Here is a 115,343-nt window from a genome sequence, read left to right on the forward strand (position 1 = left end):
GGCCACCAGTTGTCCCGACTCAATGGCCGTGCGCAGTTGCTGGTAAAGCTGTTCGGCCAGGTCCTTGCGGCCCTTGATAACGACGTGCAGTTCCATGGTTCATCCAGAGGCGAGCAATCACCCGCAAGATTACCGCAAGTCACCCGCCAGCCGAATCAGGACAGGAAACCGCCGTCCACATTCAGCGAAACGCCGGTGGTGTAGCTCGACGCATCGCTGGCCAGGTACAGCACCGCGCCGGCCATTTCGCTTGGGTCGGCCACGCGCTTGAGGGGAATCTGTGCCAGGGCCATTTTCAGGATCGAATCGTTTTTCACCAGCGCCGAGGCGAACTTGGTGTCGGTCAGGCCCGGCAGCAGCGCGTTGCAACGAATGCCGAACGGCGCGCATTCCTTGGCGAAGACTTTGGTCATGTTGATCACGGCGGCCTTGGTCACCGAGTAGATGCCTTGGAACACACCCGGCGAAATCCCGTTGATCGACGCCACGTTGATGATGCTGCCGCCGCCGTTCTCGCGCATTAGCTTGCCGGCTTCCACCGACATGAAGAAGTAGCCGCGAATGTTCACGTCGACGGTCTTCTGGAACGCGCCCAGGTCGGTGTCCAGCACGTTGCAGAACTGCGGGTTGGTGGCGGCGTTGTTGACCAAAATATCCAGGCGGCCGAACTGTTCGCGGATCGCGGCAAACACGTTCGTGATCTGTTCCATTTCGCCGATATGGCAAGCAATGGCGGTGGCCTTGCCGCCGTCGGCGATGATCGCGTCGGCCACGTGCTGGCAGCCGTCGATCTTGCGGCTCGACACGATCACGTGGGCGCCTTGTTGGGCCAGCAACTTGGCGATGGCTTCACCGATACCGCGGCTGGCGCCGGAAACGAAAGCGATCTTGCCGTCGAGGTCGAACAGTTGAGTCTTGGACATGGTTTTTCCTTGAAGAGGGTCAGAGGGAAGACTGTTTGATGACGTTCAGGCTCATCTGCTCCAGCAGCTTGTTCATGTGAATGAACTGCGCAAAGCGTTTGTCCTGGGTCTGGCCATGGAAGAAGCGGTAGTAGATCTGCTGCACGATGCCGGCCAGGCGGAACAGGCCGTAGGTGTAGTAGAAGTCGAAATTGTCGATCTGGATCCCGGAGCGTTCGGCGTAGTAGTCGACGAACTGGCGGCGGGTGAGCATGCCGGGGGCGTTGCTTGGCTGGCGGCGCATCAGTTGCACCGGCGCCGGGTCGGCCGCTTCGATCCAGTAGGCGAGGGTGTTGCCCAGGTCCATCAGCGGGTCGCCGAGGGTGGTCAGCTCCCAGTCCAGCACGCCGATGATCTGCATCGGGTTATGCGGGTCGAGGATCACGTTGTCGAAGCGGTAGTCGTTGTGGACGATGCTCGAGGTGGGATGGTCGGCGGGCATCTTGTCGTTGAGCCAGGCACGCACGGCTTCCCAGCTCGGCGCGTCAGGGGTCAGGGCCTTTTCGTAACGGTCGCTCCAGCCGCGAATCTGCCGCTCCACATAACCCTCAGGCTTGCCCAGGTCTGCCAGGCCGCAGGCGGTGTAGTCGACCTGGTGCAGCTCGACGAACTTGTCGATAAAGCTTTTGCACAAGGCTTCGGTTTTCGTCGCGTCCAGGCCCAGTTCCGGCGGCAGGTCCGAGCGCAGGATGATCCCGTTGACCCGCTCCATCACGTAGAACTCGGCGCCGATCACCGACTCGTCGGTGCAGTGCACATAGGCTTTGGGACAATACGGGAAACCGTCCTTGAGCTGGTTGAGAATCCGGTATTCGCGGCCCATGTCGTGGGCGGACTTCGCCTTGTGGCCAAAGGGCGGGCGACGCAGCACGAATTCCTGGCCGGGGTATTCCAGCAGGTACGTCAGGTTCGAGGCACCACCCGGGAACTGGCTGATTTTGACGCTGCCGCTCAAGCCCGGGATATGGGCCTTGAGGTAGGGATCGATGAGGCTGGCATCAAGTTCTTCGCCGGGGCGAATCTGGGTCGATTGGTCGTTAAGCGCCATGCTTATCCCTTCTGCTTATTCTTAAGGCCTTGGACTATTGGCTAATCTAATGCGCGCGGCCGCCCAGCCACAAGGTTGGGGCGGCTTAATAGGTTAGCGTGTTGGCCGATGATCAGCGGGCTTGATGTGTTCAGATCACCAGAATTGCGCGCCCGCCGGGGCTGCAGGACAGGTTGGCACCGATTTCGACTTTTGCCAGGTCTACGCCCAAACCGGCCAGAAGGTTGTTGACCAATGGGTCGAGGAGCGGGCTGAGCACCCCGGAGATGATGCCGGTGAGGAGATTGAGGACGCCCGTCACCAGGCCGACCACCAGATTCAGTACCAACCCCAGGAGTCCGCCTTGTGTGGGTGGATGGTTGATCAACTGGATGCCACTGAGGGTGTTGCTCAAGCTGCCTACCACGTTACTCGAACTGAAACTGAAGTAGGCGGGGGGCTGCTTCACCTCGGGCGGCGACGCGTAGGTGTGATTGCGAGTGGTCTTGGCCACGCTGCTGTCGACTCTCAGGCTGATGCCGCCTACGCCATAGGGTTGCCGAGGATCGCAGACGCCCTTGCTGCAGGTTCGTATGCCCAGGTCGAGCAATGGAAACTCGTCGACACTCAGCGGGGCGGTGGAAGAAAACAGGTTTTTCGGGTCGATCTGGCCGATCATCAACCGCACGGCAGAAGTGGTGCCCACCACTGACAACGATTTGTCCGCAGGCCCGTTGCAGCGATAACCGGTCACCTCGCTGCTGCCGCTGGCAGCTTCCAGGGCCACGTCGAGTTGGGTGCCGATTTTCGGATCCAGGGAGCTGCCCAACAACAGCCCCAGCAGGCCTGTCACCCCACTTACCACATCGTTCAGCACGCCCACCACGGGCAAGTTCACGGAGATCAAGGTTCTGACTTGCGCGGTCCTGACATAAATCGGCTGGGTGGCGATCAGCTTCGGGTTGCCGATGGCGGATATCTGCGCCGGTTCAATCACCTTGGTCTTGACCGTGATATTCAGCAATCCCAGCACATCCACCGGCAGCTCCACCGCCACGGCGTTGTACTTGTTCGACAGTTGCACAAAGCCCTGGATCAGGTTGAACAGTTGCAGGTTGACGTCCAGGGCGCTCTTGTCGGTGCCGTTCTGGATGGTCAGCAGGTCGCCCAGGTGCAGGATCTTCGTGCCGGGAGCAATCAGCTTGATCGCTTCCAGGTTATTGATCACCACTTTGACCGCATCGCCCCCCAGCTTGAGAACATCAATTGCGGCCTGGATCAAATCGCCGACGCTGGCGTTGGTCTTGAGCAGTTCGTCGTAGTTGCCGGCGCTCACCTTCAGTTGAATGGCCAACGCGTCCAGGTAGCTGAGCAGGCTGATATCGGTGTTGATCAACCCCTCCCAGCCCACCGCGTTGATTTGCAACTTGCCCCCCAGCAGCCCGCCGATCAGCGCGTTGAGTGCTGCGGACTTGGTGCTGTCGACGGTCAACAGCGTGCTGCGAACGGTCAGCACGGCGACCGGCGGCGCGGGTACTGCGGCCACGGCCACTGCCTGCAACTGGATGGTCGACTCGAAAGGGCCGGGGGAGAACAGCATGAAGAGACCGTTGGCGATGCTGGTGACCACGCGATGGGTGGCGATGACCTGAATCGCATCGGCTTTTGAGGGATTGGGACTGAAGGTGCGCATGAAGTCAGCGCCGGTGACCAACGTGCCGCAGGCGGTGGCCAGGGTACGGTTTTCGTTGATCGGAAAGTCATTGCGGGCCGCGCTTTGGATCGCGAATTGCGCGGCGTTGGTATTCGGGGAGACGCAGGCGCCGCCGCGGGTCACCACCTCCAGCGCAGCGGTGTCGGCAACCCGTTGCAGCTTGCGCTTTTCCAGGTACAGCCGGCCGCTGTCGACCACCAGCAGCAGAAACAACAGCGCAATCCCGAGGGTCATCGCGCCCATCAGACCTATCGTACCGCGTTGGCGGGCCGGGCCGAATCCATGGCAAACCATCCTGCGTTCCTTCGCCGGTCCAGTACCGGCGTCCTGAGCGTCCCCGCAAGCAGTGTAGTCAGGATTTTGATGGTTGCTGGCTACTGGCCATTATTTTTTCGGTGGCAGTGTCACAGGCGTCAGCACCGGCCGGCCGGCGAAGTATTCCAGCAGGTTGTCTGCCACGCGCTGCACGGTGTCATGGGCAGCTTCCGGCGACAGGCCGGCGACGTGGGGCGTGAGCACGGTGTTGCTGAGGAGCTTCAAGGCATCCGGCACTTTGGGTTCATCGTCGAATACATCTAGCGCCGCGCCGCCGATGCGCCGTTGCTCCAGGGCAGTGATCAGGTCGGCAGTGACAATCACGCTGCCGCGGCCGATGTTCACCAGAAAACCGTTGGGGCCCAGGGCGTCGAGGGCCTGGCGGTCGATCAAATGCCGGGTGCTGGCGCCGCCCGGCGTGGCCAGGATCAGGAAGTCCGAGGCCCGCGCCAGCTCCACGGCGGTGGCGCAATAGGTGTAGTCCACGTCCTCGCGGGGCTGGCGGTTGTGGTAGCTCACCTCCATGCCAAACCCCAGCGCTGCACGCTTGGCGATCTCCAGGCCTACGGCGCCCAGTCCAAGAATGCCCAACTGCTTGCCAGCGAGGGAAGGGCGCATCACCTTGGGCCATTCGCTGCGTCGTACCGCAGCGTCCGCCCGGGGAATGTCACGCACCAGCGACAGCAGCAGGGCCATGGCGTGGTCGGCTACCGACGGTGCATTCACGCCTGCGCCATTGGTGACCACGATTCCACGGTTGCTGGCGGCTTGCAGGTCCACGTGTTCATAGCCGGCGCCGACCACGCAGATGATCTCCAGCAGCGGCAGCGAGGCGATTTCCTCGGCGTACAAACCCAGCGGGCCACGGGTCAGCACCGCCTGAATCTGCCCGCCGTGGGTCTTGATTGCCTTGGCGCGTTCGGCCGGGGTCGGCGCGAGGATCACGTGAAAGCCATTGCCTTCGATGATCGGCAGGTAGTCGTTGATGGTTTCAACCAGGACCAGAACGGTGACGGGCATCGGAAGGTTCTTCCTGAAGGATGAGAGGCTTGGATTATGCGGGATTTGTAGTCCCGATCGTTTCTTTACCGCAGAAAAATTTCATTTCTCACCAGCCTAATCTGATTTTCCAGACCGCTCGTCCCAACCCTTTTTACTGCCGCAGACTTCGACGACTTTCCTTAGCAGAGACGTCATGGATGCATGTTCCTGCCACGCCCGAAATTGTCGAGTGGACCCCTTATGGCTACAAGCACAGCCCGTCAAAAAACCTACCTTGGGAAGATGTTGTCAGCAGCACCCGATACGGCCCGGCCAAATACAAGCCCGGGATAAATGTTGAAAAGCTTGAGAAGCCTATAAAAATGGAGTGCCAAGCACTCATGCAAAACCCTGGAAACTCAGGGAGTACCCGCAAGTCATAGGTGCCAGTGATGGCAAGCCCAGTTACTGGGTTCGAATTGAGTTCAGCGCGGGCGTCATACATGGTCATCCGATTTCCGAGCAGGAATTCAGGAGGTTAACAAGTTGATATCATTAGGCTTTATTGACGGAAACGTCACCCATGATGATCTCTCAATATTGCAGGATGGGGCGATGGAGAGTCAGGCCCACCTGCTGAAAGAGGACATGCTTCAGGTTGAATACGCCGGTGGGCTTATATTGGATGTCGGCTGGTATCCCTCCTTCGATACCCATGGTGGGTTCCGCATCAATGTAATAAGAAATTACGACTGGGACCGCCCAGTGATTGCGTTAACAGCACAAGCAACCGGTGATTTGGTCGAGCAACTGGTTGTTGCGCAGGGCGCGATCAATGGCGAACTGCGCAACGTCTTGAGAACCACGGCTTAGGTAAAGCTCCGGGCTTTAGAAGCAGATATCGTCAGCCTTCACACGCTTCACAAACGCCCCAGCCAAGGTTCCATTGTGATGCTCGATAATTGCCTCGGCCGATAGCGCCGGAGTGTCCATGCAGGTATGGCCATCTTCCGGCAGCACTACCGAGAACCCCAGCTCGACGGCCACTCGGCACGTCGTGTCGATGCAGTACTGGGTTTTCATCCCGACGATCATCAGTTCATTCACCTGTGCCGCCGCCAGTTGCTGCGCCAGCTCGGTGCCGAGAAAACAGCTGGGCCGGGTTTTATTGAAAACCGTGTCGCGGGCTGCATCGACCTCCAGCGCTGGCCAGAGCTGCCATAACGGGCTGCCCGCCTCGATGGGCGAACCCGCCGGGCCGGTGTGACGCGCTGCAAAAACCGGCACGCCAGCGTGTCGCGCACGTTGAATCAACAGGTTGATGTTGTCGAGTACGCGCTGGCGCTCGTAGGGTTTTTCCGGACCATCGTACAGACCGGTCTGCATGTCGATGACCAGCAGGGCGGGGCGCTTGTTGTCAGGCATGGTACTGCTCCTTGTAGTTGCCAGATGGCGGAGCAATAAAAAGGCCCCGTCCATTGCTGGCGGGGCCTTGGGTAAATCCGGGTGGCTTAGTTTGCGCGCCACTCACAGCTACCACACGACCCGCCAAAAGCGGTCGTGGTGGTGGTGCGGGTGAGGGCCTGCTGAATAAGGTTCATGGGCCGATCATGCTGGCGCTGGCGTTTGGATGTCAACGCATCAACCGAGGTTTTTTTCCGGGATCAGGAGATTTCTGGCAGCGGCGAGGAATTCGTCGGACAGGCTATTGCCTTTGGTCGCACGGGCCAGGGTGAGGGCGCCGACCATCATCGCGTACTGGGCAATGGCGGCCTGCCGGTCACCTTCGGGAGTTCCGGTTGCCTGGGTAGCGGCCAGGATCCCCATGGACGTTTCAAAGCCCTGGATAAAGCTGCGTTGCAACGCGCTGTCGACGGCTTCATGGCACATCTCCCCGGCAAACGCCGCAACCGGGCAACTGTCCCCGGGGTTGTCACGATTGGCCGCCGACAGATACGGATCAATCAACGCCAGGCGCGCAGCCTCGGGCTCAGGGCTTTGCTCGAACCTGGCCTGCCAGCGCAGGCTCGATTGTTCGAACGCCCGGTTGCAGGCTTCCGTGGCCAGTGCCTCGCGGGACTCGAAGTGCCCGTAGAAACCGCCATGGGTCAGCCCGGCGGCGGCCATCACGTCCGACACGCTGATGCCATGGATGCCCCGATCACGAAACAGACGCGTGGCGGCCTCGACGATGATTTCGCGGTTGAGTTCGGCTTGTTTGCGGGACACGCGTGGCATCGGGGGCTCTCTGGATCAGGTTGTGGCAGGAATAGTCGGCATCATAAAACGTTTAGCTGGCGTACTGCGCAACCCCGTTGCCGAACGACCAGTTTTCGTGACATCGACGCGCTAGGCGTAGGTGACGTCGGGTTTTTTCCGAAGGTCGATGCGCACGATTGGCATGGCAGATATTCCAGTGAGAGGCGTGGCATTAAAAATACATGACGTTATGAATTTATAAAATAGATTTCTTATGAAATGTAAGCTGACATAGGTTTTCAGTATCGGTAGGTCCCCTGATCGCTAACAGACAACATAATCAAATCTCTCAAGCAGCAGGTGTTGCCCGAGTTTCAGAGTGAGGACGAACGTATCGTCTATCGTCTTGGGAAGGCCCTCTATGAGTACGTCGTGTTGTACGCCGACGCCGTCAGTACACTTGGCGAGCCTGCTGTTGTTGAGTTGATAGGTGTCTACGGGTACTACGCGTTTTGTGGCAATGACACTCAATGTTTTTGCCGTGCGATGCGATGGAGATGCTCCACTGCCATTCCCTGAGCCCTAGGGGTTGCTGCCGTGAATTAAGTATTTATCCAGGCCGCCATTCAGGCGTTATCAGAGTTCGGGCGAGTCACTCTGCGATTGCGCCAGTTGGGCTTTCAAACTTGCGACTTCCGCTTCAAGTTCGCGCACACGTTCGCTGGCCGCAACTTCGACGCTGACGTCCTTCTGGATCCCGATGTAATAGGTGAGTTGATCCGCCTCGTTAAAAACTGGAGTAATCGACAGCTCATTCCAGAAGGCACTGCCGTCCTTGCGATAGTTTCGAATGATTTGCCGGCAAGGCTGAAGATTCCTTATTGCCTCGCGGATAGCGGCGAGGCCGGCCTGGTCTCGGTCATCCCCCTGCAGGAAGCGGCAGTCCTGGTACAGAGTTTCGTCAGCGCTATAGCCTGTAAGGCGCATGAAGGCGGGGTTGGCGTAGATCAGTATGTGCTCATCGCCTTCCTGCTCCGCAACGACGATGCCGTCGTTTGATGCTTCAACCACCATTTTAAGCAGTTCTGCGTTGATCATTTTCAGAGCCCCGGTACATTTCACATTATTCTAGGACAACTTGGGCGTTAAGAAGGTTTTCGAGATTATTTGGGGGAGCGTAGGGGGCACTGCAACAACCCGAGTAGATGATTGATGGCGCGAGATTCACTGCCTGTCTATCAGCGAAGACGTTCTCGGTTGTAAGCGAAGAACTTGCCGCTGTCGGCAGGCGCCAAGCGGTCAATCAGCGATAACAGCTCATGGGCAGCAATGCTGGCCGGCCTGGCTGCAGAGGCACCTCGAAAGGGGGGGGGACAGGTGCGAAATCACAGTGCCGGGATGAAGACCCAACAAGCGGATCTGAGGCTGCGTTCATCCAGGCTCTCCTGCGTTCTGATGCGATTTTGGGGTGTTAACCCAGTCGCCCTATCAGTTGCAGGCACTCGTGACGTGTAGCAGAGGACTCGGGAAAGGCGCCCAGCATCACGGATGAGGTCATCACCGAATTTTGTTTCTCCACACCTCGCATCATCATGCACATGTGCTTCGCTTCAATGACCACCGCCACGCCGGCGGCATCGGTGATGTGCTGAATAGCGTCGGCAATTTGTTTTGTAAGGTTTTCCTGGATCTGTAAGCGACGGGCGAGCATATCCACCACCCGGGCCACCTTCGACAGGCCCAGTACCCTACCGGTGGGGATGTAGGCTACATGCGCCTTGCCGATAAAGGGCAGCATGTGATGCTCACACAATGAATACAGTTCGATGTCGCGCACGATGACCATTTCATCGTTTTGCGATTCGAACAATGCACCGTTGATCACTTCCTCCAGACTCATTGTGTAGCCATTGCACAGGTACTGCATCGCTTTGGCTGCGCGCTTGGGCGTGTCCAGCAGCCCTGCTTGTGCTAAACCGTCTCCTGCGCCGCTGAGCCGGAAGGAGATCCGTCAGTAGCTTTCCCTCGTACTGTTTAGGGTCTCTACCTGGACAGTGCGAGGGCGATAGGCACACAGCCAAACGCCTCACCTGGATTGAACGTCCAGAGCCGCCCATTCTCATAGGTTTTCAGTATCGGCGTTCAGAGTTCCCGACTCAAGCCTCCGTTTTGCCGCTACCAGCACCGGGTCGAAGCCGGCAATACGACTACGCGGGAAGGTAGTTGGTCAGTCTGAATCGCCCCGGATTTTCTAGACACCTCTTTGCCTTAAAAGAGGCCAATCGGGAGGTGCCATGAGCAACCCGCGTTACCCCGAAGAATTCAAAATCCAAGCGGTCAATCAAGTGACCGAAAAGAAGCTACCCGTTGTTCACGTGGCGGCCCGTCTTGGCGTGTCGACGCATAGCCTCTATGCCTGGATAAAGCGCTACAGCAAACCTTAAGAAGAACGACAGCAGGACGACGATCTGCAAGCTGAACTGGGTCATCTGCGAGCGAAACTCAAGCGCGTCACTGATTAAAAAAGGCCGCCGCGTACTTTGCCAAGGAGTGCGGCTGAAGTACGCCTTTATCAAGCAGCGCGCGGGCGACTATTCGATTCGACGGCTTTGCCTGACGCTGAGAGTCCATCTCAGCGGCCTGGATGATTGCAGGTGCAACTCGCACCGTTCGGAATGCTGCTCAAGGGGCATCATATTAGTCGCGAATTGAGGCTGTTCATTGACTTAATCCGCAGAAAAGCGGCCGTTTGATCTCAATCCAAACATCCGATTCTCCGTTGATCATCCAAAATGCTAAATACCTGATTCTGATAAGTTTGCTGCTACTGCGGTAACGATTCTAGCGGATCACCACTACCACCCTCTCTACTATATGATGCGTCGATTAGTGGTGTTCCACAGGTAACGCGTTGTCTCGGCGCACGGATCAACAGTGGCCCGAGCATTGCCATTAAAGCGAGCATCACCAGTGGGAAAAACATCAACTTGCCCAGGCCGAAGTTGCTGACGATCACCGTGATCACAGTAGGGCCCGCCAGCATCCCGGAAAAGCCGATGCAGTTGACAATCCCGATGTTGCGCCCGGCATGTGCCGGATCTCGGCGCCCGGCGGCGGAGATCATCAAAGGTGCGATGCACGAAAGGCCGAGGCCAAACATCGCGAAACCGATAATGCCGGTGACGGCCGTGCTGCCCAAAATTGTGACGACCATGCCGAGTACGCACAGCGTGCCGCATCCAAACACCACCTGCGCATTACCGAACGCGGCCGCCAGGCGGTCGCCAAACAGCCGCCCCACGAATGACGCACCGACGAACAACGAGACCGCCATGCCTGCGGTCGCGGTGGTGGTTTCGAACTCCCGGCGAATATATTCCTGGCCCCAGTCGGCAATCGCGTTCTCACCCATCATGCTGCCCAGCAGCAGGGTGCCAAGGGCAATCATCACCAGCAGCGTCTTGGTCGAGGGGCCCCTGCCGGTTTCGTCTCGGGACTGGCTGCCGGCTTGCCAGTCGTCGAGCTGGGCGTTTGGCACGTCGTGTTTGCCCAATAACCATCGGCTGAATACACCGCCCAGGATGAACATCGCGAGGCCCAGCACGGTGTAGGGCACCAGCACGCTGTCGGTGTAGAACCGGGTCAGCCAACTGCACACCATGCCCAGCAGGAAACCTCCCAGGGAATAGAAGGCATGGAAGCCGGACATGATCGAGCGTCGATAAAACCGCTCCACCTGCACGCCATGGGCATTCAAGGCGGTATCCAAGGCGCCGCGCAGCAGCCCCAGCACGGAGCCGAAACACAGCGCAAACCAGAAACCGTTGACGAAGCCCAGCGGGATAATCGACAGGGGATAGGCGAGTGCGCCCAGGGTAATCACCGGCTTTGCGCCGAAGGTGTCCAGCAATCGGCCGACCAGTAACGCGCCGGCTGCGGAACCAACGCCGACCCCTAGGGCAATCAAGCCGAAGCTTGAATCCCCAGACTCACCCGTCAAACCCAGTTGCGTCCTGAACACGCTCACGCCGGTGGACCAGATGTACATCATGGCGCCGATCATCATGAAGCCGAGAAAGGTGGCGATACGTGCCTTGCGAATACGCGGGGGAATCGGTGTTTTCTCAAGAGTGCTTATCACGCTGCATGGTCCCTTTTGTTTTTATGGGGTGATTATGCATTTGGGGTTATACGAATAACCTCGTGGAAGTAAAACCTGCACCCTGTGGGCTGTCAATGCTTCAGTAGGCCATAATATGTAACAGTAACAAGGCAGTGGCCGGACCCTTGATTTTAAGTTATACGTATAACCCTAGTTGTCCGGGTATTGGGGTTTCCGTGTCGTCTCAAGAGTTGTTGGTGCCGTGCTCCACGCCGCATATGCCGGCCTATCGCTTGACGTTTCTGCTGTCCGGCCTGTGCATGGGCGCTTGGGCGCCGCTGGTTCCCTATGCGCGCAGCCGGGCCGGGGTCGATGATGGTGCATTGGGTATTTTGCTGCTGTGCCTGGGCCTGGGGTCGCTGGTAATGATGCCGCTGGCGGGCATCCTGAACGCCCGTAAAGGCTGCCGATTTACCATGCACATCGGGATCACCCTGGTATTCCTGACGCTGCCTCTGCTGGCGACCACCCATTCATTCATAGGCTTGATGTTTGCCCTGACCGTGTTCGGTGCCGGGTGCGGCGCGGTGGATGTGACGATGAACGTGCAAGGCGTGATGGTTGAGCGCGCGACAGGCCGGTCGCTGATGTCGGGCTTTCATGGCCTTTTCAGCCTGGGCACGATCATCAGTGCGGCGGGAATCACCGCGCTGCTCTGGCTGGGCGCCACGCCGCTGATGGCCAGCAGTGCGGTGATGGCGGCGCTGGCTGCGTTTGTCCTGAGCTGCGGGCGGCAAATGCTCGGACGCAGCGGCGATGAAGGCGCCCCGATCTTTGTGCGACCCACGCGCAAAGTCCTGGTGCTGGGGGTGCTGTGCCTGTTCGCCTTTCTGGCGGAAGGCGCGATTCTCGACTGGAGTGCGGTGTTCCTGACCCAGGTGCGTGATGTTGAACCTTCCATCGCGGGCCTGGGCTACGCGTGCTTCGCCGTGATGATGGCGCTGGGGCGATTGAGTGGCGACCGAATTCTGCTCAAGCTCGGCGCCCGCGCGGTGCTGGTGGGCGGCGGTTTGATTGTGATCCTTGGGTTCCTCACGGTGGTGCTCGCGACGAACTGGCTGGTGAACCTGGTGGGCTTTGCCGTCATTGGTATCGGTTTGGCCAACATCGCGCCGGTCTACCTGTCCCTGGCGGGCGGACAAAAGACCATGCCGGGAGAGTTGGCGATTGCCGCGGCCACCAGCCTCGGTTATCTGGGTATCCTGATGGGCCCGGCGGTGATCGGCTTGTTCGCCCATGCGACGAATTTATCCTGGGCGCTGCTGGCGGTTGCATCGCTGATGATCGCCATCATGTTCAGTGCCACACGACTGGTTCCGAAGGTTTCCCCTCAACGGGTACACTGAGCGCCTGTTTTTTCATGACCTCGCATGAGGTTTCAAAAGGATTGGGAAACAAGCGATGGCCGTTTCAATGAAAGACGTAGCACTGGCGGCAGGGGTGTCCCAGCCTGCGGTGTCTTACGCCTACAATCGACCCTCAAAACTGTCCCCGGCCCAGCGCGAGCACATTCTCGAAGTGGCTGCTTCGCTGGGCTACCCAGGTCCCAATGTGCTGGGTCGTAGCCTGCGCTCGGGCAAGATCGGGGCGATCGGGTTGATGATGATGGACAAATTGTCCCTGGCATTTGCCGACCCGTGCACCATTGCCATGCTGCGCGGTATCAGTGAGGTGGGCGAGTTGGAAAATGTCGCGTTGACACTGTTCCCGCTCAACAACAACCGTCTGGTGGGCCGGGGCCAAGCTGCCAGCCACGGCAGCCTCGCCCTGCGCGGGCTGGTGGATGGCCTGATTATCTCGACCCTGCCCGACGACCACCCAGCGGTGCTGGCCGTGGTCAAGCACAGCATTCCGTTCGTGGTGATCGACTCGCCGCTGGTGGAGAATTCGTTTTTTGTCGGCATCGACGATCGCGGCGCGGCTCGCACGCAAATGCAGCATTTGCTGGACCTGGGCCACCGCAAGATCGGCGTCATCATTGATCGCCTCAACCCGGACGGTTATCGCGGCCCGATCGACCTGCAACGCTTCAAGAGCGCCAGCGAGCGAATTGTTCGCGAGCGCCTTACCGGTTACGTGGAGGCGGCCACTGCTGCCGGCCTGGGATTCGAAGACCTCAGCGTGATCGAGGCCGGCGGGCTGGACTCCACATCGGGGCAGGCCGCAGCGTTTACGTTGCTGACCTCCAACGAAGTCACGGCGGTGGTAGCGTGTTCGGACGTGATGGCGATTGCCTGCATGAAAACCGCACACGCCCTCAATCGCCAGGTCCCGGAGACCCTTTCGGTGATTGGTTTTGATGATATCCCCGAGGCGGTGCAGCTCGGTTTGACCACCATTGCCCAGCCTATGGTGGAGAAGGGCGTATACGCCGCACGCTTGCTGACCGAGCAACTGAATGCCCCGGCCGATGCGCCGCTTGCGCCCGAGCAGAAGATCTTCGCCACCAAGCTGGTGGTGCGTACCTCGACTCGCAGTATCCAGCCGGCAGACGTCTGATCCTGTTGGTAAGGGATCACTGTAGGAGCTGGCTTGCCTGCGATGGCATCGACCCAATACCACTGACAGACCGAGTCGACTGCATCGCAGGTAAGCCAGCTCCCACCTTTACCCGGGCTGTCCATTGAAGTGGGCCGCTACTCTGAGGGCATTCGCCGCGATAGTGAGCGCCGGATTAACCGCCGCCGAAGACGGGAAGAACGAGCTGTCCACCACCCATACATTCTCCAGGTCATGCAGCTTGCAGTTCAGGTCCAGCACGCTGGTGGCCGGGTCCTTGCCCATCACGGCAGTGCCACACTGGTGGGAGTTCGTCGCGATACCCATGCGCGCCTTGAGGATCAGCGGATACCCCGCGTCACGCATGGTCTTGGTGGCCTTGCTCACCAGGCCTTCATGGGCCTTGAGGTTGTTCGGCGTCCAGTGAACCTTGATCGCACCGCGCTGCACGTCGTAGGTGACGCGGTTGTCCTGGGTCGGCAGATCTTCCGAGGTCAGGTACAGGTCGACGCTGTGGTCAGTGATATAGCGTGAAGCAAATTTCGGCAGCCAGGGCCGCATGGCACTGATCATCGGCTCGCGGATTTTTCCCAGCATCTGTACGTTACCCAAGGGGAATGCGTTGTGCGGGCTGGCGCTGTACCAGTCGTTGATGGCCAGGGTTTTCTGGAAGGTCACGTTGTTCTTGCGTCGCGGGTCCACCGCCAGCATGAAGGTGCTGTTGTGCACCATGTAGTTACGCCCCAACTGCCCGGAGCTGTTGCCCAGGCCGTGAGGATGTTGAGCGTTCGCAGACTTGAACAACAACGCCGCGCTGTTGACTGCGCCGCACGCCAGCACGAAGCGTTTAGCACGCAGTGTCACCTCGCGTCCATCGAACAGACCCCGCGCTTCAGTCACGGTTTTGCCATCGCTACCCGTGTTCAGCTGTTTGATCGTGGTGCGAGTCATCAGCCGAACGCTGCCACTGCGCAGGGCGGGCCTAAGCGCAGAAACTTCGGCGTCGGCCTTGGCATCCACCAGGCACGGATAGCCATCGCAGGTTGAACACAACACGCAATTGCCGCCATCGCCATAGTCCACCGCCGCCGGCATCACGAACGGCTTGAGCCCGGCGCGCTGCATGCTTTGCTCCAGCGCAACCAGGGTCGGGTCATGCTTCAGTGCCGGCTGCGGGAAGGGCCCTGAACGCCAGGGTTCGCTGGGGTCGATGCCGGCCTGGCCATGCACGCGGTAGAGTTTTTCAGCTTCGGCGTACCACGGCTCAAATTCGGCATAGCTGACGGGCCACGCAGGGGACACGCCCTCGGCATGCTGGATCTCGCCGAAATCCGCCTCGCGAAACCGTGGCAGCATGGCGCCGTAGAATTTGGTGTTGCCGCCGACGTAATAAAATACTCCCGGCGAAAATGCTTGGTTGGCCTGGTCCAGCCACGGTTCGGCATTACGATAGCGCCCTTGGCCGAACACCGCTTCAGCGCTCCAGTTCTGGATCTCACGCGGCAGGAAATCACCCCGTTCGACGATCACGATATCCAGGCCGCTGTCACGCAAGGCATGAGCGAAGGTCGAACCGCCCATGCCCGAGCCGATAATCACCACATCACAGTTGATCGTGCCATCTGCATCAGGCGTCACCACGCCGAGAGCGCGCGGTTCGCGCGACGCCCCCGGTTGTGGATTCAGCTCTGCATGATGCGAAATCAATGCATCACTCATTTGAGCCACTCCAGCATTTACAGGTGTTGTTCGGAATTACGGATCTGCCAGTACTCATCCTGGCGTTCGTCGGTGATGTATTCCGGAATCGGGAAGTCCCACCAGCCCGGTACCCAAGGGCCGGCTGCGTCGCGGTCGGTTGGTACTTCGATCAGCACCGGCACGTTCAAATCCAGAGCTTCCTGCAGGATCGGCTCGAGGTCTTCCGGGCGCTCCACACGGTAGGATTTGAGGCCGAAGGCTTCGCCCACTGCCTTGAAGTCCGGGCTGTAGGGCGTGCCGTCCGGGTGGTTGAACTCGGTGCCGATATGGCGGCTGGTCTGCTTGCGCTGGCCACCGCGAATCGACATGTAGCCGGCGTTGTTCTGGATCAGGAACACCACAGGGATATTGTTGGTCACGCAGATCGCAATTTCCTGGGAGGTCATCAGGAAATCGCCATCCCCGAGAATGCACACCACCGGCTGGTTAGGCGCAGCCAGTTTGGCGCCGATAGCGGCGGGCACGGCCCAGCCCATGGACGAGAAGCCGCCGGAGGTCAGGTGCGTACGTGGAGTGTAGACCGGGAAGGTTTGCTTGACCGCGCCCTGGGTGTTGCCCGAGCCGACCACCACGATGGTGTCGCGCGGGAACACTTTGCGCAGCGCGCCGAGGGGACGTTGTGAGGTGAACGGGAAGCGATCGGAGTCGCGACGACCCGCCAGTTTGGTTTCCCATTCTTCCTGATAACCACGCAGGTCGCTCAGGTACTCTTCGCGCTCAACCGTCTCGCCTTTCAGGCTTTCGACGATGGCGGCGAGGGCGTATTTGGCATCGGCACAAATCCCCACGGTCACCGGGTAGTTCTTGCCGATCTCGTGCGGGTCGATGTCGATGTGGATCAGCTTCGACGGCGGGATCGCAAAGGTCACGCCCTTGGCATAGCTGGACGACGACCAGTCGGTGAAACGGCAGCCCACGGCGATGATCACATCGGCGGTTGACGCGACTTTATTGCCGCACAGGGTACCGGTCTGGCCGACGCTGCCGGCGAACAACGGGTGATCTTCCGGGAAGCCGCTTTTGCCGTTCCAGGTGGTCACTACCGGGATTTTCCATGCTTCGGCGAGGGCGAACAATTCCGCGCTGGCTTCGCCGGTAATCACGCCGCCGCCGATCACCAGCACCGGGCGCTTGCTCAGTTTCAGCTCTTCCACCGCACGGGCGGTGGCTGCCGGGTCCGGGAAGCATTTACCGATCGGAGTCCGTTCTTCGAGGGCATGAAGGGTCACGTCAGCGGCCTCGGCCTGCACGTCCATCGGGATTTCCAGGTGCACAGGGCCTGGGCGCCCGGTGACCATCGCACTCCAGGCGCGGTGCATCATGAATGGCAGCTCTTCAACGCGGGTCGCCACCCAATGACGCTTGGTCACGGCTTCGGCAATTTTCGGGAAGTCGTTGTCGGTGTAGCGTTCCAGCTCCTGCAACAAACCGTGGCCACGCATGTGAGTGGGTGGCCCGCCGGTGATCAGCATCAGGCTGGTGGAGTCGGTAAACGCGGTGGCCATGCCGATCACGGTGTTGGCGGCGCCGGCACCGATGGAAGTCACCGCCGCCATCGGCTTGCCGCTCACCCGGTAGTAACCGTCGGCGAGGTGAACCGCGCTCTGCTCATGGAATACCTGGATGAACTTGAGCTTGGAGTCTTCCTCGAGGAAGGCGTCGGTCAGGGTCCAGATACCGTGGCCAGGGATACCGGCGACGTATTCGACGCCATAATTTTTCAGGGTTTGAGCCACGATCTGGCTGCCGGTCAATTTGGTCATGACAGGACTCCTTGGGTTGATGAAACGGGGGTGTTACTGGTTGCACGTCCGCGTGTCGCCCAGTTCAGGCCTTGCTTGGTCAGACGGCGGATATTCGGGTCAGCGAGGTTGCTGGTGTCGTGCCCGATGGAGTGATAGAACACCCGGCCCTGGCCCCACTGGCGCACCCAGGCCACCGGGCTGCGATGGCCCTTGAGCCAGGGGAAGGGGTTGCCGTCGAAGGTGGTTTCGGCCAGCACGTGAATGTTCGGGTCGACCTGCATGTAGTACTGCTCGGACCGTACCTCGAAATCCTCGACGCCTTGGGTCACCTCGTGGCTGTGGTCGATGACGTTTACCTGGTACGGGTGGGGAAAGCCTTCGCCCATCGGGTGTTCGAGGAATGAGCCGCCGAGCACCCAGTGATATTTGAGGCTGGCGCGAAACGCCGCGCCTGCGCCGTGCCAACCCACCAGGCCGGTGCCGCTTTCGATCGCTTGCAGCAGGCGGTTTTCCTGAGAGGCGGTGAGCGTCTCGGTGGTGACCGCGTTGTTCCAGCCGATCACGATCAGGTCATAACCGGTCAAGTCCCTGTCCAGTGTGAAGATGTCGGTGGACTCTTCGACCTCGAAATCCAGCTCCTGGAAAACGGTTCGCGCCCATGCCGCGATTTCGTAGGGGAAATGGCCGGGCCAGCCACCGAATAGATACAAGACTCGACTCACGGTTGATCACCTCTTTACGTTGGGTGTGATTATTAGGTTATACGTATAACCGCTTATTTAACCTATCACTCCGAAGCACTAAGTCAATGGGGCTCGCGTATTTTTCGTGAGCGGTTATACGAATAACGTCAGCGATCGCCGTAGTGCTTCAACACTGCGTCTGTGTTGCGTCAGGTTGCGTCATCAATAGGGTGGCTGCGAAATTGCCGGGGGCAGGGGGGTAGGAAAAGATGGTTGCCAATACCGGGGGCATGTCGCGTGCCCTCAAGAGCCACCTGGAGCCACTGATGATTCGTTACCTGAAAACACCTAAACCGGTCGAAGCCCAAGCAGAGATTGCTGCCCAAGTCCGCGATACCGTTGAGCAAATCATCGCCAACGTCGCCCGCAATGGTGATGCGGCCGTACGTGAATATTCGAAGCAGTTTGATCATTGGTCGCCCGTGTCTTTCCGGCTGACCGATGAAGAAATTGCCGCGTGCGTGGCGAGCCTTTCCGAGCAGGAAATTGGCGATATCACCTTTGCCCAGGCGCAGGTTCGGCGGTTTGCCGAGGTACAAAAAGCCTCGATGCACGATGTTGAAGTCGAGACGTTACCGGGGGTGATCCTGGGGCACCGCAATATTCCGGTGAACTCGGTGGCCTGCTACATACCGGGCGGCAAGTATCCGTTGCTGGCGTCGGCGCATATGAGCGTACTGACGGCCAAGGTGGCCGGGGTGAAGCGCGTTGTTGCCGCCGCCCCGCCGTTTGATGGCAAGCCGCATCCGGCCATCGTGACGGCGATGTATTTGGCCGGCGCCGATGAGATCTATTGCGTGGGCGGGGTGCAGGCTATTGCCGCGTTTGCGTTGGGGACCGATACGTTCAAGCCGGTGGATATGATCGTTGGGCCGGGTAATGCGTATGTGGCTGAGGCCAAGCGTCAGTTGTTCGGCAAGATTGGTATCGACTTGATTGCCGGGCCTACTGAAACGTTGGTGATTGCTGATGACAGTAGCGATGTGGAGATTATTGCTGCCGATTTGTTGGGGCAGGCGGAGCATGGGGTTAATTCGCCTGCAGTGTTTTTGACCAACAGTGCTGGGTTGGCGGAAACGCTGCCGGCGGAGATTGAGCGTCAGTTGGCGATCTTGTCCACTGCGCCGGTGGCTTCCATCGCCTGGCGGGATTATGGCGAAATCATCCTGTGCGATAGCGTCGACGAGCTGGTGCAGGAAGCCGACCGCATCGCCTCCGAGCACGTGCAGGTGATGACTCGCGATCCGTTGTATTTCCTGGAGCACATGACCAATTACGGCGCGTTGTTCCTCGGCGAGCGGACTAACGTTTCCTATGGCGACAAGGTGATTGGCACCAACCACACGTTGCCTACCACCGGGACTGCGCGGTACACCGGTGGGCTGTGGGTCGGCAAGTTCATCAAGACGTGCACGTATCAGCGGGTGTTGACGGACGAGGCTTCGGTGTTGGTAGGGGAGTACTGCTCGCGGCTTTGCGGGATGGAAGGGTTTGCGGGGCACAAGGAGCAGGCGGATATTCGGATTCGTCGTTACAAGAAGCACGGTTAAACCGGCGTCCTGCCGGTTTACCCGCTCCGCACTGCCTGCGTTCGGCCTCGGGCTGAATGGGGCAGTCAGATCAAGATCAACAGCAGATCAAAAGCAAGAGCACAGCGGCCTACAGGCCGGCTTCCTTCTCTGTAGGAGCGAGCTTGCTCGCGAAAAACCTGAGACCGCCGCGTTCATTCAGGATGCTCGCGTCATCGTTAACGACCTTCGCGAGCAAGCCCGCTCCCACATTTTGAACCGTGCCCGCTTTAGCTTCTGATTTTGCTTTTGCTTCACCACACTCAAGCCGGCCTGTAGGCCGCTGTGCCCTTGATCTGCTGTTGATCTTGATCTTAGGCGCCCCGTTAAACCACGCTGGCCGAACGCAGGCTTTGGAGCGTGGGTAACCCGGCAGGACGCCGGGTTAGCCGCGCTGGGCCAAGGATGGCCCATCGCGGCGGCCCACGGTCCAAAGCCGGAGTGCGGGCACACCGAGCCCAAGCGAGGTGCCGAGTGGTGGGGCAAGAGCGTTTTGCTTACTTTTGCGCTTTTCAAAAGTGAGCCGCTGTAAGAGCGGAACCAATAGCGGCCGTTACCGCAGCAACGGATATGCCCCCCGTCCCAACCACCATCACCCCAATTTCACGTTCATGGTAATCCGCGCGGTAAACACCAATTTCCCCTCCGCATCCAGCATCTCCACCGGCACTACCTTGTCACCCGCCGTTTGCCAGTCAATCCCCTCACCACTGGCCGTCGCCGTCACACTGCTTTTGGCCTTGGCCAGGTACTCCACCGTCATCCCCTTGGGAATCCACCGCGCGCCCGCCGGTACGGATACATCGGTCATGGTGCCCGCTGCCAGTTCCGCAGCGTTGCACATGGCAATCGCATGCACTGTTCCCAGGTGATTGGTGATTGCCTTGCTGAACGGCACCTCCACCGAGGCAAACCCCGGACGCAACTGGGTCATCAACGGATTGATCGTGCTGAAGTAGGGCGCCATCTGGCACGCCAGTTTGCTGAACGCTTCGGGACCGACACTGTTGAACATGCTAAGAGCCTGACTCATGGTGCTGCCTCATTCTGGTGAGTTTTACGGAATCTTGTTCCGTTACAGAATAATGTTCTGTAACGGAACAGTATTCTGCCCATGGGAAATCTGTCAAGCTGCCCAGGCTTGCCCTTCTTCAATGATTGAGTTCATGTTCAGCATGCAAACCCCGGATCTGCTCCAGCGTTGCTTCCCTGGCCGAAGGGCCGAATTGAAGCGCGATATCTTCAGGGCCGCCCTCGACCTGTTCAACGAACAGGGCCTTGAAGCCACCACCATCGAGATGATCCGCGCACGCTGCGACACCAGCGTCGGCGCGATCTATCACCACTTCGGCAACAAGGAAGGCCTGGTGGCCGCGCTGTTTTTTACCGCGCTGGACGATCAAGCCGAATTGCGTGGGCGCTATCTTGAATCGGCCGAAACGGCAAAGGAGGGCGTATATGCGCTGGTCCACAGCTATGTCGATTGGGTGGACAGCGAACCGCAATGGGCGCGCTTCCAGTACCACGCGCATTTCGCCGTGACCAAGGGGCCATTCGCCGTCGAGCTGGAAAGCCGCAACCAGGCGCGCAATGCAGTGCTGAAGGAGTGGATGGGGCTACCTGGGCGTGCTGATCAACTCAACCAGGTACCGGCCGAGCTGTTGCCGGCACTGATCATCGGCCAGGCCGATACGTACTGCCGCGCCTGGCTGGCCGGGCGGGCGACTAGCAGCCCGCGGCTCTATCGCGAGACCCTGGCCGAGGCCGCGTGGCGTTCAGTGGGCGGCGCTTAGGGCGCCGAAGGCATTACGCGCAAGGCGCCGGCGTCAGCGCTACCTGGTAGCGCTCGTCAAAATCATCCGCCAACTGCGCCAGCGTCACCTCTCCCAAGCGCTGCAGCAGCAACGCCTGGGCGTCATCAAACGCCTGGTTCAGCGCCGCGTTGACGGCCTGTTCTACCAGGCATTGCGGGTGATCGGTGGACAAGCCGACGGCAAAGATCGACGACGTGCCGAGGGCATTGTGGATGTCCAGCAACGTGATCTCACTCAAGGGTTTGCCCAGGCTCCAGCCGCCCTGATGGCCTTTTTCAGAACGCACATAACCCTTCTCCTTGAGCAGGCCGAGGGTGCGGCGCACCACCACCGCGTTGGTGCCGAGCATCTGCGCGATGGTCTCCGAGGTGGCGCGTTCCTCGTGGCGGCCCATGTGGATCAGCACGTGGAGCATGCGCGAAAGTCGGGTGTCGTTTCTCATCTGCAAGCCTCTGGATTTCCTGCCCGAAAGTATCGTTCGTAACGATTAGAGTTGCGAGACTCTTGACGAGGTATTTTTATGTAACTTATGGTGTGTCGTGAGTGCCCGGCAATCGATGCAAGGGCCACCAGAGAGGTCATCTTTATGGTTTACGACGTGATTATCGTGGGCGGCAGCTACGCCGGAATGTCTGCCGGCCTGCAACTCGCGCGGGCTCGGCGCAAGGTGCTGGTGATTGATGCCGGGCAGCGGCGCAATCGATTTGCGGCCACCTCCCATGGTTTCCTCGGCCAGGATGGCCAGCCGCCAGAGACGATCGCTGCCGAAGGCCGAGGGCAGTTGATGGAGTATCCGACGGTGACCTGGGTGCAGGACACGGCCCTTGAAGCGATTCAAAACCAGGGCGGTTTCGTGGTGCAAACCCGCTGCAACGGTGATTTCAACGCTAAGCGCCTGATTCTTGCCACCGGCGTGGTGGATGAGTTGCCCGAGGTCGAGGGGCTGAAAGAGCGCTGGGGCAAGCAGGTGTTCCATTGCCCGTATTGCCACGGTTATGAGTTGAATCAAGGCCGCATCGGCGTGCTGGCGACGTCATCGCTGGCGATGCATCACGCCATGATGCTGCCGGACTGGGGCACCACCACGTTGTTTACCAACGGCGTGTTTGTGCCGGATGCCGAACAGCAGGCGCAATTGGATCGGCGCGGGGTCAGCGTCGAAAGCCAGGCGGTGCGGCGGATTGTCGGTGAGCGGGCGGATGTGGAGTTGGCAGACGGCCGGGTGATCGCCCTGGACGGTATGTTCACCATGTCCCGAACGCGCATGGCCAGCCCGCTGGCCGAGCAGTTGGGGTGTGAGTTTGTCGAAGGACCGACCGGACCTTATCTGCTGACCAACGAGACGCGCCAGACCACAGTGCCTGGCGTGTTTGCCTGTGGTGATGCCAACCTGGCCGGCGGCTCGGTAGCGCTGGCAGTAGGTGAGGGCGTGCGCGCCGGGGTGGGCGCGCACTTTTCGATGATCTTCAGCTGAGGTCAGCGCACCAGGCACGGCCGCTTGTTATCGAACGTCCAGCCCGGAATCATGAACTGCATCGCCACGCTGTCATTGCGCGCACCCAGGCCCATGCCTTTGTACAGTTCGTGGGCGTGGGCCACGGCGTCCATGTCGATGTCCACGCCCAGGCCCGGTTTGGCCGGGACCTTGATATGCCCGTCGACGATCTTCAATGGAGCCCTGGTCAACCGCTGGCCGTCCTGCCAGATCCAGTGGGTGTCGATGGCAGTGATTTCCCCCGGCGCGGCGGCGGCCACCTGGGTGAACATCGCCAGGGAAATATCGAAGTGGTTGTTGGAATGCGAGCCCCAGGTCAGGCCCCATTCGTGGCACATCTGCGCCACGCGCACCGAGCCTTGCATGGTCCAGAAGTGTGGGTCGGCCAGTGGGATGTCCACGGACTGCAACTGGATCGCGTGACCCATTTCGCGCCAGTCGGTGGCGATCATGTTGGTGGCGGTCGGCAGCCCGGTGGCACGGCGGAATTCGGCCATGACTTCACGCCCGGAGTAACCGTTTTCCGCACCGCAAGGGTCTTCGGCGTAGGCCAGCACATGATGCTGGTCGCGGCACAGCGCAATGGCCTCCTTCAGCGACCAGGCGCCGTTGGGGTCCAGGGTGATGCGCGCATCGGGGAAGCGTTCGGCCAGCGCCGTGACCGCTTCGATTTCTTCGGCGCCGCGCAGTACGCCGCCCTTGAGTTTGAAGTCATTGAAACCGTATTGCGCCTTGGCCGCCTCAGCCAGGCGCACGATGGCTTCAGGGGTCATGGCCTGTTCGTGCCGCAGGCGGAACCAGTCTTCGGCATGGTCTTCACTGCGATAGGCCAGGTCGGTTTGCTGGCGATCACCGATGTAGAACAGGTAGCCGAGCATCTTCACCGCCTCGCGCTGCTGGCCTTCACCCAAGAGTGCAGCGACCGGGACTTCAAGGAATTGGCCGAGCAAATCCAGGAGCGCAGCCTCCATCGCCGTGACGGCATGGATGGTGATGCGCAGGTCAAACGTCTGCAAACCCCGGCCCGCCGAATCCCGCGCGGCGAAGGTTTGGCGCATGGCATTGAGGATGCTCTGGTACTGGCCGATGGGCTTGCCGATCACCAGGCTGCGGGCGTCTTCCAGGGTTTCGCGGATGCGTTCTCCACCCGGTACTTCACCCACACCGGTGCGGCCGGCGCTGTCGGTAAGGATCACGATATTGCGTGTGAAAAACGGCCCGTGGGCGCCGCTGAGGTTGAGCAGCATGCTGTCGTGGCCGGCCACCGGGATGACTTGCAGGCCGGTAACGACCGGGGCGCCGTTGGCGTGGTGTTGGTGTTCTGTGTTCATCGTGTATTCCTTATTTGCTCAAGACGGGGGCGGGTTGCAGCACGCTGCTGGTGGCCGGCGCAGGCAGTGTCCTGGCGAAAAACACCAGGATTGCCGCAAGGATCGAAGTGCCCGCCAGACCATACAAACCGCCCTGGATCGAACCGGTGGTCTGTTCCAGGAAACCAAAGGTGGTGGGTGCGACAAACCCGCCGAGGTTGCCGATGGAGTTGATCAGCGCAATCACTGCCGCCGCGATCCGCGCATCCAGGTAACCCTGGGGAATCGGCCAGAACAGCGAGGACGCCGACTTGAAACCGATCGCCGCAAAGCAGATCGCGATAAAGGCAAAGATCGGCCCGCCGGTGGTGGACAAGAACATCCCGACGGCAGCGATCAACAGTGCCGCCGCGACCCACGCTTGCTGGAACTTGAACTTGCCCGCCAATGCAGCGAAGGCGTACATCGCGATGATGGAAATCAACCACGGGATCGAGTTGTAGAAACCCACCTGGATGTCGCTCAGGTCGCCCATCTTTTTGATGATGCTCGGCAGCCAGAAAGTAGCGGCGTAGATGGTGAGTTGGATGCAGAAGTACAGGGCACAAAACAGCATGATCTGGCGGTCCTTGAGCAGCTTGCCCAGGGTCGGCTTGACCGTGGTGGCGGCGTCACGCTCGCGCTGTTCGCGCTCGATCTCGCCCACCAGCGCATCCTTTTCTTCAAGGCTGAGCCACTTGGCGTCGTGGGGCTTGGAGTCGAGCCAGAACCACACGAAAAAGCACAGCAGCACCGAGGCCATGCCTTCGATGATGTACATCCACTGCCAGCCGTGCAGGCCAAACCCGGTGATTTGCAGCAGCACGCCCGATAAGGGGCCGGAGATCAGCGAGGCGAGGGCCGAGCCGCTGAGGAAAATCGCAATCGCCTTGCCGCGTTCGACACCGGGCAACCAGCGGGTGAAATAGTAGATCACCCCAGGGAAGAAGCCGGCTTCGGCCACGCCCAGCAGGAAGCGCAGGATGTAGAAGTGGGTTTCATTCTGGATGAAGGCCATCAACGTCGCGGTGATGCCCCAGGTGAACATGATGCGGGTCAGCCAGATGCGCGCGCCGACTTTTTGCAGGAGCATGTTGGACGGCACTTCGAACAGCGCGTAGCCGATAAAAAACAACCCGGCGCCGAAGCCGTAGGCGGCAGCACCAATGCCCAGGTCGTGTTCCATATGGGTACGCACAAAGCCGATGTTGACGCGGTCGATGTAGTTGACGATGAACATGATCACGAAGAGCGGGAGCACGTGGCTCTTTACTTTCTTGATCGCGCGGGCCAGGACCGGGTCGGTGGCAGGCGCAGCTGTCGCAGGGCTGGAAGAGGTCACGAGGTAAAACTCCCACTGATTATTGTTGTGCGGGGAACTGCTTGGGTTACCAGAGATGTCTGACAACTTGATAGACATCATACAACTGCAATTTCAGAGATGGCAACACTTTGTAGGAGCGAGCTTGCTCGCGAAAAACCTCAACGATTACGCGGTAATGTTGAAGGTTTTTGGTGTGGCTGGCTTTTTCGCGAGCAAGCTCGCTCCTACAGAAATTGGTTTGTTGTCATACAAGTAAGGACTTATAAGAATGCTAGTATTGCCAGGCGCCCCTGAACGGAATTCCTGATGCAAAACCCCACCTCGGCACTTAATCGCAAGCGCTCCCCGGGCCTTGCCCACGATATCGTCACCGCATTGACCCAGCAGATTCTCCTGGGCCAGATGGCGCCGGGTGAGAAGCTGCCGTCCGAGTCCGCTATCGTGGGTGAGTACGGTGTCAGCCGCACGGTGGTACGCGAAGCACTCTCCAAATTGCAGGCTGCCGGGCTGGTGGAAACCCGCCACGGTGTCGGCACCTTTGTGCTGGAGCGCGACGAACGTCAGGGCCTGCACCTGACCCACGACACCGCGGCCAGCGTGCGCGGCATTCTTGAGCTGCGCATGGGCCTGGAAACCCAGGCAGCGGCGTTGGCAGCCCTTCGCCGTACCGACGAACAACTGCAGCAGATGCGCCAGGCACTGGATGATTACCAGGACTCACTGGCCAATAACGACAGCGCCGTTGAACCCGACCTGCGCTTCCATCGCCTGATCGCTCAGGCCACCGGCAACACCTATTTCACCGACGTGATTTATCACCTGGGCAACTCGGTAATCCCGCGCACCCGAATCAACGCCGAAGAGCGCGGCGACGCGGACCTGATGGAGTTGGGGCGCCTGGCGAACCTTGAGCACGAGGCGATCCTGAAAGCCATTCGCCGCCAGGACCCGGATGCAGCGCGTGCCGCCATGCTGCTGCATTTGAGCAACAGCATGGAGCGGATGACAGGGGAATAGGCTCGCCAGGGGCATTTTCTTCAATACCGCGATCCGTCGTCCCTTTAAGGTTCAGCTCATACCTGCATAACAACAAGGAACTGCAATGAGCTTGATCATTTCCATGGCCGCCTTCGCCCTGGCCACTTCCATCACGCCGGGACCGGTGAATGTCGTGGCCATCAGCTCAGGGGCGCGCTTTGGGTTTGCCGCCAGCCAAAAACACGTGGCCGGGGCTGCGCTGGGATTCACCTTGCTGTTGGTATTGATTGGCCTGGGGCTGCACGAGGTGCTGGTGCGCTGGCCGCTGCTGACCCAGTTGATTCAATGGGGCGGGGTGGCGTTCTTGTTGTACATGGCCTGGAAGCTGGCGGTGGACGATGGGCGACTGGACGCTGAAGGCACGGCCACGGCGCCCTCGATGCTCTACGGCGCGATCATGCAGTGGCTCAACCCCAAGGCCTGGTTGGCGTGCGTGGCAGGCATGGGGCTGTTTGTCGCCGATGGCGATGCACAGCAAGTCTGGCTGTTTGCGGCGATCTACCTGGTGATTTGCTACCTGTCGGTGGCGTGCTGGGCCTACGCCGGGACCTTCCTGCGACGCTACCTGAGTAACCCCCAGGGCATGTGCCTGTTCAATCGATCGATGGCGGCGTTGCTGGTGGCCAGCGTGGGGTATTTGCTGCTGGCATAAGTCAGCCGCGGTATTGCCCGGGCGTGGCCGCCAGATGTTGTTTGAAGGTGCGTTGGAAGTGCGCCTGATCGGCGAAACCGGCGGCCAGTGCCACATCGGCAATCAGCTCGCCATTGCGCAGTTGTGCGCGCGCAAACTGGATGCGGCGGTTGACCAGGAACGCATGGGGCGTCATGCCGTAATACTGCTTGAATGCGCGGATCAGGTACGACGGCGACAGCTCGGCGACCTGGCAGATAGCCTCCAGTTTCAGGGCCTCGGTGCAGTGCTCACGAATGTACTCGGCCGCCCGTTCCAGCTTTTGATTCACCTCACGCAACGGTGTGGTCGACGGGTTGAGCCGTTGCTGGACCTCGGTAAAGAAACTCACCGCGGCGCTCTGCTTGTGCAGGTGTTCCGCTTGCTCGTCCACCAATACCTCATACAGCTCGATCAAACCGCTATACAGCACGATGTCGCGAGTATGAGTGGCAGTGAACGGGCGAAAACCCAGCTCGGTACTGAAGCCCAACTGGTGCTGCAGGTCCGTCAGCCAGGCCGTGTCGATGTACAGCATGTGATACGACCAGGGCTGGTCGTAGAGAGGATTGCAGGCGTGGACATCGCCAGGGTTCATAAGCACCACGGTGCCGGCGCTGATCTGGAAGGTGGACACACCATGGAGGTACAGGCTCTTGCCAGCGGTGATTGCGCCGATGGAAAAATGCTCATGGGAGTGCCGGGTATAGCAGACCTTGCGCCCGTCAGAGATGGTCCGCGCCTCGATAAAGGGCAGGGTTTCGTCGCGCCAGAAGCGCGGTGCCCGTGACAGTTGATCAGTGGCGTTCAGCGACATGTCTGCAGCTCCATCTCGAACAAGATCGAGCGCAGATCATTACACAGGCATCGACTGAGCCGCCACGATCGCAGGTCAGAAATCCCAGCGGGTCGCCAATTGCAGGCTGCGCGGCTCGCCGTAAAAACCGGTGCCGAAGTTGCCCAGGCCGGTGTAGTACTTTTTGTCGAACAGGTTCTTCACGTTCAACGTGGTGCTCAAGTGCTCGTTGAAGCGGTAGCGCGCCATCACGTCCACCAGGAAGTAGCTGTCCTGGGTGATGCGTGAGTTGTGGCCGAAATTCACCGAGTCGTTGGGGTCCGGCTGGAACACGTTGCCGAAGAACTCGCTCTGCCAGTTCACGCCGCCACCCACCGTCAGGTTCTCCAGGGCTCCGGGCAGGCGATAGGTGTTGAACAACCGCACCACTTGCTGCGGCGTGGTGGTTTGCAGTACGGAGCCGTAGACGTAATCGCCATTGGCATCGCGGGAGTGCTGGTAGGTGTAGCCCGCCGAAACGTTCCAGCCATCCAGCACTTCACCGGCCAGTTCGACTTCAAAGCCCTTGGTGGTGGCACCGGCAATCGGGCGATACACCGAGTCGGTCTCAAACCCGGAAACGTACTGCGCAACGTTGTCCTGTTCGATGCGGAATATGGCGAAGCTGGCGTTCAGGCGGCCGTCGAAAAACGCTGCCTTGAGCCCGGCTTCGTAGGTGTCGCCTTCAATCGGATCGAGCAACTTGCGGTCGGCGTCCTGGCTGTTTTGTGGTTTGTAGATCTTGGTGTAGCTGGTGTAGACCGACCAGATGTCATTGAGGTCGTAGACGATCCCGGCATAGGGCGTGACCACGCCCGACTGGCGATAGGTCATGCGGTTGTCGGCCTTGGTCGGGTCATAGAAGTCGGTGTTGTCGGTGCCGCTGAAGTTACTGACGCGGGTGCCCAGGATCACCGACAGGTCATCGGTGGGTTTCAAGCGCGTGGCCAGGTACGCGCCGGTCTGGCGTTGCACAATGTCGTTCTGGCCGCTGCGGGGAATATCGGGTTTCGGGTATTCGCCGCGCCAGTCATAAATGCTGCCGCCCACGGGCGGGTAGACCGAACCGTACACCGGTACGTCCTGTTTGGAGCGGGTGGCCATGAAGCCCATGATCAATTCATGCTCGCGGCCGAACAGGCTGAAGGGGCCATTGAGGTTGATGTCCAGGGTGTTCTGCACCTGGTCACCCTTGTATTTGCCCATGAACATGTACATCCCGTCGCCCGTGACCGGGTCCGGGTTGCCGCCGCTGGCGGAGGCGAGCAGGGTGTCGTGCTGGCTGCGCTTGCGATCGAGGCTGACTTTCAGCGACCAGTCGTTCGCCAGCTTTTGTTGCACCGAGGCAAACAGGGTCTGGTTCTGGAAGTCGCGGCGGCTCCAGTCGGCGGCCGGGTTGAAGGAACGCGAGAAGTCGGTGCGTGAACCGTTGCTGAAGTACATCGGGAAACCGGTCCAGCTGGCGCCACGGGAGCGGGTGTCCTGCTGGTCGATGCCGAAGGTCAGCAGGGTGTCCGGCGTCAGGTCCGCTTCGAGAATGCCGTAGGCGATGTCCTTGGTGTTCTGGTAGTGGTCCAGGTACGACTGGCGGTCCTGGTACACGCCGACAAAACGCCCGCGCACGTTACCGGAGTCGGTCAGCGGCCCGGAAATATCGCCTTCGGTGCGGTAGTTGTCCCACGAGCCGAAGGTCTGCGTGACGGAGGCCTTGAGGTCCCGGGTGGGCTTTTTGCGAATCAGGTTGACCGTGGCCGAGGGGTCGCCCGAACCGGACATCAGGCCTGCCGAACCCTTTATGATTTCCAGTCGGTCATACACCGCCATGTCGGTGCTGGTGGTGCCGTAGTCATACACGCCGTCGTAGGTGGAGTTGACGCCGTCGTACTGGAAATTGGTGATCGGCAGGCCGCGGCTGGAAAACTCCCAGCGTTCGCTGTCGTAGTTCTGCACGCTCACGCCCGGTGCGCGACGCAGGGTGTCGGCGATGCTGGTGGAGGCCTGGTCGTCCATTTGCTGGCGGGTGATCACCGTTACCGACTGCGGCGTCTCGCGCATCGACAGCGCCAGGCCGGTGGCCGAGGCCATGGCGCCGGTGGTGTAGGAATGGGTGTCTTCAGTGGTGGCGCCGAGGCCTTCGCCGGAGATGGTGGTGGCGCCCAGTTCCAGGGCGCCGGTGTTGGCCGGAATCAACTCCAGCACGTAGCCGTTGTTGCCCTGGGGCTGGGCCTGCAAGCCGCTGCCCTGCAACAGGCGCTGCAAACCGCTGGCCGGGGTGTAGCTGCCTTTCAGGCCCGGGCTGGTCTTGCCGGAGGCCAGGCCGTTGTGGCCGGCGATAAAGATCCCGGACTGCTCGGCGAAGCTGTTCAACACATTGACCAGCGAGCCGGCGGCGATGCTGTAGTTGCGGGCCGTTTCCTGGGTCGACGGCGACTCGGCGGCTTGCGCGTCGAGCGTGCCCAGGCACAGCAAGGTAGCGGTAACGGCCAGCGCCAGCGGGCGCAAAGTGAAGCGAGCGGGTTGCGACATGAACATTCCCTTTGGATCAAATCGATCGGCGAATTAAAAGCATCTGCAGGGTTAACCGAACGAGTTTTGAAAAAGGGAACTGACGGCTTAAAGTTTTTATGCGCCTGGGTGTTTGGGCCTGACCGTGACCCACCACGGCATGAGTGTGTCTACCTGAATCGGCAGCGCGGCCTGTAGCAGGCGCAGTGCGTGGTCGCTGTCTTTGAGGGGGAACGAGCCCATCACCGGCAATTGCGCCACGGCCGGATCACAGCCCAGGTGGCCGGGTCGATAACGGTTGAGCTCGGCGACCAGTTGGCCAAGCGGCAGGTTGTCAGCCAGCAACACGCCACGGCTCCAGGCCTCACGGGTGGCGGATGCGGGTGAATCAAGGTTGAACCCGTCGCGGGTGAAGGCCACTTGTTGCCCGGCCTCGATGATTCGTTGTTGCTGGCTGGCGGCGGTGCGCACTTCGACCCGGCCTTCAAACACATTGAGCAAGGTGCTGTCGCCGTCCTGCAACACGCTGAAGCGGGTCCCGAGTGCCCGCAGGCGACCCTGTTGAGTCTCCACCAGGAACGGGCGGTTCGGGTCCTTGGCGGTCTCGACCAGCACTTCGCCGAAGCGCAGGTGCAGCAAGCGCTGGACCCGGTCAAAACGTACATCCAGGGCGCTCAGGGCGTTCAGCCACAGGCGGCTGCCATCGTCCAGCAGCGCTTCGCGGGTTTCACCGCTGGCGGTTGCGTAATCCGCACTCCAGCCTCCCACCAGCCGGGGCAAGGCAGTGTTGCGCCAAGTGCCCCAGGCCAGCGTTGACCCGGCGCACAGCACCAGCAGGGTCTTGAGGGCCTGGCGCCGGGAGGTGCGCAGGGCGCGGCTGGCGCCCTGGGGTTGCTCGGCCAGCGGCGCAAAGCGTTGGCTGACCCGCTCTACATAACCCCAGGCAGCCTGGTGTTCCGGACTTTGTCCGAGCCATGCCTGCCAGTGCTGGGCAGCCTCTGGCTGATCCTGCAGGCGCACGTACCATTGGGCAGCCTGTTCCAGGCTGGCATGGCTGAGTTTTCCAGGGTTGGTCACTCCACGAGCATCCCGTCCAGTTCCGCTTCGAGCACCGCGCAATGCAACAGCGCCTGGGCCAGGTATTTTTTCACCATCCGTTCGCCCACCCCGAGTTGTTCGCCGATCTGCTTGTAGGGCATGCCGTGCAACTGCGCGAGCAGGAACGCTTCGCGCACCTTGTGGGGCAGGCGGGCGAGCATGGCGTCCACTTCGTAGAGGGTTTCGACGATGATCGCCCGCTGCTCCGGCGACGGTTGCAGCGCTTGCGGCCGATCCGCGAGGCTTTGCAGCCAGGCTTGCTCCAGTTGGCGACGGCGCCAATGATCGATACACAGGCCCCGGGCGATGGTCGCCAGATAGGAGCGCTCCCGCGTCTCATCGGCTTCGGCCGGCGGGCGCTTGAGTACCCGGATGAAGGTGTCGTGGGCCAGGTCCGCCGCATCCCAGCGATTGCTCAGGCGCCTGCGCAGCAGCCCCAGCAGCCAGGCGTGGTGATTGCCGTAGAGGTCGCTGAACGAGGGGGGCGAGGTCGACACAGTATCCATGTGGCGTGGAAGCCTTGGCGTAAATAAGAATTGGTCGCGATTAAACCAAAGGGCCGGGCACTGCGCAAATGATATTGGTTTGCTTTTGCAGCAATATCAGAGGCCACGCTTCTCGCCGTCAGCTGACGTTTGAGTCAGGGGCCAGTACGCCGCGTTGCTGCCAGATGCCACCGACGCGCAACACCGTCAGCTCACCGGACCGCGCGAGCAAGCCGATCAGTTGCTCTATGGTGGCTCTTCCGCTGGTCAGAGCCGCTAGAAGGCGCCCCGGTTGGCCAGAGGCGGGCGCGCTCAGTTGGCTGATTAATGCATCCTCTTCCCTGGAGCCGCGAGAGCTGTACTTGATCAGTGCACCGTAGGGCGTTGCCCAGTACGCATGGGTCAACTCAAACCCCTGTGCAATCAGCATGAAAAAATAGGTCAGCGCTTCAGGATGGAAGATCTCGTCGGCTTGAGGGTAGGAATGGTCACCGGTGGCGCCCGGGTAAAAGTACAGGCCATCGAACACATATCCTTCGGGCAGGGGCAGGCGGCGAGACACTTGAATATCCACAACGCTACTAAGTGAATAGTTGAGCGTCGGCCCGGACGTCAGTAACCCGGTGGCGTATGCCCTGAGTTGAGCATGACGGAGCACTATGCCGATCATGGCGTTGGCGGGGTTAATAGCGGCATCTACCGCATCATCGGACGCGGTGAACAGCGGGCCCAGCCGCCAGATGAGCGGTTTGTCCAGTTTCCGGGTCGATGGTGTCCAGTTGGCGGTGATGATGCCGCGCGATGGCCATGAGCCGTCGGCATGGACGACACTCAGTTCGCCAGCCGCCGCGACGCGCTGAATAAATTGCGTCACGCTCATCGTTCCGTTTGCCAGGGCCTGGTGCAGTGGGCTGCGAGGACCACCAAAGGGCATGAGGTCGGCCAACAGCGCTTGCCGGGTTTCGCTATCCCCTGCGGTGTACTTCAGGATTGCAGCCTCCTTGGTCACCACGTAGGCCGTCAATGCGCGATTCTGTGACAGCTTTGACAACACCGCGAACATCAGTTGAGTGGAAATAAAGCGATTGTCCCCATTCAAGGTCAGCAACCCACCTTCGGTCCTGTTGGCCAGCGACGCAAAATAGAACGCACTGATCGAATGGCCGATCGGCAGCTCCCCCACACCGAGCGCGTTCGCCGGTAACAGGCTATCTGGCGCAAAGCCTGCGTCGTGTAACGGCGTTGCATAGAGGGGCGCATAGGTTTCGTTGAGATCGTTCCTCAGGATTAATCCCACTGACAGCGTGTGCTCGGCCGACCAGGGTGCATAGCCCGTCAGCCAGCGCATGGCGTCCTCCTGGGTTCTGAAGCAAGGTCCAAGGTGTTGCGGTGGGATGAGGTCACTGTGTGGCGCTCCAGCTTGCCAGCGCGGTGAGACCTTATTGCCGGCTTCCCACAAGTCGCTGCCAAGAACGACTTGCAAGTGTCCAGATTCGGCCACGCTACGGACAAAGGCTTCTCTGCTGTAACGCCCCTCGTTGAGTTCGTGTTGCAGCAGGCTGGGAGCCGCAGGATCATCAGTGGGTGGCGCGACCAGCGCCAGCAACGCGCTTGCCTCCTGTGTGTCACCTGCGCTGTATTTGAGCAGCGAGCCGTCGGGGTTCGACAGATAAAAGCACCCAAATGATTGTTTATAGGTTATCGCTGCATAGATATCCGAAGTCGAAAAAAAGTTGGTATTCAACGGGGCATCAAGCAGGTCCGGGTGTGAGTGATAGAGCCCGACGAGTTTGAGTCCTTCTGGAACACGCTGCGGGTGTCCGCCAGCGCTGGGAAATACCCGCGTTGCGTCGAAGCTCGTCGCAGAGCCCGGCAGGGGGGCAGTGGCAATAAACCTGTCGCCGCGCTTGAAGATCAGCCCACCGTATTCGCGGTCTCGCAGGTCGCCGATTTGCAGGCTGACATACACGGCTGCATCATCGGCGCTGATGAATTCGGGAGAGTAGATAGGGCGAAATGCTGGGGAGGCGGTTGGTGCCTGGGTCATGATGACTTCACGGGGTGATGAATGAAGTCGTCCATTTTGAACACCACGTGCGGGACGCACGCGGTATCTATTTAGCCGCGCCCCGGTTGCCCGGGGCGCTCTTCAGTTGCGCAGGAACGCAGCTTGCAGCAACTGGCGCGTGTAAGCGTGCTGGGGGTTGGCGAAGATCGCAGGTGCATCCCCTTGCTCCACTGCCTGCCCGTGCTTGACCACCATCAACTGGTGACTCAAGGCCTTGACCACCGCCAGGTCGTGGCTGATGAACAGGTAGGTCAGGTTGTACTTGGCCTGCAGGTTGCGCAGCAGTTCCACCACCTGGCGTTGCACTGTGCGGTCGAGGGCCGAGGTCGGTTCATCCAGCAAAATCAGACGTGGCTTGAGCACCAACGCGCGGGCAATAGCGATGCGCTGGCGTTGGCCGCCGGAAAATTCGTGGGGGTAGCGATTGCGGGTTTCCGGGTCCAGGCCTACTTCCTTGAGCGCGGCGATAATCGCGGCTTCCTGCTCGGCCGCGGTGCCCATTTTGTGGATGCGCAGGCCTTCGCCGACGATCTCGCTCACGCACATGCGCGGGCTCAGGCTGCCAAACGGGTCCTGGAACACCACCTGCATTTCCCGGCGCAGCGGTCGAACCTGTTGTTGGCTCAGCTTATCCATCTGATGCCCTTCGAAGCGGATGCCGCCCTTGCTCGCAATCAGCCGCAAAATTGCCAGGCCCAGGGTGGATTTGCCAGAGCCGCTTTCACCAACGATGCCCAACGTCTGGCCCTGGGGCAGGCTGAAGTTGATGCCATCCACCGCCTTGACGTAATCGACGGTATTGCGCAGGAAGCCTTTTTTGATCGGGAACCAGACCTTCAGGTCATCGACTTCCAGCAACGGTGGGCCGATTTCATTGGTGGCAGGGCCGCCGCTGGGTTCAGCTGCCAGCAGCTCCTGGGTGTACGGATGCTGCGGCGACTGGAACAGGGTTTCGCACTCGGCCTGCTCGACGATGCAGCCTTTTTGCATCACGCATACCCGGTGGGCGATGCGCCTGACCAGGTTCAAGTCATGGCTGATCAAGAGCAAGGCCATGCCCAGGCGCGCCTGCAATTCCTTGAGCAGCTCCAGGATCTTCAACTGTACGGTGACGTCGAGTGCCGTGGTCGGCTCGTCGGCAATCAGCAGCTCAGGCTCATTGGCCAGGGCCATGGCGATCATCACCCGCTGGCGCTGGCCGCCGGACAGCTCGTGGGGCAGGGCCTTGAGACGCTTGTGGGGCTCAGGGATGCCTACCAGTTCCAGCAACTCCAGGGTGCGTTTGGTGGCGACCTTGCCGGTCAAACCCTTGTGCAGGCCAAGCACTTCGTTGATCTGCTTCTCGATCGAGTGCAGCGGGTTCAGCGAGGTCATCGGCTCCTGGAAGATCATCGCAATCCGGTTGCCGCGAATATGCCGGATGGTCTTTTCTTTCAGGGTCAGCAAATCGTGGTTGGCGTACTGGATCGTCCCCGAAGGATGGCGCGCCAGCGGGTAGGGCAGCAGGCGCAGAATCGAATGCGCCGTGACCGACTTGCCGGAGCCGCTTTCACCCACCAGGGCCAGGGTTTCGCCGCGCTTGATATCGAAGCTGACGTTGTTCACCACACGCTGGTGGCTGTTGCCTACGACGAACTCGACGGAGAGGTCGCGGACTTCGATCAGATTGTCCTGATTCATCTCATTTCCTCGGGTCGAAGGCATCGCGAGCGGACTCGCCGATAAACACCAGCAGACTCAACATGATCGCCAGCACGGCAAACGCACTCATGCCCAGCCACGGCGCCTGCAGGTTGGATTTGCCCTGGGCCACCAGCTCACCCAGGGACGGCGAGCCGGCCGGCAGGCCAAAGCCCAGGAAGTCCAGGGCGGTGAGGGTGCCGATGGCGCCGGTCAGGATGAACGGCATGAAGGTCATGGTGGAGACCATGGCGTTGGGCAGGATATGACGGAACATGATCGCGCCGTTCTGCATCCCCAGCGCCCGCGCCGCCCGCACGTATTCCAGGTTACGCCCGCGCAGGAATTCGGCGCGCACCACGTCCACCAGGCTCATCCAGGAAAACAGCAGCATGATCCCCAGCAGCCACCAGAAATTGGGCTGCACGAAACTGGCGAGGATGATCAGCAAATACAGCACCGGCAAGCCAGACCAGATCTCCAGGAAGCGCTGCCCGGCCAGGTCGACCCAGCCACCGTAGAAACCCTGCAAGGCCCCGGCGATCACGCCGATGATCGAACTGAGTACGGTCAACGTCAGGGCAAACAGCACGGAAATCCTGAACCCGTAGATCACTCGCGCCAGCACATCGCGGCCCTGGTCATCGGTGCCCAGCAGGTTGTCCCGTGACGGCGGGGCCGGGGCCGGAACTTTCAGGTCGTAGTTGATGCTCTGGTAGCTGTACGGAATCGGCGCCCACAACGTCCAGGCATCCTTGGCCTTGAGCAGCTCCTGGATATACGGGCTCTTGTAGTTGGCTTCCAGCGGGAATTCGCCGCCGAAGGTGGTCTCGGGGTAGCGCTTGAGCGCCGGGAAATACCAGTCGCCGTCGTAATGCACCGCCAGCGGCTTGTCGTTGGCGATCAACTCGGCGCCCAGGCTCAGGCCGAACAGGATCAGGAACAGCCACAGCGACCACCAGCCACGCTTGTTGGCCTTGAAGCGCTCGAACCGGCGACGATTGAGGGGGGATAGATTCATCTCAATGCTCCCGGCTGGCGAAGTCGATGCGCGGATCGACCAGGGTGTAGGTGAGGTCACCGATCAGTTTCACCACCAGCCCCAGCAGGGTGAAGATAAACAGCGTGCCAAACACCACCGGGTAGTCGCGGTTGATCGCCGCTTCGAAGCTCATCAGGCCCAGGCCGTCGAGGGAGAAGATCACTTCCACCAGCAACGAGCCGGTAAAGAAGATGCCGATAAAGGCCGACGGGAAGCCGGCAATCACCAGCAGCATCGCGTTGCGAAACACGTGGCCGTAGAGCACGCGGTGATTGGTCAGGCCCTTGGCCTTGGCGGTGACCACGTATTGCTTGTTGATCTCGTCCAGGAAGCTGTTTTTGGTGAGCAGGGTCATGGTCGCGAAGTTGCCGATCACCAAGGCGGTCACAGGCAGGGCGAGGTGCCAGAAGTAATCGAGGATCTTGCCGCTCCAGCTCAATTCATCGAAGTTGTTGGACGTCAGCCCGCGTAACGGAAACCAGTCGAAGTAACTGCCGCCGGCGAACACCACGATCAGCAGGATCGCAAACAGGAACGCCGGGATCGCATAGCCGACGATGATTGCCGAACTGGTCCACACGTCAAAATGGCTGCCGTGTCGCGTGGCCTTGGCGATTCCCAACGGGATCGACACCAGGTACATGATCAGGGTGCTCCACAGCCCGAGGGAGATGGACACCGGCATCTTTTCCTTGATCAGGTCGATGACCTTGGCGTCGCGAAAGAAGCTGTCGCCAAAATCCAGCCGGGCGTAGTTCTTGACCATGATCCACAAGCGTTCCGGCGCCGACTTGTCGAAGCCGTACATTTTCTCGATTTCCTTCACCAGCGCCGGGTCCAGGCCCTGGGCGCCGCGATAGCTGGAGCCGGCCACCGAGACTTCGGCACCGCCACCGGCAATCCGGCTGGTGGCGCCTTCAAAGCCTTCGAGCTTGGCGATCATCTGTTCCACCGGGCCACCGGGGGCGGCCTGGATGATCACAAAGTTGATCAGCAAAATGCCGAACAGGGTCGGGATGATCAGCAGCAGTCGACGAACAATATAGGCCAGCATCTCAGTCGCCCCCGCTCGCCGGATCGGCGCTCTGGTTGGTGTCCACGGTTATTGCAGGCTTGGCGTCGGGTTTGCTCCACCAGGTGGCAGTGCCGACGTCATAGCGTGGTGAGACCTTCGGATGGCCGAGGTGGTCCCAATACGCCACGCGGAAGGTCTTGATGTGCCAGTTGGGGATCACGTAGTAGCCGAACTGCAGCACGCGATCGAGGGCCTTGGCGTGGGCCACCAGGCTCTTGCGCGAGTCGGAGTCGATGAGTTCTTCCACCAACTGGTCGATGGCCGGGTCTTTCAGGCCGATGTAGTTGCGGCTGCCGGGCTTGTCGGCGCTGGACGACTTCCAGAACTCGCGCTGTTCGTTACCCGGCGACGAGGACTGCGGGAAGCTGCCCACCACCATGTCGAAATCCCGCGAGCGGATGCGGTTGATGTACTGCGAGATGTCGACCCGGCGAATCACCAGGTCGATCCCCAAGTCCGCCAGGTTGCGCTTGAACGGCAACAGGATGCGTTCGAACTCGGTCTGGGCCAGCAGGAACTCGATGGTCACCGGTTTGCCGGTGGTGTCGACCATCTTGTCATCGACGATCTTCCAGCCGGCCTCTTGCAGCAGTTGATAGGCCTCGCGCTGCTGGGTGCGGATCATGCCGCTGGCGTCGGTCTTGGAAGGCTCGAAGGCTTCGGTGAATACCTGAGGCGGGACCTTGTCCCGCAGCGGTTCCAGAATCGCCAGCTCAGCCGGGCCGGGCAGGCCGGTGGCGGCCATCTCGGAGTTTTCGAAATAGCTGCGGCTGCGGGTGTAGGCGCCGTTGAACAGTTGCTTGTTGCTCCATTCAAAGTCCAGCAGCAGGCTGATGGCCTTGCGTACCCGTACGTCCTGGAACATCGGTTTACGGATGTTGAACACGAAGCCCTGCATGCCGGTGGGGTTGCCGTTGGGAATTTCTTCCTTGATCAGGCGACCCTGGGTGACGGCGGGGGTGTTGTAGGCGTTGGCCCAGTTTTTCGCGCTGATTTCCAGCCAGTAATCGAACTGCCCGGCCTTGAGGGCTTCGAGGGCCACGGTGTTGTCGCGGTAGTAATCGGTGACGCGGTAGTCGAAGTTGTAGAAGCCCTTGTTGATGGGCAGGTCCTTGGCCCAGTAGTCCTTGACCCGCTCGTAGCGGATCGAACGCCCGGCCTTGACCTCGGCCACCTTGTACGGGCCGCTGCCCAGCGGAATCTCCAGGTTGCCCTTGGAGAAGTCGCGGCCCTCCCAGTAATGCTTGGGCAATACCGTCAATTGCCCGAGGATCAGCGGCAGTTCGCGGTTGTTGGTGCGCTTGAACTTGAACAGCACCCGCAGCGGGTCTTCAGCGACCACTTCGTCGACGTCGGCGTAGTAGGTCTTGTAGATCGGCGAGCCGTCCTTCATCAGCGTCTGGAAGCTGAACACCACGTCTTCGGCACGGATCGGGTGGCCGTCGTGGAAGCGCGCTTCGGGGCGAATGTAGAAACGCACCCAGCTGTTGTCCGAGGCCTTTTCGATCTTGCCGGCCACCAGGCCGTATTCGGTGATGGGTTCGTCCAGGCTTTGCTGGGCGAGGGTGTCGTAGATCAGGCCGATATTGTCCGCCGGCACGCCCTTGCTGATGAAAGGGTTGAGGCTGTCGAAGCCGCCCATGCTGGACTCGCGAAAGGTACCGCCCTTGGGTGCGTCGGGATTTACATAATCGACATGCTTGAAATCGGCGGGGTACTTGGGCGGTTCGTTGTACAGGGTCAGCGCATGTTGTGGGGCCGCAGTGGCGGCGCCGCACAACAACAGGCTGCCAAGGATCGCAGTACGCAAAGGCATCATTGGGCTTTCTCCGAAGCTTTCAGCCACCATGCGCTCAGGCCCAGGCTGTAGGGCGGCGTGGTGACGAAGGCGAACCGGTTGCGGTACGCCAGGCGATGATAGTTGAGGTACCAGTTGGGAATACTGTAGTGCTGCCACAGCAGGACGCGGTCGAGCGCTCGCCCGGCTGCCAATTGTTCTTCGCGGGTTTGCGCGGCCAGCAACTGTTCCAGCAGATGGTCGACCACCGGATTGGCGATGCCTGCGTAATTCTTGCTGCCCTTGATCCCCGCCTGGCTGGAGTGGAAATACTGCCACTGCTCAAGGCCGGGGCTGAGGGTCTGGTTGAGGGTCATCAGAATCATGTCGAAGTCGAATTGATCGAGGCGTTGTTTGTACTGTGCGCGGTCTACCGTGCGCAAGCGGGCTTCGACGCCGATGCTTGTCAGGTTTTCGACATAGGGCTGCAGGATGCGCTCCAGGTTCGGATTCACCAGCAGGATTTCCAGGCGCAGCGGCTGCCCGTCACGGTTGAGCAAACGTTGCCCGGACAGCTTCCAGCCGGCTTCGGCGAGCAACGCGAGGGCGCGGCGCAGGGTGTCCCGGGGGATGCCGCGACCGTCGGTCTGGGGCAGGCTGAATGGCTGGGTAAACAGATTGGCCGGCAGTTGATCGCGATAGGGCGAGAGCATCAGCCATTCATGGCCGGTCGGCACGCCGGTGGCGGAGAATTCGCTGTTGGGGTAGTAGCTGAGGGTGCGTTTATAGGCGCCGCTGAACAGGGTGCGGTTGGTCCACTCGAAATCGAACATCAAGCCCAGGGCTTCGCGCACCTTGGCCTGGCTGAAGGCCGGGCGTCGGCTGTTCATGAACAGGCCCTGGCTTTGGGTCGGGATCTGGTGGGCGATCTGCGCCTTGATCACCTCCCCACGGTTGACCGCCGGGAAGTTGTAGCCGTTGGCCCAGTTCTTCGCCTGGTGCTCGATATAGATATCGAACTCGCCGGCCTTGAAGGCTTCGAAGGCCACGTCGCTGTCGCGGTAAAACTCCACCTCGACCTTGTCGTAGTTATAGAAACCACGGTTGACCGCCAAGTCCTTGCCCCAGTAATCCTTGACCCGTTCGAACACCAGTTGCCGCCCCGGCGTGACCTTGCTGATGCGGTAAGGCCCGCTGCCCAGCGGCGGCTCGAAGGTGGTGGCCTTGAAGTCACGGTTTTTCCAGTAATGCTGGGGCAATACTGGCAGCTCCCCCAGGCGCAGGATCAGCAACGGGTTGCCGGCGCGCTTGAACACAAAGCGAATGCGATGCCGGTTAAGAATGTCGACCCGGGCCACTTCCTGCAGGTTGGTGCGGTACTGCGGGTGGCCTTCGGTCAGCAGCGTGCGATAGGAGAACGCCACGTCGTAGGCGGTGATCGGCTTGCCATCGTGGAAGCGCGCTTCGGGGCGCAGGTTGAACACCACCCAGCTGCGGTCCTCGCTGTACTCCACCGATTGGGCAATCAGGCCGTAGCTGGAGGTCGGTTCATCGCCGGAAGGAGCGTACTGGCCGGTACCGACCATCAACGGCTCATTGAGCTCGTTGACCCCGTATTGCAGGAAGTTGGCGGTGGAAACCGGGCTGGAACCCTTGAAGGTATAAGGGTTGAGCGTATCGAAGGTGCCAAACGCCATGACCCGCAAAGTGCCGCCCTTGGGCGCTGCGGGGTTTACCCAGTCGAAGTGGGTGAATTTGGCCGGGTACTTGAGCGTGCCGAACTGCGCATAACCGTGGCTCTCGGTGATGGTCGCGTTCGCGGAAAAGCTCAAGGCCAGACTTATTAGTAGAAGGAGGGGACGCTTCAAGTCAGAGATCCGATCCAGGCGGCTTGGGCTTTATGATCGGTACAGTAACAGCTTGTTCCGATTGGAAAAAGGCTGGGGATCGAGGCGTTGTGAAACCTGTAGGAGCGAGCTTGCTCGCGAAAGACGCCAACGATAACGCTGGCATTCTGAATTAACGCGGTGTCCTTGCGTTTTTCGCGAGCAAGCTCGCTCCTACGGGGTTTGCGGTGTTATCTAGGCCCGGAAACCACGAGCATCTGCCCCGGCTTCAGCGCCTGGCCAGTGCGCGGGTTCCAGCGCTTGAGATGTTGCATCTCAACGTTGAAGCGCTTGGCGACGATGTACAGCGAGTCGCCTTTCTTGACCTTGTACTGCACCGGCTTCTTGCCGCCGGCCTTGGCCACCAGCTTGCGGGTGTCCTGCATGACCAGGGTCTGGCCGACCTTGAGCGCCTGGCCATTGAGCTGGTTCCAGCGCTGCAGGTCATGCACATCAACCTTGTTGGCCTTGGCAATCAGGGTCAGGTTGTCGCCGCTGCGAACCTTGTAGCTACGGGTGCGACCGGCCACAGCCTTGTGTTCAACTTCGTCGAACACCTGCTTTTTCGGGCGCATGCTCAGCAATTCTTCGGGCTTCATCGCCGAAAGGCTGCTGGCCAGCAGCTGCGCCTTGGAAGTCGGCACCAGCAAATGCTGCGGGCCATCCAGGGTGGTACGTTGCTTCAAGGCGGGGTTGAGCTGGAACAGTTCGTCTTCGTCGATCTCGGCCAGCGCGGCAACCCGTGACAGGTCCATGCTCTGCTTGACTTCGACCACTTCGAAATACGGCGTGTTGGCAATCGGGTTCAGGTTGACGCCGTAGGCTTCGGGAGCCAGCACCACCTGGGACAGCGCCAGGAACTTGGGCACGTAGTCCTTGGTTTCCTGAGGCAGTGGCAGGTTCCAGTAGTCCGTCGGCAAGCCGAGCTTTTCGTTGCGCTCGATGGCCCGGCTGACGGTGCCTTCACCCGCGTTATAGGCCGCCAACGCCAGCAACCAGTCACCGTTGAACATGTCATGCAGACGCGTCAGGTAGTCCAGGGCGGCGGTGGTGGAGGCGGTGATGTCGCGGCGGCCGTCGTAGGCGCGGGTCTGACGCAGGTTGAAGTAGCGCCCGGTGGAAGGAATGAATTGCCACAGGCCCACGGCATCGCTGCGCGAATAAGCCATTGGGTTGTAGGCACTTTCAATCACTGGCAGCAGCGCCAGCTCCAGGGGCATGTTGCGTTCTTCAAGGCGTTCGACGATGTAATGAATGTAGAGACTGCCGCGTTCGCCGGCGTTCTCAAGGAAGGAAGGGTTACTGGCAAACCACAATCGTTGCTGTTCAATGCGCGGGTTGACGCCTAACCCGTCCTGCAATTGAAAGCCCCGGCGCATGCGTTCCCAGACATCCTGGGGCACTTCCGGGCTTGGCTTCTCTGATAGCCAAATGGGTTTTTGCTTGATCTTGGCGGTAAGGTTTGGCTTGGGTTGCACGGTGGATTGTGCGGCAAAATTGGTCGATTGGCAGCCCGCCAGAGTAGCGGACACAGCCACCGCCACGGCTTGAGCCAGGCGGGTCAATGCGTCTGAATGGTTGGTTTTACGAATAGATGACGACATTGGCTGGAAGTAAGTTCCGGGCAAAAATGTCGGGCGATTCTAGAAAGCGCTTTGGTTCCGGTCAACCATTCAGAAATTACGTATCAGAATCCTTCCACTTAGAACGTATCTTTCCAAGACCTCAAGCTAGCAAATACCTCACTCCCGGCCCGGTTATCCCGGCCATTCCGTTCGTCCGCTTTTTCTTTAACGGATGTTTCAGAGGTCCGCAGAAAGGGGTTGGTGAGTTTTTCCAGGGCCAGGGTCGAAGGCAATGTAATCTCGCCGTTGGCCCGCAGCTGCCGCACGTTTTCCACCCGTTCGGCGATATCCGCGTTATGCGGTTCCACGGCCTGGGCGAATTTCAGGTTACTTTGTGTGTATTCGTGGGTGCAGTACACCAACGTGTTGGACGGCAGGACCGCCAAGCGCTCCAGGGAGGTGTGCATCTGTTGCGGGGTGCCTTCGAACAGCCGGCCACAACCGGCGGCGAACAGGGTGTCGCCGCAGAACAGCACGCCCTGGTGATAGAAGGCAATATGGCCGAGGGTGTGACCGGGTACGGCAAGCACCTCGAAGTCCCAGCCCAGCACGTTGATGCGGTCGTTGTCCTGGAGGGCGATATCCCGCGCCGGGATCTTTTCATTGGCCGGGCCGTAGACCGTGGCGCCTGAAACACTTTTAAGTTGCTCGACGCCGCCGACATGATCATGGTGATGGTGAGTCACCAGGATGTCGCTGAGGGTCCAGTCGGGGTGCTGCTGGAGCCAGGCCAGTACGGGCGCGGCATCACCGGGGTCGACCACCGCGCAGCGCTTGTTCGGCTGATCCTGTAACAGCCAGATGTAGTTATCGGTGAAGGCGGGCAGGGCACTGATCTGTATCATTCTTTGATTCGCCAAGCTGAACACATTGGTGCATCTTAGAGCTTCTTGGCGAGTTGGAGAATGCAATGACTGATAAAGCGTTCGCCCAGGCCGATCCCGAGTGGCTGGCACTGATCAGTGCCGCCCGTGAATGGCTGTCCGGGCCTGTCGGGCAATTTTTACTGGATGAAGAACGGCGCATGCTCGAAGACGAGCTTGGCCGGTTCTTTGGTGGCTACCTGGTGCATTACGGTCCCTCGGCGCAAACCCCGCCGTCGGCACCCCAGGTGCAACGCAATGTGCGCCTGGGTGCGCCGTTGCCGGGTGTCGAGATTGTCTGCGAGGAGCAAGCCTGGCCGTTGAGCGAGCATGCTGCCGACGTGGTGGTGTTGCAGCATGGCCTGGATTTCTGCCTGTCGCCCCATGGTTTGCTGCGCGAAGCCGCCAGCAGTGTGCGCCCAGGTGGCCATTTGCTGATCATCGGCATCAACCCCTGGAGCAGCTGGGGCCTGCGGCATGTATTCGCCCATGATGCCTTGCGCAAGGCACGCTGCATCTCGCCCTCGCGCGTCGGCGACTGGTTGAACCTGCTGGGCTTTGCGCTGGAGAAACGCCGCTTCGGGTGCTATCGTCCGCCGCTTGCGTCCGCCAAGTGGCAGGGCCGGTTGGCCGGCTGGGAACGCAGGGCCGGTGCCTGGCAATTGTCTGGCGGTGGTTTCTACTTGTTGGTGGCGCGCAAGATCGTCGTGGGCCTGCGCCCGGTGCGCCAGGTACGCCGCGAACCGATGGGCAAGCTAGTACCGATGCCGATGGCCAAGGTCAATCGCAAGCAGAGCGAGCAGTAAAAAACCTTTTTTGATTTCAGGTCGAGTCTCTCGACCTCGGGCCTTTGTCGGTCGATTATCGGCAACCCGCTTTGATGGATCCCGCTTTAATGGACAGTGAAATGACCGATACCGTAGAACTCTTCACCGATGGCGCCTGCAAGGGCAATCCCGGCCCCGGCGGATGGGGCGCCTTGCTGGTGTGCAAAGGCGTGGAGAAGGAACTGTGGGGCGGCGAAGCCAACACCACCAACAATCGCATGGAACTGATGGGTGCGATTCGCGGCCTTGAGGAGCTCAAGCGTCGTTGCGACGTGTTGCTGGTGACCGACTCCCAGTACGTGATGAAGGGCATCAACGAGTGGATGGTCAACTGGAAGAAGCGCGGCTGGAAGACTGCGGCCAAGGAGCCGGTGAAAAACGCCGACCTGTGGCAGTTGCTTGATGAGCAATGCAATCGCCACAACATCACCTGGAAATGGGTGCGCGGGCACATCGGCCATCCCGGCAACGAGCGCGCCGACCAACTGGCCAATCGCGGTGTGGATGACGTGCGCGGCTACAAGCAGAGCTGATGCCGGTTGACGTGTTAAGATCCCGCCCCTTGAAATGTACCAAACCGTTGAGAGCTGAGCCCTGATGGCCATCCGATCTGTTGTACTCGATACCGAAACTACCGGCATGCCGGTGACCGACGGCCACCGGATCATTGAAATCGGCTGCGTCGAACTGATGGGGCGCCGCCTCACTGGCCGGCACTTCCACGTCTACCTGCAACCGGATCGCGAAAGTGATGAAGGCGCCATCGGCGTCCACGGCATCACCAACGAATTCCTGGTGGGCAAGCCGCGGTTTGCCGAAGTGGCCGATGAGTTCTTCGAGTTCATCAACGGTGCACAGCTGATCATCCATAACGCGGCGTTCGACGTTGGCTTCATCAACAACGAATTCGCGCTGATGGGCGCGACCGACCGGGCGGATATCACCCAGCACTGCTCGATCCTCGACACCTTGATGATGGCCCGTGAGCGTCACCCGGGCCAGCGCAACAGCCTCGATGCCTTGTGCAAACGCTATGGCGTCGACAACTCCGGCCGTGAACTCCACGGCGCGTTGCTCGACTCCGAGATCCTCGCCGACGTTTACCTGACCATGACCGGCGGCCAGACCAGCCTGTCCCTGGCCGGTAACGCTTCGGACGGCAATGGTTCGGCAGAAGGCTCGGGCAATCGCCCTTCGGAAATCCGCCGCTTGCCAGCGGATCGCCAGCCCACCGCGATTATTCGCGCCAGCGAGCAGGACATGGCCGAACACGCGGCGCGCCTTGAGGCAATCGCCAAGTCCGCCGGTGCACCCGCGTTGTGGACCCAATTGACCCAGCAATAACGACGTCTGAACATCCTGTAGGAGCGAGCTTGCTCGCGAAAAACCTGAAATCGCCGTTGGGTGTCAGGTTTCCCGCGTCATTGTTAACGACCTTCGCGAGCAATCTCGCTCCTGCCGGGAAGCTCGCCGGCTTCACCCAAGCGCCAATCCCTGGCTGGCCCTGATCAAGTCATAAGCCTTGCGTGCAATCGGGTTTGCCGTGTTCGGGCGAATCCACAGGTAATACGTCACCTCCGGCATCCTCGGCAGCCCGTCGTTCTCTCCCAATACCCGCATGTCCGGCCCGAGCATTTCCATGCTCCGGGGGGTCACGCCGAGCCCTGCACGGGTTGCCGCCTTGATGCCGATCAGGTTCGATGCCAGGTACGCCTGCCTCCACGGGATATTCGCCCGTTCCAGCGCCTCCAGGGCATAGCGCCGATAGATGCTCGGCTCATCCACCAGAATCAACGGCAGCGGCTCGCTCGGCGAGTGAATGTACTGCGCCGAACAAATCCACCACACCGGCGAGGTGCGCAGCGCAAAGCCTTCGAGGTTGGCGTCGGCGCGGGTGGAAATCACCATGTCGACCTTGCCCCGATGCAAGTCATCCATCAGGAATGGGCTGCGACCCACGTCGATTTCCAGGCGCAGGCGCGGTGCTGAGCGGGCGATGTGGCTGAGGATCGGCGGCAGGATGGTGTCGGCGATGTCGTGGGGCGAGCCGATGCGCAGCACACCGCTGAGGCTGCTTTCCCGCAGGGAGTTGAGTGCCTCGTCATTCAGCGACAGCATCTGCCGCGCATGCCGCAATAGCTGCATTCCCGGCTCTGTCAGTTGCTTTTGCCGGCCGCGCTTTTCAAACAGGCTGACGCCCACTTGCTGTTCGAGGCGCTGCATATGCTGGGTGACGGAAGATTGCGTGCGGGCCAGGTGAGCACCGGCTTCGGCGAAGCTGTGGTGGTCGACCACGGCGATAAAGGTGCGGAGCAGTTCAAGATCGAGGGTCGACATGGCCATTCCAGGGCATTTTTTATATCAAGGGCAGGAAGATAAACATTACATATGCTTATGTGTTATCGCGCCGATTTTTTACAGAGGCTAATGATTGCGAGTATATGGCCAAAAACAAGGACGTCCATATACGGGAAGTTATAACGATATTAGATATTTGAATTTCCGTTCCCTCGGCACTCTCCCTAGCATGCCCCCACATCAGGTCGGGGTACGCCGATCGCTAATGAGGGGAGTTCCATGGGTTTTGTGCGCGCGGCGGTAAAACGAAGGTTGCCTGTGGTCCTGGGCGCATTGATCGCCCTGGGCGGCAGCGCGGTGGTTCAGGCCTACGCGACCCTGGACAAGATCCAGCAACGCCATGTGCTGGTGGTCGGCGTGCTGCTTTCCGGCGGGCCGTTTGGCGGCATCGACCCCACCACTCAGAAGCCCAAGGGTTTGAACGTCGACCTGGCCAACGAGCTGGGCCGTCAGTTGGGCGCCGAGGTGCAGTTGGTACCGGTATTGCCGGCAAACCGCGTGCAGTTCCTGCAGCAGGGCAAGGTCGACTTGCTGATCGCCAATATGGAATGGACCGCCGAGCGCGGCGAAATCCTCGGTTTCGTACCGACGCCGTTTTACAGGATTGGCGGCACCGCAGCGGTACTCAAGGACAGCAAGATCACCCACTGGGAAGACCTCAAAGGCCAGCCGGTGTGCACCTCCCAGGGCAGCAGCTACGTCAAGCCGCTGACCGAACTGGGCGCACAGATCAAAGGCTTCAAGAGCTCCTCCGAATCCCTGCTGGCCCTGCGCGGCAATAACTGCGTCGCGGCGGTGCATGACTCCACCCTGATCAACCCGCTGATCAACGACAGCGCCGAATGGAAGGACTACCGCGCCATCAGCCCCGAGCTGAACCCGGCGCCGTCGGTGATCTGGACTCGCCGCGGCGAGAACGACACCCAGGCCAAACTCGACCCGATCATCAAGGAACTGCACCGCAGCGGCTGGCTGATCGACGCCCAGACCCGCAACCACATCACCCCGGCTTCCCCGGCGCTGGTGGAATTGCAGAAACAGTTCAAGGGCGCCTGACACATGACATTGAAAACCCTGACTGCCTTGGGCCTGGCACTGTGCGCAAGCCTGGCCCACGCCGACGCCACCCTCGACAAGATCGAGCAACGCCACGCCATCAGCGTCGGCGTGATCCTCAGCGGCCCGCCGTTTGGCACCCTCGACCCCAAGACCGGCGAACACCTGGGCTACAACGTCGAGCTGGCAAAGGGCCTCGGCCAGGCACTGGGTGTGGAGACCAAGACCGTCTCGGTACTGGCGCCCAACCGGGTGCAGTTCCTGCAACAAGGCAAGGTCGATGTGTTGATCGCCAACATGCAGTACACCGACGAGCGCGCCGAGATTCTCGACTACGTGCCCACGCCTTATGAAGAAGTCGGCGGCGCGGCGTTGATCCGCAAAGGCGCCGGGATCACCCAGTGGGCCGACCTCAAGGACAAGCCGGTGTGCGTGTCCCAGGGCAGTAACTTCATCAAACCGTTGCAGGAAACCTACGGCGCGCAGATCAAGGCGTTCCGTAGCCAGTCCGAATCCCTGCTGTCGTTGCGCGGCAATGGCTGCGTGGCGGCGGTGCACGTCAGCCCGACCATGCATGCGCTGCTGGAAGATGCCGAATGGTCCGGCTACGAGATCCCGTTGCCGGGGGATTTGATCCCGTCCAAGTCCGTGATCTGGATCCGCAAAGGCGAGCACGACACCCAGGCCAAGCTCGACGCCATCGTGCGCGACTGGCATCGCAGCGGCTGGTTGATCGCCCTCGGCGAACGCACCGGCATGGCCCCGTCGCAGGCCCTGCGTGATCTGCATGAGCAGTACAGCCATGAGTGAATCGCTCTTCGCCACCCTGCAGCAGTTGCTCGGCGCCGCCCATGTGCAGCGCAGTGAAGACGCCCCCCAGTACCTCACCGACAAACAGGGCCGCTACACCGGCCAGGTGATCGCCATGGTACACCCGGCCAATACCGAGGAGGTCGCCGCCGTGGTGCGTGCCTGTGTGGCCCTGGAGGCGCCCATCGTGGTCCAGGGTGGCAACACCGGGCTGATGGCAGGCGCGACGCCGGACGCCAGTGGCCGTGCGGTGCTGCTGTTGCTTGACCGGATGAATCGGGTGCGCGTGATCGATACCGACAACGACACCCTGACCGTCGAAGCCGGCTGCATCCTGCAAAACATCCAGGACGTGGCCCGGGAGGCCGATCGCCTGTTTCCGCTGAGCCTCGGTGCCGAAGGCAGTTGCACCATTGGCGGCAACCTCGGCACCAATGCCGGCGGCACGGCGGTGCTGCGCTATGGCAACACCCGCGAGCTGACCCTGGGCCTGGAAGTGGTCACTGCCGAAGGCGAAATCTGGAACGGCCTGCGGGGTTTGCGCAAGGACAACACCGGCTACGACCTGCGGGATTTATACGTGGGTAGCGAAGGCACCCTCGGCATTATCACCGCCGCGACCCTGAAGCTGTTCCCGCTGCCCAAGGCCCAGGCCACCGCGTTGCTGGCGTTCGATGAGTTGGCTCAGACCGTCGCTTTTCTGTCCCATGCCCGCGCCGGTTTTGGCGCAAATCTCACGGCATTCGAGTTGCTCAGCGCCGATTGCCTGGCGTTGTTGCGCGAGCAGTTTCCCGAAGGCCCGCAACCGTTCCTCAAGGCCAGCCAACCCTGGTTCGCTTTGCTGGAACTCTCGGATAACCACGGCGAAACCCACGCCCGCGAAGCCTTCGAAAACGTCCTCGGTGAAGCCTTCGAGCAGTCATTGCTGGCCGACGCGCTGATCGCCGAGAGCCTGGCGCAGAGCGAAGCCCTGTGGCTGCTGCGGGAGAACATGAGCGAGGCGCAGAAGCGCGCCGGGCGCAATATGAAGCACGACATCTCGGTGCCGATCTCGCAAATCGTCGCCTTCGTGGCCCATACCGATGCGTTGTTGCAGGCGCATTTCCCCGGCGTTCGCAACTTTACGTTCGGGCACCTGGGGGACGGTAATCTGCATTACAACGTCGCCCATCCGCAGGGTTCCACGGTGGACGAGCACATGCGCAACTACGCCGAACTGAGCTTGCTGGTACACGACAGTGCCCACGCCCACGGCGGTTCCATCAGTGCCGAGCACGGAATCGGCCAGCGCAAAGTCGGCATGCTGGGCCGCTATAAAAGCCCGGTAGAACTGGACCTGATGCGCCGCATCAAGCGTGCCCTTGACCCGAAAAACCTGCTCAACCCCGGCAAAGTCCTTGAGGTGCAGCCATGACGGTTCGCCTGTCCAAGCGGGTGCAGCGGGTGTCGCTGTCGGCCAACGCGGCGGCCAAGTCCCGTGCCACGGAACTGCGTGATGCCGGCCGCGACATTCTGGACCTGACCACCGGTGAGCCGGACTTCGACACCCCGGAGCACATCAAACAAGCGGCCTACGCCGCCATCGCCGCGGGCGCCACCAAATACACCCCGACACCTGGCGTAAAGGCCTTGCGCGTCGCGGTGCAGCGCAAGCTGGCCGAAGAAAACCACCTGGACTATTCGCTGCCGAATATCGTGATCGCGAACGGCGCGAAACAGATCATCTTCAACGCCTTCGCCGCCACCCTCGACGACGGCGATCAAGTGCTGGTGCCGACGCCGTACTGGCCGTCTTTCCCTGACAGCGTACGGTTCAACGGTGGCGAACCGGTGTTTATCGAGTGCGGCCTGGGGCAGGGATGCAAGCTGCTGCCGGCTCAACTGGAACAGCACATCAATGAACGCACCCGCTGGCTGATCCTTAATGGTCCGGGCAACCCGAGCGGTGCGGTGTATAGCGAGACTGAACTACAGGCGCTGGCTGAGGTGTTGCGTCGCCATCCCCAGGTGATGGTGCTGCTGGATGAACTCTACGAGCACATTCGTTTCGACGGTCGCCCGGCCCAGAGTCTGCTGAACCTCGCGCCGGATCTGCAGGACCGTTGCCTACTGGTGGGCGGCGTGTCCAAGACCTACGCCATGACCGGCTGGCGCATCGGGTTCGGCGCCGGGCCGCAGACCCTGACCTACGCCATGGCGGTGGTGCAATCCCAATCCACCTCCGGCGCCTCTTCCGTCGGGCAAGCCGCTGCGTTGGCCGCATTCACCGGCGGGCTGGGTTTCCTCTCCGAGCAGGTGGCAGCCTATCAACTGCGCCGGGACCTGCTGATGATGGCCCTCGGCACCGTCGATGGCCTGGAAGTGCTCGAACCCCAGGGTGGCTTTTTCGTGTTTGTGCGCTGCGCCGGTTTACTTGGCCGCTATCGCCCGGACGGTCAACAGCTGAATGACGACGGCGATGTCGTCGCCTACTTGCTGGAGGAGGGCGTGGCCGGTGTAGCCGGCAGCGCCTACGGCCTGTCGCCGTGGTTTCGCCTGTCCATCGCTACGGCGACCGACAGCGTGGCTGAAGCCGGCCGCCGTATCGCTGTCGCCTGCGGCAAGCTGCGGGGCGCCGAATGAGTCATTGGCTGGAGATTTTTGTGCATTGGGCCGCCGGTATCGGCCTCAACTACAGCTTCCTGCTGGATGCCTATCAGCGCGGCACCCTGGAGCAGGGCGCGCTGACCACCGTGCTGTTGTGCCTGTTCACCATCGTCGGCAGCCTGCTGGCGGGGATCAGCCTCGCGGCGCTGCTGACTTCGGGCAATCCGTGGCTGGCCAAGCCGGCGCGGGTGTTTATCGAAGTGACCCGCAACACGCCTACGTTGGTTCAGCTGTACTGCGCATTCCTGGTGTTGAACATGCTGCTGACCCAGGCCGTCGGCGCGGCCAACCCGCTGACGCCGTTTGCCTGGGTGGTGATCGTGATCTCGCTGCACAAGGGTGCGTTTCACGCAGAAGCCCTGCGCGCCGGCATCGAGGCGGTACCTTCCGTGACCCTGGAAGCCGCCAGTTCCCTGGCCTTCAGCAGCCGGCAACTGCTGTGGAATGTGCAGCTGCCGCTGGCCCTGCGCTTCGCGCTGCCGTCGCTGATTAACAACCTGATCGACCTGGTGAAAATGACCGCCGTGGCCTCGGCCATCGCCGTGGGCGATATCACCTACGCCTCCATCATGATCTGGACCCAGAGCGACAACGTGCTGGAACTGATGATTCTGATCCTGAGCTTTTTCGGCTTGCTGAGTTTTACCGTCAATTGTGTGGGGCGCTGGCTGGAAGCGCGCCTGAGGATGCCCGGTTATGGCCATTGATTCATTCCCGGTGCTGTCGGCGTTGCTGCAATGGTCGCCAGCGCTGGTCAGCGGTTTCGGCCAGAACATCCTGATCAGCCTGGTGGCGATTGGTCTCGGTTCGCTGCTGGGCCTGATAGTGGGCGCGTTAGCCATGTCGCCATTGCGCCTGCTGCGCTTGCCGGCACGAGTCTGGGTGCAGATTTTCCGCAACGCGCCGTGGTTGGTGCTGATCTATTTCACCACCTACGTGTTTCCGTTCGAGATCCATATCGGCAGTTCTTACGTATCGTTCCCGGACTGGGTCAAGGTGACCATCGGCTTGGCCTTGCCGGCCAGCGCCAACGTGGCGGAGATCTTTCGCGGCGCCATCGGCTCGATCCCCAGCACCCAGTGGGAAGCCGCGCGGTCGCTGGCATTCACCCGTGGCCAGATTTTCCGTTCGATCATCCTGCCCCAGTGCTTCAAGCGCATGTTGCCGCCGTGGATGAACCTCTACGCGGTGGTCACCATGGGCACCGCCCTGGCTTCGCTGGTGGGCGTGCACGACGTGATCGACACCGCACAGATCGCCAGCAACACCGTGAACATGACCGGCTTCACCGTAGTGATCTACCTGAGCCTGCTGGTGCTGTTCTTTGCCTACTGCTACCCGATTTCCCGTTTGACCCAACGCCTGGAGCGCCGTTATGCCTTCTATTGAATCCCTGGTCAGCCTGCGGGACTTGCAGCTGTCGTTCGGTGACAACCGGGTGCTCAAGGGCATCGACCTCGACGTGCATCGCGGCCAGGCGGTGTCGATCATCGGCCCGTCGGGCTCGGGCAAGTCGACCATCCTGCGTTGCATCACCGGGCTGTTGCAGCCCCAGCGCGGCACCATTCGTGTCGGCGAAACCCGGGTCGACACGCTGAACCAGGAAGCCCAGCGCATCGAGTTGCGCAAGCGCGTCGGGTTTGTGTTCCAGCAATACAACCTGTTCCCGCATTTGTCGGTGCTGGAAAACCTGGTGATCGCCCCACGTAAGGTGCTCGGCCGCAACCGCGCCGAGGCAGAGAAGGACGCCCGGACGCTGTTGGCCAAAGTGCGCATGGAGCACAAGGCGGATGCCTATCCCGGCCAATTGTCCGGCGGCCAGCAGCAGCGGGTGGCGATTGCCCGGGCGTTGGCCATGCGCCCGGAACTGATTCTGTTCGATGAAGTGACCTCTGCGCTGGACCCGGAAACTGTCGGCGAAGTGCTGACGGTGATTCGCGAGCTGACCGAAGAGGGCATGACCTGCGTGCTGGTGACCCATGAAATGCGCTTCGCCGAAGAGATCAGCGACATCGTCTACTTCACCGAAAACGGCGTGATCGTCGAGCACGGCAGCGCTGAACAGATCTTCCAGCACCCCACCAGTGAACGCACCAAGGAATTCCTGCGCCATGCAGTGGGCGATCCCGGCCGCCGGCCACCGATCGCCAACGATCCCTACCTGTTGACCAACCTGAGCCGCTACACCCTGTCTGTCTAATAAGAGGAACCTCGTCATGAGTACCGCAAACCGTGCCGCCGTTATCGAAGACTTCCTGCAGCAGATCCGTGTCATCAACCAGCGTGGCGTAGACCGCGCGGCCCTGGTGGAAATTGTCGGGCTGCTGGAAACCCTGGCCGAGCGCCGGGACCTGTTCAACTTCAACGAATTCCCCGCGCCAGTGCCGGGGCAGGGCAGCACTGCTTTCCGCTATCGCCTGAATGACGATGGCGACACGCCGACCCTTTACCTGAATTCGCTGCTGCCGGGCAAAAGCACCCTCCCTCACAACCACGAAACCTGGGCGATCATCAGCGCCGTCGAAGGCCAGGAAATCAACTACGTGTATGGCCGCAACGATGAAGGGCGGGATGCAGGCTTCACCACCCTGACGCTTGAGAAAGAAGTCATCGTGCAGCCGGGCACTTCCATCTCGTTCCTCGGTGAAGACCTGCACGGGATTCGTGTTGAAGGTGAGCAGGCGACCTTGCACTTCCACCTGTACGGCTTGCCGCTGGAGTCCCTCAATGGCCGTTATGGCGTTGAGGCCGACGGCCGGATTCTCAACTACAACGCCTCGCAGATGGAGCCTTCAATCCGGGCCTATTCCTGAGCACAACACACATCAAATGTGGGAGCGGGCTTGCTCGCGAATGCGGTGGGTCAGAAACGCATTCATTGGCTGACACACCCCATTCGCGAGCAAGCCCGCTCCCACAATTAGATCCGCGTTCATCCAGGGTTTTTTATGATTGATCTGTATTACTGGCCCACCGGCAATGGCCTGAAGGTCGGCATCCTGCTGGAAGAGCTGGAGGTGGAGTACCGCCTGATTCCGGTCAACATCCGCGAAGGCGCGCAGAAGCAGGAAAGCTTCCAGCGCATCAGTGCGAATGGGCGGATTCCGGCGATTGTCGACCACAGCCTTGAAGCACCCCTGAGCCTGTTCGAGTCCGGGGCGATCCTGAACTACCTCGCGGACAAGGCCGGGCGCTTCCTGCCCCCCGCCGGCACTGCCGAGCGCCAGAAGGTCCAGGAATGGCTGTTCTGGCAGGTGGGGCATATCACCCCGTACCTGAGCCAGTTGCAGCTGTTCAAGGAGAAGGCCCCGGAGCCGATTCCCTTCGCCCTCGACCTGCTGAACGCCGAAGCCACGCGTCTGTATCGGGTGCTGGAGCAGCGCTTGGCCGAGGTGCCGTATGTCGCAGGCGAATACTCGGTGGCCGATATGGCGATCTTCCCGTGGATCCAGCCCCTGCGCCAAGGCCAGGACCTGGCCCACTACCCGAACATCCAGGCCTGGCGTTTGCGCATCAAGGCGCGCCCGGCGGTCCAGCGGGCCTACGCCAAGGGACGCGAAGTCGCCGCCGGCGAGCGTTCGTTGGCCTTGCAGTAACTCATCTTTTTTTGCGGGACTTCCATGAGCCAGACCATCACACCCGGGCAATTGCAACAATGGCTGTTCGACGGCCAGGAAATCGCCCTGTTCGACGTACGCGAGCACGGCCAATACGGCGAGGCCCATCTGTTTCACGGGGTAAACCTGCCCTATAGCCGCCTGGAACTGGAGGTGCAGCGCCTGGCGCCCAACCCTCAGGTGCGCCTGGTGATTTACGATCAGGACGGCGGCGATGTGGCTGCGCGCACGGCGCTGCGCTTGCAGGCGTTGGGCTACCGGCATGTGCATGTACTGGAAGGGGGTGCTGACGGTTGGCTGGCTGCGGGCCTGCAGCTGTTTGCCGGGGTGCATGTACCGTCAAAGGCTTTTGGCGAGTTGGTGGAAGAAGCCAGCCACACGCCCCACGTCACCGCGCAGCAACTGGCGGAGTGGCAAGCCAATGGCGCGCCGCTGGTGGTGCTGGACGGCAGGCCGTTTGATGAATACCGCAAGATGACCATTCCTGGCTCCATCTGCTGCCCTAACGGTGAGCTGGGTTACCGCGTGCACGACCTGGTGCCGGATGAGACGACGCCGATCGTGGTCAATTGCGCCGGCCGTACCCGCAGCATTATCGGCGCCCAGACGTTGATCAACCTCGGCGTGAAGAACCCGGTTTATGCATTGGAAAACGGTACCCAGGGTTGGTACCTGGCGGATTTCAAACTGGAGCATGGCAGCACCCGCCGTTATGCCGATCAAGTCTCTACTGATCTGGTGCAGCAGCGCCAAGCCGCCCGGCAATTGGCGGAGCGGGCAGGGGTGGTCAGTGTCAAGGCGGAGCAGGTTCGCCAATGGGCAGCGGACCCGGCTCGCAGCCTGTTCCTGTGTGATGTGCGCACCGCCGAAGAATTTGCCGCCGGCAGTTTGCCAGGGGCGCGACATACGCCGGGCGGGCAGTTGGTCCAGTCCACCGACCTGTACATCGGCGTGCGTCAGGCACGGGTGGTGCTGCTGGACAGCGACGGCGTGCGTGCGCCGATTGTCGCCAGTTGGCTGCGCCAGTTGGGGCATGAGGCGTATGTGCTGGAGGGTGGAATCCACAGTGGATTGGCGCTGGAGGTAAAGGGGGCTGTCCCCTTTGAAGCGCTGCCGGTGATATCGGTGCAGGCGCTGGCTGACGCGTTGAAAGATGGCACCGTTGACCTGGTGGACCTGCGCCCGAGCATGACCCATCGCAAGGGCCGGATTGCCGGTTCGCGCTGGTCGATTCGTTCGCGGTTGACCGCCGGTGCGCGTCCGTTAGTGCTGGTGGCGGATGATCCGGCGCTGGCTGCTTTTGCTGCGCTGGAGTTGGGCGACGATGTGCGCCTGCTCGACGGTGGCTATGGGGCTTGGGTGGCGGCAGGTTTGCCGGTGATCGAGGACGCGCAGACACCATCCGACAATCAATGCATCGACTTTTTGTTCTTTACCCACGACCGCCACAGCGGCAACAAGGACGCCGCCCGCCAGTACCTGGCTTGGGAAATCGGCCTGCTGGCACAGATGAGCGAAGCGGAAATCGCCAGTCTCAAACCCTTGTTGCCCGCGTCGCGCGTGCGTACCCGGTTGATTCATGCGGCGCGTACTGAAGGGGGTAATGGTGGTCGGGCGGTCAACATACCGATCACCCGCCTGAGCACTGTGCTGTTCGACAACCTGGCCCAGATGCGTGACGCCCGCTCCCGACGCGACAGTGAGCGGGTCCTGAGCTACGGCGCACGTGGCAATCCCACTGCGTTTGCGCTGGAAGATTTGGTCACCGAACTGGAAGGCGGCTACCGCACCCGGTTATATGGCACGGGTCTCGCCGCAGCGGCGCAGACGTTGCTGGCCTACCTGCGGCCCGGCGACCATGTGTTGATCACCGACGCCGTGTATTCGCCGGTGCGCAAGCTGGCCAGCGAGTTCCTCCAGCCATTCGGCATCGAAGTCAGCTACTTCAGCCCGGACGGCAGCGGGCTGGAAGCGCAACTGCAAGCCAACACCAAAATGGTCTATGCAGAAGTCCCCGGTTCGCTGTTGTATGAACTGTGCGACCTGTCCGCGATAGCCGCACTGTGCAAGCCGCGCGGCATCTTGCTGGCGGTGGACAATACCTGGGGCGCAGCCTACCTGTACCGTCCGCTGGCGTTGGGCGCCGATATCTCCATCATGGCCCTGACCAAATACCTCGGCGGCCACAGCGACGTGATGATGGGCAGCGTCTGTACTACCGAAGCCGCATGGCCAGCCCTGGCGAAAATCAGCGATACCTTTGGCAATGCGGTGAGCGCCGACGATGCCTACCTGATCCTGCGTGGCGCACGCACCCTGGCTTCCCGGCTGGACGTGCACGAGCGCCAGGCGCTGGCGATTGCCCAATGGTTGCAGGTGCAGCCGCAGGTCAAGCGGGTGTTTCATCCGGCCTTGCCCGAGCATCCGGGGCATGCGCTGTGGAAGCGTGATTTCAGCGGCAGCAATGGCCTGCTTTCGTTCGAACTCAATAATGCCGATGCAGGCTATGTGGAGCGTTTTATCGACGGCCTGCAGCTGTTTGGCCTGGGCGCATCCTGGGGCGGCTATGAAAGCCTGGTCACCCTGGCCGACACGCAAGATCGCCAGAGCGCTGCCGACCGCGGGTCGAACCCGGTGGTGCGCCTGCACGTGGGCCTGGAGGATGTAGAAGCGTTGATCGAAGATCTGCAGCGCGGGTTCGTGGCGGCGGGGCGTTGAGCCTCGCACCATGACAATTTGCGTCCGACCATAGGTGCCCATCGAACTTTGTGTTTAACTTCGGCACCTGAAATTCGTTTCACTACCACCACTAGAAGGATTCCGTTCATGGCTCAAGTTACCCTCCGAGGCAACCCTGTCCAGGTCGAAGGCGATTTGCCGAAAGTCGGCGCCAAGGCGCCAGACTTCACCCTGACTGCTGGCGATCTGTCCGACGCGACCCTGGCGACCTTTGCCGGCAAGCGCAAAGTGCTGAACATCTTCCCAAGCGTTGATACCCCGACCTGCGCCACTTCGGTTCGCAAGTTCAACGCCCAGGTCAACGACGTAAACAACACCGTGGTGTTGTGCATCTCCACTGACCTGCCATTCGCCCAGGCGCGTTTCTGCGGTGCCGAAGGCCTGGAAAACGTGAAGAACCTGTCGGACTTCCGTGAGGCTGCATTCGCTGTCGACTACGGTGTTGCGATTGCTGATGGCCCGCTCAAAGGCCTGACCGCCCGCGCGGTCGTAGTGCTGGACGAGAACGACAACGTGCTGCACAGCGAACTGGTCAGCGAAATTGGCCAAGAGCCAAACTACGAAGCAGCCCTGGCTGTTTTGAAGTAACTGTAACTACGCGTGACTGTCGTTTTGCAGTAACACGTAGGATGCAGTATTGCGGCCTGGCCTAGTCCAGGCCGTTTTTATTTGTGCTTCAGACGCTTAGCCGGATAGCCAATGGACTAAGCAAAGAAGTTAAAAGTTGTAAGTCCAAGGTAAATAGCCGGTAAAGGCGCTTTTCTTAACGCGCCCCAGTGCTTATCTTTCAGCCTCCCGAAGAAGAAGCTCTCGCACCCAATGGTTGATCACTCCATGCAATCCACCCCTCGTCACTCCCGCCGCTGGTTGTTCGGCCTGCTCGTGCTGCTGGTTATTGCCGGCTTGTGCTGGAAGTTCTGGCCCGGCAGCCACAAAGACAGCGCCGAGAAGAAGCCCGCCGGGCATGCCGGCAAGTCGGGCATGATGCGCCCGGGCTTTGGTGGTTCTACTGGCCCGGTGCCGGTGCGTGTGGCACCTGCTGTGCAGGGGGAGTTCCCGGTGTACTACAAGGCACTGGGCACGGTCACGGCATTGAACACCATCAATGTGCGCAGCCGGGTAGGGGGAGAGCTGGTCAAGATCGCCTTTGAAGAAGGGCAGATGGTCAAGGCCGGTGACTTGCTGGCGGAAATCGACCCGCGCAGTTACCAGAATGCCTTGCTTCAGGCCCAGGGCACGTTGCTGCAGAACCAGGCCCAGTTGAAAAATGCCCAGGTCGACGTGCAGCGTTATCGCGACCTGTATGCGCAAGACAGTATCGCCAAGCAAACCCTGGACACCGCCGAAGCGCTGGTGTTGCAGTACCAGGGCACGGTCAAGACCAACCAGGGCGCGGTGGACGACGCCAAGCTCAACCTCGAATTCACCAAGATCCGCGCCCCGATTACCGGGCGTGTCGGCCTGCGCCAGGTGGACGTAGGTAACCTTGTCGCCGCCAACGACACCACCTTCCTGGCGGTGATCACTCAGACCCAACCCATCAGCGTGGCCTTCACGCTGCCGGAAAACACCCTGGAAACCGTGCTGGCGCGCTATCACGCCGGCAACAAGCTGCCGGTAGAAGCCTGGGACCGTGGCGATGTGGCCCTGAAAGCCAGCGGCGTGTTGCAGAGCCTGGACAACCAGATCGACGTGACCACCGGTACCCTCAAATTCAAGGCGCGGTTCGATAACAAGGACCAAGCGCTGTTCCCCAACCAGTTCGTGAACGTGCACCTGCTGGCCGACACCCTGCATAACGTGGTGCTGGCGCCGTCTGCAGCGATTCAGTTCGGCAACACCGGCACCTTTGTCTACGTGCTCGATGGCGACAAGAAGGTCAAGGTACGTCCGCTGGTGATCGGTGATTCCGACGGCGACAACACCGTGATCAAGCAAGGCCTGGCCGCCGGCGACCGCGTCGTACTGGAAGGCACCGACCGCCTGAAGGACGGCAGCGATATTGAAGTGGTCAACGACAGCAGCGACGTGCCGACCACGCCGACCGAACACCTCCAGGGCCAGCCGGCAGCCAAGACGCAACAAGGCCCGGCTGACGCCGGCAAGGCGCAAAAGGGCGGCGCATGAACCTCTCGCGGCTGTTCATCCTTCGCCCGGTAGCCACTACCCTGAGCATGCTGGCCATTGTTCTGGCCGGTGCGATCGCTTATCGCCTGTTGCCGGTCTCGGCCTTGCCCCAGGTGGATTACCCGACCATCCGGGTGATGACGCTGTACCCCGGCGCCAGCCCGGACGTGATGACCAGCGCGGTGACGGCGCCCCTGGAGCGTCAGTTCGGGCAGATGCCCGGCCTGACCCAGATGGCGTCCACCAGCTCCGGCGGCGCCTCGGTGCTGACCCTGCGCTTCAACCTCGACATCAACATGGATGTCGCCGAGCAACAGGTGCAAGCCGCGATCAACGCCGCCACCAACCTGCTGCCCAAGGACTTGCCGGCACCGCCGGTGTACAACAAGGTCAACCCGGCGGACACCCCGGTACTGACCCTGGCCATCACCTCCAAGACCATGTTGCTGCCCAAGCTCAATGACCTGGTCGACACGCGCATGGCGCAGAAAATCGCGCAGATCAGCGGCGTCGGCATGGTCAGCATCGCCGGTGGCCAGCGCCAGGCAGTGCGGATCAAGGTCAACCCGGAAGCCCTGGCGGCCAACGGCCTGAACCTGTCGGACGTGCGCACACTGATCGCGGCCTCCAACGTCAACCAGCCCAAGGGCAACTTCGACGGCCCTACGCGGGTGTCGATGCTCGACGCCAACGACCAGTTGGTCTCGCCCAAGGAATACGCCGAGCTGATCCTTGCCTACAACAACGGCGCGCCGTTGCGGCTCAAGGATGTGGCGCAGATCGTCGACGGCGCCGAGAACGAGCGCCTCGCGGCCTGGGCCAATGAAAACCAGGCGGTCTTGCTGAATATCCAGCGCCAGCCCGGGGCCAACGTCATCGAAGTGGTGGACCGGATCAAGGCATTGTTGCCGAGCATCACCGACAACCTGCCGGCCGGCCTCGACGTGACGGTGCTCACTGACCGGACCCAAACCATCCGTGCCTCGGTCCGTGACGTACAACACGAATTGCTGATCGCCATTGCCCTGGTGGTGATGGTGACGTTCCTGTTCCTGCGCCGCTTCAGCGCCACCATCATTCCGTCCATTGCCGTGCCACTGTCCCTGGTGGGCACCTTTGGCGTGATGTACCTCGCCGGCTTCTCCATCAATAACCTGACGCTGATGGCCCTGACCATTGCCACCGGGTTTGTGGTGGACGACGCCATCGTGATGCTGGAGAACATTTCCCGCTATATCGAGGAAGGCGAGACGCCCATGGCGGCGGCGCTCAAGGGCGCCAAGCAGATCGGTTTCACCCTGATTTCCCTGACCCTGTCGCTGATCGCCGTATTGATCCCGTTGCTGTTCATGGCCGACGTGGTGGGGCGCTTGTTCCGTGAATTCGCCATCACCCTGGCGGTGGCGATCCTGATTTCCCTGGTGGTGTCCCTGACCCTGACGCCGATGATGTGCGCGCGTTTGCTCAAGCGCGAACCCAAGGAAGAAGAGCAAGGCCGTTTCTACAAGGCCAGCGGCGCCTGGATCGACTGGCTGATCGAAGCCTACGGGCGCAAATTGCAGTGGGTGCTCAAACACCAGCCGCTGACCCTGCTGGTGGCCATCGCCACTTTGGGCCTGACCGTGGTGCTGTACCTGGTGGTGCCCAAGGGCTTCTTCCCGGTGCAGGACACCGGGGTAATCCAGGGCATTTCCGAAGCGCCGCAGTCGATCTCCTTTGCGGCCATGAGCCAGCGCCAGCAGGAACTGGCGAAGATCATCCTCGAAGACCCGTCGGTGGAGAGCCTGTCGTCCTACATCGGGGTGGACGGCGATAACGCCACCCTCAACAGCGGCCGCCTGCTGATCAACCTCAAGCCCCACGGCGAACGGGACCTCAGCGCGGCGCAGATCATCACGCGCCTGCAACCGCAACTGGACAAGCTGGTGGGCATCCGCCTGTTCATGCAGCCGGTGCAGGACCTGACCATTGAAGACCGCGTCAGCCGCACCCAGTACCAGTTCAGCATGTCCTCACCGGACGCCGAGTTGCTGGCGCTGTGGAGCGAAAAGCTGGTGCACGCCCTCAGCCAGTTGCCGGAACTGTCCGACGTCGCCAGCGACCTGCAGGACAAAGGCTTGCAGGTGTACCTGGTGATCGACCGCGACGCCGCGTCGCGCCTTGGTGTGTCGGTGTCGACCATCACGGATGCGCTGTACGACGCCTTTGGCCAGCGACAGATTTCCACCATCTACACCCAGGCCAGCCAGTACCGTGTGGTGTTGCAGGCGCAATCCGGTGAAACCCTCGGCCCGGACGCCCTGAACCAGATCCACGTGAAAACCACCGACGGCGGCCAGGTGCGGCTGTCGAGCCTGGCCCATGTGGAACAGCGCCAGGCCCAGTTGGCAATTGCGCATATCGGCCAGTTCCCGGCGGTGATGATGTCGTTCAACCTGGCCCCCGGCGTTGCGCTGGGCAAGGGCGTGGAGCTGATCAACCAGACGCAGAAAGACATTGGCATGCCCGTCGGCGTGCAGACTCAATTCCAGGGTGCAGCCCAGGCGTTCGAGGCTTCGCTGTCGAGTACCTTGCTGCTGATCCTGGCGGCGGTGGTCACCATGTACATCGTGCTGGGTGTGCTCTACGAGAGCTATATCCACCCGATCACCATTCTCTCGACCTTGCCCTCGGCAGCGGTGGGGGCGTTGCTGGCCTTGCTGCTCAGTGGCAATGACCTGGGGATGATCGCGATCATCGGTATCATCCTGTTGATCGGTATCGTGAAGAAGAACGCGATCATGATGATCGACTTCGCCCTCGACGCTGAACGCAACCAGGGCCTAGACCCGCAAACCGCGATCTACCAGGCGGCACTGTTGCGTTTCCGGCCGATCCTGATGACCACCCTGGCAGCGCTGTTCGGTGCCGTGCCATTGATGCTCGCCACCGGTTCCGGTGCGGAGCTGCGCCAGCCCCTGGGCCTGGTGATGGTCGGTGGGCTGCTGGTGAGCCAGGTGTTGACCCTGTTTACCACCCCGGTGATCTACCTGTATTTCGACCGCCTCGGCCGTCGCTGGCGCAAAGAACCCGTGCGCCTGGAGCCGGTTGAGCCATGAACCTGTCCGGACCTTTCATTCGCCGGCCGGTAGCGACCATGCTGCTGAGCCTGGCGATCATGCTGCTGGGCGGCGTCAGCTTCAACCTGCTGCCGGTGTCGCCATTGCCGCAGATCGACTTTCCGGTGATCGTGGTGTCGGCCAGCTTGCCGGGGGCCAGCCCCGAGGTGATGGCGTCGACAGTGGCCACGCCGCTGGAGCGCTCATTCGGCGCGATTGCCGGCATTACCACCATGAGCAGCTCGTCGAGCCAGGGTTCGACCCGGGTGATTCTGGCGTTCGACTCCGATCGCGACATCAACGGCGCGGCGCGGGAAGTGCAGGCGGCCATCAACGCCTCGCGTAACCTGCTGCCCAGCGGCATGCGCAGCATGCCCACCTACAAGAAGATCAACCCGTCCCAGGCGCCCATCATGGTGCTGTCACTGACGTCGGACGTATTGCCCAAGGGCCAGTTATACGACCTGGCCTCGACCATCCTGTCCCAGAGCCTGTCCCAGGTGCCGGGGGTGGGTGAAGTACAGATCGGCGGCAGCTCCTTGCCCGCCGTGCGGATCGAACTTGAAGCCAAGGCCCTCGACCAGTACGGTGTGGCCCTGGACGATGTGCGCAATACCATCGCCAATGCCAACGTGCGCCGGCCCAAGGGCTCGCTGGAAGACAGCCAGCGCAACTGGCAGATCCAGGCCAACGATCAGCTGGAAAAGGCCAAGGACTACGAACCGCTGCTGATTCGCTACCAGAATGGCGCGGCCTTGCGCCTGGGGGATGTGGCGAAGATCAGCGACGGCGTCGAGGACCGCTACAACAGCGGCTTCTTCAATAACGACTCGGCGGTGTTGCTGGTGATCAACCGACAGTCCGGTGCCAACATCATCGAGACCGTGAAGCAGATCAAGGCGCAATTGCCGGCCTTGCAGGCGGTGTTGCCGTCCAGCGTCAAGCTGAACCTGGCCATGGACCGTTCGCCGGTGATCACCGCCACCTTGCATGAAGCCGAGATGACTTTGCTGATTGCCGTGGCCCTGGTGATCCTGGTGGTGTACCTGTTCCTCGGTAACTTCCGTGCCTCGCTGATTCCCACCCTGGCGGTGCCGGTGTCGCTGGTGGGCACGTTTGCGGTGATGTACCTGTTCGGCTTCTCCCTGAACAACCTGTCGCTGATGGCGCTGATCCTTGCCACCGGCCTGGTGGTGGACGATGCCATCGTGGTGCTGGAGAACATTTCCCGGCATATCGACGAAGGCGTGCCACCGATGAAGGCGGCGTACCTGGGCGCACAGGAAGTCGGGTTCACCTTGCTGTCGATGAACGTCTCGCTGGTGGCGGTGTTCCTCTCGATCCTGTTCATGGGCGGGATCGTCACCAGCCTGTTCCGCGAGTTCTCCATCACCCTGGCGGCGGCGATCATCGTCTCGCTGGTGGTGTCGCTGACCCTGACCCCGATGCTCTGCGCCCGCTGGCTCAAGCCGCATGTCAAAGGCCAGGAGACCGGCTTGCAGCGCTGGAGCCAGAAGATCAACGACCGTATGGTTGCAGGCTACGCCAGCAGCCTGGATTGGGTATTGCGCCACAAACGCCTGACGCTGCTCAGCCTGTTCGTGACCATTGGTGTCAACGTCGCGCTGTATGTGGTGGTGCCGAAAACCTTCATGCCCCAGCAGGACACCGGGCAATTGATCGGCTTTGTGCGCGGCGATGACGGGCTGTCATTCACCGTGATGCAGCCGAAGATGGAAATCTTCCGCAAGGCGGTCCTGCAGGATCCCGCCGTATTGAGCGTGGCGGGCTTTATTGGCGGCAACAGTGGCACCAACAACGCGGTGATGCTGGTGCGGCTCAAGCCTATCAGCGAACGCAAGATTTCCGCCCAGGCGGTGATCGAGCGCATGCGCAAGAACGTGCCACTGGTGCCTGGCGGGCGCCTGATGCTGATGGCTGACCAGGACCTGCAATTTGGTGGCGGTCGTGACCAGACCACCTCGCAGTATTCCTACATCCTGCAAAGCGGCGACCTCGCGGCCTTGCGTCTGTGGTACCCGAAAGTGGTCGCCGCGCTGCGTGAGCTGCCGGAACTGACCGCCATTGATGCCCGTGAAGGGCGCGGCGCGGCCCAGGTGACGTTGATTGTCGACCGCGACCAGGCCAAGCGCCTGGGCATTGATATGGACATGGTCACCGCCGTGCTCAACAACGCCTACAGCCAGCGGCAGATTTCCACCATCTACGACAGCCTCAACCAGTACCAGGTGGTGATGGAGGTCAATCCGAAGTACGCCCAGGACCCGATCACCCTGAATCAGGTGCAGGTGATCACCTCCACCGGCGCGCGCGTTCCGCTGTCGGCGATCGCCCACTATGAAAACAGCCTGGCGGATGACCGGGTCAGCCATGAAGGCCAGTTTGCCTCGGAAAATATTGCGTTCGATATGTCACCCGGGGTCACGGTGGAGCAGGGCACGGCCGCCATCGAGCGGGCGATTGCCAAGGTCGGCCTGCCCGAAGATGTGATCGCGAAGATGGCCGGTACTGCCGATGCTTTTGCCGCCACCCAGAAAGGCCAGCCGTTCATGATCCTCGGTGCGCTGGTGGCGGTGTACCTGGTACTGGGGATTCTGTACGAGAGCTACATTCACCCGCTGACGATTCTGTCGACCTTGCCGTCGGCCGGGGTGGGTGCCTTGCTCTCGATTTACCTGCTGGGGGGCGAGTTCAGCCTGATCTCGCTGCTGGGGCTGTTCCTGCTGATCGGGGTGGTGAAGAAAAACGCGATCCTGATGATTGACCTTGCGCTGCAACTGGAGCGCAAGGAAGGCATGACCCCGCTGGAATCGATCCGCGCCGCCTGCCTTGTGCGGCTGCGCCCGATCCTGATGACCACCCTGGCGGCGATTCTGGGTGCCGTGCCGTTGCTGCTCAGTAGTGCCGAAGGCGCGGAAATGCGCCAGCCCCTGGGCCTGACGATTATTGGCGGGCTGGTGTTCAGCCAGATCCTGACCCTATACACCACGCCTGTGGTTTACCTTTATCTCGACCGCCTGAGCCACCGTTTCAACGGCTGGCGCGGAGTGCGTACCGATGCTGCCCTGGACACTGCGCTATGACCGATTCAACGCGTTCCCCTGTAGGAGCGAGCTTGCTCGCGAAGGGCGTCAACGATAACGCTGGCATCCTGAATGAACCTGGTGTTCTCAGGCTTTTCGCGAGCAAGCTCGCTCCTACAGTGGGCCTCGTGCTGATGCTCAGCGCCTGCGCCGTGGGCCCGGATTACAAACGCCCCGAATTGACCGAACCGGCCCAGTACAAGGAAGCCCAGGGCTGGCGCCAGGCCGCGCCCAGCGACTCGTTGGCCCGAGGGGCCTGGTGGGAGCTGTACGGCGACAAACAACTCAATGAACTGGTAGAAAAACTCAACAACTCCAACCAGACCGTGGCCCAGGCCGAGGCGCGTTATCGCCAGGCGGCATCGCAGGTGCGCAATGCCCGTGGGGCGTTCTTCCCCACGGTTGACCTGAGCGCCTCGAAAAGCCGGGCCAGCCAGGGTACCGGCAGCAGTAACGCCAGCCTCAGCAGCTCCAGCAGCGGTATCCGCGACACCCTGAACACCCAGTTGGGCGTGAGCTGGGAAGCCGATATCTGGGGCAAGCTGCGCCGGGGCCTGGAAGCCAATGAAGCCAGCGCCGAAGCCAGCGCAGCGGACCTTGCGGCAATGCGCCTGAGCCAGCAATCGGAGCTGGTGCAGGATTACCTGCAACTGCGGGTCATGGACGAACAGACCCGTTTGCTGCAAGCCACGGTGGACACCTACCAACGCTCCCTGCAAATGACCCAGAACCAGTACCGCGCCGGTGTCTCGGGCAAGGACGCCATCGCCCAGGCCCAGACCCAGCTGAAAAGCACCCAGGCCAGCATGATCGACCTGATCTGGCAGCGCGCGCAGCTGGAAAACGCAATTGCCGTGTTGACCGGTGTGCCGCCGGCCAACTTCAACCTGGCGGTGAGCAAGGACATTCCGGCGCTGCCGCAGATTCCGGTGAGCCTGCCGTCGCAACTGCTGGAACGCCGCCCGGATATTTCCCAGGCTGAGCGCTCGGTGATCGCGGCCAACGCGAATATCGGCGTGGCCAAGACCGCGTACTACCCGGACCTGACCCTGAGCCTGGCCGGCGGCTATTCCAGCAGCACCTACGCCGACTGGATCAGCCTGCCGAACCGCTTCTGGTCGGTGGGACCGAAACTGGCCATGACCCTGTTTGACGGCGGCCAGCGTTCGGCGGAAGTCGACCGCGCCGAAGCGTCCTACGACGAAACCGTAGCCAAGTATCGCCAGACCGTACTCGACGGTTTCCGCGAAGTGGAAAACTACATGGTCCAGCTCAAGGTCCTGGAAGACGAGGCGGTCGTCAGTAACGAGGCCCTTGAAGCTGCCCGCGAATCCCTGCGCCTGACCCAGAACCAGTACAAGGCCGGGTTGATCGCCTATCTCGACGTGGTCACCGTGCAAGCGACGGCCCTGAGCAACGAGCGCACGGTGCTGACCTTACTGCAAACCCGGCTGGTTGCCAGCGTGCAACTGATCGCCGCGCTGGGCGGTGGTTGGGATGGGCAGATGCAGCTGAGCGACAAGAAGTAAACAATGATCCTGCAGGTGTACTGGCTTGTGTGGGAGCGGGCTTGCTCGCGAAAGCGGTGGGTCAGTCAACTGTGTATGAACTGACCCACCGCTTTCGCGAGCAAGCCCGCTCCCACAAGGGTTTTGCGGTGTTTTTGAGCCAGTAGATTGGCGTCAAATTCTGAATGATGGCTATACGATAATATTTCAGGTGTACAAGATTTATTCTCGCTACAATCCCCGACTTTTCACCCCTGCACGGATGCCGTTTGGCCCATTTGGTCACGAGAAGTCCCATGCTCACCGGTAGTTATTCCCCCGCCCTGGTCCTGATTTCCCTGTTCGTTGCGATCCTCGCGTCCTATACCGCGCTGGACATGACCGGGCGCATTGCCACGGCCAAAGGCCGCGCCGTCTACCTGTGGATTGTCGGCGGTGCGCTGGCAATGGGCGTAGGCATCTGGTCGATGCACTTTATCGGTATGCTCGCCTTTCGCCTGCATATCAGCCTGGGCTACGACATCGGCATCACCCTGCTGTCACTGCTGATCGCTGTCCTTTCCAGTGGCTTTGCCTTGTGGCTGGTGAGCCAGCCGCGTTTGCCAGCCTGGCAACTGGCGTTTGGCGCGCTGATCATGGGCGCCGGCATCAGCGCCATGCATTACACCGGCATGGCCGCGATGCGCATGACGCCCGGCATCGACTATGACCCTACGCTGTTCACCGCCTCCTTGCTGATTGCCGTCGGAGCCTCGGCGGCAGCGTTGTGGATCGCCTTTAACCTGCGGCGCAACACGCCGTATGTGCGCCTGGCCCGGGGTGGCGCGGCGATGGTGATGGGCGTGGCGATTGTCGGCATGCACTACACCGGTATGGCCGCCGCGCGTTTCGCCGATGGCAGTTTTTGCGGCGCAGCTCTGACCGGCCTGAGCGGCAAGGGCCTGGATAACCTGGTGCTGGTGACCACGCTGGCGGTGTTGATCATCGCGCTGCTGACCTCGCTGGCCGATGCCCGCCTGGAAGCCCGCACCGCCGTGTTGGCGGACTCCCTGACCCAGGCCAACCAGGAACTCACCCACCTGGCCCTGCACGACATGCTCACCGGCTTGCCCAACCGCACCTTGCTCGCCGACCGGATTCAACAGGCGATACAGCGGGTGAACGAGGAGGGCGGTTGCTTCGCGCTGATGTTTATCGACCTGGACGGTTTCAAACCGGTGAACGACGCCTTCGGTCACCACATGGGCGACCAGTTGTTGCAAGAGGTCGGCCTGCGCCTGCGGGAAGACTTGCGCAGCCAGGACACCCTGGCCCGCATCGGCGGTGACGAGTTTGTCTTGCTGGTGCAGTTGACCCAGGCCGACGACGCGCTGCGCCTGGCCGAGCGCCAGGTGGGCCTGATCAACCAGTCTTTCCGGGTGGCCGAGCACGAGTTGAAAATCTCCGCGAGCATCGGCATCGCGCTGTTCCCGGGCAACGGCGCCACGCCTCAGGAACTGCTGATGAACGCCGACGCGGCGATGTATCACGCCAAGGGCATGGGCAAGAACGGCTACAGCTTTTTCGACGTGTCGATGAACACCAATGCACGCAAACAACTGCAACTGCTGCAGGACTTGCGCAACGCCGTGGAGCATGAACAGTTCCGGCTGTATTACCAGCCCAAGTTCGACGCCATCAGCGGCCGCCCGGTCGGCGCCGAAGCGCTGCTGCGCTGGGAGCATCCGCAACAAGGCTTGCTGCTGCCGGACAAGTTTATCGAGCTGGCGGAAAAGACCGGGCTGATCATTCCCATCGGCGAATGGGTGCTCAATGAAGCCTGCCGCCAGATGCAGGTGTGGTATGCCAAGGGCTATCACGACTGGCGCATCGCGGTGAACCTGTCGGCCTTGCAGTTCTGCCACGCCGGGCTGGTCAAGAGTGTCGCCAATGCCCTGGAGCGCCACCGGTTGCCGGCCAACAGCCTGACCCTGGAAATCACCGAGACCACTGCCATGAGCGACGCCGATGCGAGCATGACGGTGTTGCAGAAGCTCTCGGACATGGGCGTCGACCTGTCCATCGACGACTTTGGTACCGGCTATTCGAGCCTGATGTACCTCAAGCGCCTGCCGGCCAATGAGCTGAAAATCGACCGCGGGTTTGTACGCGACCTGGAGCACGACAGCGACGATGCCGCCATCGTCTCGGCCATCGTCGCCCTCGGACAGGCCTTGGGCCTGCGGATCGTTGCCGAAGGGGTGGAGACCGATGTACAGCAGAGTTTCCTGACACGCCTGGGTTGCGATTCCCTGCAAGGTTATCTGCTGGGCCACCCGCTGCCGGCGGACAAGTTCATGATGGACATTGAAAAAGCCAGCGCCGAAGTGGTCGACACCCACGCCTTGAGTGGCGGCCAGACCTGTTAATTCTGACAGTAGCGACCGTGATACTGCGGGTATAGAGTCGATTCCAGGAAGCTGACCTGGGATCCATATGCCTGCGCTCATCACCGGTACTTTCACGCCGACAGGTTCGATGCTCGAACCCCACTATTTCCACAACTGTGTGCGTATTGCCGACCAAGGTGTGTTGGTGATTGCGGGGGAAGCTCCCGTCGAGGCTTTAGGCGCGCGTTTCGACCAACTGGCGCCTGGCACACCCGGTCGTTCATCTGCCACCCGCACCATGGCCAGTGTGGAGTTTTATCACCAGGCATCAGGGCAGTGGTCGACGGTTGCGCCGCTGCCCTGTCCCCGAAGTGCCAGTGGTGCTGTGGTGCTGCAGTCGGGCAGCGTGCTGTTGACGGCCGGGAGCGAGTCCGGCCAGTCGATCAGCGACGCGCAGTTGTATAACGTTTCAACCAATCGCTGGACGCCAACGGGAGCCCTGCACACGCCTCGCTTCGGCCATACCAGCACGCTGCTCGCGTCAGGAAACGTCTTGGTGGTCGGCGGCAATAATCTGCAGTCCGGTAGCGGGCAAGTGCAAGACAGCGTTGAATGCTACGAACCGCTCACCGGCCAATGGCAGCGTAAAACCTGGCTCCCCGTCGATGCCATGAATCACACCGCAACGTTGCTGCCCACCGGAAAGGTCCTGGTGGTTGGAGGGTTCTCCGGCAGGCAAAACGCCGCCCTGGCCAGGGCATTTCTGTATGACCCCACCACCAGCCGCTGGACTGAACGGCGGCCCTTGCCCGCTCCCCGCATGCAGCACAGTGCAACCTTGCTGGTGGATGGTCGGGTGTTGATCTGCGGTGGCGCTGATGAACCATTCGGCCCGGCGCAAGACCTGGCTTTTATCTACGACCCGGCCCTGAACAGCTGGGACCGGACACTGATGTGTGTTCCGCGCAAAGAGCACAGCGCGACCCGTCTGGTGACCGGAGAAGTGTTGGTGGTGGGCGCCAGCAGCCTCTCCCAACCCGAACATGCGGCGACGGCTGAGCTGTACGACCCACGGTCCGCACAATGGTCGCTGACCGCGCCGCTCCAGCCCGGGCGTTTCGGGCATAGCGCATGCTGCCTTTCGACGGGGCATGTGCTGATCGCGGGTGTTCGATGGCCACCCCGCATCCGGCGCCACTGTCCAATGCCGAGCTTTTTACTTTGGCGTGATCAACAGCGTCTCCCCGGGTTGACCTGAGCCCATGCAAAACCTGCCGGTCGCAGGTAGTATTGGATCCAACAGCTCACGATGAATCAGGAGACCTTACACATGGACAAAGTCGTCATCATCACCGGCGGCAGCCGTGGGATCGGCGCCGCCACGGCGTTGCTGGCCGCTGCCCAGGGCTATCGTATCTGCATCAATTACCAGGCCGACGAAGACGCCGCCCACCGGGTACTTGAGCAAGTGCGCGCCCTCGGCGCACAGGCCATTGCGGTGCGGGCCGATGTCAGCATCGAAGACGAAGTGATCGGCCTGTTCCACCGTGTTGATACCGAGCTGGGCCGGGTGACGGCACTGGTGAACAACGCCGGTACCGTAGGGCACAAGTCGCGGGTCGATGAAATGTCCGAGTTCCGCATCCTGAAGACGCTCAAGACCAATGTGTTGGGACCGATCCTCTGCGCCAAGCACGCGCTGCTGCGCATGTCGCCCAAACATGGCGGGCAGGGCGGCAGCATCGTCAACGTGTCGTCGGCCGCCGCGCGCCTGGGGGCGCCGGGGGAGTATGTGGATTACGCCGCGTCCAAGGGCGCATTGGACACCTTCACACTCGGGCTTTCCAAGGAAGTGGCGGGTGAGGGGATCCGGGTCAATGGCGTGCGTCCAGGTTTCATCTTCACCGAGTTCCACGCGCTGAGCGGCGACCCTGACCGAGTCAGCAAGCTGGAACCGGGGATTCCCATGGCCCGTGGCGGGCGTGCCGAAGAAGTGGCGGAAGGGATTATCTGGCTGCTGTCGGACAAGGCGTCCTATGCCACCGGAACCTTTATCGACCTGGCAGGCGGTCGATAACGTCATAGCGCCCGTTCGGGCGCCATCGCGGGCAAGCCCGGCTCCCACAGAGATACGCATTCAATGGTGGGAGCCGGGCTCGCCCGCGATGACGTCAGTTGTCTTCACGCAGCCTGTCAAAACGAACGCACAATCTTCCCCAGCGTCTCCATGGCCTTCTCACACGACTCGTCCCACGGGCTGCCGTAATTCAAGCGAATGCAGTTCCTGAAGCGCTGTGTCGGCGAAAAGATTGGCCCCGGTGCGATGCTGATGCCCTGGGCCAGGGCCATCTGGAACAACTTCAACGAGTCGGTCTGCTCCGGTAATTCCAGCCACAGGAAGTAACCGCCGGCGGGCTGGCTGACCCGTGTCTGCGCCGGGAAGTAACGGGCGATGGCCGCGAGCATGGCGCTCTGCTGCTCCTCCAGCGCATAGCGCAACTTGCGCAGGTGCCGATCGTAGCCGCCGTGTTGCAGGTAATCGGCAATCGCCGCCTGGGCCGGCATCGATGCGCACAGTGACGTCATCAACTTCAACCGCTCGATCTTCTGCGCATAACGCCCGGCGGCCACCCAGCCTATCCGGTAACCCGGGGCCAGGCTTTTGGCGAACGAGCCGCAATGCATCACCAGGCCTTCGGTATCGAACGCCTTGGCCGGTTTCGGCGCTTGTTGGCCGTAGTACAACTCGGCGTACACGTCGTCTTCGATCAGCGGTACCTGGTGGCTGCGCAGCAACTCCACCAGCTCCTGCTTCTTGGCCTCGGGCATGGTCGCGCCCATCGGGTTCTGGAAACTGGTCATGCACCAGCAGGCCTTGATCGGGTAACGCTCCAGGCTTTGCGCCAGCACCTTGAGGTCAATGCCATCGCGCGGGTGCACGGGGATTTCCACCGCCTTGAGCTTCAGGCGTTCGAGGATTTGCAGGCTGGCATAAAACGCCGGGGCTTCGATGGCTACCAGGTCCCCCGGTTCGGTCACGGCTTGCAGGCACAGGTTAAGCGCCTCGAGCGCACCGTTGGTGATCAACAGTTCTTCCATTGGCAGCATCAGCCCGCCAACCATGTAGCGCAGGGCGATTTGCCGGCGCAGTTGCGGGTTTCCTGGCGACATGTCGGTGACCACCATGCGCGGGTCCATTTCCCGGCTGGCGCTGGCCAGGGAGCGGGCCAGGCGTGGCAAGGGGAACAGCGTCGGGCTGGGGAAGGCCGAGCCGAAGGGCACGGTTTGCGGGTCCTTGATGGAGTCGAGCACCGAGAACACCAGCTCGCTCACGTCCACTTCGGTGGATTCGTGCACATGAGCACTCACCACCGGCTCGGAGAACGGGCTCGGCGCATGGGTATTGACGAAGTACCCGGAGCGCGGCCGGGCGCGGATCAGCCCGCGACGTTCCAGCAGGTAGTAAGCCTGGAACACCGTGGACGGGCTGACCCCGTAGGTCTGGCTGGCGTAGCGCACCGAAGGCACGCGCTGGCCGGGGCCGAGGACGCCGGAGCGAATCAGTTCTGCGATGTCGTCGGCGAATTTTTCGTAGCGTTTCATTGAGACTCAGTACTTTGAACAGATTTTGCTGATTGAACACAGATCAAAATGTGGGAGTGGGCTTGCTCGCGAAAGCGGTGTGCCAGTCAATCGGTAGGTCACCTGAAAGACTGCATTCGCGAGCAAGCTCGCTCCCACATTTGATCTCCAGTGTTGCTGAACGCTCGGGTTCAGCGATTCAATGGCGCCACAAACCGGCTGTCCGCCGCGCTGTAGATCCACGGTTCATCGACGTCCGTGACCTTGAAGCGGATGGTCTGTGAACTGCTGGCCGGCTTGTCTGCCGTCATCGCCACCGACACCGGCACATCGGTAATTTCCCCCGGCGCCAGGCTGATGTCGGTCTTGCCCTGCAACTGGAAGCCATCGCCGTCCACCAGCTCCAGGCGATAATCCTGGCGATGCTGGGTCTTGTTGATGACCTTGAGGCTGTAGATGTTCTCGATCAAGCCTTCACTGTTTTCGCGAAACATCCCACGGTCCTTGGTCACGTCCAGCGACACCATCGGGCGCGCCACCAGGGCCACCACCAGCGCGCCGATCATCACCAGCAGCACGGCACTGTAGCCGATCAGCCGTGGCCTGAGCAGATGGGTCTTGCCACCTTGCAACTGATGCTCCGAGGTATAGCTGACCAGGCCGCGGGCATAGCCCATCTTGTCCATGATCGAATCACAGGCATCGATACACGCGGCGCAGCCGATGCATTCCATTTGCAGGCCGTCACGGATGTCGATGCCGGTGGGGCACACCTGCACGCACAGTTGGCAGTCGATGCAGTCGCCCAGGCCGACGTCCGCCGGTTGCACGTCACGTTTGCGCGGGCCACGGTTTTCGCCACGGGCCACGTCGTAGGAAATGGTCAGGGTGTCTTTATCAAACATCACACTCTGGAACCGCGCATACGGGCACATGTGCATGCACACTGCTTCCCGCAGCCAGCCGGCGTTGATGTAGGTGGCGCCGGTGAAAAACAGCACCCAGAACAGGCTGACGCCGCCCATTTGCCAGGTCAGCAGTTCCACCGCCAGCGGCCGGATCGGCGTGAAATAGCCGACAAACGTCAGCCCGGTCAGCACGCTGATACCCAGCCACAGCGTGTGCTTGGCCGAGCGTCGTGCAAGCTTGTTCAAGCCCCAGGGCGCGGCTTGCAGCTTGATGCGCTGGTTTCGCTCGCCCTCAGTGACCTTTTCGCACCACATGAACAGCCAGGTAAACGAGCTTTGCGGGCAGGTATAGCCGCACCACACCCGCCCTGCGAACACGGTGATCGCGAACAGGCCGAATGCGCAGATAATCAACAGCGCCGACAGCAGGATGAAATCCTGAGGCCAGAACGTGGCACCAAAGATGTGGAATTTACTTTCAGCCAAGTCCCACAGCACGGCTTGCCGGCCGCCCCAGTTCAGCCACACGGTGCCGAAAAACGCCAGGAACAGAAAGCCTGCGCCCACCACACGCAAGGTGCGAAACAGGCCGGTAAAACTGCGGGTATGAATCAGGTTGTCGCTGGATTTGGCCTTCATCTTCTTTGGATGTGCAGGCTCAAACACTTCTACGGTTCGGACGGGGATTCTATCGCTCATGGTCTTTCGCTCATCAGCCTCCATCAGGCAGATGAACTATGCCGGGCGCTCTGTTTGCATAACAGACTCAGCTATGGCGATAAAAAGCGGATCAGATGGCCTCGCGGTGACGCCCTGCGACAATGTGCTGCACCCTGTAGCGCGCGGGGTGCAGCACTTTTCAGGCAGTGATGATCCAGGTCAATCAAATCACCGAATCACCGTCGGTGGCTTTCAAATGCTTACGGCCGTCGGTGGCGCCTGCTACGGTCAATGCGTCGGCTTCTGCTTCGGTGATGTAGATCCGCTCGCCGTTCAACTCAACGGCCGACATGGATTTGGCGCTGTCGGTAATCACGGTGACATCGGTGCCGGCGAGGCTTTTTTCTTCGCCGTTTTCGTCGACCTTGAAGTAACAGGTCTGGTTTTCGATACGTACGGGCATGGTGCTGTCCTTTTCCAGGGGTACTGAACGTTAGGCGTTGCCCGTGGATGAATGGTTCTGCGCAACTGACTGACGGTCGGCGCTGTCCATTTCGTATCGACCTATTAAAAGGACACGTCCATGGACGCGTGGTGGCATGAAGTCTGGCAAACCCTGCAAACGGAATTTGCCGACATCGGCGATGCCCGGCAACTGACACAAGTCACGGTGCGGTTGCTGATCGCGGCGATTCTCGGCGGCATCCTTGGCTTTGAGCGCGAACACAAAGGCAAGGCGGCCGGGGTGCGCACCCACATGTTGGTGGCCATAGGCGCCGCGCTGTTCGTGCTGGTGCCGAGCATGTCGGGTTCCCAGGCTGATGCCATGAGCCGCGTACTGCAAGGCGTGATCGCGGGCATCGGGTTTCTGGGTGCCGGTACCATCCTCAAGGGCAAGGAAGATGAAGAAGGCCACGTCAAAGGCCTGACCACCGCGGCTGGCCTGTGGATGACCGCCGCCATTGGCGTGGCGGCGGGGATGGGGCGCGAGTCGACGGCGGTGCTCAGCACCTTGCTGGCGTTGGCGGTGTTCAATGTGATGCCAAGGATTGTGCGCCTGTTCGAGAAGGACTAGACGATGACGGGCGGCATTGTCGTCGGCGGCTCCTCCACCGGTGGTGGCTGTGTCCCAGGCGGTTCCTGCTCGGGAATCGGGTCTGGCTCTGTAGGTGGCAATGTCGGTTTATCGATGTTCGGGTCAGGCGTTTCAGCCGGGATCGGGATATTCATCGGTGTGGCCTCCTTTGTGCTTTGCTCTACCGGTGGACAATCGCAGGACGGATTTGATTCCCCGCCCGATGGCGTCATATCCACCTGAACTTTTCAATCGACGGCATGCTCGGAACCTATACGGCCCTGCTCAGGGAGAGCACTGCCGTTTCAGAATTTGGATCAAGCGCAAGAGCGTCCACTGGGCGTTAAGGGGAGATGCTCGATGACTGCTGAAACACTGACCCAAGACGATTCAACCTCCACATTACCGCTGTCCCAGGCACTGTTGCTGCCACGGATTGCGATTGAAAGCACCACTCCGGTTATCGATGGCGGCGCGTTTGCGGTCAAGGCTGTGGTGGGCCAGCGGGTCCAGGTTGCCAGCAAGGTGTTCGCTGACGGCCACGACAAGCTGGCAGTGCTGATCCGCTGGCGCCCGCTGAGTGAAGAAAGCTGGCACAGCGTGGTGATGACCGATGTCGGCAACAACGGCTGGGAAGGGGCGTTCACCGTGACCGCCCAGGGGCCGCATGAGTATTGCATCGAGGCCTGGATCGACACGTTCGCCAGCTTCCGCTACGAATTAAGCAAGAAACACGAGGCCGGGGTACCGGTCAGCCTGGAGTTGCAGGAAGGCCGCAGCCAGGTGTTGCAAGCCGCCGAACGCAGTGACAACGAACTGCGCGACCGCCTGATGCTGCTGCACCACGAACTCTCCGGCCTGCTGGAAACCGAGCAAGTCGCGCTGTTTCTGCACGAAGACAGTGCACATTTGATGACCCAGGCCGATCACCGCGCCTATTTGAGCATCAGCCCGGTATTCCCGATTGACGTGGAACGCGAAGCCGCGCAGTTCGCCAGCTGGTACGAGCTGTTTCCCCGCTCGATCACCGACGATCCGGCGCGCCACGGCACTTTTAACGACGTGCACTCACGTTTGTCGATGATCCATGACATGGGTTTTGACGTGCTGTACTTCCCGCCGATCCATCCCATCGGCCGCAGCCATCGCAAGGGCAAGAACAACTCCCTGACCGCCGGGCCCGATGATCCGGGTAGCCCGTATGCCATCGGCAGCGAAGAGGGTGGCCACGAGGCGATCCACTCGCAGCTCGGCAACCGTGAAGACTTCCGCAACCTGGTCAAGGCCGCCGCCGACCATGGCCTGGAAATCGCCCTGGATTTCGCGATCCAGTGTTCCCAGGACCACCCGTGGCTCAAGCAGCATCCGGGCTGGTTCAACTGGCGGCCCGACGGCACGATCAAATACGCCGAGAACCCGCCGAAGAAATACCAGGACATCGTTAACGTTGACTTCTACGCGGCGGATGCGATTCCCAGCCTGTGGATCGAGTTGCGCGACATCGTGGTCGGTTGGGTGGAAGAGGGCGTGAAGACCTTTCGCGTCGACAACCCTCACACCAAGCCGCTGCCGTTCTGGCAATGGCTGATCAGCGATGTGCGCGCCAAGTACCCGGACGTGATCTTCCTCGCCGAAGCCTTCACCACCCCGGCGATGATGGCGCGGTTGGGCAAGGTCGGTTACTCCCAGAGCTACACCTACTTCACCTGGCGCAACACCAAGGCCGAGTTGAGTGAGTACCTGAGCCAATTGAACGAGTCGCCGTGGCGCGAGTGCTTCCGGCCGAACTTCTTCGTTAACACGCCGGACATCAACCCGGGCTTCCTGCATGAATCCGGCCGCGCGGGCTTCTTGATCCGTGCCGCGCTGGCCACCATGGGCTCGGGCCTGTGGGGCATGTATTCCGGTTTTGAACTGTGCGAAGCGGCCCCGGTGCCGGGCAAGGAAGAGTACCTCGATTCGGAAAAGTACGAGATCCGCCCGCGAGACTTCACGGCCCCCGGCAACATCATTGCCGAGATCGCCCAGCTCAACCGCATCCGTCGGCAGAACCCGGCGTTGCAGACGCATCTGGGGCTGAAACTCTACAACGCGTGGAACGACAACATCCTGTACTTCGGCAAACGCAGCGAGGACGGCAGCAACTTCATTCTGGTGGCCGTGAGTCTCGACCCGTTCAACGCCCAGGAGGCCAATTTCGAGTTGCCGCTGTGGGAGATGGGCCTGCCGGATGACGCCCAGACCCAAGGCGAAGACTTGATGACCGGCCACCGTTGGACCTGGTACGGCAAGACCCAGTGGATGCGCATCGAGCCGTGGCAACAGCCGTTTGGCATCTGGCGCATTACCGTTTCCTGAAGCTGATCTCCAATCCAAAGGAGATCTAATGTGGGAGCTGGCTTGCCTCCGATAGCGGTGTGTCAGTGCAGATGATACTGGCTGATCCACCGCTATCGCAGGCAAGCCAGCTCCCACATTGACCGAGTTCCTTCAGGCAGAATTTTTCGAATTCCCAGGAGTTTCCAATGGCGAAGAAACCCAAGGCTGCCACCTTTATCAAAGACCCGCTCTGGTACAAGGACGCGGTGATTTATCAGGTTCACGTCAAATCCTATTTCGACTCCAACAACGACGGCATCGGTGATTTTCCCGGGCTGATCGCCAAGCTTGACTACATCGCCGACCTCGGCGTGAACACCATCTGGCTGCTGCCGTTCTATCCCTCGCCACGCCGTGATGATGGCTACGACATCGCCGAGTACCGTGGCGTGCACAGCGACTACGGAACCATGGCCGACGCCAAGCGCTTTATCGCCGAAGCCCATAAACGCGGGTTGCGGGTCATCACCGAACTGGTGATCAACCACACCTCGGACCAACACCCATGGTTCCAGCGCGCTCGCAAGGCCAAGCCGGGTTCGGCAGCGCGGGACTTCTACGTGTGGTCCGATGACGACCAGAAATACGACGGCACCCGCATCATTTTCCTCGACACCGAAAAGTCCAACTGGACCTGGGACCCGGTCGCCGGCCAATACTTCTGGCACCGCTTCTATTCCCACCAGCCGGACCTCAACTTCGACAACCCGCAGGTCATGAAAGCCGTGCTGTCGGTGATGCGCTACTGGCTCGACATGGGCATCGACGGCCTGCGCCTGGATGCCATCCCGTACCTGATCGAACGCGACGGCACCAACAACGAAAACCTCCCGGAAACCCACGATCTGCTCAAGCAGATCCGCGCCGAGATCGATGCCAACTACACCGACCGCATGCTCCTGGCCGAAGCCAACCAATGGCCGGAAGACACCCAGTTGTACTTCGGGGACAAAAAGGGCGATGACGGCGACGAATGCCACATGGCGTTCCACTTCCCGCTGATGCCGCGCATGTACATGGCGCTGGCCCAGGAAGACCGTTTTCCGATTACCGATATCCTGCGCCAGACCCCGGAGATCCCGGCCAATTGCCAATGGGCAATCTTCCTGCGCAACCACGATGAACTGACCCTGGAAATGGTCACCGACAAAGAGCGCGACTACCTCTGGAACTACTACGCCGCCGACCGCCGTGCGCGCATCAACCTGGGGATTCGCCGGCGCCTGGCGCCGTTGATGGAGCGTGACCGCCGCCGCATCGAGTTGCTCAACAGCCTGCTGTTGTCGATGCCTGGCACGCCGACCCTGTACTACGGCGATGAAATCGGCATGGGCGACAACATCTACCTCGGCGACCGCGACGGCGTGCGCACGCCGATGCAATGGTCCATCGACCGCAACGGCGGCTTCTCCCGCGCCGACCCGGCCAGCTTGGTATTGCCGCCGATCATGGACCCGCAATACGGCTACCAGTCGGTCAACGTCGAAACCCAGACCCAAGACCCGCACTCGTTGCTGAACTGGACCCGACGCATGTTGGCCGTGCGTAAACAGTCCAAGGCCTTCGGTCGCGGCAGCCTGAAAATGCTCTCGCCCACCAACCGCCGCATCCTGGCGTATACCCGCGAATTCGTGGGCGAGGACGGCAAGAATGAAATCATCCTGTGCGTGGCCAACGTTTCCCGCAGCGCCCAGGCCGCCGAACTCGATCTTTCAGCGTTCGCTGGCATGGTCCCGGTGGAGATGCTCGGCGGCAATGCATTCCCGCCCATTGGCCAGCTGAATTTCCTGCTGACCCTGGCACCGTACGGCTTCTATTGGTTCGTGCTTGCGGCGGAAAACCAGATGCCGAGCTGGCACGTGGAGCCGGCGCAAAGCATCCCGGACTTCACTACCCTGGTGCTGAAGAAACGCATGGAAGAACTGCTCGAAGCACCGTGCCGCGCCACCCTGGAACAAAATGCCTTGCCGGCGTGGCTGCCCAAGCGCCGCTGGTTTGCCAGCAAGGACACGGCAATCGATGCCGTGCACATCGCCTACGGCGTGCGCTTTGGCGACCCGCAGCATCCGGTGTTGCTCAGTGAAATCGAAGTCACCAGTGCCGGGCAGGTCAGCCGCTATCAACTGCCGTTCGGCTTCCTCGGCGAAGACCAGTTCACCAGCGCCTTGCCGCAACAACTGGCGCTTGCCCGTGTGCGGCGAGTGCGTCAGGTGGGCTTGGTGACCGATGCCTTCAGCCTCGACACCTATATCCGCGGCGTGATCCAAGGCCTGCAGGCCAAAACCGTCCTCGACTCCACCGATGGCGAGATTCGCTTCGAGCCCACGGCGCAGTTGGCCAAACTGGAATTGAACGACGAGTCGGAAGTGCGCTACCTCGCCGCCGAACAGTCCAACAGCTCAGTGGTGGTGGGCGGCAGCCTGGTGCTCAAGTTGATTCGTAAAGTCAGCGCCGGGGTTCACCCGGAACTGGAAATGGGCGCCTACCTGACCGAAGCCGGCTACGAACATATCTCGCCGCTGCTGGGTTCGGTGATTCGCCATGACGCCGACGGCCAGGACAACCTGCTGATGATTGCCCAAGGCTACCTCAGCAACCAGGGCGACGCGTGGGGCTGGACTCAGAACAACCTGGAACGGGCGATTCGCGACGAACTGGCCGAAGCCATCTCCGAGCAGGAACAGCACTACAACGCCCTCGGTGAACTGGCGGATTTTGCCGGTTTGCTCGGCCAGCGCCTTGGTGAAATGCATCAAGTGCTGGCAGCACCGACCGCCAACAAGGCCTTCAAGCCCGAAGTTACGTCCCTCAAGGACAGCCAGGGCTGGGCCAAGCACGTGGGCGCACAAATCGACCGCGCGTTGCAGTTGCTTAAGCAGCATCAAACCAAGTTGAACCCTGCCGATCAGGCATTGGTCAGTGCTTTACTGGATCAGAAAAAGGCCATCGCCAGTCACGTTCAGGACCTGGCCAAAGCCACGGTGGGCGGGTTGCGCATTCGCGTGCATGGCGACCTGCACCTGGGCCAGGTACTGGTGGTGAAAGGTGATGCCTACCTGATCGACTTCGAGGGCGAACCGGCGCGGCCGCTGCATGAACGTCGCGGCAAACACAGCCCGTACAAGGATGTGAGCGGGGTGCTACGGTCGTTTGATTACGCGGCGGCCATGGCGGTGAATGTACAGGGCGTCGATCAGTCGCCTGAGGCCAATGCGTCCCGGCAACGGGTCGCGGATCGCTACTTGCTTGAAGCCAGGCAGGCATTTATCCAGGCCTATCACGCTGCCACGACTACACTGGCCCATGACTGGCAGGATGCCAAAGGCCAGGACGCAGCGCTGGCGTTGTTCAGCCTGGAGAAGGCCGCGTACGAAGTGGCCTACGAAGCAGAGAATCGTCCCAGCTGGTTGCCGGTGCCGTTGCAAGGTTTGCACGGGCTGCTCAGCGGGCTGAAACCATTATCGAAAACTGCACGCGGTGGGGAGTCGTCATGAGTTTTACAAGCAAAGAACCGCTGCAGCCAAAGTTGAGTGTGATGCCAGCGTCCAAGGACATCGAAGCGTTGGTGCGCGCAGAGCACCATGACCCGTTCTCGATCCTTGGGCCCCACGATGACGAACAGGGCGGCCAGTACATTCGCGCCTTCCTGCCGGAAGCCTTGAGTGTCCAGGTGCTGGCCCGTGACAGCGGCGAGCACATCGGCAGCCTCGATGCGACCCAGGTGCCCGGTTTGTTTGTCGGGCATTTCGGCACCCGCCAGGCGTACCTGCTGAAGATCCAGTGGGCCGGTGGCGAACAGATCACCGAAGACCCCTACAGCTTCAGCCAGTTGCTGCTGGGCGAGATGGATTTGTACCTGTTCGCCGAAGGTAATCATCGTGACCTGAGCAGTTGCCTCGGCGCGCAAGTGACCAGCGTCGACGGTGTCCAGGGTGTGCGCTTCGCAGTATGGGCACCGAATGCCCGCCGAGTATCGGTGGTGGGCGACTTCAATATATGGGACGGGCGCCGGCATCCGATGCGCCTGCGCCATCCGTCCGGGGTCTGGGAAATCTTCATCCCGGGCCTGCAACCTGGCGCGGCTTACAAGTACGAAATTCTGGGTGCCCACGGGATCCTGCCGCTCAAGGCCGACCCCATGGCCCTGGCCACGCAGATGCCGCCGGATACGGCCTCCAAAGTCGCTCCGCCGCTGCAAGTCGACTGGCAGGACCATGACTGGATGCAATCGCGCGGCGAGCGGCAAAAACCCAGCGCTCCGCTGTCGATCTACGAGTTGCATGCGGGTTCCTGGCAGTGCGAACTGGACGAAGTCGGCGAAGTGTCGCGCCAATACAGTTGGCGCGAGCTGACCGAGCGCTTGATTCCGTACGTGCAGCAGTTGGGCTTCACGCACATCGAACTGATGCCGATCATGGAGCACCCGTTTGGCGGCTCCTGGGGCTATCAGGCGCTGTCGCAATTTGCACCCACGGCGCGTTTTGGCTCGCCGGAGGATTTCGCGTACTTCGTCAATGCCTGCCACCAGGCCGACATCGGCGTGATCCTCGACTGGGTGCCAGCGCATTTTCCCACCGACACCCATGGCCTGGCGCAATTCGACGGCACCGCGCTGTACGAATACGCCAACCCGCTGGAAGGCTTCCACCAGGATTGGGACACCCTGATCTACAACCTCGGGCGCACCGAAGTCCATGGCTTCATGCTGGCGTCGGCGCTGCACTGGCTCAAGCACTTCCATATCGACGGTCTGCGGGTGGATGCCGTGGCGTCGATGCTGTATCGCGACTATTCGCGCAAGGCCGGTGAATGGGTGCCGAACCGCCACGGCGGTCGTGAAAACCTCGAAGCCATCGACTTCCTGCGTCACCTCAACGACGTGGTCGCCCTGGAAGCCCCAGGCGCACTGGTGATCGCCGAGGAATCCACCGCATGGCCCGGCGTGAGCCAGCCGACCCAACAGGGCGGCCTGGGTTTCAACTACAAATGGAACATGGGCTGGATGCACGATTCGCTGCACTATATCCAGCAAGACCCGGTGTACCGCGCCCACCATCACAACGAGCTGAGTTTTGGCCTGGTGTACGCCTGGTCCGAGCGTTTTATCCTGCCGATTTCCCACGATGAAGTGGTGCACGGCAAACACTCGCTGATCGACAAGATGCCCGGCGACCGCTGGCAGAAGTTTGCCAACCTGCGGGCTTACCTGAGCTTCATGTGGATGCACCCGGGCAAGAAGCTGCTGTTCATGGGCTGCGAGTTCGGCCAATGGCGCGAGTGGAACCACGATCAGCAACTGGACTGGTACCTGCTGCAATACCCTGAACACCGGGGCGTGCAGAAACTGGTGGGCGACCTCAACCGCCTGTACCGCGAAGAACCTGCGCTGCACGACCAGGACGACGCGCCACAGGGCTTCCAGTGGCTGATCGGCGACGACGCGATCAACAGCGTCTACGCCTGGCTGCGCTGGAGCAAGGACGGCAGGCCGGTGCTGGTGGTGGCCAACTTCACGCCGGTACCACGCGAGGCCTACAAGGTCGGCGTACCATTCGCCGGGCGCTGGAGCGAAGTGATCAACAGCGATGCCGACACCTATGCCGGTTCCAACTTTGGCAACGGTGGCGGGGCGTTTACGGAGGACGAGCCCAAGCATGGGCAGCCGTTGTCGCTGTCGCTGAACCTGCCGCCGTTGGGCGTGCTGATCCTGCGACCGGACGCCTGACAAGCCTCTTGTAGGAGCGAGCTTGCTCGCGAAGATCGTTAACGATAACGCGGCTAATCTGGATGAGCGCGGTGTCTTGATGTTTTTCGCGAGCAAGCTCGCTCCTACAGGTTAGAAGTCGACCCTTATGCCAATCGTGCCCTTGCGCCCATTCAGCTGATTGCTATCCAGATTGCTGTTGTACCCCACCTCGCCATACACACTGATCGTGCTCGATACCTGCAGCGTCGCCCCGGTGCTGACGTCCAGCGTGGTGGATTTTTGTTCGGTGTTGATGTCCGTGCTGTCATTGAACGTGACGGTGTTATCCCCGGCGCTGGCGTGCCACACGCTGGTACGCACATAAGGCAGCAAGGGCATGTCGCTCACGCTGTAGCTGCCCTTGAGACGAATACCAAGGCGGGTGACGACGTTAGTGTCGGCGCTGAATGAGACATCTGAAATGCCGTCGTTCTGACGCTCCAGATAGCTGCGATCGACGATCACCTGGGCCTGCGGCTCAACCTCCCAGTGTTCAGACACCGCAAACGGCATTCCCACCTCCACGGACCCCAGTACGTTGTGGCCCTTGGTCGGCAGTTTGAGGCCCCGGTCGGATTCACTGTGGCCATCGAACCGTGTACCCATCAGCACGAAATCGATATAGGCGCGGTTGGCGCCGATGAGCGTCCAATACGCGCCCAAACTGTCACCGCGCAGGGTGGTGTTGCCGGCGTCCTTGCCTTGAAAACCGCCATTGAATCCCGCCACATTGCCCCTCAGGCGGCTGTGGCCGACAAAGAATCCGAAGCGTTGGGTCAGGCCAGCGTCGTCGGTCCAGGCATACAGGTCAGTGCCAACCTGGAAACCGGATATCGAGCTGTTCAGCGATGGGCTGACGGTGCCGGCGAATGATTGCCGCGTGCTACTGCCATACACCCGGCCCCAACCGGCCGCTAAAGCCCCAGGTTGCCGTTGCAGGCGTTGGTCACCCATGCGTTCGTGGTAGGTGCCCAGCATGCCTTGGACCATCTGTTGTACGGCGGGAAACAGCACGGCGTACACCGGGACTTCCGGGCGATAGATCGGTATCGGTTCTTCGCCTGGGAAAATCCCCGGAAGGTCTGGTGTGCCATCGGCGGGGACGGGGGGGAGGATGCCCACTGGGTCGTCAGGATCCTCAGGGTCGCCAGGGTTGGGCAGCGGCGGCGCCACCACCGCGGACCGCAGGAACCAGTTTTGCCCGGTGCCCGGCGTCACGCCACCTTTGAACAGGTAGTACTCGTAGGCGCCTGCGGAAACGGCACCACCGCGCAGGGTAAACGCCAGGTCGCTGCTCGTGGCACCGTTAAGCGCCTCAACCACCTGAATGCCGTTTTGCAGGGTAATGGCGCCGGGGCCGGCAAGGTTGGTGACCGTGACGGTGGTGCCGCCTTGCAGCGTGCCCTGGCTGACTACCAGCTTGTCACTGGCCGAACCGTCGGCGCCGAGCACCGATTGCAGCGCCAGTTCGCCGCCATTGCCGGTGTAGTTGCCGTTGACGGTCAGGCTATCGGTCGCGCTGGAACTGCCGGTGGTCATGTCGATCAGGCCACCGTTGTTCAGGGTGGCTTGTTGCCCGCCCGTGAAGGGGCTGATGCTGCCTTGGGTCACCTGGAGGGCGGCGCTGCCAAAAATGTTCATCGTGCCGGTGGCCGTAGCGCTGTCACCGAGCTTGAAGTCGCCACCCAGGGTCAGGCGCGAATTGTTGTCCAGGTTGACCGTTTCCCAATTGATATAGCGGGTTGGCGTGGCGGATTGGGTATTGTCGAAGGTCAGGGTGTCATTACCCAAACCACCGTCCAGCCGCGGTGTAGAGGCCAGGGTGGTGTCTGTCAGGTTGAGCAGGAAACCCTTGTCAGCACCGTCGCCCATGAGGATTTCCTTGTGGATCAGGCCACCGCCCTCCCAAGTGAACTCATCGTCGCCAAAACTGGCGAGGATCTGCCCACCTATCTCGCCGCCGCTGACTTTGATGATGTCGTTGCCGCCGCTGACACTGATGTTGCCACCGACGGTTCCTCCGGAAACCAGGAGGGTATCGTTTCCGAAGCCGGTAACCAGATTGCCAAAGATTTCTCCACCCCTCAGGTCGAACAGGTTGTTGTCGAGCTTCATGTCGACCCGTCCGATGCTGCCACCGGTCATCAGCGCTACATCGCCATCTTCAAAGGCGCCGACAATCCTGCCGCTGCTCATGGTGAACTCGTCATGACCGTCGCCCTGAGCCAGTGAGGCGACGGTGCCACCGCTCTGGAAGTACTGGTCAACCCCATCACCCTGGGAGATTGCACCGGCACTGCCCCCGCTGACTTGCGCAATATCACTGCCCGCGCCTTGAGTCACCGTGCCGGAAATATTGCCATTGAACAGCTGGAAGATGTTTCTTCCGTCGCCTTGGTTGATCGCGCCATTGATCGCGCCGGAATCCATCGTGACCCGATCATCACCCGCGCCATAGGTCACGTTACCGACAATGATGCCGGTGCCGCCGACGGGGAACTCCAGGACGTTGCTTCCTTGTAAATCCGTCAGCGCGCCGGCGCTGCCATCGCGGCAAAGGGTGGTGTCGTCGCCAGCGGTTATGACCAGCGTACAGGCGGCTTGCGCGGGGAGGGGCCAATTGAGCAACAGCGTCGTCACGCTGCAGACGCCCAGATACGTCACTGATGAAAACCGTGTGCTCATGATTCGCCCTCCCTGCAAGCCGGTGTTCCAAGCTAGCCACACAGAGAGAGCGTTCGCTACTGTCAGAAATTACAGGTATAGACGAGTGGGTGCGCCTACAAAAATACAATCTCATACGGCTCACGCATGCGCTCCAGCAGCACTTGAGCCAGATTCGGCGCCAGGCCGATTTCCGGGTCGCCCGCCAATTGGCTGGCATAGGCATGGGCAGCATGCAGCTTGCGGGCGACGCTCCAGGTGTCGAGCCGGACTTTGCGCGCGCGCTGCCAGGGGATTGCGGCGGTCTCTCGCGCGGGCCAATGCCAGGCCCAGATCGGCAGTTCATTCAGGTGCACGCCTTTGAGCGCACAGGCTTTGGCAGCGGCGCGGCCGACGGCGTCATGGTCGTCATTGCCGTCATTGCGCCAGGTCGTGAACACCACGTCGCCGGGTTGCAGGTAGCGCGCGATGAACTGGCTCATCTGCTGTTCCCGCGCCGCCAGGGCGTTGTCGGCAAAGCCGCCGCGAATCCATTTCAGGCTGTGCAGGGGCACCCCCAGGCGGCGCAGGGCTTCCACACTTTCCTGGGGCCGCACCACGCTCAAGCGTTTGGCCGGCCACACGCTGGACCCCGGGTGGCTGGCGCTGCCGTCGGTAATCGAGATCAGTTGCAGAGGATATTCAAGGGTGCTGAGCAATTGCAGCAGACCGCCACAGGCGATCACTTCGTCGCCGGGATGCGGGGCGATGACCACCACGCGAGCGCCGGCAGGTACCAGGGTTGCGGGATTGATGGCAGGGATTTGCGCGAGTTGCGGGGCGCTGTTCCAGATTTGCGCGGGGCCCCGGCGGTTGTCACTTAACAGTGCAGGCTTCATGAGTGTCACGTCCTTGTTCATCGGTGGTGCAGGCCGTACCCCGTTGACGGGACGGCTCTTGTGGTTCGCGAGCGTCATCCAATGCACGCTCGCGGCGCGACGGCGTTCCAACCCTGGATTGCCGTGCAAGGAATAGTGATGATAGTTATGAATCGTCGCTTTAACACCGCCGAGTGTCGCAATTTTTTCAGGAGGCTTGCATCAGGCTCTTCAGGTAGTCACCGAAGCCGCCCTGTGCGCGGCAATCCAGGCGGGCGCTGGTAATCACCTGGGGCGAGTGGCTCCAGGCAATGGAAGCCCCGCAGCGCTCCAGTTGGCGTACCAACTCCACGTCTTCATGGCAGGGCAACGGCTCGAAACCGCCGGCCCGCACGTACGCACCCGCGCTGATTCCCAGGTTGGCACCGTGGATATGCCGATGCCCGTCCCGGGCCTCATAGGCCTGGTGATAGCGAATTTGCGCCGCCGGGTCGAAGCCTTCGCTCCAGGCATCCACCGTCACCGTTCCACATACCGCATCCACACCCAAGGCCAGTTGCGCCACCAGCCAGTCGGGGGCCACGCGACTATCGGCGTCGGTGCAGGAAATCCAGCGCGCGCCATTGTTGAGCAAATGCCGCGCACCCACGCCGCGCACGTGGCCCACGTTACGCGCCTGCACTTCCAGGGTTTGTACCTGGTACTCGCGGGCGATCATCGCGCTGCGATCGCTGCAACTGTCGAGCACCGCGAGAATCTGCACCTCTTCACCCAGCAGACCTGGATGACTGGCCGCGACCATCGCGGCTTTCAGGCATTCAGGCAGCAGTTTTTCTTCGTTGTGCACGGGTATCAGGATGCCGATCATCGCAGTCCCTCCAAGGTGGCGACCGTAGTGCCGTCCCGGCTCCACAGGTCCAGTAGAAAATCGCTCTCGTGATGCTGCACCAGGTGTGGCATGCCCAGTCGTTGGGCCAGGCGCGCGTGCACCTGTTCGGCTGTCTGCGGGCAACCGTCGATGGGCGGGCGCCAATGGCAGGCGAGGATTTGTCCGTCAGGCGTCAGGCAGGCCAGGGCGCGATCGATCAGCCCGTCAAAGTCCTTCGGATCCAGGTAGTAACACAGCTCGCTGAGCACGATCAGCTCGAAGGTCTCGCTGGGCCATTGCTCCGGCAGGCGGCTCTGCTGCACGGTGGCGTGGCTGAAGCCGCGCAGCCGCGCCTGTGCCAGGCTGACCGCCGCTTGCGCCGTGTCACAGCACAGCAGGCGGTCACAGCGCGGGGCCAGCTCGAAGCTCAGCTCCCCGTTGGCGCAGCCAGGCTCGAAAATCGAGGCGTAGCGGGGCCGGGTCAGCAGGGCCAGGGTCAGGGCCCGCTTGCGCCGCTCGTACCAGCGTTGGCGAAAGGCCCAAGGGTCGTCGTTGCCGGCAAACAGCTCATCGAAGTAGGGGGTGGCGACGCTCATACAAACACCACTTCAAAGGGTTGCAACAGGCGCTCCAGCACATAAGGTGCGAGCACCGGCGGCAGGCCGATCTGCGGGTCGCCCTCCAACTGGCTGGCGAACGCATGGATTGCGTGCCGTTTACGGGCCACGGCTTCAGGCGTCAGGAGAATTTTGCGAGCGCGATCCCAGGGCACCTGGCTGTCTTCCGGGGTTGCCCAGTGCCAGGTCCACACGGGCAGTTCCAGCAAGGTTGCGCCCACGGCCCGGGTCGCCTTGGCACTGGCGCGGCCCACGGCCTCGTGGTCGCAATGGCCGTCTTCGCGCCAGGTGGTGAAGACCACGTCGCCGGGCTTGAGGTAGCGTTCGATGAAGCGGCTCAGGTCTTCTTCACCCGCCGCGACCTGACTGTCGCTAAACCCGGCCCGTAGCCATTTCAGGCTGTGTAATGGCAGCCCCAGTCGGTGCAGGGCCTGCGCCGACTCTTGCGGCCGCACCACGCTCAGGCGTTCCACCGGCCAGCGGCGTGAGCCGGGATGACTGGCGCTGCCATCGGTGACGGAGATCAGCAGGATGGGCCGGTCCAGCGCGGCAAGGCCTTGCAACAGGCCGCCGCAGCCAAGGACTTCGTCGTCCGGATGCGGGGCGATGATCACGGCGCGGCTGCCCTCAGGCACCAGGTCGGCTATGTCCACGCAAGGCAGCTCGGCCAGACGCGAGGAGCTTTGCCACAGGTGCAAGGGCGTGCCCTGGCCGACGATTGGATTGATCTTCATAGTTCCCATCTCCCTGGGCGCGCTTCGGCGACTTGTTGACCAAGGGCGGCCAGGTCGCGTTCGGCGTGACTTTGCCGCAGGTACACCGGCAAGTCGGCCATCAACTGAGCAAAATGCGGGTCCTTGCAATACGGCCCGGCGCCCAATGCTCGGCCGACATGGTGAATCACCTGGTCGACGGTTTCTTCGATGCAGGCCCGTGCCTGTTGTGCCAATAGCCGAGCATCAGCCTTGGGCTGCCGGTCGATGTGGTTGGCGCTGTCGCGCAGCACACAGGCCGCACTGTGCAAGGCGCTGTCGACGCTGCCAAGGTGAGCCAGGGCGTGGGGTTCCGGGCGTTTTGCGCACTGCTCGCGCAAAGCCTCGGCCAGGCGTTGTGCCGCGCCGTACCAGCAGGCGGCGATCCCGATGCCGCCTTGCCAGAAGCCCGGGCGAGCCAGGTAGTCTCCAGGCTTGCCGATCGCCAGGCCAACGGCGTCGCTGAACAGCACTTCAACACTGCCGGTCTCCGCCATGCCCACGGCGGCCCAGCCGTCATCGGTGACCGTCACGCCCGGCTGGTGCATTTCCACCGCAACCAGTTGCTGGCGATCCTCTTCGTCCCACGCCGTTAGTAACCCGTGGCTGACCACCGCGGCACCCGAGCACCAAGCCTTGCGGCCCTCCAGCCGCACACGCTGGCCGTCACGCCGGATCCGCACCTTCGCGGTTGGCGGCTCGGCGGCCCACATGCCCCACGTACTGCCAACAGGCGGCAAGGGGCTGTCGAGTTCAGCGATGATCGCCAGGGCGTCAGTGTGGCCTTCAAACAATTTGCACAGCCGCAGGTCATGGCCGGCGACTTGCGCCAGCCGGCTGAAGCGTTCCAGAGTTTGCCCGCTGCCCGGCAAGGGCAGTTGGTCCAGGCCTTCCTCCACCAAAGCCCTCAGCGCAGCGCCAAGGGCCTGGGTGTCCGGGTAATCCCGGTAGCCGCGAAGAAATTCATGCAAGGCCATGTCACACCTCGTCCTCATGCTGCAATTCAAACAGCAACAGTGAACGCCCGGTGACAGCGTATTCGTGATCGAAATCGAAGCGCTCCTGGCCCCGCACCGCTGGCTGGTTGGTGTCGAGCATGCACGTCCAGAAGCCGCCATCCGGCACCGGTGGCAGGCGAAAATTGACCATGTCGTGGTGGGCGTTGACCACCAGCAACAAGGTGGCATCGGCCCCCGGGCGGCGAATCCCGGTTTCCTGGGCGCGGCCATCCATCAGCATGCCGAGGCAGCGGCCGTGGCTGTCTTGCCATTGCTCGATGGTCATTTCATCACCACTTGGCGCGAGCCAAGTGACGTCCTTCACGCCGATGTCTTCGTTGTAGTCGCCCACCAGGAAGCGTCCGCGACGCAGGATCGGGTACGCCAGGCGCAGCTTGATCAGGCGCTTGACGAACTTAAGCAGGGCCTTGCCGTCTTCATCCAGTTCCCAGTTGATCCAGCCGATCTCGCTGTCCTGGCAGTAGGCGTTGTTATTGCCGTGCTGGGTGCGGGCGAACTCATCACCGGCCACCAGCATTGGCGTGCCCTGGGCCAGCAGCAGAGTGGCAAAGAAGTTACGCATCTGGCGCAGGCGCAGTGCGTTGATTTCCGGGTCGTCGGTGGGGCCTTCGACACCGTGGTTCCACGACAGGTTGTTGTTGCTGCCGTCCTGGTTGTTCTCGTCGTTGGCCTCGTTGTGCTTGTCGTTGTAGGACACCAGGTCGTGCAGGGTGAAACCGTCGTGGGCGGTGATGAAGTTCACCGAGCTGTACGGCCGGCGACCCCGCTGGTTGAACATTTCGCCCGAGGCCGTCATGCGCCCGGCGAAGTCCGCCAGTTGGCCGTCGTCGCCTTTCCAGAACGAGCGCACGGTATCGCGGAAGCGGTCGTTCCATTCCACCCAGCCCGGCGGGAAACCGCCGACCTGATAACCACCTGGGCCGCAGTCCCACGGCTCGGCAATCATTTTCACCTGGCGCAGCACCGGGTCCTGGCGGCAGGCCACGAGGAAACTGTGGCGCTCGTCGAAACCGTCGCGGTAGCGGCCGAGGATGGTTGCCAGGTCGAAGCGGAAACCGTCGACGTGCATCTCGGTGGCCCAGTAGCGCAACGAGTCCGTGACCATCTGCAGCACACACGGGTGGCTCAGGTCGAGGGTGTTGCCGGTGCCGGAATCGTTGATGTAGAAGCGCTTGTCATCGGGCATCAGGCGGTAGTACGAGGCGTTGTCGATGCCGCGCATGGACAGGGTCGGGCCTTGCTCGTTGCCTTCGGCGGTGTGGTTGTAGACCACGTCCAGGATCACTTCCAGCTTGGCTTCATGCAGGTGCGCAACCATCTCCTTGAATTCGGCGATCTTGCCGCTGGCCAGGTAGCGCGGGTCTGGGGCAAAGAACGCAATGCTGTTGTAGCCCCAGTAGTTGGTCATGCCTTTTTGCAGCAGGTGCTGGTCGTTGACGAAGGCGTGCACCGGCAGCAGTTCCACCGACGACACACCCAACTGGCGAATGTGCTTGAGCACATCGTCAACCATCAGCCCGGCGCAGGTACCGCGCACTTCTTCAGGCACCGAAGGGTGGCGCATGGTGATGCCGCGCAAATGGGTTTCATAAATGATCGTGCGGTCCCACGGCGTGCGTACCGGCTGGTCATTGCCCCAGGTGTGGGCCGGGTCGATGACTTTGCACTTGGGCACGAAGGGCGCGCTGTCGCGTTCGTCGAAACTGAGGTCGGCGTCGGGGTGGCCGATGGTGTAGCCAAACAGTGCTTCCGACCATTTGAGTTCGCCCACCAACTGCTTGGCATAGGGGTCGATCAGCAATTTGTTGTGGTTGAAGCGATGACCGTTGGCCGGGTCATACGGACCATACACGCGATAGCCGTAGATCAGCCCTGGATGGGCGTCGGGCAGGTAGCCGTGAAAGGTCTCGTCGGTGTATTCGGGGAGTTCGATACGCTCTAGCTCAACTTCGCCGCTGTCATCGAAAATGCACAGTTCGACTTTGGTGGCGTTGGCCGAGAACAGCGCAAAGTTAACCCCAAGACCGTCCCAGGTCGCGCCGAGGGGGAAGGGCAAACCTTCACGAATCCGCGACGGCTCGTTTTCCGGCGTCGATTTGGGCTTGTTGGGTTTGCTCATGGAAGTGCTCCTGCAAGTAGTTTTTCCAGGCCGAACGAGGCCTTTCTGGCGTTAAGCCAGTTAAATATCGTGGGTTGGTTGGCCTCCTGCGGTGCGGGCGCACGCGCAGGAGGATCTTCGGGTCAGGGCGCCTTGGGCTTCTTCGCAGCAGGCTTTTTCGCCGCAGGCACTGCGCTTGGCTTGGCTGCCGGTTTGGCTGCTGCCGCTGCCGGCTTGGCTTTAGGCTTGGCCTTGGCGGCAGCCTTGGGCGATTTGGATGGCGTCAACGCTTCGGCTTCCGCCAGTTTGCGCGCCATCTCCCAGTGTCGCGCGTCCTCGCCGTGGGGTTTGCCTTCCGACTCCCAGATCTGATGCGCCAGTTCGCGTATGCGTTTGTCTTCAGTACTCATCGCAATGCTCCTCACAGAAAATTTTCAGCTTTCTTGATCATCAGGATTGATAAAGACATTGACCGGGAAATCCCCCAGGGCAGCGCTGATCATGAGCTCCTTGTTTGGTGTGACTGCGCCTGTTCGGAAAAGTCCCTTCCAATTTTGGGTTGGTGCGGCGAACGGTAAACGGACCCGGGTATCGCCCCAAATCTGCGCGTTGATCAGCGGATGCACACCGTTTTCAAGCAGCCGGTGAGGCCAGCGGGGCACCACCACCAGTAGCTGTTTACCCTGGTATTCACGGTAGAAAGCGACCACCCGTTCGGCGTGCTCGCCCACCACTTCCAGAGGTTCGTAAGTGCCTTGGCGAAACAGCTGCGGATACGTCTTGCGCAGCGCCAGGACCTGGCCGATCAACGCCTGTTTTATGCGCCCGTCATGCCAGTTGAACATCAGCTCGCCGATGTCCGGCGGCGTGTGCAACCCCTGTTCTCGCGCGTGAAAATCCACCGGCCGGCGGTTATCAGGGTCTACCAGAGTGAAGTCCCAGAACTCATCGCCCTGATACAGATCCGGCACGCCCGGCACGGTGAGGCGAAGCAAGGATTGCGCCAGCCCGTTGACCGCGCCCGCCGGGGCGATGGCCTGGGCGGCTGCGCCGATGGCGTCGCGCAGAGCCTTGCCGGAGTCTTCCAGCAGCAGCCGTGACAGGAACGCTTCGACACCTTGTTCATACAGCTCGTTAGGCGCGCTCCAGCTGCTTTGCAGCTTGGCCTCGCGCAGGGCTTTTTGTTGCCACTGCCAGAGGCGCTGATGATAGTCCGCCAGGCCCTCGGCATCATCGCGATGCAGGTCCAGCGGCCAACTGCCGAGCAGCACCTGATAGAGGATCAACTCGTCACCGGCTGATGGAGTGTTGGCATCGCTGCGCAAGCGGGCGGCGAGGGTGCGCCATTGCTCCACCTGTTCGGCATACCACTCGGCGCATTCGCTGAGCACCGCCAGGCGTGCACGGGTGTCTTCGCCGCGCTTGTGGTCGTGGGTCGCGGTGGCCAGCAGGTTGTCGGGGAAGGTGCCCAGGCGCTGCTGGTTGACGGCGTGGAAGTCCTCCAGCGGTGCGCTGAATTGCTCGGTGCTGAAGCCCACGTCATTGCGCGACAGCAACACGCCCGAGCGATAGAACGCAGTGTCTTCCACGGCCTTGGCGGCCGCCGGTGAGGTCAGTTGCTGGAAGCGCACGCAGGCATGCTTGAGCATCTTGCGTTCGCGGCCCAATGGGCGGTCACGCCAGGGTTGGCCGCCGAGCCATTTTTCCAGGTAGTCGAGCACCGGCCAGTCGCCTTCGCTCAAGGTGCTGCGCGCACCCGCCAGGGCTTGCAGGAAAAATACGTCGTCCAGTTCGCTGCGGCCCCGGGCGCTGATGTAGGTGCGGTACACCGGGAAGTGCACGATCAGTTCCTGCAATGCCCGGCGAATCGCACCGAGGGTCAGGTCGCGGCTCATCACATCGTCCCGGGCCACTTGCAGCAGGGCCTGGGCCACGCTTTCGAAGTCGCCGGCCAGGGAGCCGTTGAGTATCTGCTGGCGAGCCAGCCACGCTTCTTCGATAAACGAAGAGGGGCGTTCGGTGTGGCGCGTCCACAACTCGGCCAGGGGCTCGAAGCCATCCGGGTCGTGTTGCAGCAACGACAGCTGGTTCATGAATTCGTAGCCGGTGGTGCCGTCCACTTGCCAGTCTTCACGCAGGGTTTCGCCTTCGCCGAGGATCTTCTCGACGAAGATCGGCAAGTGCCGCCCACCGGCCAGGGAATCCACGCGGCGGCGTAATTTGCGGCAGTAACCGCGAGGGTCGGCGAGGCCGTCGATATGGTCGATACGCAGGCCGTCGATCAGGCCTTCGCTGATCAGCTGGAAGATCTTGCCATGGGTGGCCTCGAACACCGCGCTGCGTTCAACCCGCAGGCCGCCCAGCTCGTTGACGTCGAAGAACCGCCGCCAGTTGATATCGTCCGCCGCCGTGCGCCAGCTGGCCAGGCGATAGCTTTGTTGTTCCAGCAGGTTGTGCAGGCGGGCAAAGCCTTCAGGCTGGCGCGCGTCGTAGAGGCTGAGGTTGTCTTCGATGGCCTTCAGGGTTTCCGGATCACGGGCAGCTTCGACCAACTGCTGTTTCAGCGTGGCGGCCTGGGGGTAGGCGTCTGGCTGGTAGGCCAGGCCGCTGAAGCGATCGGCCAGCGTCTTGATCGGCAGCAGTTCGCCGTAATCTCGTGGGCAAATCGGGAAGCGATGTTCGTAGTGCTCGACGTAGAAGCTGCCGTGCTGCGGGTCGAAACGCAGGGGCAGAGCGCCGGTTTGCAAGGCTTCGCCGTAGTCGCTGCCAAGGAACGGCATCAGCAGTTGACCCTTGAGCAGCGGGTCTGGCGAGTGCCATTGAATGTCGAAGAACTCGCTGTAGGGACTCAGGCGGCCCCATTCCAGCAGGTCAAGCCACCAGAGGTTATCGGCGCCGCCGACGGCCATGTGGTTGGAGACGATGTCGAGGATCAATCCCATCTCGTGTTCGCGCAGTGCAGCTACCAGGCGACGCAGTGCGGGTTCGCCGCCCAGCTCGGGATTGACGGTGGTGGGATCGACCACGTCATAGCCGTGCATGGAACCGGCACGGGCGCTCAGCAGCGGTGAAGCATAAAGGTGGCTGATGCCCAGCTCGGCGAAGTACGGCACCAGGGGCACGGCGTCGTCGAGGGTGAAGCCCTTATGAAATTGCAGGCGCTGGGTGGCCCGTAGCGTCAATGGCTTCATCGGTCACGCTCGTGGGCCTGGATGCGCGCTACGGCCAGCAGCTCAAGGCGGCGGGCGGCGTTTTCATCGTCGAGCAGAGTAGCCGCGTCGCCCGGCAGTCGGCGCCGCCAATTCGGATGAGTATCGGTGGTGCCGGGCAGGTTGGATTGCTCTTCAACCCCCAGGGCATCCTCCAGCGGCAGCAATACCAACGGTGCCCGTGTGTGGCCCAGGTAGCGCACGCTGGCGTCGATGACATGATCGGTTTCGTTGCGCACTTCATCGGTGAAGTTCTGCGGGTCCTGGCTCAAGGCCTGGCGCAGCGCCTGGCGTTCCCGCAGGCGGTGGTCGCTCCATTGTTCGACGGTGGGAGCATCGATCAGGCCCAACTGGATATTCCAGTCGATATCGCGGCTGTGCCACCAGCCGTTCAGGGTCGGTAAATCGTGGGTGCTAGTGGTGGCCAGCGCGTTGTCCGGCCAATCCAGAATCGGCTTGAACTGGCCGTCGTGGCCTTGCTCGAACAGCAGCACGCGCATGCCAAGGATCGAGCGGGCGATCAGTTTTTCCCGCAGGCCGTCGGGTACGGTGCCGAGGTCTTCACCGAGGACGATCGCCTGATGGCGGCTCGACTCCAGCGCCAATAAGCGCAGCATGTCGTCCACCGGGTAATACAGGTATGCACCTTCACGCGGTGAGGCATCCATCGGGATCACCCACAGGCGTTGCAGGCCCATCACATGGTCGATACGCAAGCCGCCGGCATGGGCGAAGTTTGCCCGCAGCATTTCGATAAAGGCGCGAAAGCCATTGCGCTTGAGGCCTTCGGGAGAGAACGCGGAAATGCCCCAGCCCTGGCCTGCGCGGTTAAGGATGTCCGGTGGCGCACCCACCGTGAGTTCCGCCAGCAGTTCATCCTGACGGCTCCACGCCTGGCTACCGCCGCCGTCGGCGCCTACGGCCAGGTCGGCGATCAACCCGACGCCCATGCCGCTGCCGCGCGCCGCTTGTTGTGCGCGCTCCAGGCAACGGGCGATCAACCATTGGCTGAAGGCGTAGAAGCCGATTTCATCCCGATTGGCTTCGGCAAATTGCACCAGCGCCGGGCTTTGCGGGCTTTGCCAGTCCTCGGGCCAGTGACGCCAGTCGAGGCTCTCGCCGCTGGCCGCACGTTCGGCCTGCACGGCTTCGAAGCGGCAGTGGTTTTCCAGGGCTTCACCGCCAGCCTGGCGGAAACTCAGGAAGTCGGCGTGTTGCGGGTGGTCGCCCCGGCGGAAGTCTTGATACAGGGTGCGCAACAGGCGCTGCTTGGCTTTGGCAGCGGCCGGCCAATCGATCAGCGATTGCTGCTCAAGGTCATGCAGCTCGTCGGCCAGTCCGCTGGCTTCGATGGCGATTTGCACCGCACGTTCGCCAAGGATGCAGCCGGGGGAGGCGTACAAGCTGTTGAGGAACAGGCGGCTGGACGGGGAATACGGGCTGAAGCGTTCGGTGTCGGCGCTGAACATCGCGTGCATCGGGCTGATGGCCAGGGCATCGGCGCCGCGTTCGGCAGCAGATCGGGCCAGTTGCTCCAGGGCCTGAGTGTCGCCAAAGCCTCCGTCGCCACTGCGTCGCAGGGAATACAGTTGGGCGCTCAGGCCCCAGGCGCGGGCGGTTTCGGTGTCGACCGCTTCAGCGACGGTGTAGCAATGAGTCGGTGCCACGGCCAGGGTGAAATGCTGGTCGGCGATATGCACCTGTTGGTAGCCCACCGGGATCGATCCGGACAACACCGCATTATCGTCCAGGCGCAGGTCCAGCACGCTGTCGTCTTCGAGGTGAATCTGGCACGGCGTACCGGGGGCGAAGTAGCGTGCCAGGTCGAGGCCCGCGCCGCTGTCGACGGTCATCAGGGGCGGCAGGTGCTTGTCTTGCTGCACGCGCTCCAGGTCTTGCAGGCTGGCTTCGATCTCGGCGTCGCTGTCGGCCGGGTGGCCCAGGCCTTTGAGCACGGCGCGCAGGGCGTCGGCTTTGACATGTTGCGGGCGGCCATTCGCGTCGATCCAATCGACGGCCAGGCCCGCTCGGCTGGCGAGTATTTCCAATTGCGCGTCGCTCAAGGGTGCTCTCCAACAGGGGAATGGGTGAGGCTGACGCGGGCGCTGAAGGGGGCCAATTGTTCGGCCCCGCTGGCCTGCGTCACAAATAGGAGGTGCTCGGCGGCCGGGTAGTTCAGAGAATCGGCGCTCAGGTTGAGGTCGATCTGCAGCAGGCTGCCATTGCCCAGGCGCCAGCGCGCCGTGACCGCGCCCACCGCCAGCACTTGCGCGCCCAGGGCGACGCTGCCCGGCAGGTGCGGCACGATGTGTTGGTGGCGCAGGCTCAGTAGCTGGCGGTAGAGCTGCGAGTCGCCGCAGTCGGCGAGGGCGGGCGCCGAGCGGCGGAAGGTTTGCAGGGAATTGGGGTCGGGAATTCGTTCGCGGCGTTCAGGGTCGCTGAACGCGGCAAAGTCGGCAAACTCGTTGCGCCGGCCTTCGCGTACCGCCTCGGCCAGTTCGCCGTGGTGATCGGTGAAGAACAGGAACGGTTCTTCTGCGTTGACTTCGTCGCCCATGAACATCAGCGGGATCATCGGCGACATCAGCAACAGGGTCGTCGCGGCGCTCAGGGCCTGAGGCGAACACAGTTGATGCAGGCGTTCGCCCAGGGCGCGGTTGCCGATCTGGTCGTGGTTCTGCAGGAACAGCACAAAAGCACTGGGTGGCAGGTGGCCGCTGGGTTCGCCCCGTGCGTGGCCATGGCGCGTGGTGTGGCCTTGGTAGATGAAGCCTTCACTCAGGCAGCGGGCCAGTTTGCTGGTGGGGTCTTCGGCGAAGTCGATGTAGTAGGCGTCGGTTTCGCCGGTGAGCAGCACGTGCAGGGCGTTATGGCCGTCATCGTTCCACTGCGCATCGAAACCGCGCTCCAGCAGGCTGGCCTGGTTGAATTCGTTTTCCAGCACCAGCCACACATGGCGGCCGGTGTCGACTTGCTGGCGTACTTTTTGCGCCAGTTCCTCAAGAAACTCGGGATCGTTGATGGCGTGCACGGCGTCCAGGCGCAGGCCGTCGAAGCGGTATTCCAGCAGCCACATCAGCGCGTTGTCGATGAAGAAGTCGCGGACCTCACGGCGATCAAAATCGATGCCGGCGCCCCAGGGTGTGTGCACGTCTTCGCGAAAGAAGCCTTTGGCGTAGGTGCCGAGGTAGTTGCCGTCGGGGCCGAAGTGGTTGTAGACCACGTCAAGAATCACCGCGAGGCCATGGTGGTGCGCGCTGTCGATCAACTGTTTCAGTTGCTCGGGCGAACCGTAGGAGGATTGGGGGGCGTAGGGCAGGACGCCGTCGTAGCCCCAGTTGCGTTCACCGGGGAATTGCGCGATGGGCATCAGCTCAATGGCGGTGACGCCCAGTTCGGCGAGGCGCGGCAGTTGTTTTTCGACCTCGGCGTAGCCCCCCAGTACGCCCACGTGCAACTCGTAGATCACCGCTTCGTGCCAGGGCCGGCCTTGCCAGTGGCTTTGGCGCCACTGATAGGCCAGGGGGTCGACCACCACGCTGAAGCCGTGAACGTCCGTGGCCTGTGCCCGGGAAGCCGGGTCGGGAACGTCCTGTTCGCCGTCGATGTTGTAGCGGTAGCGTGTCCCCGGTGGGCATTGCAGCTGCACCACAAACCAGCCATCGGCCTGGGGCAGCATCGCGACCGATTTACCTTCTTCAAATTCAACGCTGACATAAAACGCGTCTGGCGCCCACAAGGCGAAACGGGTGTGTTCCGCATCCAGCATGATCGCGCCGTGGGGCCAGGTTTCCAGAGTCCTTGACGGCATCTATGAAGACCTCTTTTTTACTGTTTCCCCGATCTTCCCAGCGCTTTCGCTACCAGTTGCTCATAAAGTTCGGCATAGGGTTCCACTGCCTGGCACCAGTTGAACGGTGCGGCCATAGCCCGGCAACGCATGGCGTTGAGCAAGCCTGGGAAGGCGAAAACCTTGAATGCGCGGCTCAGGGCCGCTTTATAGCTTTCGACAGTGGATTCGTTGAACAAGAAACCGGTGACGCCATTCTCGATGGTGTCGGCCAGGCCGCCGGTGTTGCGGGCGACCGGCAACGAGCCGAAGCGCTGGGCGTACATCTGGCTCAGGCCGCAGGGTTCGTAACGGGATGGCATCAACAGGAAGTCGCTGCCGGCGAACATGCGCCGGGCGTCGGTCTCGTTGAAGCCGATGCGCACGCCGATCTGGCCGGGAAAGCGCAGGGCCAGGGCACGCATGGCTTGCTCTTCTTCCGGCTCGCCGCGACCGATGATCGCGATCTGGCCGCCGTTCTCGACAATAAAACTGGAGACCGCTTCGGTCAGGTCCAGGCCTTTCTGGTAGACCAGTCGTGACACCACGGCGAACAGCGGGCCGGTGGAGTCGTCCAGGCCGAACAGGTTGCGTACATGGGCGGCGTTCTGTGCCTTGCCTTCCCAGTCACCGATGTTGAAGGGGTGAGTCAGGTGCGGGTCGGTAGACGATTCCCAGCTTTCATCAATGCCGTTGGGAATACCGCTGAGCAAGCCTTGCTGGGTCTTGCTGGCGAGGAAGCCATCCAGACCGCAGCCGAATTCGGGGGTGGTGATTTCCTGGGCGTACGTGGCGCTGACCGTGGTGATATGGCTGGAATACGCCATGCCGGCCTTGAGGAACGACAGCTTGCCGTAGAACTCCATGCCTTCCTGTTGCAAGGCGTGTTCGGGAATCCCCAGCTCAGGGCACGAGGCCAGGCTGACCACGCCTTGGTAGGCGAGGTTATGAATGGTGAACAGCGTCGGGGTACGTGACCCACGCCAGTGCATATAGGCCGGCGCCAGGCCGGCGGGCCAGTCATGGGCGTGCACCAGGTCCGGGCACCAGTGGATTTGCGCCAGGTTGGCGGCAATATCGGCGGCGGCCAGGCCCAGGCGGGCGAAGCGGATATGGTTGTCGGGCCAGTCACGGCCGTTGTTGGCGCCATAGGGCGTGCCTTCGCGCTCATACAGTTCGGGGCAGATCAGCACGTAGATGACCAGGCCATCCTTGAGGTCCATGCGCCCGATCTTGCACGGCGGCAGCGCAGCGTGGCCGCCCAGCTCACCGATGATATGGATGGGGTTGTCGCTTTCCAGCACCTGCGGGTAGCCGGGGATCAGCACGCGCACATCGTGCAGGTGCGCCATGGCGCGGGGCAGGGCGGCGGACACATCACCCAGGCCGCCGGTTTTCACCAGGTCGGCAATTTCGGAAGTGACAAACAGCACTTTCTTGCGATTGGGATTACGACTTTGAACCGGCCGCAGCGTGTTTGGAAGGTCAACCAAAGAGGTCGGCCCGCCAACCGGCTGACTAAAACGCTCTCCCTGAGTATCTACAGCGGCACTGATCATAGTTCTCTCCCATGTGTTGGTCGGCTGATGGCATATGGCAATCAGCAAAGGTTGACCGCATCCTGCGGCCAGGCGCACAAGCGCTACACAGACTGGCAAGCCTTATGCCAGTTGTGCTGGAGTCTTGAATTGAGTGGATGGACGGGCGTTCGGTGTGAACCGTCATCGCTCGCCTTACCTTAAACCTGACCTACGGCAGAGTTGGAAAGTTTCGATTTTTTGCGGGGTTTTTGTTTTGAATCGGACCCATCGGTCATGAGTCTAGGACAGATCCTAGAGCCCGTGGGGTCTGTAGGAGATTTTTGTAGGACAAAATTTTTTTCATGTGCGGGAAGTACCGTTCTCCTCTGGTGAGACGGCCCTTTGTGGCGAGGGGGCTTGTCCCCCGTTGGGCTGCGCAGCAGCCCTGGAAGGGGCATCGCGTGCTTCAGGCAGACCTCAGTGCCTGATTTAGGGCCGCTACGCAGCCCAACGGGGGACAAGCCCCCTCGCCACAGAAGTGCATCTGCGCGATTTTGGTGCGTTAGCTCAATGCGCGAAGGGGCGCTCCTTTGGCCCATGACTGAATATCTTCGATCATTTGCTGGTAGAACTGGCGGTAGTTCTGCTCGCTGACGTATCCAACATGGGGCGTGGCCAATACGTTGGGTAACTGGCGGAACGGATGCCCGGCCGGCAGAGGCTCCTGGGCGTACACATCCAGTGCCGCGACCGCCAGACGGCCATTGTCCAGGGCTTCAATCAAGGCATCTTCGTCGACAATCGGCCCGCGGGCGGTGTTCACCAGATGCGCTGTAGGTTTCATCCAGCCCAACGCCTCGGCGTCTACCAGACCGCGGCTGCGGTCGCTGAGCACCAGGTGAATCGACAACACATCCGCCTGCTCGAACAGTTCGCGCTTGCTGACCCAAGTCACGCCGGATTCGGCGGCGCGTTCCGGTGTGAGGTTTTCGCTCCAGGCAATCACGCGCATGCCGAACGCCTGACCAAACTTGGCGACCTTCTGGCCAATGCTGCCTAGGCCGAGAATCCCCAGGGTCTTGCCGTACAGATCACCGCCCAGGCCCGCCTGCCAACCGCCGGCGCGCAGGGAATTGGCTTCGGCCAGCAGGTTGCGGGTGGAGGCCATGATCAGCGCCCAGGTCAGTTCCGGGGCGGCGTGCTTATAGCTGTCGGTGCCGCAGACTTGAATGCCCAAGGCCTTGGCCGCAGGAATGTCGATGGCGGCGTTGCGCATGCCGCCGGTCACCAGCAGCTTCAGCCTGGGCAAGCCTTGCAGGAGGGCCTGATCGAAAGTGGTGCGTTCGCGCATCACACAGATCACCTCGAAGCCCTGTAAACGCTCGATCAAGGTGGCGGTGTCCGCCGGGTAGTCGTGGAGGAAGTGCACCTGGCCGACCGACGCCAGGACTGACCAGTCCACTACGCCACTGGCCACATTCTGCCAATCATCAATCACTGCGATCTGTACCGACATGCACGCGAGCCTCGAAAAAGGTTGGATTAGAGGGCGTTCAGCCCTTGCAGCAGTGCCTTGTGAAACTGTGCCGGTTCTTCCATTTGCGGGGCATGGCCCAGGCCCGGGAATTCCACCAGGGTGGCGTGGGGAATCAGCTTGGCCACTTGCTTGCCCAACACCGCATAGTTGCCGATCTTCGCCTTGACCGCCGGTGGCGCCAGGTCTTTGCCAATGGCGGTGTTGTCGGACGTGCCGATCAGCAGCAGGGTGGGCATCTGCAGGTCCTTGAACTCGTAGTACACCGGCTGGGTGAAGATCATGTCGTAAATCAGCGCCGAGTTCCACGCCACTTGGGTGTGGCCGGGGCCTTTATTCATGCCGGCGAGCATATCGACCCAGCGGTCGTATTCAGGCTTCCAGCGGCCGACGTAGTAGGTGTCGAGCTCGTACTTGCGGATGCCTTCGGCGGTCAGTTTCAACTCGCGCTCGTACCATTGGTCAACGCTGCGATAGGACACGCCAATGGCCTTCCAGTCTTCCAGGCCGATAGGGTTTACCAGTGCCAGCTGTTCGGTTTGCTGCGGATAGAGCAGGGCGTAGCGCGTCGCAAGCATGCCGCCGGTGGAATGGCCGAGGAGCGTTACCTTTTGAATGCCGAGTTTTTCCAGGAGTTGGTGGGTATTGATCGCCAGTTGCTGGAAGCTGTACTGGTAATTGTCCGGCTTGCTGGAGGTGCAGAACCCGACCTGGTCCGGGGCGATCACCCGGTAGCCGGCGTCGCTCAGGGCCTTGATCGATTCATCCCAGGTGGCGCCGCAGAAGTTCTTGCCGTGCATCAGCACGATGCTGCGCCCGTTCGCCTTGCCCTTGGCCGGTACGTCCATGTAGCCCATCTGCAGGGATTTGCCCTGGGACTGGAAGGTGAAGTGTTCCACCGGGTAAGGGTATTTGAAACCTTGCAGTTCGGGTCCGTAGGTCGGGCCCTCGGTGGCTGCAAAGGCGGGAAGTGCGCTGCCGAGCAGCAGACTGGCGACGCAGAGTGAGCGGATTTTAGACATTGGTATAGGCTCCGGGAACAGTGCCCGGATGCTGTGGCGAGGGGATTAACGGGAGATTAAATCCAGTGCAGGGTGAGCATGGCCAATACCCCGTAGCGCGCCCCTTTGGCCAGGCTCACCAGCAGCAGGAAACGCCAGAATGGCTCGCGCATGACCCCGGCCACCAGGGTCAGGGGGTCGCCGATGATGGGCACCCAACTGAGCAACAATGACCAATGGCCCCAGCGTTGATAGTGGGTACGGGCCTTGTCCAGATGCTTCGGACTCACCGGGAACCAGCGCCGCTCCTTGAACCGCTCAACCGAGCGCCCGAGCAGCCAATTCACCACCGAGCCCAATACGTTGCCAACCGTTGCAACCACAAGTAGCAGCCAGAGACTGTAGTGCCCGCTGATCAACAGCCCCACCAGCACCGCCTCTGATTGCATCGGCAACAGCGTGGCGGCGCCGAAGGCGGCGAAAAACAGTCCCAGGTAACCGGCGAGCATCAATCAGCGTGCCGGGTAGTCAGCCACTACCACGTCTTTGCCTTCGCGAGTCAGGCCGATCACCTGGTAGGCATCGCTGCTGCCGTCCATTTCCATGCCCGGTGATCCCATGGGCATGCCCGGTGCAGCAATGCCCAGCAAGTCGTCGCGCTTGCGCAGGGCCAATACCTGATCGGCAGGTACATGGCCTTCTACGAATTTGCCGTCGATCACGCCGGTATGGCACGACGCCAGGCGCGGCGCCACGCCTAGGCGTTGCTTGACCTCGCTCATGTTGGTTTCCACATGGTCGTTGACCTTGAAGCCGTTGCTTTCCAGATGGGCAATCCACTTTTTGCAGCACCCGCAATTGGCATCGCGGTGCACATCAATCGGGATCAGCTCGGCAGCCTGGGCCAGGGGGCTCATGAGCAGGGCCGACAGCACGGCCAGTCGCAGGGTAGTTTTCATCATCATCTCGTCAGATAAAGGGCAACAGCCGGGCATTCTCCGCGCTTTTTACAAAAGGGTTTTCCGAGAGTGTTACGAGGTTTTACGAAACACCGGCAGCACCAGAATAACGGCCTGGTGCTGTCGGAAAACTGAGAGGGATATGACGGTTTTGTCAGGAAGACGGGGATTCCAGGCGCTGCTTGAGCTGGTCAAGGGCCAGGTTGGACAGGGCGATCATGCGCTCATGCAAGGTGGTCAGTTGCAGTTCGGTTTCATAGGTAAGCACACGGATAAACAAGGTGCCGTCGCCTTGGGCCTGCAAGAAATAGTGAATGCAGCCGTCGACCGCCAGCGAAGTAAATGCGGTCTTGAACTCCCGCGGTCGCAGCGCAACCTGCACGCGATAGCTCATGGGCACCCGCACACCCATCAGGTCGATGGTTTCGGTAAAACGATGGCCGGTGGGCAATGAGCCTGTGGTGCCGGTGTCGGCGCTCAAGGAAGTCGGATGCCATTCATGCCAGCGATCCGGTTGGGTGACATAGTCGTAAACGGTTTCGATAGGGGCCTGGATATAGCGTTCCTGACTGATCCGCTCCAGACGGATCGGGTGCTCGACTGCGTGCATGACACACCTCCTGTGTGGCGGAGCGAACTGTCAGAATAGTCTGGCTCCCGCGCATTGCACGGGAGCTTTCAGGCTATTTTTTCAACGCACCTTAAAGCGTCCCATCAATGCAATAACCCGGCCATTTGCGTCCAGCAGGCTTTGGGTGTTGTGCTCGGTGGCGTGGCCGCTTTGCACCAGTTCTTCGACCATGTGGCGGATGTGCACCATGCTGCGGTTGATTTCCTCGGTCACCGCGCTTTGCTGTTCGGCGGCGGTGGCGATCTGAGTGCTGAGGTTGTTGATATGGCTGACGGAGCCGGCCATCTCGTCCAACCCCGTGTTGACCCGCGCCGTGGCGTCAGCGGCAGACTGGCAGCTGGCCTGGGTGGCTTCCATGGCCGTCACCGAGGAACTCACGCCGGTGGTCAGGCGCGCCAACATCTCATTGATCTGCGAGGTACTGGCCTGGGTACGGGCGGCCAGGGCGCGGACTTCGTCGGCCACCACCGCAAAACCCCGGCCTTGTTCGCCGGCCCGGGCGGCTTCGATGGCCGCGTTGAGTGCCAGCAGGTTGGTCTGGCCGGCGATGGCGCCGATCACGCCGAGGGTTTCAGTGATGCGCGCGGCGTCCTGGCGCATGTTTTCCACGGTGTGGGTGGCGCTGGAAACTTCGCCGATCAGCGCGCTGACGCTGCGGGAAGCTTCCCCGACCACTACCCGTGAACGGTCGGCATGCTCGTTGGCACGCTGGGTGAACGCGGCGGTTTCGGCAGCGTTCTCGGCCACGGTATCGGCGGTAGAGCTCATCTCGGTGATGGCGGTGACGGTCTGGTCGGTTTCCGAGGCATGGCGCACCAGGATCTGGTTGGTCTGGGCCGAGGTCTGCTGCAATTGCGCCAGGCTCGACGACATGGCGCCGGTGGCCAGGGTCACTTCGCCGATCATGTTTTGCAGGTAGACGATAAAGCGGTTCACCGAATGGCCAATCGCGCCCAGTTCGTCCTCGGCACGGATGGTGATGCGCCGGGTCAGGTCGGCGTCGCCGTTGGACAGCGCGTCGATATTGGTTTTCAGCGCGGTCATCCGGTGTACCAGCTGGCGGATGGCATACACCTGCAACAGCACCAGCAGCAGAATCATCGGGATTTGCAGCATCGCCAGCGTACCCAGCACGTCATCCCGTTGGGCGGTGATCAGCGAGGTCGGCAGCGCAGTCGCGAGGAACCACGGCGTGCCCTCGATCGGGCGCATGAAGAAGGTGCTGGCCACGCCCTGGTTGTCGAACTCACTGCGTTGCAGGGTTTGATCACGATGGGCCAGGCCGGCGCTGACCTGGGCGGCAAAGGCCGAGGTGCCGGCCAATTCGCTGATGTTTTTCAACACCACCGGGCCGCTGATGCGTGTGCTGTTGCTGATGATCTTGCCGTCGGCTTCGACAATCAGCATTTGCCCGCCGAGGTCTTTTTCCTTGCTGGCCACCAGGTCGTTGAAGAAACCCAGGGTCACGTCGATGGTGGCGACGCCGTAAGCTGCACCATCGCGCTGGATGGCCATGGCGCAGTTGGTGCGTGGCTCCTGGCTGGCGTCATCCTTGTAGGCCGCCGCCCAGGCGCACTGGCCGCGGGGCGAAGCGAGGCCGCCTTTGTACCAGCTCTGATCGTAGTAGTTGGGGGCTGCGTCGCTGTTCCAGAACGTATTCACTGCCAGCTTGCCCGAGGCATCGCGGTGCCAGAAGGTGCTGTGCTTGTTGCGTCCCGGCGTGCGCTGGTTGGGCAGGGGCCAGATGCCGCCGCCGAACACTTTCAATTCGCCGTACTGGTCCACCAGGCCGGGCAGCACCTTGTCGATGGCATCGCTGTCCAGCAGCGGGATGGTTTGGGTGATGCTGCGTTGCTGGGCCTGAACCTTGTTCAGCTCGCCCTGAATCTGCTCGGCCACTTCGGCAATGCGATTGAGGGCCACTTGTTCTTCGGTGTGGCGCAGCTTGGGGGCCACCAACTGTCCGATGCCCACGACCGTCAATACGAATAACAACAGGACGAACAGCACCAAAAACAGGGTGTAACGAGCTTGGATAGAGCGCAATGAGGGCATGGGGTCGTCCTTACGAAGCGTTTATTGTGCGACGCGGCTTTGTTAGAGCTTCGAAGGGCTATCGGCTTGGGAAGGGCGAGCTTTAGGTACTATGGTGTAAGAAAGTGCAATGAATAAAAAAGCCTGCACAAGGCTTCTATTTTGGGGGCCTGCGGTGTTTGATACGGGCCAGAGTTTCTAATGGATTCAACCGTAAAACATGGACGAAATCATCTACCAGGTCGTCAAGTGGCTGGGCATCCAGCATCACACGGTCAGAGGCACCACCTATAACTTCATGGCGTTTGTTTACCTGGCGTTGGCGATTGGCAGCGTCGTGGTTGCCAAGGAACTGGCCGCCAAGCGCAAAGCCCTGAAGGCACGAACCACCCAAGCGTTAACTGCGGCGCCATTGACCGCCACCTCGTTCGCCGAGGAAGGCGGCCAACCGGTCAAGAGCACTGGCACCCTGCGCCAGGACGCCGACGGCTATTCCGTCAGCGTCACGCGAAACAGCGTTGAGTCCCATAGCGAGCCATTGCGCTCGCTGGATGAGGTTGATACCTGGCTCAGGACTCACACACCATTCATCCTGTCGGACTTTCGCCAGCGCAATTGAGTGGGTCTATTTGTCCAGCATCTGCATAACCGCTTCCGGGTAACGCAGCCCTGCCGTTGCATTGGCCGGGAAGATCGCCTCCAGCGCCGCCAGTTCGGCCGGGCTCAGCTTGACCTCCAATGCCGCGACGTTTTCTTCCAGGTACTTGCGTTGCTTGGTCCCCGGGATCGGGATCAAGTATTCCCCTTGCGCCAGCACCCAGGCCAACGCCAGTTGCCCGGCGGTCACGCCCTTGTCGGTGGCCAGGGCTTGTACCTGGTCCACCAGCAGCAGGTTCTTCGCAAAGTTCTCGCCCTGGAAGCGCGGGCTGAACCGACGATAGTCATCCGCCGCAAAATCATCCGGGCTTTTCAGCGCGCCGGTCAGGAAGCCCCGACCCAGTGGGCTGTAAGGCACAAATGCGATCCCCAGGCGCTGGCAAGCGGCGAGGCAACCGTTGTCTTCCTGGTCACGGCTCCACAGCGAATATTCGCTTTGCAGGGCGCTGATGGGATGCACTTTATGGGCACGCTCGAGGGTGGCCGCCGACGCTTCACTCAGGCCCAGGTAACGCACCTTGCCTTGCTTGACCAACTCGGCCATGGCGCCGACGGTTTCTTCAATCGCCACTTCAGGGTCGATACGGTGTTGGTAGTAGAGGTCCAGGGTTTCCACGCCGAGGCGTTTCAGGGTGCCGTCGATGGCGTCGCGAATGTACTCGGGACGGCCATTCACCCCACGCAACGCCGGGTTCGCCGGGTCACGCACGATGCCGAACTTGCTGGCCAGGAACACCTGGTCGCGCTTGCCGGCGATGGCTTTGCCGATCAGCGCTTCGTTGGTGTGGGGGCCGTACATGTCGGCGGTGTCCAGCAGGTTGATCCCAAGCTCCAGGGCGCGGTGCAAGGTAGCGGTGGCTTCGGCGGTATCGGTGCCGGTGGTGTAGAAATCGGTCATGCCCATGCAGCCGAGGCCGATGGCGGAAACCTGGGGGCCGTTTTTGCCGAGTTGACGTGTGTGCATGGGTCCAGCTCCTGTGTGGGGAAGGCCTCCATTGTTGCCCTCGACAAAAGCGGGATAAACCGGCTAAAACCACTATCACTATTATGAAATTCTAAATAATCCCTGAAGGAAACCGGCCCGTGGACCGTTTTAATGCGATGCGAGTGTTCGTGCGGATTGTCGAGCTGGGCGGGTTTGCCAAGGCGGCCGACAGCCTGCAACTGCCGCGCGCCTCGGTCACGATCCTGATCAAACAACTGGAGGCACACCTTGGGGTGCAACTGTTGCAGCGCACCACGCGCCAGGTCAGCCCGACCCTGGACGGTGCCGCCTATTACCAGCGTTGCGTGAGCCTGCTGGCGGACCTTGAGGAAACCGAGGCTGTGTTCTCCACCAGCCGCCGCAACCCGCGCGGCACGTTGCGTATCGATATGCCGTCCGGGATCGGGCGCTTCCTGGTGATTCCGGCAATGCCCGAGTTCACCACGCGTTACCCGCAGATTGACTTGGAAATCGGCCTCAACGACCGCCCGGTGGACCTGATCCGCGAAGGCGTGGATTGCGTGTTGCGCGGCGGCCTGGCGCTGGACGAGTCGCTGGTGGCCCGGCCGCTGGCGATGATGGATCAGGTGACCTGCGCCAGTCCCGGTTACCTGCAGCAGTTCGGCATGCCATCGACGCTGGAGGCGCTGGCCGGCCATCAAGTGGTGGAGTATTTCTCCAGCGTCAGCGGCAAACGCTATGGCCTGGAATTTCAGATCGGCAACGACATCCGTCTGGTCGACCTGCCCAAGCAAGTCGCGGTCAACAGTGCCGACGGTTACCTGGCCGCCTGTGAAGCGGGTTACGGCCTGGTGCAGACGCCGTACTACCACGCCGTTCGCCAGTTGGAAGCGGGCACGCTGGTGGAGGTGCTGGCGCATCAGCCGCCGCCGAAGTTGCCGCTGACCGCGTTGTACCCGCCGCATCGCCAGCTGTCGCAACGGGTGCGGGTATTTGTCGATTGGCTGGTGGAGCTTTGCGCCCGGCCGGACAACGGGTTGCAGCGTCAGCCTTGAGCCTTGCGGTAGGCGCCGGGCTGGATGCCGGTGACTTTATGGAAGGCGCGGGTGAAGGCGGCGACGGATTGATAACCCACGGCGAGGGACACGTCCGCCACTGTCTGGTCCTGCTTGAACAGCTGGCAGGCGTGGCGCACGCGCATCATCAGCAGCACTTGCCCCGGCGACTGGCCGCACAGTTCATTGAAGCGCTTGAAGAACGCCGAGCGCGACAAGCCGGTGCAGGCTGCCATGCTTTCCAGGGTCCAGGGATCGGCGGGGCGTGCAATCAACTGTTCCAGCAGATTGGCAAACGCCGGTTGCCGGGCCAGCGCCGCGAGCCCGCCGAGGTCGGTGTTGTCCAGCACCTGTTGGCGCAGCACGTAGAGAAACAGCAGGTGGCACAGGCGCTCCAGCAAGGCGGGCGAGGGCGCCGGCGTGCGCTCGCATTCCTGCAGGATCAATTCGAACAGGTTGCGCGCAGCAGTCAGCGAAGGGTCACCGGCCCGCAGGACGATCCAGGCGGGCAGGGTGTCGACAATCATCGCCGACAGCCCGGACTGGAAATGAAAGAACCCGCACACCAGACCCACGCCGTCACTGGCCTGGCTGTCCAGCGGCACCATTGGCGTGCGCGGGCATTCCTGGGCGCCGGTGGCGGTGCCATCGCTGGACAACCGGTACGCGAGATCCCGCAGCAGGAATACCGCATCGCCGTTGTTCAGCGGATAAGGGGTCGAATCGCCCTCGATGTGCATCCAGCACTGCCCTTGCACCACCAGATGAAAACTCGCACTCGCCAGGCCATGGGTGCTGGCGTGCCAGTCGCCGCAGTAACGCCCGACGTGAAACAGGCTGGTGTTGAGTTCGAGGCTATCTAATAACCAATCGACGAGGGAGCTGGACGAATTCATCTAACGGAAAGACTCTAGAGCAAGTTATCGCTACTTTAGACTATTGAGCAGATTTTTTATAACCAACAGACTGGGTACACGAATCCATGAGGAGACCACTCCATGTCCCGCGTACCGATGCTCACCCTGGAAACCGCCCCTGAAGCGGCCAAGCCCTTTCTGGAAAACGCCCTGAAGGGTTCCGGGTTCATCCCCAATCTGTTGGCGGTGTTGGCCAATGCCCCGGCAGCACTGGAAACCTACATCACTGTCTCCGGCCTGAACGCCAAGTCTGACCTGAGCCTGGCCGACCGCGAAGTGGTGCAACTGATTGCCGCCACGAACCACGGTTGCGATTTCTGCGTCGCCGGGCACACTGCCGTAGCGCGCAACAAAGCCAAGCTGCCGGAAGACGTGATCGACGCCCTGCGCCAACGCGGTGAATTGCCCAACGAGCGTTATGAGACACTGGCCGCGTTCACTCGCGAAGTGATCGCCACCCGCGGTGACGTCAGCGATGCCGGCTACGCAGCGTTCCGTGCAGCGGGCTTCACCGACGGTCATGCGCTTGAGGTTATTCTGGGCGTCAGCCTGGCCACCCTGTGCAATTTCGCCAACGTGTTTGCGCGCACGCCGCTCAACCCGGAACTGGCGCAATACCGTTGGGAAAAACCGGCAAGCTGAAGGCGCGCAAGCGTTCGCGATGGTAAACATGCTGTAACAAGGAGAAACATGAATGCTTGACCCAATCTTGAGCCGTTGGCTCGATGTTCAAGCGCAGGCCCTGGATGTGGGCAGTTGCGATCCGCAGGAAGTGCTGCCACGGCTGGCAGAGGCCAATGTATTACGTATCGGTGTGCCCAAGGACCTCGGCGGCCTGGGCGGCGATGTCACGGGTGCCATAGAGGCGATTGCCGATGTGGCCAGCCATTCCCTGGCGTCGGCGTTTGTGTGCTGGGGCCAACGCTCGTTTATCGAGTATCTGCTGCAAAGCCCGAATCAGCGCTTGCGTGAGCAACTGCTGCCGGACCTGCTGAGCGGCAAGCTGGCCGGGGCGACCGGGCTGTCCAATGCGATGAAATTCTTGTCGGGTATCGAGTCGCTGCAAATCAGCGCCGAGCCGACGGATGACGGCTGGAACCTCAACGGCCGCCTGCACTGGGTGACCAACCTGCGCAAGAACGGGTTTGTGGTGGCCGCCGCCATCGAGCATGCCCAGGGCGGCGCGCCGTTTATCCTGGCGATCCCTGATTCGGTGTCCGGGCTGCAACGTTCCCGCGACCTGGAACTGTTGGGTCTGCAGTCGAGCAACACCGCAGCCCTCGGCTTTGAAGCCGTAGAACTGAGCCGCGACTGGCTGTTGCATGACGATGCACGCAAGTTCCTACCGGCCGTGCGCCCCGCGTTTCTCGGCTTGCAATGCGGCATGTCCATCGGCCTGGCGCGGCGCTCGCTGGCGGAGGTGGCGAATCACCTGGGCTCCAGCCGCACCGTATTGCGCGAAGAACTGGAAGTGCTGCGTACCTCACTGGAGCAGGCGGTCAACGACCTCAAGAAAGGTTTGCTGAGCGGTCGCTTCGGTACCGAGCCGGTGCCTTTGTTCCGCCTGCGCATTGCTCTCGCGGAAATTGCTGCCAGCGCTGTGCAACTGGAGCTGCAAGCCAGCGGCGGCAAGGCCTACCTGACCGCCCACGGCAGCGGCTTTGCCCGGCGCTGGCGCGAGTCGGCATTTGTACCGATCGTGACCCCGAGCCTGGTGCAGTTGCGCACCGAGTTGAACCGTCAGGCGAATCTATGAGCCCGGCGGTATTGCATGCCCAGGGGATTTGCCTGGGGTATGCGGGCAATTCGGTGCTGGAAGGTTTCGACCTGCAATTGCAGCCCGGCGAAGTGGTGTCGATCCTCGGCCCCAGCGGTGTTGGCAAGTCCAGCCTGCTGCGGGTGCTCGCCGGTTTGCAGGCGCCTCAGGGCGGCAGTATCAGCCTGCTGGGCGAGCCATTGAATGGCCCGCATCCGCGGGTGGCGGTGGCGTTCCAGGACCCCAGCCTGTTGCCGTGGTTGAGCCTGGAAAAGAACGTCGCCTTCGGCCTGGATTTTGCGCGCCAACCGCACCTCAGCCCGCAAGAGCGACGCAGCCGGATTGACCACGCGATCAACGCGGTGGGCCTGGAACACGCCCGTCAGCAGTTTCCGGCAGCGCTGTCCGGCGGCATGGCCCAGCGTACTGCGCTGGCCCGCTGCCTGGCCCGCCAGCCGCAGGTATTGCTGCTGGACGAACCCTTCGGCGCCCTGGATGAAGTGACCCGCGCCGACATGCAGCACCTGCTGCTCAAGGTCAATCGCGAGCAAGGTTCGGCGGCAGTGCTGATCACTCACGACATCGACGAAGCGCTGCTGTTGTCCGACCGGATTCTGCTACTGGGTAACCGCCCGGCGCGGACCCTCGGCGAATGGCGGATCGACCTGCCGCAACCGCGGGAAGAACAGGTGGAAGCCATCGGCACCCTGCGCATCGAGATTCTCAAAACCCTACGGCAGGCGAGCCGCAACGACCCCCAACCCACTGAACTGCTGGAGCCCTGCCATGTGTCTGGATGACCTCACTCACTCGCGCCGTGATTTTCTCAAACTCTCGGCCGTGCTCAGTGCCGCCGGTGCCTTGCCGCTGCTGAGCAGCTTGCAGGCCCGCGCGGCCAGTGAGCCGGACGCACCGGTACGCATCGGCTACCTGCCGATCACCGACGCCACGCCGCTGCTGGTGGCCCATAACAACGGCCTGTTCGAAGCCGAAGGCATCAAGGCCGAGCGCCCGGTGCTGCTGCGCAGTTGGGCCCAGGTGATCGAGGCGTTTATTTCCGGCCAGGTCAATGTGATTCACCTGTTGTCGCCGATGACGGTTTGGGCGCGTTATGGCAGCAGGGTCCCGGCCAAGGTCGTGGCCTGGAACCACGTGGGCGGCTCGGGTTTGACCGTGTCCCCAGGCATTACCGATGTGAAGCAATTGGGCGGCAAGTCGGTGGCGATTCCGTTCTGGTACTCGATCCACAACGTGGTGGTGCAGCAACTGTTTCGCGACAACGGCCTGACCCCGGTGGCCCGTGCTGCAGGCAGCGCAATTGCCGCCAACGAGGTCAACCTGATCGTGTTGTCACCCTCCGACATGCCGCCGGCCCTGGCCAGCAAACGCATCGACGGCTACATCGTCGCCGAGCCGTTCAACGCCCTGGCGGAAAACCTCAACGTGGGCCGCGTGCAGCGCTTTACCGGCGACGTGTGGCGTAACCATGCGTGCTGCGTGGTGTTC

Annotated in this window: 92 protein-coding genes and 4 pseudogenes (2 of these 96 cut by a window edge); 41 read left to right on the top strand and 55 right to left on the bottom strand. The window is 61.5% G+C overall.

The window, feature by feature from the left end:
• The 5 genes from pdxR to ACA046_RS13835 form a co-directional block, all read right to left on the bottom strand.
• Positions 1-96, bottom strand: the beginning of a protein-coding gene (gene pdxR, locus ACA046_RS13815; RefSeq protein WP_497676772.1) for a MocR-like pyridoxine biosynthesis transcription factor PdxR. 1,338 nt of this gene lie to the left of the window's left edge; 96 of the gene's 1,434 nt are visible here — the first part of the coding sequence; it begins with the start codon at positions 94-96; the stop codon falls past the left edge of the window.
• Positions 97-155: 59 nt separating this feature from the next.
• Positions 156-923 (bottom strand): SDR family oxidoreductase, encoded by a 768-nt coding sequence (locus ACA046_RS13820; protein ID WP_003210776.1) that lies wholly within the window; start codon positions 921-923, stop codon positions 156-158.
• Positions 924-942: 19 nt separating this feature from the next.
• The gene (locus ACA046_RS13825; RefSeq protein ID WP_459028508.1) at positions 943-2,010 is read right to left on the bottom strand and encodes a phosphotransferase family protein; all 1,068 of its coding nucleotides are present in this window, start codon (positions 2,008-2,010) and stop codon (positions 943-945) included.
• A gap of 130 nt (positions 2,011-2,140) precedes the next feature.
• The gene (locus ACA046_RS13830) at positions 2,141-3,997 is read right to left on the bottom strand and encodes a pilus assembly protein TadG-related protein (RefSeq protein ID WP_497676773.1); all 1,857 of its coding nucleotides are present in this window, start codon (positions 3,995-3,997) and stop codon (positions 2,141-2,143) included.
• Between the two features lie 90 nt (positions 3,998-4,087).
• The gene (locus ACA046_RS13835) at positions 4,088-5,038 is read right to left on the bottom strand and encodes a 2-hydroxyacid dehydrogenase (protein WP_459028512.1); all 951 of its coding nucleotides are present in this window, start codon (positions 5,036-5,038) and stop codon (positions 4,088-4,090) included.
• A gap of 507 nt (positions 5,039-5,545) precedes the next feature.
• Between ACA046_RS13835 and ACA046_RS13840 the strand changes: the two genes are divergently transcribed.
• Positions 5,546-5,872: a hypothetical protein gene (locus ACA046_RS13840; RefSeq protein ID WP_459028514.1), complete on the top strand. Its 327-nt coding sequence runs from the start codon at positions 5,546-5,548 to the stop codon at positions 5,870-5,872.
• A 15-nt stretch (positions 5,873-5,887) separates the two neighbouring features.
• Here the strand turns inward: ACA046_RS13840 and ACA046_RS13845 are convergent, their stop codons facing one another.
• From ACA046_RS13845 to folE, 5 genes and pseudogenes are all read right to left on the bottom strand, one after another.
• Complete coding sequence (locus tag ACA046_RS13845; RefSeq protein ID WP_497676774.1) at positions 5,888-6,424, bottom strand: cysteine hydrolase family protein; 537 nt, start codon at positions 6,422-6,424, stop codon at positions 5,888-5,890.
• 216 nt (positions 6,425-6,640) lie between these two features.
• Positions 6,641-7,237, bottom strand: a complete 597-nt coding sequence (locus ACA046_RS13850) for a TetR/AcrR family transcriptional regulator (RefSeq protein WP_497676775.1) — start codon at positions 7,235-7,237, stop codon at positions 6,641-6,643.
• Between the two features lie 597 nt (positions 7,238-7,834).
• The gene (locus ACA046_RS13855) at positions 7,835-8,296 is read right to left on the bottom strand and encodes a PAS domain-containing protein (RefSeq protein WP_497676776.1); all 462 of its coding nucleotides are present in this window, start codon (positions 8,294-8,296) and stop codon (positions 7,835-7,837) included.
• A gap of 140 nt (positions 8,297-8,436) precedes the next feature.
• Positions 8,437-8,629: pseudogene (locus tag ACA046_RS13860) on the bottom strand (short-chain dehydrogenase); the annotation flags it as partial.
• 40 nt (positions 8,630-8,669) lie between these two features.
• Positions 8,670-9,206 carry a GTP cyclohydrolase I FolE gene (gene folE / locus ACA046_RS13865; protein ID WP_497677080.1) on the bottom strand — a complete coding sequence of 179 codons (537 nt, stop codon included), beginning with the start codon at positions 9,204-9,206 and terminating at the stop codon, positions 8,670-8,672.
• A 286-nt stretch (positions 9,207-9,492) separates the two neighbouring features.
• Here folE and ACA046_RS13870 point away from each other — a divergent pair.
• Together ACA046_RS13870 and ACA046_RS13875 are read left to right on the top strand one after the other, a co-directional pair.
• Positions 9,493-9,838, top strand: a pseudogene (locus ACA046_RS13870) (transposase); the annotation flags it as partial.
• 8 nt (positions 9,839-9,846) lie between these two features.
• Positions 9,847-9,951: pseudogene (locus tag ACA046_RS13875) on the top strand (LysR family transcriptional regulator); the annotation flags it as partial.
• 71 nt (positions 9,952-10,022) lie between these two features.
• Here the strand turns inward: ACA046_RS13875 and ACA046_RS13880 are convergent.
• Positions 10,023-11,339, bottom strand: a complete 1,317-nt coding sequence (locus tag ACA046_RS13880) for an MFS transporter (protein WP_497676777.1) — start codon at positions 11,337-11,339, stop codon at positions 10,023-10,025.
• A gap of 239 nt (positions 11,340-11,578) precedes the next feature.
• Here ACA046_RS13880 and ACA046_RS13885 point away from each other — a divergent pair, with 239 nt between their 5' ends.
• Both ACA046_RS13885 and ACA046_RS13890 read left to right on the top strand, forming a co-directional pair.
• Positions 11,579-12,706: an MFS transporter gene (locus tag ACA046_RS13885; RefSeq protein WP_497677081.1), complete on the top strand. Its 1,128-nt coding sequence runs from the start codon at positions 11,579-11,581 to the stop codon at positions 12,704-12,706.
• A gap of 55 nt (positions 12,707-12,761) precedes the next feature.
• Complete coding sequence (locus ACA046_RS13890; protein WP_459028524.1) at positions 12,762-13,859, top strand: LacI family DNA-binding transcriptional regulator; 1,098 nt, start codon at positions 12,762-12,764, stop codon at positions 13,857-13,859.
• A gap of 108 nt (positions 13,860-13,967) precedes the next feature.
• Here the strand turns inward: ACA046_RS13890 and ACA046_RS13895 are convergent, their stop codons facing one another.
• From ACA046_RS13895 to ACA046_RS13905, 3 genes are read right to left on the bottom strand one after another with little or no spacing between them, the layout of a single operon-like run.
• Positions 13,968-15,578: an FAD-dependent oxidoreductase gene (locus tag ACA046_RS13895; RefSeq protein WP_497676778.1), complete on the bottom strand. Its 1,611-nt coding sequence runs from the start codon at positions 15,576-15,578 to the stop codon at positions 13,968-13,970.
• Between the two features lie 17 nt (positions 15,579-15,595).
• Positions 15,596-17,383, bottom strand: a complete 1,788-nt coding sequence (locus ACA046_RS13900) for a thiamine pyrophosphate-binding protein (protein WP_497676779.1) — start codon at positions 17,381-17,383, stop codon at positions 15,596-15,598.
• Positions 17,380-18,087 carry a ThuA domain-containing protein gene (locus ACA046_RS13905; RefSeq protein ID WP_459028530.1) on the bottom strand — a complete coding sequence of 236 codons (708 nt, stop codon included), beginning with the start codon at positions 18,085-18,087 and terminating at the stop codon, positions 17,380-17,382. The genes ACA046_RS13900 and ACA046_RS13905 overlap by 4 nt, the downstream gene beginning before the upstream one ends.
• A gap of 287 nt (positions 18,088-18,374) precedes the next feature.
• Here ACA046_RS13905 and hisD point away from each other — a divergent pair, with 287 nt between their 5' ends.
• Entirely contained in the window at positions 18,375-19,658 is a 1,284-nt protein-coding gene (hisD, locus tag ACA046_RS13910; RefSeq protein WP_459029278.1) for a histidinol dehydrogenase, read from the top strand.
• A 610-nt stretch (positions 19,659-20,268) separates the two neighbouring features.
• On the opposite strand, the gene ACA046_RS13915 is transcribed toward hisD, so the two are convergent.
• Positions 20,269-20,709, bottom strand: coding sequence for a hotdog fold domain-containing protein (locus ACA046_RS13915; RefSeq protein ID WP_258346371.1), 441 nt, complete (start codon positions 20,707-20,709; stop codon positions 20,269-20,271).
• A 142-nt stretch (positions 20,710-20,851) separates the two neighbouring features.
• On the opposite strand from ACA046_RS13915, the gene ACA046_RS13920 reads away from it, so the two are divergent.
• The gene (locus tag ACA046_RS13920) at positions 20,852-21,469 is read left to right on the top strand and encodes a TetR/AcrR family transcriptional regulator (RefSeq protein ID WP_497677082.1); all 618 of its coding nucleotides are present in this window, start codon (positions 20,852-20,854) and stop codon (positions 21,467-21,469) included.
• Positions 21,470-21,482: 13 nt separating this feature from the next.
• Here the strand turns inward: ACA046_RS13920 and ACA046_RS13925 are convergent, their stop codons facing one another.
• On the bottom strand, positions 21,483-21,932 hold the full coding sequence (locus ACA046_RS13925; protein WP_076013839.1) for an Rrf2 family transcriptional regulator: 450 nt from the start codon (positions 21,930-21,932) through the stop codon (positions 21,483-21,485).
• Positions 21,933-22,076: 144 nt separating this feature from the next.
• Between ACA046_RS13925 and ACA046_RS13930 the strand changes: the two genes are divergently transcribed.
• Positions 22,077-22,964, top strand: coding sequence for an NAD(P)/FAD-dependent oxidoreductase (locus ACA046_RS13930; RefSeq protein ID WP_497676780.1), 888 nt, complete (start codon positions 22,077-22,079; stop codon positions 22,962-22,964).
• A gap of 2 nt (positions 22,965-22,966) precedes the next feature.
• Here ACA046_RS13930 and gudD read toward each other — a convergent pair whose 3' ends face one another.
• Together gudD and ACA046_RS13940 are read right to left on the bottom strand one after the other, a co-directional pair.
• Entirely contained in the window at positions 22,967-24,316 is a 1,350-nt protein-coding gene (gudD, locus tag ACA046_RS13935) for a glucarate dehydratase (RefSeq protein ID WP_497676781.1), read from the bottom strand.
• Between the two features lie 10 nt (positions 24,317-24,326).
• Positions 24,327-25,676, bottom strand: coding sequence for an MFS transporter (locus ACA046_RS13940; RefSeq protein ID WP_497676782.1), 1,350 nt, complete (start codon positions 25,674-25,676; stop codon positions 24,327-24,329).
• 288 nt (positions 25,677-25,964) lie between these two features.
• Here ACA046_RS13940 and ACA046_RS13945 point away from each other — a divergent pair, with 288 nt between their 5' ends.
• Together ACA046_RS13945 and ACA046_RS13950 are read left to right on the top strand one after the other, a co-directional pair.
• Positions 25,965-26,675, top strand: a complete 711-nt coding sequence (locus ACA046_RS13945) for a FadR/GntR family transcriptional regulator (RefSeq protein ID WP_497676783.1) — start codon at positions 25,965-25,967, stop codon at positions 26,673-26,675.
• A gap of 85 nt (positions 26,676-26,760) precedes the next feature.
• Positions 26,761-27,348: a LysE family translocator gene (locus ACA046_RS13950; protein ID WP_497676784.1), complete on the top strand. Its 588-nt coding sequence runs from the start codon at positions 26,761-26,763 to the stop codon at positions 27,346-27,348.
• Position 27,349: 1 nt separating this feature from the next.
• On the opposite strand, the gene ACA046_RS13955 is transcribed toward ACA046_RS13950, so the two are convergent.
• The 12 genes from ACA046_RS13955 to gloB form a co-directional block, all read right to left on the bottom strand.
• Positions 27,350-28,183, bottom strand: a complete 834-nt coding sequence (locus ACA046_RS13955; protein WP_459028539.1) for an AraC family ligand binding domain-containing protein — start codon at positions 28,181-28,183, stop codon at positions 27,350-27,352.
• 75 nt (positions 28,184-28,258) lie between these two features.
• Positions 28,259-30,727 (bottom strand): TonB-dependent siderophore receptor, encoded by a 2,469-nt coding sequence (locus tag ACA046_RS13960; RefSeq protein ID WP_497676785.1) that lies wholly within the window; start codon positions 30,725-30,727, stop codon positions 28,259-28,261.
• Between the two features lie 96 nt (positions 30,728-30,823).
• The gene (locus ACA046_RS13965) at positions 30,824-31,783 is read right to left on the bottom strand and encodes a FecR domain-containing protein (protein WP_497676786.1); all 960 of its coding nucleotides are present in this window, start codon (positions 31,781-31,783) and stop codon (positions 30,824-30,826) included.
• Positions 31,780-32,310 carry a sigma-70 family RNA polymerase sigma factor gene (locus tag ACA046_RS13970; protein WP_459028545.1) on the bottom strand — a complete coding sequence of 177 codons (531 nt, stop codon included), beginning with the start codon at positions 32,308-32,310 and terminating at the stop codon, positions 31,780-31,782. Before ACA046_RS13970 ends, ACA046_RS13965 begins: the two co-directional genes overlap by 4 nt.
• A gap of 118 nt (positions 32,311-32,428) precedes the next feature.
• Complete coding sequence (locus tag ACA046_RS13975) at positions 32,429-34,336, bottom strand: DUF4329 domain-containing protein (protein ID WP_497676787.1); 1,908 nt, start codon at positions 34,334-34,336, stop codon at positions 32,429-32,431.
• Between the two features lie 102 nt (positions 34,337-34,438).
• Positions 34,439-36,037 (bottom strand): ABC transporter ATP-binding protein, encoded by a 1,599-nt coding sequence (locus tag ACA046_RS13980; protein ID WP_459028549.1) that lies wholly within the window; start codon positions 36,035-36,037, stop codon positions 34,439-34,441.
• 1 nt (position 36,038) lies between these two features.
• Positions 36,039-37,058, bottom strand: coding sequence for an ABC transporter permease (locus tag ACA046_RS13985; protein WP_008435209.1), 1,020 nt, complete (start codon positions 37,056-37,058; stop codon positions 36,039-36,041).
• A gap of 1 nt (position 37,059) precedes the next feature.
• Positions 37,060-38,133 (bottom strand): microcin C ABC transporter permease YejB, encoded by a 1,074-nt coding sequence (locus tag ACA046_RS13990; RefSeq protein ID WP_459028552.1) that lies wholly within the window; start codon positions 38,131-38,133, stop codon positions 37,060-37,062.
• A 1-nt stretch (position 38,134) separates the two neighbouring features.
• Complete coding sequence (locus tag ACA046_RS13995) at positions 38,135-39,973, bottom strand: extracellular solute-binding protein (RefSeq protein WP_497676788.1); 1,839 nt, start codon at positions 39,971-39,973, stop codon at positions 38,135-38,137.
• Positions 39,970-41,799 carry an extracellular solute-binding protein gene (locus tag ACA046_RS14000; RefSeq protein WP_318304722.1) on the bottom strand — a complete coding sequence of 610 codons (1,830 nt, stop codon included), beginning with the start codon at positions 41,797-41,799 and terminating at the stop codon, positions 39,970-39,972. Before ACA046_RS14000 ends, ACA046_RS13995 begins: the two co-directional genes overlap by 4 nt.
• A 209-nt stretch (positions 41,800-42,008) precedes the next feature.
• The gene (locus tag ACA046_RS14005) at positions 42,009-43,421 is read right to left on the bottom strand and encodes a lytic transglycosylase domain-containing protein (protein WP_076013853.1); all 1,413 of its coding nucleotides are present in this window, start codon (positions 43,419-43,421) and stop codon (positions 42,009-42,011) included.
• 98 nt (positions 43,422-43,519) lie between these two features.
• Complete coding sequence (gloB, locus tag ACA046_RS14010; RefSeq protein WP_459028556.1) at positions 43,520-44,287, bottom strand: hydroxyacylglutathione hydrolase; 768 nt, start codon at positions 44,285-44,287, stop codon at positions 43,520-43,522.
• A 65-nt stretch (positions 44,288-44,352) separates the two neighbouring features.
• Here gloB and ACA046_RS14015 point away from each other — a divergent pair, with 65 nt between their 5' ends.
• The 3 genes from ACA046_RS14015 to dnaQ all read left to right on the top strand — a co-directional run bounded on the left by ACA046_RS14015 (position 44,353) and on the right by dnaQ (position 46,476).
• On the top strand, positions 44,353-45,111 hold the full coding sequence (locus tag ACA046_RS14015) for a methyltransferase domain-containing protein (protein WP_076013855.1): 759 nt from the start codon (positions 44,353-44,355) through the stop codon (positions 45,109-45,111).
• Positions 45,112-45,212: 101 nt separating this feature from the next.
• The gene (gene rnhA / locus ACA046_RS14020) at positions 45,213-45,665 is read left to right on the top strand and encodes a ribonuclease HI (RefSeq protein ID WP_053255695.1); all 453 of its coding nucleotides are present in this window, start codon (positions 45,213-45,215) and stop codon (positions 45,663-45,665) included.
• A 70-nt stretch (positions 45,666-45,735) separates the two neighbouring features.
• On the top strand, positions 45,736-46,476 hold the full coding sequence (dnaQ, locus tag ACA046_RS14025; protein WP_459029281.1) for a DNA polymerase III subunit epsilon: 741 nt from the start codon (positions 45,736-45,738) through the stop codon (positions 46,474-46,476).
• A gap of 16 nt (positions 46,477-46,492) precedes the next feature.
• On the opposite strand, the pseudogene ACA046_RS14030 reads toward dnaQ, so the two are convergent.
• Both ACA046_RS14030 and ACA046_RS14035 read right to left on the bottom strand, forming a co-directional pair.
• Positions 46,493-46,612: pseudogene (locus ACA046_RS14030) on the bottom strand (outer membrane lipoprotein carrier protein LolA); the annotation flags it as partial.
• On the bottom strand, positions 46,609-47,469 hold the full coding sequence (locus tag ACA046_RS14035) for a LysR substrate-binding domain-containing protein (protein ID WP_459028560.1): 861 nt from the start codon (positions 47,467-47,469) through the stop codon (positions 46,609-46,611). The gene ACA046_RS14035 and the pseudogene ACA046_RS14030, both read right to left, overlap by 4 nt.
• A gap of 240 nt (positions 47,470-47,709) precedes the next feature.
• On the opposite strand from ACA046_RS14035, the gene ACA046_RS14040 reads away from it, so the two are divergent.
• The 18 genes from ACA046_RS14040 to ACA046_RS14125 all read left to right on the top strand — a co-directional run bounded on the left by ACA046_RS14040 (position 47,710) and on the right by ACA046_RS14125 (position 72,641).
• Positions 47,710-48,546, top strand: coding sequence for a transporter substrate-binding domain-containing protein (locus ACA046_RS14040; RefSeq protein ID WP_497676789.1), 837 nt, complete (start codon positions 47,710-47,712; stop codon positions 48,544-48,546).
• Positions 48,547-48,549: 3 nt separating this feature from the next.
• Entirely contained in the window at positions 48,550-49,356 is an 807-nt protein-coding gene (locus ACA046_RS14045; protein WP_459028564.1) for a transporter substrate-binding domain-containing protein, read from the top strand.
• Positions 49,349-50,770, top strand: coding sequence for an FAD-binding oxidoreductase (locus tag ACA046_RS14050; RefSeq protein WP_497676790.1), 1,422 nt, complete (start codon positions 49,349-49,351; stop codon positions 50,768-50,770). The genes ACA046_RS14045 and ACA046_RS14050 overlap by 8 nt, the downstream gene beginning before the upstream one ends.
• The gene (locus ACA046_RS14055) at positions 50,767-51,978 is read left to right on the top strand and encodes an aminotransferase class I/II-fold pyridoxal phosphate-dependent enzyme (RefSeq protein WP_497676791.1); all 1,212 of its coding nucleotides are present in this window, start codon (positions 50,767-50,769) and stop codon (positions 51,976-51,978) included. The genes ACA046_RS14050 and ACA046_RS14055 overlap by 4 nt, the downstream gene beginning before the upstream one ends.
• On the top strand, positions 51,975-52,709 hold the full coding sequence (locus ACA046_RS14060) for an amino acid ABC transporter permease (RefSeq protein WP_076013862.1): 735 nt from the start codon (positions 51,975-51,977) through the stop codon (positions 52,707-52,709). Before ACA046_RS14055 ends, ACA046_RS14060 begins: the two co-directional genes overlap by 4 nt.
• Positions 52,699-53,391, top strand: a complete 693-nt coding sequence (locus ACA046_RS14065; protein WP_167665005.1) for an amino acid ABC transporter permease — start codon at positions 52,699-52,701, stop codon at positions 53,389-53,391. The genes ACA046_RS14060 and ACA046_RS14065 overlap by 11 nt, the downstream gene beginning before the upstream one ends.
• Positions 53,378-54,202: an amino acid ABC transporter ATP-binding protein gene (locus ACA046_RS14070; RefSeq protein WP_459028570.1), complete on the top strand. Its 825-nt coding sequence runs from the start codon at positions 53,378-53,380 to the stop codon at positions 54,200-54,202. The genes ACA046_RS14065 and ACA046_RS14070 overlap by 14 nt, the downstream gene beginning before the upstream one ends.
• 16 nt (positions 54,203-54,218) lie before the next feature.
• On the top strand, positions 54,219-54,815 hold the full coding sequence (locus tag ACA046_RS14075) for a cysteine dioxygenase family protein (protein WP_497676792.1): 597 nt from the start codon (positions 54,219-54,221) through the stop codon (positions 54,813-54,815).
• Positions 54,816-54,950: 135 nt separating this feature from the next.
• Positions 54,951-55,598, top strand: a complete 648-nt coding sequence (locus ACA046_RS14080) for a glutathione S-transferase family protein (RefSeq protein WP_459028574.1) — start codon at positions 54,951-54,953, stop codon at positions 55,596-55,598.
• A gap of 24 nt (positions 55,599-55,622) precedes the next feature.
• Positions 55,623-58,337 carry a cystathionine beta-lyase gene (gene metC / locus ACA046_RS14085; RefSeq protein ID WP_459028576.1) on the top strand — a complete coding sequence of 905 codons (2,715 nt, stop codon included), beginning with the start codon at positions 55,623-55,625 and terminating at the stop codon, positions 58,335-58,337.
• A 108-nt stretch (positions 58,338-58,445) separates the two neighbouring features.
• Positions 58,446-58,946 carry a thiol peroxidase gene (tpx, locus tag ACA046_RS14090; protein ID WP_003207496.1) on the top strand — a complete coding sequence of 167 codons (501 nt, stop codon included), beginning with the start codon at positions 58,446-58,448 and terminating at the stop codon, positions 58,944-58,946.
• Between the two features lie 231 nt (positions 58,947-59,177).
• A complete protein-coding gene (locus ACA046_RS14095) occupies positions 59,178-60,485 on the top strand; it encodes an MdtA/MuxA family multidrug efflux RND transporter periplasmic adaptor subunit (RefSeq protein ID WP_076013868.1) in 1,308 nt (435 codons plus the stop codon).
• Positions 60,482-63,583 carry an MdtB/MuxB family multidrug efflux RND transporter permease subunit gene (locus tag ACA046_RS14100; protein ID WP_076013869.1) on the top strand — a complete coding sequence of 1,034 codons (3,102 nt, stop codon included), beginning with the start codon at positions 60,482-60,484 and terminating at the stop codon, positions 63,581-63,583. Before ACA046_RS14095 ends, ACA046_RS14100 begins: the two co-directional genes overlap by 4 nt.
• Positions 63,580-66,687, top strand: a complete 3,108-nt coding sequence (locus tag ACA046_RS14105) for an efflux RND transporter permease subunit (RefSeq protein ID WP_497676793.1) — start codon at positions 63,580-63,582, stop codon at positions 66,685-66,687. The genes ACA046_RS14100 and ACA046_RS14105 overlap by 4 nt, the downstream gene beginning before the upstream one ends.
• A gap of 134 nt (positions 66,688-66,821) precedes the next feature.
• On the top strand, positions 66,822-68,216 hold the full coding sequence (locus ACA046_RS14110) for an efflux transporter outer membrane subunit (RefSeq protein WP_497677083.1): 1,395 nt from the start codon (positions 66,822-66,824) through the stop codon (positions 68,214-68,216).
• A gap of 275 nt (positions 68,217-68,491) precedes the next feature.
• Positions 68,492-70,603, top strand: a complete 2,112-nt coding sequence (locus ACA046_RS14115; RefSeq protein ID WP_497676794.1) for a putative bifunctional diguanylate cyclase/phosphodiesterase — start codon at positions 68,492-68,494, stop codon at positions 70,601-70,603.
• Between the two features lie 67 nt (positions 70,604-70,670).
• Complete coding sequence (locus tag ACA046_RS14120) at positions 70,671-71,822, top strand: Kelch repeat-containing protein (RefSeq protein WP_497676795.1); 1,152 nt, start codon at positions 70,671-70,673, stop codon at positions 71,820-71,822.
• Between the two features lie 72 nt (positions 71,823-71,894).
• Complete coding sequence (locus tag ACA046_RS14125; protein WP_076013874.1) at positions 71,895-72,641, top strand: SDR family oxidoreductase; 747 nt, start codon at positions 71,895-71,897, stop codon at positions 72,639-72,641.
• Between the two features lie 116 nt (positions 72,642-72,757).
• On the opposite strand, the gene mapR is transcribed toward ACA046_RS14125, so the two are convergent.
• The 3 genes from mapR to ACA046_RS14140 all read right to left on the bottom strand — a co-directional run bounded on the left by mapR (position 72,758) and on the right by ACA046_RS14140 (position 76,177).
• Entirely contained in the window at positions 72,758-74,167 is a 1,410-nt protein-coding gene (gene mapR / locus ACA046_RS14130; RefSeq protein WP_076013875.1) for a GntR family transcriptional regulator MpaR, read from the bottom strand.
• Positions 74,168-74,337: 170 nt separating this feature from the next.
• Entirely contained in the window at positions 74,338-75,753 is a 1,416-nt protein-coding gene (gene ccoG, locus ACA046_RS14135; RefSeq protein WP_497676796.1) for a cytochrome c oxidase accessory protein CcoG, read from the bottom strand.
• 184 nt (positions 75,754-75,937) lie between these two features.
• Complete coding sequence (locus ACA046_RS14140) at positions 75,938-76,177, bottom strand: DUF3203 family protein (protein ID WP_497676797.1); 240 nt, start codon at positions 76,175-76,177, stop codon at positions 75,938-75,940.
• 120 nt (positions 76,178-76,297) lie between these two features.
• Between ACA046_RS14140 and ACA046_RS14145 the strand changes: the two genes are divergently transcribed.
• The 4 genes from ACA046_RS14145 to glgB all read left to right on the top strand — a co-directional run bounded on the left by ACA046_RS14145 (position 76,298) and on the right by glgB (position 84,893).
• Positions 76,298-76,789: an MgtC/SapB family protein gene (locus ACA046_RS14145; RefSeq protein WP_076013878.1), complete on the top strand. Its 492-nt coding sequence runs from the start codon at positions 76,298-76,300 to the stop codon at positions 76,787-76,789.
• Between the two features lie 360 nt (positions 76,790-77,149).
• Positions 77,150-79,147, top strand: coding sequence for an alpha-1,4-glucan--maltose-1-phosphate maltosyltransferase (locus ACA046_RS14150; RefSeq protein WP_497676798.1), 1,998 nt, complete (start codon positions 77,150-77,152; stop codon positions 79,145-79,147).
• A gap of 167 nt (positions 79,148-79,314) precedes the next feature.
• On the top strand, positions 79,315-82,662 hold the full coding sequence (treS, locus tag ACA046_RS14155; RefSeq protein ID WP_497676799.1) for a maltose alpha-D-glucosyltransferase: 3,348 nt from the start codon (positions 79,315-79,317) through the stop codon (positions 82,660-82,662).
• The gene (gene glgB, locus ACA046_RS14160; RefSeq protein ID WP_459028590.1) at positions 82,659-84,893 is read left to right on the top strand and encodes a 1,4-alpha-glucan branching protein GlgB; all 2,235 of its coding nucleotides are present in this window, start codon (positions 82,659-82,661) and stop codon (positions 84,891-84,893) included. Before treS ends, glgB begins: the two co-directional genes overlap by 4 nt.
• A gap of 111 nt (positions 84,894-85,004) precedes the next feature.
• Here glgB and ACA046_RS14165 read toward each other — a convergent pair whose 3' ends face one another.
• From ACA046_RS14165 to ACA046_RS14250, 18 genes are all read right to left on the bottom strand, one after another.
• Positions 85,005-87,599 carry an autotransporter family protein gene (locus ACA046_RS14165; RefSeq protein WP_497676800.1) on the bottom strand — a complete coding sequence of 865 codons (2,595 nt, stop codon included), beginning with the start codon at positions 87,597-87,599 and terminating at the stop codon, positions 85,005-85,007.
• Positions 87,600-87,694: 95 nt separating this feature from the next.
• Positions 87,695-88,456: a PIG-L deacetylase family protein gene (locus ACA046_RS14170; protein WP_497676801.1), complete on the bottom strand. Its 762-nt coding sequence runs from the start codon at positions 88,454-88,456 to the stop codon at positions 87,695-87,697.
• 187 nt (positions 88,457-88,643) lie between these two features.
• Positions 88,644-89,303, bottom strand: coding sequence for a glycosyltransferase family 2 protein (locus tag ACA046_RS14175; RefSeq protein WP_497676802.1), 660 nt, complete (start codon positions 89,301-89,303; stop codon positions 88,644-88,646).
• A complete protein-coding gene (locus ACA046_RS14180) occupies positions 89,300-89,899 on the bottom strand; it encodes an SAM-dependent methyltransferase (protein ID WP_459028598.1) in 600 nt (199 codons plus the stop codon). The genes ACA046_RS14175 and ACA046_RS14180 overlap by 4 nt, the downstream gene beginning before the upstream one ends.
• Positions 89,896-90,654 (bottom strand): PIG-L deacetylase family protein, encoded by a 759-nt coding sequence (locus tag ACA046_RS14185; protein WP_459028600.1) that lies wholly within the window; start codon positions 90,652-90,654, stop codon positions 89,896-89,898. Before ACA046_RS14185 ends, ACA046_RS14180 begins: the two co-directional genes overlap by 4 nt.
• Positions 90,651-91,649, bottom strand: coding sequence for an acyl-CoA dehydrogenase family protein (locus tag ACA046_RS14190; protein ID WP_459028602.1), 999 nt, complete (start codon positions 91,647-91,649; stop codon positions 90,651-90,653). The genes ACA046_RS14185 and ACA046_RS14190 overlap by 4 nt, the downstream gene beginning before the upstream one ends.
• A 1-nt stretch (position 91,650) precedes the next feature.
• Positions 91,651-93,810: a glycogen debranching protein GlgX gene (gene glgX, locus ACA046_RS14195; protein ID WP_459028604.1), complete on the bottom strand. Its 2,160-nt coding sequence runs from the start codon at positions 93,808-93,810 to the stop codon at positions 91,651-91,653.
• A 122-nt stretch (positions 93,811-93,932) separates the two neighbouring features.
• Entirely contained in the window at positions 93,933-94,199 is a 267-nt protein-coding gene (locus tag ACA046_RS14200) for a DUF2934 domain-containing protein (protein ID WP_459028606.1), read from the bottom strand.
• Between the two features lie 24 nt (positions 94,200-94,223).
• Entirely contained in the window at positions 94,224-96,980 is a 2,757-nt protein-coding gene (locus tag ACA046_RS14205) for a malto-oligosyltrehalose synthase (protein WP_459028608.1), read from the bottom strand.
• Positions 96,977-99,061: a 4-alpha-glucanotransferase gene (gene malQ / locus ACA046_RS14210; protein ID WP_459028610.1), complete on the bottom strand. Its 2,085-nt coding sequence runs from the start codon at positions 99,059-99,061 to the stop codon at positions 96,977-96,979. The genes ACA046_RS14205 and malQ overlap by 4 nt, the downstream gene beginning before the upstream one ends.
• Positions 99,058-100,809 (bottom strand): malto-oligosyltrehalose trehalohydrolase, encoded by a 1,752-nt coding sequence (gene treZ, locus ACA046_RS14215; RefSeq protein WP_497676803.1) that lies wholly within the window; start codon positions 100,807-100,809, stop codon positions 99,058-99,060. Before treZ ends, malQ begins: the two co-directional genes overlap by 4 nt.
• Positions 100,810-100,826: 17 nt before the next feature.
• The gene (gene glgA / locus ACA046_RS14220) at positions 100,827-102,386 is read right to left on the bottom strand and encodes a glycogen synthase GlgA (protein WP_459028614.1); all 1,560 of its coding nucleotides are present in this window, start codon (positions 102,384-102,386) and stop codon (positions 100,827-100,829) included.
• Between the two features lie 523 nt (positions 102,387-102,909).
• Complete coding sequence (locus ACA046_RS14225) at positions 102,910-103,863, bottom strand: D-2-hydroxyacid dehydrogenase family protein (protein WP_497676804.1); 954 nt, start codon at positions 103,861-103,863, stop codon at positions 102,910-102,912.
• Positions 103,864-103,889: 26 nt separating this feature from the next.
• Positions 103,890-104,903 (bottom strand): alpha/beta fold hydrolase, encoded by a 1,014-nt coding sequence (locus tag ACA046_RS14230; RefSeq protein ID WP_459028618.1) that lies wholly within the window; start codon positions 104,901-104,903, stop codon positions 103,890-103,892.
• 56 nt (positions 104,904-104,959) lie between these two features.
• Positions 104,960-105,391, bottom strand: coding sequence for a YqaA family protein (locus ACA046_RS14235; RefSeq protein WP_459028620.1), 432 nt, complete (start codon positions 105,389-105,391; stop codon positions 104,960-104,962).
• A gap of 3 nt (positions 105,392-105,394) precedes the next feature.
• Positions 105,395-105,841: a DUF411 domain-containing protein gene (locus tag ACA046_RS14240; protein ID WP_318304690.1), complete on the bottom strand. Its 447-nt coding sequence runs from the start codon at positions 105,839-105,841 to the stop codon at positions 105,395-105,397.
• A 154-nt stretch (positions 105,842-105,995) separates the two neighbouring features.
• Entirely contained in the window at positions 105,996-106,451 is a 456-nt protein-coding gene (locus ACA046_RS14245) for an SRPBCC family protein (protein ID WP_497676805.1), read from the bottom strand.
• Between the two features lie 81 nt (positions 106,452-106,532).
• Complete coding sequence (locus ACA046_RS14250; protein ID WP_076013897.1) at positions 106,533-108,527, bottom strand: methyl-accepting chemotaxis protein; 1,995 nt, start codon at positions 108,525-108,527, stop codon at positions 106,533-106,535.
• A gap of 199 nt (positions 108,528-108,726) precedes the next feature.
• On the opposite strand from ACA046_RS14250, the gene ACA046_RS14255 reads away from it, so the two are divergent.
• Positions 108,727-109,125, top strand: coding sequence for a hypothetical protein (locus ACA046_RS14255; protein ID WP_167664980.1), 399 nt, complete (start codon positions 108,727-108,729; stop codon positions 109,123-109,125).
• Between the two features lie 6 nt (positions 109,126-109,131).
• On the opposite strand, the gene ACA046_RS14260 is transcribed toward ACA046_RS14255, so the two are convergent.
• Positions 109,132-110,127, bottom strand: coding sequence for an aldo/keto reductase (locus ACA046_RS14260; RefSeq protein WP_459028625.1), 996 nt, complete (start codon positions 110,125-110,127; stop codon positions 109,132-109,134).
• A gap of 119 nt (positions 110,128-110,246) precedes the next feature.
• On the opposite strand from ACA046_RS14260, the gene ACA046_RS14265 reads away from it, so the two are divergent.
• Positions 110,247-111,164, top strand: coding sequence for a LysR family transcriptional regulator (locus ACA046_RS14265; RefSeq protein WP_459028627.1), 918 nt, complete (start codon positions 110,247-110,249; stop codon positions 111,162-111,164).
• On the opposite strand, the gene ACA046_RS14270 is transcribed toward ACA046_RS14265, so the two are convergent.
• Positions 111,155-112,060 carry an AraC family transcriptional regulator gene (locus ACA046_RS14270; protein WP_167664977.1) on the bottom strand — a complete coding sequence of 302 codons (906 nt, stop codon included), beginning with the start codon at positions 112,058-112,060 and terminating at the stop codon, positions 111,155-111,157. The two genes, ACA046_RS14265 and ACA046_RS14270, sit on opposite strands and share 10 nt — an antisense overlap.
• 102 nt (positions 112,061-112,162) lie before the next feature.
• Between ACA046_RS14270 and ACA046_RS14275 the strand changes: the two genes are divergently transcribed.
• The 4 genes in view from ACA046_RS14275 to ACA046_RS14290 are tightly spaced (at most 52 nt apart) and all read left to right on the top strand, a layout consistent with a single transcriptional unit that may run on beyond the window.
• On the top strand, positions 112,163-112,723 hold the full coding sequence (locus ACA046_RS14275; RefSeq protein ID WP_459028629.1) for a carboxymuconolactone decarboxylase family protein: 561 nt from the start codon (positions 112,163-112,165) through the stop codon (positions 112,721-112,723).
• A gap of 52 nt (positions 112,724-112,775) precedes the next feature.
• Entirely contained in the window at positions 112,776-113,837 is a 1,062-nt protein-coding gene (locus ACA046_RS14280; protein ID WP_076013902.1) for an acyl-CoA dehydrogenase family protein, read from the top strand.
• The gene (locus tag ACA046_RS14285; protein ID WP_459028631.1) at positions 113,834-114,637 is read left to right on the top strand and encodes an ABC transporter ATP-binding protein; all 804 of its coding nucleotides are present in this window, start codon (positions 113,834-113,836) and stop codon (positions 114,635-114,637) included. The genes ACA046_RS14280 and ACA046_RS14285 overlap by 4 nt, the downstream gene beginning before the upstream one ends.
• Positions 114,624-115,343 carry the 5' portion of an ABC transporter substrate-binding protein gene (locus ACA046_RS14290; RefSeq protein WP_497676806.1) on the top strand. Its footprint extends 480 nt past the window's final position, so the window shows 720 of its 1,200 coding nt (coding positions 1-720); the start codon lies at positions 114,624-114,626; the stop codon falls past the right edge of the window. Before ACA046_RS14285 ends, ACA046_RS14290 begins: the two co-directional genes overlap by 14 nt.

This window comes from Pseudomonas sp. LBUM1641, from assembly GCF_059716235.1.

Coding starts and splice junctions, on each gene's coding strand:
- ACA046_RS14180 (WP_459028598.1), bottom strand. CDS start 89,899: ATGAGCGTCGCCACCCCCTACTTCGATGAGCTGTTTGCCGGCAACGAC.
- ACA046_RS14035 (WP_459028560.1), bottom strand. CDS start 47,469: ATGTCGACCCTCGATCTTGAACTGCTCCGCACCTTTATCGCCGTGGTC.
- ACA046_RS14250 (WP_076013897.1), bottom strand. CDS start 108,527: ATGCCCTCATTGCGCTCTATCCAAGCTCGTTACACCCTGTTTTTGGTG.
- ACA046_RS14060 (WP_076013862.1), top strand. CDS start 51,975: ATGAGTCATTGGCTGGAGATTTTTGTGCATTGGGCCGCCGGTATCGGC.
- treS (WP_497676799.1), top strand. CDS start 79,315: ATGGCGAAGAAACCCAAGGCTGCCACCTTTATCAAAGACCCGCTCTGG.
- ACA046_RS14190 (WP_459028602.1), bottom strand. CDS start 91,649: ATGGCCTTGCATGAATTTCTTCGCGGCTACCGGGATTACCCGGACACC.
- ACA046_RS13975 (WP_497676787.1), bottom strand. CDS start 34,336: ATGACCCAGGCACCAACCGCCTCCCCAGCATTTCGCCCTATCTACTCT.
- rnhA (WP_053255695.1), top strand. CDS start 45,213: ATGACCGATACCGTAGAACTCTTCACCGATGGCGCCTGCAAGGGCAAT.
- ACA046_RS13830 (WP_497676773.1), bottom strand. CDS start 3,997: ATGGTTTGCCATGGATTCGGCCCGGCCCGCCAACGCGGTACGATAGGT.
- ACA046_RS14255 (WP_167664980.1), top strand. CDS start 108,727: ATGGACGAAATCATCTACCAGGTCGTCAAGTGGCTGGGCATCCAGCAT.
- ACA046_RS14165 (WP_497676800.1), bottom strand. CDS start 87,599: ATGAGCACACGGTTTTCATCAGTGACGTATCTGGGCGTCTGCAGCGTG.
- ACA046_RS14185 (WP_459028600.1), bottom strand. CDS start 90,654: ATGAAGATCAATCCAATCGTCGGCCAGGGCACGCCCTTGCACCTGTGG.
- ACA046_RS14070 (WP_459028570.1), top strand. CDS start 53,378: ATGCCTTCTATTGAATCCCTGGTCAGCCTGCGGGACTTGCAGCTGTCG.
- ACA046_RS14065 (WP_167665005.1), top strand. CDS start 52,699: ATGGCCATTGATTCATTCCCGGTGCTGTCGGCGTTGCTGCAATGGTCG.
- ACA046_RS13920 (WP_497677082.1), top strand. CDS start 20,852: ATGCAAACCCCGGATCTGCTCCAGCGTTGCTTCCCTGGCCGAAGGGCC.
- ACA046_RS14095 (WP_076013868.1), top strand. CDS start 59,178: ATGGTTGATCACTCCATGCAATCCACCCCTCGTCACTCCCGCCGCTGG.
- ACA046_RS14280 (WP_076013902.1), top strand. CDS start 112,776: ATGCTTGACCCAATCTTGAGCCGTTGGCTCGATGTTCAAGCGCAGGCC.
- ACA046_RS13990 (WP_459028552.1), bottom strand. CDS start 38,133: ATGCTGGCCTATATTGTTCGTCGACTGCTGCTGATCATCCCGACCCTG.
- ACA046_RS13950 (WP_497676784.1), top strand. CDS start 26,761: ATGAGCTTGATCATTTCCATGGCCGCCTTCGCCCTGGCCACTTCCATC.
- ACA046_RS13995 (WP_497676788.1), bottom strand. CDS start 39,973: ATGATGCCTTTGCGTACTGCGATCCTTGGCAGCCTGTTGTTGTGCGGC.
- ACA046_RS13985 (WP_008435209.1), bottom strand. CDS start 37,058: ATGAATCTATCCCCCCTCAATCGTCGCCGGTTCGAGCGCTTCAAGGCC.
- metC (WP_459028576.1), top strand. CDS start 55,623: ATGAGCCAGACCATCACACCCGGGCAATTGCAACAATGGCTGTTCGAC.
- ACA046_RS13820 (WP_003210776.1), bottom strand. CDS start 923: ATGTCCAAGACTCAACTGTTCGACCTCGACGGCAAGATCGCTTTCGTT.
- ACA046_RS14080 (WP_459028574.1), top strand. CDS start 54,951: ATGATTGATCTGTATTACTGGCCCACCGGCAATGGCCTGAAGGTCGGC.
- ACA046_RS14240 (WP_318304690.1), bottom strand. CDS start 105,841: ATGAAAACTACCCTGCGACTGGCCGTGCTGTCGGCCCTGCTCATGAGC.
- ACA046_RS14125 (WP_076013874.1), top strand. CDS start 71,895: ATGGACAAAGTCGTCATCATCACCGGCGGCAGCCGTGGGATCGGCGCC.
- ACA046_RS14040 (WP_497676789.1), top strand. CDS start 47,710: ATGGGTTTTGTGCGCGCGGCGGTAAAACGAAGGTTGCCTGTGGTCCTG.
- hisD (WP_459029278.1), top strand. CDS start 18,375: ATGATTCGTTACCTGAAAACACCTAAACCGGTCGAAGCCCAAGCAGAG.
- gloB (WP_459028556.1), bottom strand. CDS start 44,287: ATGATACAGATCAGTGCCCTGCCCGCCTTCACCGATAACTACATCTGG.
- ACA046_RS14120 (WP_497676795.1), top strand. CDS start 70,671: ATGCCTGCGCTCATCACCGGTACTTTCACGCCGACAGGTTCGATGCTC.
- ACA046_RS14140 (WP_497676797.1), bottom strand. CDS start 76,177: ATGCCCGTACGTATCGAAAACCAGACCTGTTACTTCAAGGTCGACGAA.
- ACA046_RS14145 (WP_076013878.1), top strand. CDS start 76,298: ATGGACGCGTGGTGGCATGAAGTCTGGCAAACCCTGCAAACGGAATTT.
- ACA046_RS14050 (WP_497676790.1), top strand. CDS start 49,349: ATGAGTGAATCGCTCTTCGCCACCCTGCAGCAGTTGCTCGGCGCCGCC.
- ACA046_RS14285 (WP_459028631.1), top strand. CDS start 113,834: ATGAGCCCGGCGGTATTGCATGCCCAGGGGATTTGCCTGGGGTATGCG.
- ACA046_RS14205 (WP_459028608.1), bottom strand. CDS start 96,980: ATGAAGCCATTGACGCTACGGGCCACCCAGCGCCTGCAATTTCATAAG.
- gudD (WP_497676781.1), bottom strand. CDS start 24,316: ATGAACACAGAACACCAACACCACGCCAACGGCGCCCCGGTCGTTACC.
- ACA046_RS13890 (WP_459028524.1), top strand. CDS start 12,762: ATGGCCGTTTCAATGAAAGACGTAGCACTGGCGGCAGGGGTGTCCCAG.
- ACA046_RS13915 (WP_258346371.1), bottom strand. CDS start 20,709: ATGAGTCAGGCTCTTAGCATGTTCAACAGTGTCGGTCCCGAAGCGTTC.
- ACA046_RS14275 (WP_459028629.1), top strand. CDS start 112,163: ATGTCCCGCGTACCGATGCTCACCCTGGAAACCGCCCCTGAAGCGGCC.
- ACA046_RS13980 (WP_459028549.1), bottom strand. CDS start 36,037: ATGAATCAGGACAATCTGATCGAAGTCCGCGACCTCTCCGTCGAGTTC.
- ACA046_RS13900 (WP_497676779.1), bottom strand. CDS start 17,383: ATGACCAAATTGACCGGCAGCCAGATCGTGGCTCAAACCCTGAAAAAT.
- ACA046_RS14170 (WP_497676801.1), bottom strand. CDS start 88,456: ATGAAGCCTGCACTGTTAAGTGACAACCGCCGGGGCCCCGCGCAAATC.
- ACA046_RS13855 (WP_497676776.1), bottom strand. CDS start 8,296: ATGATCAACGCAGAACTGCTTAAAATGGTGGTTGAAGCATCAAACGAC.
- ACA046_RS13970 (WP_459028545.1), bottom strand. CDS start 32,310: ATGGATACTGTGTCGACCTCGCCCCCCTCGTTCAGCGACCTCTACGGC.
- ACA046_RS13885 (WP_497677081.1), top strand. CDS start 11,579: ATGCCGGCCTATCGCTTGACGTTTCTGCTGTCCGGCCTGTGCATGGGC.
- ACA046_RS14175 (WP_497676802.1), bottom strand. CDS start 89,303: ATGATCGGCATCCTGATACCCGTGCACAACGAAGAAAAACTGCTGCCT.
- ACA046_RS14200 (WP_459028606.1), bottom strand. CDS start 94,199: ATGAGTACTGAAGACAAACGCATACGCGAACTGGCGCATCAGATCTGG.
- ACA046_RS13895 (WP_497676778.1), bottom strand. CDS start 15,578: ATGAGTGATGCATTGATTTCGCATCATGCAGAGCTGAATCCACAACCG.
- ACA046_RS13925 (WP_076013839.1), bottom strand. CDS start 21,932: ATGAGAAACGACACCCGACTTTCGCGCATGCTCCACGTGCTGATCCAC.
- ACA046_RS14245 (WP_497676805.1), bottom strand. CDS start 106,451: ATGCACGCAGTCGAGCACCCGATCCGTCTGGAGCGGATCAGTCAGGAA.
- glgA (WP_459028614.1), bottom strand. CDS start 102,386: ATGATCAGTGCCGCTGTAGATACTCAGGGAGAGCGTTTTAGTCAGCCG.
- ACA046_RS14270 (WP_167664977.1), bottom strand. CDS start 112,060: ATGAATTCGTCCAGCTCCCTCGTCGATTGGTTATTAGATAGCCTCGAA.
- mapR (WP_076013875.1), bottom strand. CDS start 74,167: ATGAAACGCTACGAAAAATTCGCCGACGACATCGCAGAACTGATTCGC.
- ACA046_RS14005 (WP_076013853.1), bottom strand. CDS start 43,421: ATGTCGTCATCTATTCGTAAAACCAACCATTCAGACGCATTGACCCGC.
- ACA046_RS14235 (WP_459028620.1), bottom strand. CDS start 105,391: ATGCTCGCCGGTTACCTGGGACTGTTTTTCGCCGCCTTCGGCGCCGCC.
- ACA046_RS13945 (WP_497676783.1), top strand. CDS start 25,965: ATGCAAAACCCCACCTCGGCACTTAATCGCAAGCGCTCCCCGGGCCTT.
- ACA046_RS14100 (WP_076013869.1), top strand. CDS start 60,482: ATGAACCTCTCGCGGCTGTTCATCCTTCGCCCGGTAGCCACTACCCTG.
- ACA046_RS14260 (WP_459028625.1), bottom strand. CDS start 110,127: ATGCACACACGTCAACTCGGCAAAAACGGCCCCCAGGTTTCCGCCATC.
- ACA046_RS13930 (WP_497676780.1), top strand. CDS start 22,077: ATGGTTTACGACGTGATTATCGTGGGCGGCAGCTACGCCGGAATGTCT.
- glgX (WP_459028604.1), bottom strand. CDS start 93,810: ATGAGCAAACCCAACAAGCCCAAATCGACGCCGGAAAACGAGCCGTCG.
- ccoG (WP_497676796.1), bottom strand. CDS start 75,753: ATGAGCGATAGAATCCCCGTCCGAACCGTAGAAGTGTTTGAGCCTGCA.
- ACA046_RS14075 (WP_497676792.1), top strand. CDS start 54,219: ATGAGTACCGCAAACCGTGCCGCCGTTATCGAAGACTTCCTGCAGCAG.
- ACA046_RS14115 (WP_497676794.1), top strand. CDS start 68,492: ATGCTCACCGGTAGTTATTCCCCCGCCCTGGTCCTGATTTCCCTGTTC.
- ACA046_RS13850 (WP_497676775.1), bottom strand. CDS start 7,237: ATGCCACGCGTGTCCCGCAAACAAGCCGAACTCAACCGCGAAATCATC.
- ACA046_RS14045 (WP_459028564.1), top strand. CDS start 48,550: ATGACATTGAAAACCCTGACTGCCTTGGGCCTGGCACTGTGCGCAAGC.
- ACA046_RS14055 (WP_497676791.1), top strand. CDS start 50,767: ATGACGGTTCGCCTGTCCAAGCGGGTGCAGCGGGTGTCGCTGTCGGCC.
- ACA046_RS13825 (WP_459028508.1), bottom strand. CDS start 2,010: ATGGCGCTTAACGACCAATCGACCCAGATTCGCCCCGGCGAAGAACTT.
- ACA046_RS14110 (WP_497677083.1), top strand. CDS start 66,822: ATGCTCAGCGCCTGCGCCGTGGGCCCGGATTACAAACGCCCCGAATTG.
- ACA046_RS13955 (WP_459028539.1), bottom strand. CDS start 28,183: ATGTCGCTGAACGCCACTGATCAACTGTCACGGGCACCGCGCTTCTGG.
- ACA046_RS14225 (WP_497676804.1), bottom strand. CDS start 103,863: ATGTCGGTACAGATCGCAGTGATTGATGATTGGCAGAATGTGGCCAGT.
- ACA046_RS14105 (WP_497676793.1), top strand. CDS start 63,580: ATGAACCTGTCCGGACCTTTCATTCGCCGGCCGGTAGCGACCATGCTG.
- ACA046_RS14230 (WP_459028618.1), bottom strand. CDS start 104,903: ATGTCTAAAATCCGCTCACTCTGCGTCGCCAGTCTGCTGCTCGGCAGC.
- ACA046_RS13960 (WP_497676785.1), bottom strand. CDS start 30,727: ATGTCGCAACCCGCTCGCTTCACTTTGCGCCCGCTGGCGCTGGCCGTT.
- ACA046_RS14015 (WP_076013855.1), top strand. CDS start 44,353: ATGACTGATAAAGCGTTCGCCCAGGCCGATCCCGAGTGGCTGGCACTG.
- glgB (WP_459028590.1), top strand. CDS start 82,659: ATGAGTTTTACAAGCAAAGAACCGCTGCAGCCAAAGTTGAGTGTGATG.
- tpx (WP_003207496.1), top strand. CDS start 58,446: ATGGCTCAAGTTACCCTCCGAGGCAACCCTGTCCAGGTCGAAGGCGAT.
- ACA046_RS14150 (WP_497676798.1), top strand. CDS start 77,150: ATGACTGCTGAAACACTGACCCAAGACGATTCAACCTCCACATTACCG.
- ACA046_RS13835 (WP_459028512.1), bottom strand. CDS start 5,038: ATGCCCGTCACCGTTCTGGTCCTGGTTGAAACCATCAACGACTACCTG.
- treZ (WP_497676803.1), bottom strand. CDS start 100,809: ATGCCGTCAAGGACTCTGGAAACCTGGCCCCACGGCGCGATCATGCTG.
- ACA046_RS13845 (WP_497676774.1), bottom strand. CDS start 6,424: ATGCCTGACAACAAGCGCCCCGCCCTGCTGGTCATCGACATGCAGACC.